The sequence below is a fragment of the Variovorax sp. GW821-FHT10C12 genome (genome assembly GCF_059415405.1).
In genome coordinates, this window is the sequence record NZ_JBWKNE010000001.1 from 2,671,565 (window position 1) to 2,783,762 (window position 112,198).

99 protein-coding genes and 1 tRNA gene (2 of these 100 cut by a window edge) are annotated in these 112,198 nt (G+C 68.1%); 40 read left to right on the plus strand and 60 right to left on the minus strand.

Annotated features, from left to right (window positions below):
- The 14 genes from AC07OH_RS12505 to AC07OH_RS12570 form a co-directional block, all read right to left on the minus strand.
- Positions 1–419: the 5' end (the start) of an NADH-quinone oxidoreductase subunit D gene (locus tag AC07OH_RS12505; protein WP_099791021.1), read on the minus strand. The gene continues 835 nt to the left of window position 1, outside the view; the window shows 419 of its 1,254 coding nt (coding positions 1–419); the start codon lies at positions 417–419; the stop codon falls past the left edge of the window.
- A 5-nt stretch (positions 420–424) separates the two neighbouring features.
- A complete protein-coding gene (locus AC07OH_RS12510; protein ID WP_495300861.1) occupies positions 425–1,036 on the minus strand; it encodes an NADH-quinone oxidoreductase subunit C in 612 nt (203 codons plus the stop codon).
- Between the two features lie 13 nt (positions 1,037–1,049).
- On the minus strand, positions 1,050–1,529 hold the full coding sequence (locus AC07OH_RS12515; protein ID WP_007837763.1) for a NuoB/complex I 20 kDa subunit family protein: 480 nt from the start codon (positions 1,527–1,529) through the stop codon (positions 1,050–1,052).
- Positions 1,530–1,544: 15 nt separating this feature from the next.
- Entirely contained in the window at positions 1,545–1,904 is a 360-nt protein-coding gene (locus tag AC07OH_RS12520) for an NADH-quinone oxidoreductase subunit A (protein WP_055805154.1), read from the minus strand.
- A gap of 67 nt (positions 1,905–1,971) precedes the next feature.
- Positions 1,972–2,056, minus strand: a tRNA-Leu gene (locus AC07OH_RS12525).
- 119 nt (positions 2,057–2,175) lie between these two features.
- Positions 2,176–2,589, minus strand: a complete 414-nt coding sequence (gene secG, locus AC07OH_RS12530; RefSeq protein ID WP_495300862.1) for a preprotein translocase subunit SecG — start codon at positions 2,587–2,589, stop codon at positions 2,176–2,178.
- A gap of 38 nt (positions 2,590–2,627) precedes the next feature.
- Positions 2,628–3,392, minus strand: a complete 765-nt coding sequence (gene tpiA, locus AC07OH_RS12535; RefSeq protein ID WP_495300863.1) for a triose-phosphate isomerase — start codon at positions 3,390–3,392, stop codon at positions 2,628–2,630.
- Between the two features lie 13 nt (positions 3,393–3,405).
- The gene (locus tag AC07OH_RS12540; RefSeq protein ID WP_495300864.1) at positions 3,406–4,404 is read right to left on the minus strand and encodes an NAD(P)H-quinone oxidoreductase; all 999 of its coding nucleotides are present in this window, start codon (positions 4,402–4,404) and stop codon (positions 3,406–3,408) included.
- A 90-nt stretch (positions 4,405–4,494) separates the two neighbouring features.
- Positions 4,495–6,834 (minus strand): polyribonucleotide nucleotidyltransferase, encoded by a 2,340-nt coding sequence (gene pnp / locus AC07OH_RS12545; RefSeq protein ID WP_489058752.1) that lies wholly within the window; start codon positions 6,832–6,834, stop codon positions 4,495–4,497.
- Between the two features lie 204 nt (positions 6,835–7,038).
- Positions 7,039–7,305, minus strand: a complete 267-nt coding sequence (rpsO, locus tag AC07OH_RS12550) for a 30S ribosomal protein S15 (protein WP_056579564.1) — start codon at positions 7,303–7,305, stop codon at positions 7,039–7,041.
- Entirely contained in the window at positions 7,302–8,312 is a 1,011-nt protein-coding gene (locus tag AC07OH_RS12555) for a DMT family transporter (protein ID WP_495300865.1), read from the minus strand. The genes rpsO and AC07OH_RS12555 overlap by 4 nt, the downstream gene beginning before the upstream one ends.
- A gap of 84 nt (positions 8,313–8,396) precedes the next feature.
- Positions 8,397–9,191 carry a helix-turn-helix transcriptional regulator gene (locus tag AC07OH_RS12560; protein ID WP_495300866.1) on the minus strand — a complete coding sequence of 265 codons (795 nt, stop codon included), beginning with the start codon at positions 9,189–9,191 and terminating at the stop codon, positions 8,397–8,399.
- A gap of 11 nt (positions 9,192–9,202) precedes the next feature.
- Positions 9,203–10,396 (minus strand): pyridoxal phosphate-dependent aminotransferase, encoded by a 1,194-nt coding sequence (locus AC07OH_RS12565; RefSeq protein ID WP_495300867.1) that lies wholly within the window; start codon positions 10,394–10,396, stop codon positions 9,203–9,205.
- Positions 10,397–10,401: 5 nt separating this feature from the next.
- Positions 10,402–11,685, minus strand: a complete 1,284-nt coding sequence (locus AC07OH_RS12570; RefSeq protein WP_495300868.1) for a branched-chain amino acid ABC transporter substrate-binding protein — start codon at positions 11,683–11,685, stop codon at positions 10,402–10,404.
- A 127-nt stretch (positions 11,686–11,812) separates the two neighbouring features.
- Between AC07OH_RS12570 and AC07OH_RS12575 the strand changes: the two genes are divergently transcribed.
- Positions 11,813–12,184, plus strand: a complete 372-nt coding sequence (locus tag AC07OH_RS12575) for an Hsp20/alpha crystallin family protein (protein ID WP_095746066.1) — start codon at positions 11,813–11,815, stop codon at positions 12,182–12,184.
- A 191-nt stretch (positions 12,185–12,375) separates the two neighbouring features.
- Positions 12,376–13,134, plus strand: coding sequence for an alpha/beta hydrolase (locus tag AC07OH_RS12580; protein WP_495300869.1), 759 nt, complete (start codon positions 12,376–12,378; stop codon positions 13,132–13,134).
- On the opposite strand, the gene tsaD is transcribed toward AC07OH_RS12580, so the two are convergent.
- The gene (tsaD, locus tag AC07OH_RS12585; protein WP_495300870.1) at positions 13,070–14,131 is read right to left on the minus strand and encodes a tRNA (adenosine(37)-N6)-threonylcarbamoyltransferase complex transferase subunit TsaD; all 1,062 of its coding nucleotides are present in this window, start codon (positions 14,129–14,131) and stop codon (positions 13,070–13,072) included. The genes AC07OH_RS12580 and tsaD overlap by 65 nt on opposite strands.
- Before the next feature lie 100 nt (positions 14,132–14,231).
- Here tsaD and AC07OH_RS12590 point away from each other — a divergent pair, with 100 nt between their 5' ends.
- The 4 genes from AC07OH_RS12590 (at position 14,232) to AC07OH_RS12605 (ending at position 18,824) form a co-directional block, all read left to right on the plus strand.
- Positions 14,232–15,497, plus strand: coding sequence for a nitrate- and nitrite sensing domain-containing protein (locus AC07OH_RS12590; protein ID WP_495300871.1), 1,266 nt, complete (start codon positions 14,232–14,234; stop codon positions 15,495–15,497).
- Positions 15,498–15,818: 321 nt separating this feature from the next.
- Positions 15,819–17,066 carry a CmpA/NrtA family ABC transporter substrate-binding protein gene (locus AC07OH_RS12595; RefSeq protein WP_495300872.1) on the plus strand — a complete coding sequence of 416 codons (1,248 nt, stop codon included), beginning with the start codon at positions 15,819–15,821 and terminating at the stop codon, positions 17,064–17,066.
- A 13-nt stretch (positions 17,067–17,079) separates the two neighbouring features.
- Positions 17,080–18,018, plus strand: coding sequence for a nitrate ABC transporter permease (gene ntrB, locus AC07OH_RS12600; RefSeq protein ID WP_495300873.1), 939 nt, complete (start codon positions 17,080–17,082; stop codon positions 18,016–18,018).
- Positions 18,015–18,824: an ABC transporter ATP-binding protein gene (locus AC07OH_RS12605; protein WP_492684304.1), complete on the plus strand. Its 810-nt coding sequence runs from the start codon at positions 18,015–18,017 to the stop codon at positions 18,822–18,824. The genes ntrB and AC07OH_RS12605 overlap by 4 nt, the downstream gene beginning before the upstream one ends.
- A 25-nt stretch (positions 18,825–18,849) precedes the next feature.
- Here AC07OH_RS12605 and AC07OH_RS12610 read toward each other — a convergent pair whose 3' ends face one another.
- Entirely contained in the window at positions 18,850–20,133 is a 1,284-nt protein-coding gene (locus AC07OH_RS12610) for an ANTAR domain-containing protein (RefSeq protein WP_495300874.1), read from the minus strand.
- 263 nt (positions 20,134–20,396) lie between these two features.
- On the opposite strand from AC07OH_RS12610, the gene AC07OH_RS12615 reads away from it, so the two are divergent.
- A complete protein-coding gene (locus AC07OH_RS12615; RefSeq protein WP_495300875.1) occupies positions 20,397–21,662 on the plus strand; it encodes an MFS transporter in 1,266 nt (421 codons plus the stop codon).
- Between the two features lie 20 nt (positions 21,663–21,682).
- On the opposite strand, the gene AC07OH_RS12620 is transcribed toward AC07OH_RS12615, so the two are convergent.
- Positions 21,683–23,401: a bifunctional protein-serine/threonine kinase/phosphatase gene (locus AC07OH_RS12620; RefSeq protein ID WP_495300876.1), complete on the minus strand. Its 1,719-nt coding sequence runs from the start codon at positions 23,399–23,401 to the stop codon at positions 21,683–21,685.
- Between the two features lie 64 nt (positions 23,402–23,465).
- Here AC07OH_RS12620 and nirB point away from each other — a divergent pair, with 64 nt between their 5' ends.
- The 6 genes from nirB to cobA are packed head-to-tail and all read left to right on the plus strand — an operon-like array spanning position 23,466 to position 31,679.
- A complete protein-coding gene (gene nirB / locus AC07OH_RS12625) occupies positions 23,466–25,898 on the plus strand; it encodes a nitrite reductase large subunit NirB (RefSeq protein ID WP_495300877.1) in 2,433 nt (810 codons plus the stop codon).
- Between the two features lie 22 nt (positions 25,899–25,920).
- Positions 25,921–26,709 (plus strand): type IV pili methyl-accepting chemotaxis transducer N-terminal domain-containing protein, encoded by a 789-nt coding sequence (locus tag AC07OH_RS12630; RefSeq protein ID WP_495300878.1) that lies wholly within the window; start codon positions 25,921–25,923, stop codon positions 26,707–26,709.
- An 11-nt stretch (positions 26,710–26,720) separates the two neighbouring features.
- Positions 26,721–27,110, plus strand: a complete 390-nt coding sequence (nirD, locus tag AC07OH_RS12635) for a nitrite reductase small subunit NirD (protein WP_495300879.1) — start codon at positions 26,721–26,723, stop codon at positions 27,108–27,110.
- Positions 27,111–27,124: 14 nt separating this feature from the next.
- Positions 27,125–29,923, plus strand: a complete 2,799-nt coding sequence (locus AC07OH_RS12640) for a nitrate reductase (protein ID WP_495300880.1) — start codon at positions 27,125–27,127, stop codon at positions 29,921–29,923.
- 47 nt (positions 29,924–29,970) lie between these two features.
- Entirely contained in the window at positions 29,971–30,876 is a 906-nt protein-coding gene (gene ybiB, locus AC07OH_RS12645; RefSeq protein WP_489058772.1) for a DNA-binding protein YbiB, read from the plus strand.
- Positions 30,873–31,679, plus strand: coding sequence for a uroporphyrinogen-III C-methyltransferase (cobA, locus tag AC07OH_RS12650; RefSeq protein ID WP_307588929.1), 807 nt, complete (start codon positions 30,873–30,875; stop codon positions 31,677–31,679). The genes ybiB and cobA overlap by 4 nt, the downstream gene beginning before the upstream one ends.
- On the opposite strand, the gene AC07OH_RS12655 is transcribed toward cobA, so the two are convergent.
- The 5 genes from AC07OH_RS12655 to AC07OH_RS12675 form a co-directional block, all read right to left on the minus strand.
- Positions 31,676–32,008: a copper-binding protein gene (locus AC07OH_RS12655; RefSeq protein ID WP_390342689.1), complete on the minus strand. Its 333-nt coding sequence runs from the start codon at positions 32,006–32,008 to the stop codon at positions 31,676–31,678. The two genes, cobA and AC07OH_RS12655, sit on opposite strands and share 4 nt — an antisense overlap.
- Entirely contained in the window at positions 32,005–35,172 is a 3,168-nt protein-coding gene (locus AC07OH_RS12660; RefSeq protein WP_495300881.1) for an efflux RND transporter permease subunit, read from the minus strand. Before AC07OH_RS12660 ends, AC07OH_RS12655 begins: the two co-directional genes overlap by 4 nt.
- Complete coding sequence (locus AC07OH_RS12665) at positions 35,169–36,662, minus strand: efflux RND transporter periplasmic adaptor subunit (protein ID WP_495300882.1); 1,494 nt, start codon at positions 36,660–36,662, stop codon at positions 35,169–35,171. Before AC07OH_RS12665 ends, AC07OH_RS12660 begins: the two co-directional genes overlap by 4 nt.
- On the minus strand, positions 36,659–37,891 hold the full coding sequence (locus AC07OH_RS12670; protein ID WP_495300883.1) for a TolC family protein: 1,233 nt from the start codon (positions 37,889–37,891) through the stop codon (positions 36,659–36,661). Before AC07OH_RS12670 ends, AC07OH_RS12665 begins: the two co-directional genes overlap by 4 nt.
- A 76-nt stretch (positions 37,892–37,967) precedes the next feature.
- On the minus strand, positions 37,968–38,327 hold the full coding sequence (locus tag AC07OH_RS12675; RefSeq protein ID WP_495300884.1) for a hypothetical protein: 360 nt from the start codon (positions 38,325–38,327) through the stop codon (positions 37,968–37,970).
- 107 nt (positions 38,328–38,434) lie between these two features.
- On the opposite strand from AC07OH_RS12675, the gene AC07OH_RS12680 reads away from it, so the two are divergent.
- From AC07OH_RS12680 to AC07OH_RS12705, 6 genes are all read left to right on the plus strand, one after another.
- Positions 38,435–39,559, plus strand: coding sequence for a sterol desaturase family protein (locus AC07OH_RS12680; protein ID WP_159276074.1), 1,125 nt, complete (start codon positions 38,435–38,437; stop codon positions 39,557–39,559).
- A gap of 2 nt (positions 39,560–39,561) precedes the next feature.
- Positions 39,562–40,347 (plus strand): YaeF family permuted papain-like enzyme, encoded by a 786-nt coding sequence (locus tag AC07OH_RS12685; RefSeq protein WP_495300885.1) that lies wholly within the window; start codon positions 39,562–39,564, stop codon positions 40,345–40,347.
- On the plus strand, positions 40,344–41,561 hold the full coding sequence (locus tag AC07OH_RS12690; protein WP_495300886.1) for a BaiN/RdsA family NAD(P)/FAD-dependent oxidoreductase: 1,218 nt from the start codon (positions 40,344–40,346) through the stop codon (positions 41,559–41,561). The genes AC07OH_RS12685 and AC07OH_RS12690 overlap by 4 nt, the downstream gene beginning before the upstream one ends.
- Positions 41,562–41,671: 110 nt before the next feature.
- A complete protein-coding gene (gene rpsU / locus AC07OH_RS12695; RefSeq protein ID WP_007833691.1) occupies positions 41,672–41,884 on the plus strand; it encodes a 30S ribosomal protein S21 in 213 nt (70 codons plus the stop codon).
- 110 nt (positions 41,885–41,994) lie between these two features.
- Positions 41,995–42,444: a GatB/YqeY domain-containing protein gene (locus AC07OH_RS12700; protein WP_489058778.1), complete on the plus strand. Its 450-nt coding sequence runs from the start codon at positions 41,995–41,997 to the stop codon at positions 42,442–42,444.
- Between the two features lie 13 nt (positions 42,445–42,457).
- Complete coding sequence (locus tag AC07OH_RS12705; RefSeq protein WP_495300887.1) at positions 42,458–42,949, plus strand: NUDIX domain-containing protein; 492 nt, start codon at positions 42,458–42,460, stop codon at positions 42,947–42,949.
- A gap of 12 nt (positions 42,950–42,961) precedes the next feature.
- Here the strand turns inward: AC07OH_RS12705 and AC07OH_RS12710 are convergent, their stop codons facing one another.
- Entirely contained in the window at positions 42,962–43,723 is a 762-nt protein-coding gene (locus tag AC07OH_RS12710) for a sulfite exporter TauE/SafE family protein (RefSeq protein ID WP_495300888.1), read from the minus strand.
- Between the two features lie 101 nt (positions 43,724–43,824).
- Here AC07OH_RS12710 and AC07OH_RS12715 point away from each other — a divergent pair, with 101 nt between their 5' ends.
- Entirely contained in the window at positions 43,825–44,736 is a 912-nt protein-coding gene (locus AC07OH_RS12715; RefSeq protein ID WP_495300889.1) for a LysR family transcriptional regulator, read from the plus strand.
- On the opposite strand, the gene AC07OH_RS12720 is transcribed toward AC07OH_RS12715, so the two are convergent.
- From AC07OH_RS12720 to pmbA, 11 genes are all read right to left on the minus strand, one after another.
- Positions 44,723–45,721, minus strand: coding sequence for an SDR family oxidoreductase (locus AC07OH_RS12720; protein ID WP_495300890.1), 999 nt, complete (start codon positions 45,719–45,721; stop codon positions 44,723–44,725). The genes AC07OH_RS12715 and AC07OH_RS12720 overlap by 14 nt on opposite strands.
- A complete protein-coding gene (locus tag AC07OH_RS12725) occupies positions 45,718–46,620 on the minus strand; it encodes a bile acid:sodium symporter family protein (protein ID WP_495300891.1) in 903 nt (300 codons plus the stop codon). Before AC07OH_RS12725 ends, AC07OH_RS12720 begins: the two co-directional genes overlap by 4 nt.
- A gap of 30 nt (positions 46,621–46,650) precedes the next feature.
- Positions 46,651–47,982, minus strand: a complete 1,332-nt coding sequence (locus AC07OH_RS12730) for a flavin-containing monooxygenase (protein WP_495300892.1) — start codon at positions 47,980–47,982, stop codon at positions 46,651–46,653.
- The gene (locus tag AC07OH_RS12735; protein ID WP_495300893.1) at positions 47,979–48,806 is read right to left on the minus strand and encodes an SDR family oxidoreductase; all 828 of its coding nucleotides are present in this window, start codon (positions 48,804–48,806) and stop codon (positions 47,979–47,981) included. Before AC07OH_RS12735 ends, AC07OH_RS12730 begins: the two co-directional genes overlap by 4 nt.
- Before the next feature lie 108 nt (positions 48,807–48,914).
- Positions 48,915–49,964, minus strand: coding sequence for an NAD(P)-dependent alcohol dehydrogenase (locus tag AC07OH_RS12740; RefSeq protein WP_062476499.1), 1,050 nt, complete (start codon positions 49,962–49,964; stop codon positions 48,915–48,917).
- A 38-nt stretch (positions 49,965–50,002) separates the two neighbouring features.
- Positions 50,003–51,109 (minus strand): ABC transporter ATP-binding protein, encoded by a 1,107-nt coding sequence (locus AC07OH_RS12745; RefSeq protein ID WP_495300894.1) that lies wholly within the window; start codon positions 51,107–51,109, stop codon positions 50,003–50,005.
- A gap of 32 nt (positions 51,110–51,141) precedes the next feature.
- Positions 51,142–51,954: a carbohydrate ABC transporter permease gene (locus AC07OH_RS12750; RefSeq protein WP_492682893.1), complete on the minus strand. Its 813-nt coding sequence runs from the start codon at positions 51,952–51,954 to the stop codon at positions 51,142–51,144.
- Positions 51,955–51,965: 11 nt separating this feature from the next.
- Positions 51,966–52,835 (minus strand): carbohydrate ABC transporter permease, encoded by an 870-nt coding sequence (locus tag AC07OH_RS12755; RefSeq protein WP_307588960.1) that lies wholly within the window; start codon positions 52,833–52,835, stop codon positions 51,966–51,968.
- Positions 52,836–52,837: 2 nt separating this feature from the next.
- Positions 52,838–54,109: an ABC transporter substrate-binding protein gene (locus AC07OH_RS12760; RefSeq protein WP_495300895.1), complete on the minus strand. Its 1,272-nt coding sequence runs from the start codon at positions 54,107–54,109 to the stop codon at positions 52,838–52,840.
- A 174-nt stretch (positions 54,110–54,283) separates the two neighbouring features.
- Complete coding sequence (locus AC07OH_RS12765) at positions 54,284–55,228, minus strand: cupin domain-containing protein (RefSeq protein WP_495300896.1); 945 nt, start codon at positions 55,226–55,228, stop codon at positions 54,284–54,286.
- A 66-nt stretch (positions 55,229–55,294) separates the two neighbouring features.
- Entirely contained in the window at positions 55,295–56,665 is a 1,371-nt protein-coding gene (gene pmbA, locus AC07OH_RS12770; protein WP_495300897.1) for a metalloprotease PmbA, read from the minus strand.
- A 98-nt stretch (positions 56,666–56,763) separates the two neighbouring features.
- On the opposite strand from pmbA, the gene yjgA reads away from it, so the two are divergent.
- The 3 genes from yjgA to AC07OH_RS12785 all read left to right on the plus strand — a co-directional run bounded on the left by yjgA (position 56,764) and on the right by AC07OH_RS12785 (position 62,141).
- On the plus strand, positions 56,764–57,423 hold the full coding sequence (yjgA, locus tag AC07OH_RS12775) for a ribosome biogenesis factor YjgA (protein WP_062476481.1): 660 nt from the start codon (positions 56,764–56,766) through the stop codon (positions 57,421–57,423).
- Positions 57,420–58,016 carry a molybdopterin adenylyltransferase gene (gene mog / locus AC07OH_RS12780; RefSeq protein WP_495300898.1) on the plus strand — a complete coding sequence of 199 codons (597 nt, stop codon included), beginning with the start codon at positions 57,420–57,422 and terminating at the stop codon, positions 58,014–58,016. The genes yjgA and mog overlap by 4 nt, the downstream gene beginning before the upstream one ends.
- A gap of 255 nt (positions 58,017–58,271) precedes the next feature.
- Complete coding sequence (locus tag AC07OH_RS12785) at positions 58,272–62,141, plus strand: Ig-like domain-containing protein (RefSeq protein ID WP_495300899.1); 3,870 nt, start codon at positions 58,272–58,274, stop codon at positions 62,139–62,141.
- 97 nt (positions 62,142–62,238) lie between these two features.
- Here the strand turns inward: AC07OH_RS12785 and AC07OH_RS12790 are convergent, their stop codons facing one another.
- The 5 genes from AC07OH_RS12790 to AC07OH_RS12810 all read right to left on the minus strand — a co-directional run bounded on the left by AC07OH_RS12790 (position 62,239) and on the right by AC07OH_RS12810 (position 69,594).
- A complete protein-coding gene (locus AC07OH_RS12790; protein WP_495300900.1) occupies positions 62,239–63,156 on the minus strand; it encodes a cation diffusion facilitator family transporter in 918 nt (305 codons plus the stop codon).
- Complete coding sequence (locus tag AC07OH_RS12795; protein WP_495300901.1) at positions 63,146–66,364, minus strand: CusA/CzcA family heavy metal efflux RND transporter; 3,219 nt, start codon at positions 66,362–66,364, stop codon at positions 63,146–63,148. The genes AC07OH_RS12790 and AC07OH_RS12795 overlap by 11 nt, the downstream gene beginning before the upstream one ends.
- A 10-nt stretch (positions 66,365–66,374) precedes the next feature.
- Positions 66,375–67,745 carry an efflux RND transporter periplasmic adaptor subunit gene (locus tag AC07OH_RS12800; RefSeq protein ID WP_495300902.1) on the minus strand — a complete coding sequence of 457 codons (1,371 nt, stop codon included), beginning with the start codon at positions 67,743–67,745 and terminating at the stop codon, positions 66,375–66,377.
- A 26-nt stretch (positions 67,746–67,771) separates the two neighbouring features.
- Positions 67,772–69,115 (minus strand): TolC family protein, encoded by a 1,344-nt coding sequence (locus tag AC07OH_RS12805; RefSeq protein ID WP_495300903.1) that lies wholly within the window; start codon positions 69,113–69,115, stop codon positions 67,772–67,774.
- Positions 69,116–69,219: 104 nt separating this feature from the next.
- Positions 69,220–69,594 carry a hypothetical protein gene (locus AC07OH_RS12810; protein WP_159276051.1) on the minus strand — a complete coding sequence of 125 codons (375 nt, stop codon included), beginning with the start codon at positions 69,592–69,594 and terminating at the stop codon, positions 69,220–69,222.
- 162 nt (positions 69,595–69,756) lie between these two features.
- On the opposite strand from AC07OH_RS12810, the gene AC07OH_RS12815 reads away from it, so the two are divergent.
- Positions 69,757–70,434, plus strand: a complete 678-nt coding sequence (locus AC07OH_RS12815; protein ID WP_489058799.1) for a heavy metal response regulator transcription factor — start codon at positions 69,757–69,759, stop codon at positions 70,432–70,434.
- Entirely contained in the window at positions 70,431–71,759 is a 1,329-nt protein-coding gene (locus AC07OH_RS12820) for a heavy metal sensor histidine kinase (protein ID WP_495300904.1), read from the plus strand. The genes AC07OH_RS12815 and AC07OH_RS12820 overlap by 4 nt, the downstream gene beginning before the upstream one ends.
- A gap of 9 nt (positions 71,760–71,768) precedes the next feature.
- Here AC07OH_RS12820 and AC07OH_RS12825 read toward each other — a convergent pair whose 3' ends face one another.
- Complete coding sequence (locus AC07OH_RS12825) at positions 71,769–73,019, minus strand: cation:proton antiporter (RefSeq protein ID WP_492682845.1); 1,251 nt, start codon at positions 73,017–73,019, stop codon at positions 71,769–71,771.
- 149 nt (positions 73,020–73,168) lie between these two features.
- On the opposite strand from AC07OH_RS12825, the gene AC07OH_RS12830 reads away from it, so the two are divergent.
- Positions 73,169–73,411, plus strand: coding sequence for a hypothetical protein (locus tag AC07OH_RS12830; RefSeq protein ID WP_492682897.1), 243 nt, complete (start codon positions 73,169–73,171; stop codon positions 73,409–73,411).
- 5 nt (positions 73,412–73,416) lie between these two features.
- On the opposite strand, the gene AC07OH_RS12835 is transcribed toward AC07OH_RS12830, so the two are convergent.
- Positions 73,417–75,738, minus strand: a complete 2,322-nt coding sequence (locus tag AC07OH_RS12835) for a heavy metal translocating P-type ATPase (RefSeq protein WP_495300905.1) — start codon at positions 75,736–75,738, stop codon at positions 73,417–73,419.
- 70 nt (positions 75,739–75,808) lie between these two features.
- Between AC07OH_RS12835 and cadR the strand changes: the two genes are divergently transcribed.
- From cadR to AC07OH_RS12850, 3 genes are all read left to right on the plus strand, one after another.
- A complete protein-coding gene (cadR, locus tag AC07OH_RS12840; RefSeq protein ID WP_489058803.1) occupies positions 75,809–76,279 on the plus strand; it encodes a Cd(II)/Pb(II)-responsive transcriptional regulator in 471 nt (156 codons plus the stop codon).
- 281 nt (positions 76,280–76,560) lie between these two features.
- Entirely contained in the window at positions 76,561–77,808 is a 1,248-nt protein-coding gene (locus AC07OH_RS12845; protein ID WP_495260271.1) for an acyl-CoA dehydrogenase family protein, read from the plus strand.
- A gap of 145 nt (positions 77,809–77,953) precedes the next feature.
- Complete coding sequence (locus AC07OH_RS12850) at positions 77,954–78,817, plus strand: LuxR C-terminal-related transcriptional regulator (protein WP_495300906.1); 864 nt, start codon at positions 77,954–77,956, stop codon at positions 78,815–78,817.
- A 62-nt stretch (positions 78,818–78,879) separates the two neighbouring features.
- Here AC07OH_RS12850 and AC07OH_RS12855 read toward each other — a convergent pair whose 3' ends face one another.
- The gene (locus AC07OH_RS12855) at positions 78,880–79,377 is read right to left on the minus strand and encodes a RidA family protein (protein ID WP_495300907.1); all 498 of its coding nucleotides are present in this window, start codon (positions 79,375–79,377) and stop codon (positions 78,880–78,882) included.
- A 19-nt stretch (positions 79,378–79,396) separates the two neighbouring features.
- On the minus strand, positions 79,397–80,431 hold the full coding sequence (locus AC07OH_RS12860; RefSeq protein ID WP_495300908.1) for a quinone oxidoreductase family protein: 1,035 nt from the start codon (positions 80,429–80,431) through the stop codon (positions 79,397–79,399).
- A gap of 120 nt (positions 80,432–80,551) precedes the next feature.
- On the opposite strand from AC07OH_RS12860, the gene AC07OH_RS12865 reads away from it, so the two are divergent.
- The gene (locus tag AC07OH_RS12865) at positions 80,552–80,977 is read left to right on the plus strand and encodes a winged helix-turn-helix transcriptional regulator (protein ID WP_495300978.1); all 426 of its coding nucleotides are present in this window, start codon (positions 80,552–80,554) and stop codon (positions 80,975–80,977) included.
- A 28-nt stretch (positions 80,978–81,005) separates the two neighbouring features.
- On the opposite strand, the gene cysE is transcribed toward AC07OH_RS12865, so the two are convergent.
- Positions 81,006–81,797, minus strand: coding sequence for a serine O-acetyltransferase (gene cysE, locus AC07OH_RS12870; RefSeq protein WP_223301446.1), 792 nt, complete (start codon positions 81,795–81,797; stop codon positions 81,006–81,008).
- A 67-nt stretch (positions 81,798–81,864) separates the two neighbouring features.
- Positions 81,865–82,596 carry an RNA methyltransferase gene (locus tag AC07OH_RS12875; RefSeq protein WP_070063162.1) on the minus strand — a complete coding sequence of 244 codons (732 nt, stop codon included), beginning with the start codon at positions 82,594–82,596 and terminating at the stop codon, positions 81,865–81,867.
- Positions 82,597–82,728: 132 nt separating this feature from the next.
- Between AC07OH_RS12875 and AC07OH_RS12880 the strand changes: the two genes are divergently transcribed.
- From AC07OH_RS12880 to AC07OH_RS12890, 3 genes are read left to right on the plus strand one after another with little or no spacing between them, the layout of a single operon-like run.
- Complete coding sequence (locus AC07OH_RS12880) at positions 82,729–83,784, plus strand: inositol monophosphatase family protein (protein WP_495300909.1); 1,056 nt, start codon at positions 82,729–82,731, stop codon at positions 83,782–83,784.
- On the plus strand, positions 83,784–86,024 hold the full coding sequence (locus AC07OH_RS12885; protein ID WP_495300910.1) for an FUSC family protein: 2,241 nt from the start codon (positions 83,784–83,786) through the stop codon (positions 86,022–86,024). The genes AC07OH_RS12880 and AC07OH_RS12885 overlap by 1 nt, the downstream gene beginning before the upstream one ends.
- Positions 86,024–87,109, plus strand: coding sequence for a mechanosensitive ion channel family protein (locus AC07OH_RS12890; protein ID WP_390342632.1), 1,086 nt, complete (start codon positions 86,024–86,026; stop codon positions 87,107–87,109). The genes AC07OH_RS12885 and AC07OH_RS12890 overlap by 1 nt, the downstream gene beginning before the upstream one ends.
- Before the next feature lie 30 nt (positions 87,110–87,139).
- Here AC07OH_RS12890 and AC07OH_RS12895 read toward each other — a convergent pair whose 3' ends face one another.
- Positions 87,140–87,526 carry a DUF4148 domain-containing protein gene (locus tag AC07OH_RS12895; RefSeq protein WP_495300911.1) on the minus strand — a complete coding sequence of 129 codons (387 nt, stop codon included), beginning with the start codon at positions 87,524–87,526 and terminating at the stop codon, positions 87,140–87,142.
- A 382-nt stretch (positions 87,527–87,908) separates the two neighbouring features.
- On the opposite strand from AC07OH_RS12895, the gene AC07OH_RS12900 reads away from it, so the two are divergent.
- The gene (locus tag AC07OH_RS12900) at positions 87,909–89,165 is read left to right on the plus strand and encodes a porin (protein ID WP_495300912.1); all 1,257 of its coding nucleotides are present in this window, start codon (positions 87,909–87,911) and stop codon (positions 89,163–89,165) included.
- A 158-nt stretch (positions 89,166–89,323) separates the two neighbouring features.
- Here the strand turns inward: AC07OH_RS12900 and AC07OH_RS12905 are convergent, their stop codons facing one another.
- Positions 89,324–90,037: a carbonic anhydrase family protein gene (locus tag AC07OH_RS12905; protein ID WP_495300913.1), complete on the minus strand. Its 714-nt coding sequence runs from the start codon at positions 90,035–90,037 to the stop codon at positions 89,324–89,326.
- A 169-nt stretch (positions 90,038–90,206) separates the two neighbouring features.
- The gene (locus AC07OH_RS12910; RefSeq protein ID WP_495300914.1) at positions 90,207–90,713 is read right to left on the minus strand and encodes an Lrp/AsnC family transcriptional regulator; all 507 of its coding nucleotides are present in this window, start codon (positions 90,711–90,713) and stop codon (positions 90,207–90,209) included.
- Between the two features lie 107 nt (positions 90,714–90,820).
- On the opposite strand from AC07OH_RS12910, the gene AC07OH_RS12915 reads away from it, so the two are divergent.
- Complete coding sequence (locus AC07OH_RS12915; RefSeq protein ID WP_489058829.1) at positions 90,821–91,444, plus strand: LysE/ArgO family amino acid transporter; 624 nt, start codon at positions 90,821–90,823, stop codon at positions 91,442–91,444.
- A gap of 4 nt (positions 91,445–91,448) precedes the next feature.
- Here AC07OH_RS12915 and AC07OH_RS12920 read toward each other — a convergent pair whose 3' ends face one another.
- The 5 genes from AC07OH_RS12920 to pcaQ form a co-directional block, all read right to left on the minus strand.
- A complete protein-coding gene (locus tag AC07OH_RS12920; protein WP_447748789.1) occupies positions 91,449–91,757 on the minus strand; it encodes a TfoX/Sxy family protein in 309 nt (102 codons plus the stop codon).
- An 83-nt stretch (positions 91,758–91,840) separates the two neighbouring features.
- Positions 91,841–92,503, minus strand: coding sequence for a suppressor of fused domain protein (locus AC07OH_RS12925; protein WP_495300915.1), 663 nt, complete (start codon positions 92,501–92,503; stop codon positions 91,841–91,843).
- Between the two features lie 40 nt (positions 92,504–92,543).
- Entirely contained in the window at positions 92,544–93,749 is a 1,206-nt protein-coding gene (locus AC07OH_RS12930) for a DUF418 domain-containing protein (protein ID WP_495300916.1), read from the minus strand.
- Complete coding sequence (locus tag AC07OH_RS12935; RefSeq protein ID WP_307638635.1) at positions 93,746–94,357, minus strand: TetR/AcrR family transcriptional regulator; 612 nt, start codon at positions 94,355–94,357, stop codon at positions 93,746–93,748. Before AC07OH_RS12935 ends, AC07OH_RS12930 begins: the two co-directional genes overlap by 4 nt.
- 82 nt (positions 94,358–94,439) lie before the next feature.
- On the minus strand, positions 94,440–95,369 hold the full coding sequence (gene pcaQ, locus AC07OH_RS12940; protein ID WP_495300917.1) for a pca operon transcription factor PcaQ: 930 nt from the start codon (positions 95,367–95,369) through the stop codon (positions 94,440–94,442).
- A gap of 136 nt (positions 95,370–95,505) precedes the next feature.
- Between pcaQ and AC07OH_RS12945 the strand changes: the two genes are divergently transcribed.
- On the plus strand, positions 95,506–96,519 hold the full coding sequence (locus tag AC07OH_RS12945) for a tripartite tricarboxylate transporter substrate binding protein (protein WP_495300918.1): 1,014 nt from the start codon (positions 95,506–95,508) through the stop codon (positions 96,517–96,519).
- Here the strand turns inward: AC07OH_RS12945 and AC07OH_RS12950 are convergent.
- Positions 96,491–97,090, minus strand: coding sequence for a MarR family winged helix-turn-helix transcriptional regulator (locus tag AC07OH_RS12950; RefSeq protein WP_495300919.1), 600 nt, complete (start codon positions 97,088–97,090; stop codon positions 96,491–96,493). The two genes, AC07OH_RS12945 and AC07OH_RS12950, sit on opposite strands and share 29 nt — an antisense overlap.
- 153 nt (positions 97,091–97,243) lie before the next feature.
- On the opposite strand from AC07OH_RS12950, the gene AC07OH_RS12955 reads away from it, so the two are divergent.
- From AC07OH_RS12955 to AC07OH_RS12970, 4 genes are all read left to right on the plus strand, one after another.
- The gene (locus AC07OH_RS12955; RefSeq protein WP_495300920.1) at positions 97,244–98,263 is read left to right on the plus strand and encodes a Bug family tripartite tricarboxylate transporter substrate binding protein; all 1,020 of its coding nucleotides are present in this window, start codon (positions 97,244–97,246) and stop codon (positions 98,261–98,263) included.
- A 106-nt stretch (positions 98,264–98,369) separates the two neighbouring features.
- Positions 98,370–99,323: a Bug family tripartite tricarboxylate transporter substrate binding protein gene (locus AC07OH_RS12960; RefSeq protein ID WP_095949153.1), complete on the plus strand. Its 954-nt coding sequence runs from the start codon at positions 98,370–98,372 to the stop codon at positions 99,321–99,323.
- Positions 99,324–99,342: 19 nt separating this feature from the next.
- A complete protein-coding gene (locus AC07OH_RS12965) occupies positions 99,343–100,674 on the plus strand; it encodes a sulfatase family protein (protein WP_159270971.1) in 1,332 nt (443 codons plus the stop codon).
- Between the two features lie 270 nt (positions 100,675–100,944).
- Complete coding sequence (locus tag AC07OH_RS12970) at positions 100,945–106,107, plus strand: hypothetical protein (protein WP_495300921.1); 5,163 nt, start codon at positions 100,945–100,947, stop codon at positions 106,105–106,107.
- Positions 106,108–107,128: 1,021 nt separating this feature from the next.
- On the opposite strand, the gene AC07OH_RS12975 is transcribed toward AC07OH_RS12970, so the two are convergent.
- The 6 genes from AC07OH_RS12975 to AC07OH_RS13000 form a co-directional block, all read right to left on the minus strand.
- A complete protein-coding gene (locus AC07OH_RS12975) occupies positions 107,129–107,299 on the minus strand; it encodes a hypothetical protein (RefSeq protein ID WP_495300922.1) in 171 nt (56 codons plus the stop codon).
- Between the two features lie 105 nt (positions 107,300–107,404).
- The gene (locus AC07OH_RS12980) at positions 107,405–107,794 is read right to left on the minus strand and encodes a hypothetical protein (protein WP_307693486.1); all 390 of its coding nucleotides are present in this window, start codon (positions 107,792–107,794) and stop codon (positions 107,405–107,407) included.
- 23 nt (positions 107,795–107,817) lie between these two features.
- On the minus strand, positions 107,818–108,261 hold the full coding sequence (gene bamE / locus AC07OH_RS12985) for an outer membrane protein assembly factor BamE domain-containing protein (protein WP_062479197.1): 444 nt from the start codon (positions 108,259–108,261) through the stop codon (positions 107,818–107,820).
- A 66-nt stretch (positions 108,262–108,327) separates the two neighbouring features.
- Positions 108,328–109,575, minus strand: coding sequence for a beta-barrel domain-containing protein (locus AC07OH_RS12990; protein WP_159276032.1), 1,248 nt, complete (start codon positions 109,573–109,575; stop codon positions 108,328–108,330).
- A complete protein-coding gene (locus tag AC07OH_RS12995; RefSeq protein ID WP_495300923.1) occupies positions 109,572–111,764 on the minus strand; it encodes a type I secretion system permease/ATPase in 2,193 nt (730 codons plus the stop codon). The genes AC07OH_RS12990 and AC07OH_RS12995 overlap by 4 nt, the downstream gene beginning before the upstream one ends.
- On the minus strand, positions 111,761–112,198 hold the end of the coding sequence (locus AC07OH_RS13000) for a TolC family outer membrane protein (protein ID WP_495300924.1). 897 nt of this gene lie beyond the right edge of the window; the window shows 438 of its 1,335 coding nt (coding positions 898–1,335); its start codon lies off the right edge, out of view — the gene reads right to left on this strand; its stop codon occupies positions 111,761–111,763. The genes AC07OH_RS12995 and AC07OH_RS13000 overlap by 4 nt, the downstream gene beginning before the upstream one ends.

Here is a 112,198-nt window from a genome sequence, read left to right on the forward strand (position 1 = left end):
ATGTCGAACAGGTCTTCACGCTCGCGGAAGCAGTAGATGAGCATGTTCATCGCGCCGCAGTCGAGACCGTGCGCACCGAGCCACAGCAGGTGGTTCAGCAGGCGGGTGATCTCGGCGAACATCACGCGGATGTACTGCGCGCGGATCGGCACGTCCAGGCCCATCATCCGCTCGATGGCGAGGCAGTAGGCGTGCTCGTTGGACATCATCGACACGTAGTCGAGGCGGTCCATGTAGGGCAGTGACTGGATGAAGGTGCGCGATTCGGCGAGCTTCTCGGTCGCACGGTGCAGCAGGCCGATGTGGGGGTCGGCACGCTGGATCACTTCGCCGTCCAGCTCGAGCACCAGGCGCAGCACGCCGTGTGCTGCGGGGTGCTGGGGACCGAAGTTGAGTGTGTAGTTCTTGATTTCGGCCATATCTGTCAGTGCAAACCGCCGCCGTAGTTGTCTTCGCGGATCACGCGCGGCGTGATTTCGCGCGGCTCGATCGAGACCGGCTGGTAGACCACGCGCTTCTGCTCTTCGTCGTAGCGCATTTCGACGTGACCCGACACCGGGAAGTCCTTGCGGAACGGATGGCCGATGAAGCCGTAGTCGGTCAGGATGCGGCGCAGGTCGTCGTGGCCGTCGAACACGATGCCGTACAGGTCGAAGGCTTCGCGCTCGAACCAGGTGGCGGCACTCCAGACGGGCTGGAGCGAATCGACCACGGGCAGGTCTTCATTCGGCGCAAACACCTTCAGGCGCACGCGCTGGTTGAGACTCACGGAGAGCAGGTGCGAGACGACGCAGTAGCGATCGCCCTGCCACTCGCCTTCGCGGTAGTCGGAATAGTCCATGCCGCAGAGGTCGATCAGCTGCTCGAAGCGGCAGCCGGGCGCATCGCGCAGCAGCGTTGCTGCATCGATGTAGTCGACAGCACTGACCACGACGGTCACTTCCTCAAGCGCGAGCGTCACGCTCTTGGCCTTGGCGCCGAGCGCCTCGGCGATCGTGGCGCGCAGCACCTCCGGCGAAATTGCAAAGTCAGTCATCGTCGGCAATCTCTCAGGCGCGGGCAATGGTGTTGGTGCGGCGAATCTTCTGCTGCAGCTGAATCACGCCGTACAGCAGTGCTTCAGCGGTGGGCGGGCAACCCGGCACATAGACGTCGACCGGCACGATGCGGTCGCAGCCACGCACCACGGAATAGCTGTAGTGGTAGTAACCGCCGCCATTCGCGCAGGAGCCCATCGAGAGCACCCAGCGCGGCTCGGGCATCTGGTCGTAGACCTTGCGCAGCGCCGGCGCCATCTTGTTGCACAGCGTGCCGGCCACGATCATCAGATCGGACTGTCGCGGGCTGGGGCGGAACAACATGCCGAAACGGTCGATGTCGTAGCGGGCAGCACCCGCATGCATCATCTCGACCGCACAGCATGCGAGGCCGAACGTCATCGGCCAGAGAGATCCGGTCTTCGCCCAGTTCACGACCGAGTCGTAGGTCGTGGTGACGAAGCCTTCTTTGAGAACGCCTTCAATGGCCATCGTGTTGCTTCCTTGTCATTCCCAGTCGAGCGCGCCTTTTTTCCACTCGTAGACAAAGCCCACGACGAGGATGGCGAGAAAGATCATCATGGCCCAGAAGCCAACAGCGCCGATTTCCTTGAGCGCAATGGCCCACGGAAAGAGAAAGGCAATTTCGAGATCGAAGAGGATGAAGAGAATCGCGACGAGGTAATAGCGCACGTCGAACTTCATGCGCGCATCCTCGAAGGCCTCGAAGCCGCACTCGTAGGGCGCATTCTTCGCAGCGTCGGGCCGATTGGGCCCGAGGATGTATCCGATGACTTGCGGGGCGACGCCTACGCCGACCCCGACCAAAATGAACAAAAGGACGGGAAGGTAGGAATCGAGGTTCATCGAGAAATTTTCACCGCTTGCCACCGACAGAAGAGCCTCTGGATAGAGATCTTCTGCCGGTGAGATTTGGTGCGGTCGGCGAGACTCGAACTCGCACAGCTTTCGCCACTACCCCCTCAAGATAGCGTGTCTACCAATTTCACCACGACCGCGGTTTTTAACTGTCCAGATGGCATGAGGTGCCGTTGAGGCATTTGGCTTTCTGAACAGATTTAGAGTTTACCCTGAAATGAAGCCGTTTCTCACGAACGGCTGCATGAAAACAACCTGATTACTTGGCCGGAATCTGGCCGGAGCCCGAAACGGGTGCTGCAGGCGCCGAAGCGGCCTTGGCAGGTGCTGCTGCAGCAGGGATTTCGCCCGCAGCGCCCGTCGTCGCAGGAGCAACCGGTACGGCAGGTGCACCCACGGCTGCGCGTTCCAGCAGGCTGCCACCGCCCGCAGGACGTGCGTGGCTGAAGTAGGCCAGCAGCAGCGTGCAGGCGAAGAACACCGCAGCCAGCACGGCCGTGGTGCGCGAGAGGAAGTTGGCACTGCCGCTGGCGCCGAACAGGCTGCCTGCACTGCCGCTGCCGAAGGCCGCGCCCATGTCGGCACCCTTGCCGTGCTGGATCAGGATCAGGCCGATCATTGCCAGCGCCGCCAGCATTTGCACGCCGACCAGAAGATTGAGGACCACGTTCATTCGTTCTTACTCCTAAGTGATGGCTGCCGTTGCCGCGATCAGCGTGCAGCGGCAGAAATGATCTGCAGAAAGTCGAGCGCCTTGAGCGAGGCGCCGCCGATGAGGCCGCCGTCGATGTCGGCCTGCGCCAGCAGTTCGGCGGCATTCGCCGCGTTCATGCTGCCGCCGTACAGAATCTTGATGCCCGCGGCGTGCTCGCTCGCCGCATGGTGCAGTTGCGCACGCAGCACGGCATGCACCGCCTGCGCCTGTTCCGGCGAAGCCGTCTTGCCCGTGCCGATGGCCCAGACCGGCTCGTAGGCCACGACGATTTCACTGATGCAGTGGCCATTCAGATGGATCACAGCAGCCAGCTGGCGCTTGACGACCTCTTCGGTCTGCCCTGCTTCGCGCTGTGCCAGCGTCTCGCCGACACAGACGATCGGCGTGATGCCGTTCGCCAGCGCCGCCGCCGTCTTGGCCGCCACGGCATCATCGGTCTCGCCGTGGTACTGGCGACGCTCCGAATGACCCACGATGGCATAGCGCACACCGAAATCCTTCAGCATCGCTGCCGATTGCTCGCCGGTGAACGCACCTTGCGGGTGCGCCGAAATGTCCTGCGCACCGAGGGCCAGCGACGGCGTGCCCGCCAGCAGCGATTGCAGTTGGGCAAAGTACGGCGCAGGCGCACACAGCGCAACACCGCAAGCCGCAGGGCTGGCAGCCAGCCCTTGCTGCAGGGCCTTCACCAGCGCCTCGTTGGCGGCCAGGCCGCCATTCATCTTCCAGTTGCCGGCAATCAGTTTCTTGAAGGTTGTCATCGCGTTGTTCGTCTCACCAAGTCAGCACGATCTTGCCGATGTGCTGGTTCGATTCCATCAGGGTGTGCGCCTGGGCCGCGCCGCTGGGCTCACCTGCTGCCGCATAGGTGCTGTGGATCACGGGCTTGACTGCGCCGCTTTCGAGCAACGGCCAGACCTTTTCACGCAAAGCCTTGGCGATGGCGCCCTTGAACGCCACCGGCCGCGGACGCAGCGTCGAGCCGGTGATCGTGAGCCGACGACGCAGCACGAGGCCCGCGTTGATCTCGCTCTTCACACCGCCCTGCACCGCAATGATCACCAGCCGGCCGTCTTCGGCCAGGCACTCGACCTCGCGCGCCACGTAGTCGCCCGCCACCATGTCGAGCACCACGTCCACGCCCTTGCCGCCCGTGAGCTGCTTCGCCGCTTCGACGAAATCGCTCGTGCGGTAGTTGATCGCGTGGTCGGCACCGAGCTTCAGGCAGGCTTCGCACTTGTCGTCGCTGCCGGCCGTGACGATCACGGTCGCGCCGAGCGCCTTGGCGATCTGGATCGCCGTGACGCCGATGCCGCTCGAGCCGCCCTGGATCAGCAGGGTCTCGCCCTTCTGCAGGCGGCCGCGCTCGAACACATTGCTCCAGACGGTGAAGAAGGTCTCGGGCAGCGAGGCCGCCTCGATGTCGCTCCAGCCCTTGGGCACCGGCAGGCATTGCGCCACGGGCGCCACGCACAGCTCGGCGTAGCCGCCACCGGCGACCAATGCGCACACGCGGTCGCCGACCTTGAAGCCCGCGTCGGCCAGCGCCTTGGCGTCGCCCGACACGATCTCGCCGGCCACTTCGAGGCCCGGCAGGTCGGAGGCGCCGGGCGGCACGGGGTAGTGCCCCATCCGCTGCAGCACGTCCGGGCGATTCACGCCGCTGGCCGCCACGCGGATCAGCAGCTCGCCCTCGCCCGCCACCGGGTCGGGACGCGCAGCGACGCGCAGCACCTCAGGGGCGCCGTACGAAGTGATCTCAATGGCTTTCATGGGGTCTCCGAGACTCGGATGCCCGCACAGGGGCGGGCATCAGTGGCTGTCCACGAGAGGCGACGGCACTGGGCCGTCGCGCCTCACTGCTTACTCCTGCGGTTCGCGCGGCGCTTGCTGCTGCGACTCGCCGGCGGGCTGCTGTTGCTGCTCGCCGCGGGGCTGTTGCTGCTGGTCGTTGAAGCGCGGTGCGCGCTCGCCACGATCACCACCACGGTCGCCGCCGCGATCGCCACGGTCCGAACGCTCACGGCGGTCGCCGCCACGGTCACCGCGATCGCCGCGGTCTTCACGCGGCGGGCGCTCGCTGTATTCCATGCCGGCCGGACGCTCGGTCAAGGCCTTCATGGACAGCTTGACGCGGCCCTTTTCGTCGGTCTCGAGAACCTTGACCTTCACGATCTGGCCTTCGCTCAGGTAGTCGGTCACCTTCTCGACGCGCTCGTGCGCGATCTGGCTGATGTGCAGCAGGCCGTCCTTGCCGGGCAGCAGGTTGACCAGTGCGCCGAAGTCCAGGATCTTGGTGATCGGGCCTTCGTAGACCTTGCCGATTTCGACTTCAGCGGTGATCTGCTCGATGCGCTTCTTGGCGAATTCGGCCTTTTCCGGATCGGTCGAGGCGATGGTGATGGTGCCGTCTTCGTCGATGTTGATCGTCGTGCCGGTTTCTTCCTGCAGACCACGGATGACCGCGCCGCCCTTGCCGATCACGTCGCGGATCTTCTCGGGGTTGATCTTCAGCGTGGTCAGGCGCGGTGCGAACTGCGACACGTCGGCCTTGGCTTCGCCCATCGCTTCTTGCATCTTGCCCAGGATGTGCATGCGCGCTTCCTTGGCCTGCGCCAGTGCGACCTGCATGATTTCCTTGGTGATGCCCTGGATCTTGATGTCCATCTGCAGCGCGGTGATGCCGTTGGTCGTGCCGGCCACCTTGAAGTCCATGTCGCCCAGGTGATCTTCGTCACCCAGGATGTCGGTCAGCACCGCGAAGCGGTTGTCTTCCTTGATCAGGCCCATGGCGATACCGGCCACGTGCGCCTTCATGGGCACGCCAGCGTCCATCATCGAGAGGCAGCCGCCGCAGACCGAAGCCATCGACGAGGAGCCGTTCGACTCGGTGATTTCCGACACCACGCGGATGGTGTACGGGAATTCTTCCTTGGTCGGCAGCACGGCGACGAGCGCGCGCTTGGCCAGACGGCCGTGGCCCACTTCGCGGCGCTTGGTGGAGCCCATGCGGCCCACTTCACCGGTGGCAAAGGGAGGCATGTTGTAGTGGAACAGGAAGCGGTCTTCGTACTCGCCGGCCAGCGCGTCGATGCGCTGTGCGTCGCGCTCGGTGCCGAGCGTGGTGACGACCAGGCCCTGCGTCTCGCCGCGCGTGAACAGCGCCGAGCCGTGGGTGCGGGGCAGCACGGAGTTGCGGATTTCGATGGGGCGCACGGTGCGCGTGTCGCGGCCGTCGATGCGCGGCTCGCCTTGCAGGATCTGGCCGCGCACGATGCGCGATTCGATCGCGAACAGCAGGTCGCTGACCTTGCCGGCGTCGAACTCGGCGCCTTCAGCCTTCAGGGCCGTGAAGACGCTGGCATTGGCTTCGCGCAGGGCTTGCGTGCGGGCTTGCTTGCTGCGGATCTGGTAGACGGCGCGCAGCTTTTCTTCGGCCAGGCCGTTGATCTTGGCGATGAAGTCTTCGTCCTTGGCTTCAGGCACCCAGGTGCCTTCCTTGAGCCATTCCGGCTTGCCGGCGTCGCGCACGAGGTCGTGGATCGCGTTGATCGCGATGTTGGCCTGCTCGTGACCGAACACCACGCCACCCAGCATGATTTCTTCGCTGAGTTGCTGGGCTTCGGATTCGACCATCAGCACGGCGGCTTGCGTGCCGGCGACGACGAGGTCCATCTGCGAATCCTTGCGGGCGGTGGGGCCCGGATTCAGCACGTACTGGCCGTTGATGTAACCCACGCGGGCGGCACCGATCGGGCCGCTGAACGGGATGCCGGAGATCGACAGCGCGGCGCTCACGCCGATCATGGCGGCGATGTCGGCGTCGACTTCAGGGTTCAGCGACACGGTGTGGATCACCACGTGCACTTCGTTCAGGAAACCCTCGGGGAACAGCGGGCGGATCGGACGGTCGATCAGGCGGCTGGTCAGGGTTTCGTGCTCGCTGGGCTTGGCTTCGCGCTTGAAGAAGCTGCCGGGGATCTTGCCCGCGGCGTAGGTCTTCTCGATGTAGTCGACGGTCAGCGGGAAGAAGTCTTGACCCGGCTTGGCGGTCTTGGAAGCGACCACGGTCGCCAGGATCACGGTGCCGTCGATGTCGACCAGCACGGCGCCGGTCGCCTGGCGGGCGATTTCACCGGTTTCCATGACGACGGTCTTGTCGCCCCATTGGAAGGACTTGGTGATTTTGTTGAAGAGGCTCATTATTGCTCCTATTTTGATAGCAAATCACACAGGATTCGCAAAGGGCGGAGGCTGCTCAGAACACGATGCCATTCCAGCGAAGCTCGGGGCGAACTTCATTGGAATGACACAGCTTCGCTCTGTTGGGCACTCCGAAAGTGGATCGCGAAGTAAAAAACGCCTGAGCTAGCGGACTAACCCAGGCGTTTTTTCATGCGATTCGAATTACTTGCGCAGACCCAGCTTGGCGATCAGCGCGGTGTAACGCTCGGCGTCCTTGGACTTGAGGTAGTCGAGGAGCTTGCGACGGCGGCTGACCATGCGCAGCAGGCCGCGACGACCGTGGTGGTCCTTGGCGTGCGTCTTGAAGTGGGGGGTCAGCTCGTTGATACGGGCGGTCAGCAGTGCGACTTGCACTTCGGGGCTGCCGGTGTCGTTGGCTGCACGGGCGTTGTCCTTGACAACTTCGGCCTTGATGGAGGCTGCGATCATGTTGAATTTCCTTGTTCCGGGATGTTTGACTTGCGGTGAGCACTGGAACTGCCCTCACCGTGCGCCTTGCGGCATGCAAAGCTTTGGGAGTATACATCGGCCGGCTTGACCGCTCCTTCCCGCCGCCTTCCGTCGAGCGAAACCAGCCCCACGGCACCCAGCACGCAGGCACCGCCGGCGACCTGGGCCCACCCCACGGCCTCCCCCAGCCACCACGCGGCCAGGACCAGCGCCGACACCGGCATCAGCGCCGTGAACAACGCCGCCTCGGCGCCCCGCAGCCGGGCGGCGCCCGCGTACCAGAGCAGGAAGCCCGCCACCGTCGGCACCAGCGCGTAGTAGGCCACCCCGGCCAGCGCCTCGGTCGGCACCGGCTGAAGCCAGGCGCGCTCCAGCAGTGCGGGGATCACAGACAGCAGCAGCCCCAGCGCGACCATCGCGGTCGATTGCACGAGCGGCGCCAGCGGCACGCGCAGCCGCTTGTTGAGCAGGATGAACAGCGACTCGAGCGCCACCGCCCCCAGCACCAGCAGGTTGCCGAGCAGCGCGGTCGACGTGCGCTCGCCGCCCCCTTCGCCCGGACGCAGCGTGATCGCCAGCACGCCCAGGCTCGCGAGCACGATCCCGCCCACCAGATAGCGCCCCGGCCGCTCGCGCAGCGCCAGAACCGCGACCAGCGCGGCCATGGCCGGCAGCGTGCCGGTCACCACGCCCGCGTCGGCGGCCGGCGCCCAGCGCACGCCCAGGATCAGCAGCACCGTGTAGCCGACGCTGCCCGCCGCCGCCTGGCACAGCAGCAGCACGGCGTCGTGGCGGTCGGGGCGCGGCCAGCGGGCGCGCAGGAACCCCATGAGCGCCACGAACACGGGCAGCGCCAGCGCAAAGCGCAGCGCGGTCGCCGTGAACGGCGGCAGGCCGCTCGCAATGAGCTTGCTCGCGACCACCGTGCTGCCGACCGTGACCATCGCGAGCGCGCACAGCCACATTCCCTTGCTTCGTTCCGACATGCTTCTTCGCCTTCCGTTTTGCAGAAAGCGCGAGCGTCTCCCGCCAGGGGCGCGGCGGTCTTGAACGAAATTGCAGGAATCGAGCTAGCGCGCCGCCGCATACGCCCCGGGCGTGAAGCCCAGGAAGCGCACAAAGGCCCGCGTCATGTGACTCTGATCAGAGAAGCCCGCGCCGGCTGCGACATCGGCCAGCGCCCTGCCCTGCGCGATCAACCGGCGGGCGCGCGACAGCCGGCACTGCTGCAGCCAGGCATGCGGCGGCAGCCCGAAGGCCGCCGCAAACCCGCGCAACAGCTGGTAGCGGCTCAGGCCCGCCTCGCGCGCCAGTTCGGCGAGCGTGGGCGCGTGAATGCAGTCGTCGGCGATGCGTGCACGTGCGCGTTCCATCGCTGCCGGCGCCACGCGCCGTGGCGATTCGGGAGCCCGCGCGCCGGGTGCATCACGCAGCAGTTGCAGCACGCCCTGTTCCAGCGCCAGCGCCTCATCGCCTTCGACGACGGCCGCGAACAGCCGGTCGAAGCCCTGCCGCAGCGCCGGATCGCTCAGCACCGGCCGCGTCAGTTCGAACCCCGGCGGCACACCGTCCGACAGCAGCGCAGGCGCCAGATGCAGCATGCGCCAAGCCCGCGCTTCGCCGCGCATCGCGACGCCGTCGTGCACCTCGCCCGGATTCACCGTGATGACGTCGCCGCGCACCGCCTCGACCGCGCCGCGCCCGCTGGCCGAGCGCTGTCCGCCGCGGTCCATCACGCCGATGCCGAACACGTCGTGCATGTGGCGCGGAAAGCTGCGGCTCGATTCGGCCGCGATCGCCTGCAGGCCCGGCAGCGCCGAGCCGCGGATGCGCACGGCATCGACGGGCGCGGACCTCGAGGCCATGCCGGAAAGCCTCAGCGCGCCTGCTTCGCCAGCCAGCCGCGCAGGCGCTCGACGCCCTGCACCAGCCGCTGCGGGTCTTTCGACGCGAAGCACCAGCGCAACCAACCCTGTGCCTCGGGCGCGAAGGCGTTGCCCGGCGCGAGCCCCAGGCCGGCTTCGGCAACGAGGCGCTTGGCGAGCTCGAGCGAATCGCTGAAACCTTCGAGCCGGAAGAAAGCGTACATGCCGCCCTTGGCCGGCGCCACCTGCACGCCCGGCACGGCCGCCAGCAGCGGCACCAGCGTGTCGCGGCATTGCTTCAGGTGCGCGACCACGCGCGGCGTGATGTCGGCCGTGTGCGCCAGCGCCGCGATGGCGGCGCGCTGCGTGAACACGCTGGCGCACGAGGTGTTGAACTCGATCAGCTTGCCGATGCCGTCGACCATCGCCGGCGGCAGCACCAGCCAGCCGAGGCGCCAGCCGGTCATGAGGAAGCTCTTCGAGAAGCTGTGCGTGACGACGAGGCGGTCGTCCGGCGTCGAGATGTCGAGGAAGCTCGGCGCACAGCCATTCGGCGTGGGCTCGAAGTACAGGCGCTCGTACACCTCGTCGGCCAGGATCCAGGTGCCGGTCTGGCGGCAGTGGTCGAGCACGGCCTGCTGCTCGTCGCGCGTCATCGTCCAGCCCGTGGGGTTGTTCGGCGCGTTGACGATCAGCAGCTTCGTCTTGGGCGTGACCGCCGCGCGCAGCGCGGGCAGGTCGAGCGTCCACTGGCCGTTCACCGGCACCAGCGACACGGTGCGCACCTGCGCGCCCATGATCGCCGGCTGCGCCGTGAGGTTGGGCCACACGGGCGTGACGGCGACCACGTCGTCGCCCGCGTCGACCAGCGCCTGCACCGCGAGCATCAGCGCGCTCACGCCGCCCGACGTGACGGCGATGCGCGAGGCGTCGACCGTCGGGTGCAGGCGGCTGGTGTAGCGCGCGATGGCTTCGCGCAGCTCGGGCAGGCCGAGGTTGTGCGCGTAGAAGGTTTCGCCGCGCTGCAGCGACTCGATGGCCGCCTGGCGGATCACCTCGGGAGTGACCTCATCGCTCTCGCCGAACCAGAAGGCGAGCACGTCGTCGCGGCCCATGCCGGCGTTGGCGACTTCGCGGATCTTCGAGGCTTCGAGGTGGTGGATGGCTTCACGCATGTCGGGGAGTTCCTGTGCTGTCGGGGTCATGCACCTCAGGGGCGCTTCATCTTGCAAGAGGTGGGCTGCTCGGCGCGCTCCGGCGCGATCGTCTTGATCACGCGAAAGCCATAGCCCGAGCCCTCGACGTCGAACTGCACGCCGGGCTTGCCCTGCTTGTCCATCACGCCCACCACCAGCGGCTGCTGGAACTGGTGGTCGGCCGCGCGCATGCGCCCGCGCTGGCCGTACAGGCTCACGTCGGCCTGCTCCAGCGCGCGCGCCAGCGGCACGGCCTCGGTGCTGCCCGCGCGCTCCAGCGCCTGCGCGAGCGACTCGACCAGCAGCTGCATGCGCATGTGCACGTAGTCGTCGGCCGGCCGCGGAAAGCGCGTGCGGAAGGCGCGGTAGAAGGCTTCGGACTGCGGCGTCTGCACGTTCGGCAGCCAGTCGGCCACGGCCACCACACGGCCGATGCCCGCGTCGCCGATGGCGGCCGGCGCGCCCAGCGCATTGCCGTAGAAGGTGTAGAAGCTGCCGTTGAAGCCGGCCTCGCGCGCGGCCTTCACGAGCAGCGTGAGGTCGTTGCCCCAGTTGCCGGTGACCACCGCCTGCGCGCCGCTGGCGAGGATCTTGGTGGCGTAGGGTGCGAAGTCCTTCACCTTGCCCATCGGGTGCAGCTCGTCGCCGACGATCTCCACGTCGGGGCGCTGCACGCCGAGCTGGCGGCGCGATTCGCGCAGCACGGCCTGGCCGAAGCTGTAGTCCTGGCCGATCAGGTAGACGCGCTTGAGCGCCGCGTCGTCCTTGACCACGTCCATCAGCGCGGCCACGCGCATGTCGGCATGGGCGTCGAAGCGGAAGTGCCAGAAGCTGCAGCGCTCGTTGGTCAGCACCGGATCGACGGCCGAGTAGTTCAGGAAGATCACGCGCCGCGACGGGTCGCGCTCGTTGTTCTTGTCGATGGCATCGATCAGCGCCGCGGCCGTCACCGACGAGTTGCCCTGCAGCACGATGCGGGTGCCGTCGTCCATGGCCGCGCGCAGTGCCGACAGCGCCTCTTCGTTCTGGCCCTTGCTGTCGTAGCGGTCCAGCTGCAGGGGCCGTGCGCCGCCCGGCAGCTTCACGCCGCCGCGTGCATTCACACGCTCCACGGCCCACAGCAGGTTGCGGAACACGGCTTCGCCGGTGTTGGCGAAGGGGCCGCTCATGCTCTCGATGAGCGCCAGCCGGATCGGGGCGGGTTGCGGGGCCTGCGCGAAGCCGGCGAACGGGGTCGCGCATAGCGCCGCCGCTGCGAATTTCAAGGCCTGGCGGCGCCAAATAAAGGGGGTTTTCATTGTCTTGAAACGCGTGCCGATGCGCCTAGATGAGGTGTCAAGCGGCACTCACGATGGAAAGGCCGCGCAGTGTAAGGGACACACATTCCATGTCCCCATTGTGTTCATTCACCCTGGAGTTTTCGCCATGTTCTTCACCCCCACCCATCGCAGCGCGCATTTCGCTCCCCGTGCCCATGACCGCGCTTTCGAGCGCTTCGTGAACGAGGCTTTTGCCGGCGCCCGCCGCTCGCCGCTGGTCGAGCAGGACGACAAGAGCTGGACCCTGTCGCTGGACGTGCCCGGCCTGTCGCGTGAAGACCTGTCGGTGGCCATCGAAGGCGCCGTGGTCCGCATCGAAAGCAAGGCCGAAGCCAAGCGCCAGATCAAGCTCGCCTACGAGCTGCCGCAGGCCATCGACCTGGCCACCAGCGAAGCCAAGCTGGAGAACGGCGTGCTGACCCTGAAGCTCGGCAAGCTGGTGCCGGCAAGCCAGGTTTCGCACTTGCAGATCAACTAGTCGGACCGATGCCCCCACGAAGAAAATGTTAGTGACAGCTTGTTTTGACTTTAAACAAGCGTCGTATTCACAATAGCGCTGGATAACGTCACATGATGTGACGATTTTTTAGTACTTTCTTCTTCGTGGGCATCTCGTAAACGCATCGAGTTCCCGGGGCGGTGCGGACAGCGGGTGTGCCTCAAGGCACCATGAAAACGCACCTGCAGTCAGCCAATGACAACGAACGGTCCGACACGCTCCTGATCTTCCTGCCGGGGGCCTACCTCAAGCCCGAAGAGTTCGAGCGCGAGGGTTTCATCAGCGCCGTGCGCGAACGGCACCTCGCAGCCGACGCGCTGTTAGTCGATGCGGACGTCTCCTACTACTACGACCAGACCCTGAGCGAGCGGCTGCACGCCGACGTCATCGAGCCCCAGCGGGCCAAGGGCTACACCTCGATCTGGCTGGTCGGTATTTCCATCGGCGGTTTCGGCGCGCTGATCCACGAACTGGCGCGGCCGGGCTCGGTGGACGGCATCGTGGCGCTGGCGCCCTACCTCGGGCGCCGCGTGCTCGGCGCCGAGATCAAGAAGGCCGGTGGCCTGCGCGCCTGGCAGGCACCCACCGGGCCGCAGCCCGACGAGGAGCCCGACCGCAAACTCTGGCCCTTCTTCCAGCAGTACCTGGCGCCGAAGCCTTCCCAGGACCTGCCGCCGCTGTACCTGGGCTTCGGCCTGGCCGACCGCTTTGCCAGCAACCACAAGCTGCTGGCCGACGCCCTGCCGCCGGGACGCGTGTTCACGACCGAAGGCGGCCATGACTGGCCCGAATGGCGCCAGCTCTGGCGCAATGTGCTCGACGTGCTGCCGCTGCCTTCACTGGGCCGCGGCGCACGCGCGCCGGCTACGCGGTTTCCGGCAGCGGCGTCTCGGGCGTCATCAGCGATGCCATCGGCCATCGCGGCTTGACGTCGAAGGCGTAGCGCTCGGAGGCCTGCGACAGGCCTGATTGCAGACGCATCGCGGCCGCCATGGCGATCATGGCGCCGTTGTCGGTGCACAGGTGCAGCTCGGGGTAGTGCACGCGCACCTTGCGCTTCGCACACGCCGCGTTCAGCTGCTCGCGCAGGTTCCTGTTGGCCCCCACGCCGCCCGCCACCACCAGCCGCTTCAGGCCGGTCTGGTCCAGCGCCGCAAGCGACTTCTTCAGCAGCACCTCGACGATCGCCGCCTGCGTGGAGGCGGCGAGGTCGGCCTTGCGCGCCTCGAGCTGGTCGCCGAGCTTCTTGGCCTGCGTGAGCACGGCCGTCTTCAGGCCGGCAAACGAAAAGTCGAGATCGCCGCTGTGCAGCAGCGGGCGCGGCAGCTTGAAGGCCGCGGCGTCGCCCTCTTCGGCCAGCTTCGCGAGCCAGGGGCCGCCGGGGTACGGCAGGCCCATGAGCTTGGCGCTCTTGTCGAAGGCCTCGCCGGCTGCGTCGTCGATGGTCTCGCCGAGCAGTTCGTAGCGGCCCACGCCGTCGACCCGCATCAGCTGCGTGTGGCCGCCCGACACCAGCAGCGCCACGAACGGAAATTCGGGCGGGTCGGCGCTCAGGAACGGCGACAGCAGGTGCCCCTCGAGGTGATGCACCCCCAGCACCGGCTTGCCCAGCGCCACGCCGAGCGCGCAGGCCACGCCGGCGCCCACGAGCAGCGCGCCGGCCAGGCCGGGCCCGCGCGTGTAGGCCACCACGTCGATCTCGGCCAGCGAGCGCCCGGCCTCGGCCATGACGGCTTCGGTGAGCGGCAGCACGCGGCGGATGTGGTCGCGGCTGGCCAGCTCGGGCACCACGCCGCCGTAGGCCTGGTGCATGGCGATCTGGCTGTGCAGCGCGTGCGAACGCAGCAGCGGCAGCGCGTCGCCGTGCGACTCGACCAGCGCCACGCCGGTCTCGTCGCAGGATGATTCGATTCCCAACAAGAGCATGGCGCCGAGTGTAGGGGCCGCCCGCCGGCGGCGCCCGCGAAGGGGCAAGCGAGGCACGGAAGTTGCACGAGCGGAAGGCGCCCCTTCTGCGCCCCCACGAATGACATCCGGCCTGAGCTTCCTGATCGCCGCGCGCCGATGCGAGATCGACGCGCTGGACCAGCTCGCGCGCACCAGCGAGCTGGTCGGCGCCATCGGCCGGCTCGTGCATGCGCTGCAGCGCGAGCGCGGCATGTCGAACGTGTTCCTGGCCTCGCACGGCGGGCGCTTTGCCGACCAGCGCGGCCCGCAGATCGCCGAATGCCTGGCGCTCGAGCAGCAGGTGCGCGCCGGCTTCGACCGGCTCGAGGCCGAGCACCACCGTGCGGTGGGCGCCGGCCACGGCGCGCGCCTGTTCAGCCGCATCGCCTGGGTGCTGCCCGGCCTGGACGCCCTGCCCGCGCTGCGCCGGCGCATCGACGCGCTCGAACTCCAGCCGGCGCAGGCCGTGGCCGCCTTCGCCAAGCTCGTGGCCGGCCTGCTGGCGGTGGTGTTCGAGGCGGCCGACGGCGCCACCGACCCCGAGATCTCGCGCCTGCTGGTGGCGATGTTCAACTTCATGCAGGGCAAGGAGTTCGCCGGCCAGGAGCGCGCCTTCGGCGCCGCCGCGCTCGCGCTGGGCCGGGGCGACGACGCGCAGCGCCAGCAGTGGCGCCATCTCATCGAGTCGCAGGAGCGCTGCTTCCAGGTGTTCATCGATTTCTCGGGCGACGCGGTGCGCACGCTGTGGCACGACAGCCAGTCCGACGCCGTGCTGGCCGAGCTCGAGCGCCTGCGCCGCAAGGGCGCCACCTCGGTGCCGGCCGACGCGCTGCTGAGCCAGGCCTGGTTCGACTGCTGCACGCGGCGCATCGACGCCATGCAGACGGTCGAGAACCGCCTCTCGGCCGACCTGCGCGCGCTGTGCGACCACAAGACCGCCCAGGCGCGCAGCGAGCTGGCGGCCTACCGGCAGCTGCTCGGCACGCTGGCGCCGCAGGCCGGCGGCGCGCTCTTCTTCGACGATGCCCAGCAGGCGCAGGACGCCACGCCGGCGCAGCTGGGGCGCCACCTCGAACGCTCGGTGCTCGACATGGTCCAGGAGCAGTCGCAGCGCCTGCAGGCCATGAGCGACGAGCTCGACACCGTGCGTGCCTCGCTCAACGAACGCAAGATCGTCGAGCGCGCCAAGGGCCTGCTGATGGCGCACCGACGCCTGAGCGAGGCCGAGGCGCACAAGATGCTGCGCCAGACCGCCATGAACCAGAAGCGCCGCCTCGTCGACGTGGCCGAGTCGATGCTGGCCATGGCCGACTACCTGCCGCTCGAAGCTGCACCGCGGCGCTGACCCGGGGCCGCTTGGATTGGTGCAGCGCACAACAACTGTGCGTCGCCCGGGTTAGCGAGCCAGCAGGAACTTTCTCCTGCACCGGCGCGCCCTGCCAGCTATCTTTTCCATAGCTCCCAACGGCAGGTTCGAGCTGGCACGTCGCTTGCGTAGTCCTTGGCACGGGACCGCAAGGTCTCAAAGGCAGGTTGCACCCAACGGCGGGTGCGGCCCACCGAACCGGACAAAGGCGTCCCCATCCCGCAAGGGCTCGTTCACGAGCAGCCCCTGCGCGGTGCGGACGCCTTTTCGTTTTTGTCTTTCACTTCTGGAGCCCCGTCCATGTCCGATCTGCTGCTGAAAACCAAACTGAGCCGGCGCCGCGTGCTGCAGGCCGCCGCCCTCGGCGCCGTAGGCATCGACCCCGCGCTGCGCGCCGCCGTCTGGGCCCAGGGCTCGGACAAGCCCGAGAAAGAAGAAGTGAAGATCGGCTTCATCCCGCTGACCGACTGCGCCAGCGTGGTGATGGCCTCGGTGCTGGGCATCGACAAGAAGTACGGCGTGAAGATCGTGCCCAGCAAGGAAGCCAGCTGGGCCGGCGTGCGCGACAAGCTCGTGAACGGCGACCTCGACATGGCGCACGTGCTCTACGGCCTGGTCTACGGCATGCACCTGGGCGTGAGCGGCCCGAAGAAGGACATGGCCGTGCTCATGACCCTGAACAACAACGGCCAGGCCATCACGCTGTCCAAGAAGCTGGCCGACAAGGGCGCGGTCGATGCGGCCTCGCTCGCCAAGCTCATCGCCAAGGAAAAGGGCGAATACACCTTCGCCCACACCTTCCCCACCGGCACCCACGCCATGTGGCTCTACTACTGGCTCGCCTCGGCCGGCATCGACCCGTTCAAGGACGTGAAGAACATCACCGTGCCGCCCCCGCAGATGGTGGCCAACATGCGCGTGGGCAACATGGACGGCTACTGCGTGGGCGAGCCCTGGGGCCAGCGCGCGATCATGGACGGCATCGGCTTCACCGGCATCACGACGCAGGACATCTGGAAGGATCACCCCGAGAAGGTGCTGGGCTGCACCGCGGAGTTCACGAAGAAGTACCCGAACACCGCGCGCGCCGTCACGGCCGCGATCCTCGAGGCCGGCAAGTGGATCGACACCGGCCTGCAGAACAAGAACAAGATGGCCGAAACCATCGCCGACAAGAGCTACGTCAACACCAGCGTGGACGCCATCAACCAGCGCATCCTGGGCCGCTACACCAACGGCCTGGGCAAGAGCTGGGACGACCCGAACCACATGAAGTTCTACAACGGCGGCGCCGTGAACTTCCCGTACCTGTCGGACGGCATGTGGTTCCTCACGCAGCACAAGCGCTGGGGCCTGCTGAAGGAGCACCCCGATTACCTGAAGGTGGCCACCGAGATCAACCGCATCGACATCTACAAGCAGGCCGCCGCCGCCACGCAGACGCCCGTGCCCAAGGACGTGCTGCGCACCAGCAAGCTCTTCGACGGCTCCGTGTGGGACGGCAAGGACCCGAAGAAGTACGCCGAGTCTTTCAAGCTCCATGTCTGAGGAGAAACGCACCATGGTCAGCGCTGTCTTTCATTCGCCGATGGATGTCTCTCTCCCTCTCCCGCGTGCGGGAGAGGGTCGGGGTGAGGGTGTGCCCCGCGTTGAGGCTGCCCCTCACCCCAGCCCTCTCCCCAGAGGGGAGAGGGAGAAAAGGCCCCGCACGCCGATCGACCTGCGCGCCTTCTGGATGCGCGTGCTCCCGCCGTTCCTGGGCTTCGGCCTGCTGGTGCTGGTGTGGGAAATCGTCGCCATGAAGAGCACCACCGGCTTCCCCTCGCCGCTGGCCACCTGGCAGCAGGCGCTCACGGTGTTCAGCGATCCGTTCTACAGCAAGGGGCCGAACGACCAGGGCGTGGGCTGGAACGTGCTGTCGTCGCTGCAGCGCGTGGCGCTGGGCTTCGGCCTGGCGGCAGCGGTCGGCATTCCGGCCGGCTTCGCCATCGGGCGCTTCGAGTTCCTCTCGCGCATGTTCAACCCGCTCATCAGCCTGCTGCGCCCGGTGTCGCCGCTCGCGTGGCTGCCCATCGGCCTCCTGGTGTTCAAGGGCGCCAACCCGGCCGCCATCTGGACCATCTTCATCTGCTCGATCTGGCCGATGGTCATCAACACCGCCGTGGGCGTGCAGCGCGTGCCCAGCGACTACATGAACGTGGCCAAGGTGCTCAACCTCAGCGAATGGAAGATCCTCACCAAGATCCTCTTTCCCGCCGTGCTGCCCTACATGCTCACGGGCGTGCGCCTGGCCGTGGGCACCGCGTGGCTGGTGATCGTCGCGGCCGAGATGCTCACGGGCGGTGTGGGCATCGGCTTCTGGGTGTGGGACGAGTGGAACAACCTCAACGTCGCCAACATCATCATCGCGATCTTCGTGATCGGCATCGTGGGCCTGGTGCTGGAGTTCGCGCTCATCAAGCTCGCCACCGCATTCACGTTCGAAGAGGTGAAATCATGAACGACGATTCGAAGTACATCGAGATCCATGGCGTCGAACAGGCGTTCAAGACGCCCAAGGGCCGTTTCGTCGCGCTGCGCGACGTGAACCTGAACGTGGCCAAGGGCGAGTTCGTCACGCTCATCGGCCACTCGGGCTGCGGCAAGTCGACGCTGCTGAACCTCATCGCCGGGCTGACCACGCCCACGCAGGGCGTGCTGCTGTGCGCCAACAAGGAGATCAAGGGCCCGGGGCCCGAGCGCGCCGTGGTGTTCCAGAACCACTCGCTGCTGCCCTGGCTGACCTGCTTCGAGAACGTGTACCTCGCGGTCGAACGCGTGTTCGCGGCCACCGAGAACAAGGCGCAGCTGCGCGAACGCACCGACGCGGCGCTCGCGCTGGTGGGTCTCACGCCCGCGGCGCAAAAGCGCCCCGGCGAAATCTCGGGCGGCATGAAGCAGCGCGTGGGCATCGCGCGTGCGCTGTCGATGGAACCCAAGGTGCTGCTGATGGACGAGCCCTTCGGCGCGCTCGACGCCCTCACCCGCGCCAAGCTGCAGGACGAGCTGCTCGCCATCGTGCAGAAGACGCGCAGCACCGTCGTCATGGTCACGCACGACGTCGACGAGGCCGTGCTGCTCAGCGACCGCATCGTGATGCTCACCAACGGCCCGGCCGCCACCATCGGCGATGTGCTGGCGGTGGACATCGCGCGCCCGCGCAACCGCGTGGCGCTGGCCGAAGACCCGGCCTATGTGCATGCGCGCAAGGCGGTCATCGATTTTCTCTACACGCGCCAGGCGCATGTGGAGAAGGCCGCGGCCTGATCCCGCAGGCGCAGCACCACGGGCGTCACGACATGATGACCTGCAGGCTGTGCTCGTACCACCCCGTGAGGCGCTCGAAGGTGTCCACGAGCGCCTCGCTGGAACGCACCAGCGTGGCGCGCCCTTCGGGGCTTTCGAGCGCCTGCACGCCGCCGACGAGGCGCAGCCACTCGTCGCGCGCGCTCGCCAGCCCGGCGCGGATCTCGGGCGAACTGAGTGGCGCGCGCTCCAGCTCCAGCAGCGCGGCTTCGAATTCGTTCATGGTCGGCAGCAGCCGTTCGCGCGAGGCGCCCGCCGCGAGCGTCGAGGCCAGCAAGGCGTCCTTGGCCAGCCGCTGCGCGCGCATGCGCTGCCGTCCGCAGATGTTGACGATGCGCAGCGCGCGCCGCGCACCCGAGGCCTCCAACGCGTCCGTCAGCGCCTCGGCCGCCGACAGCAGGGCCTCGCCGCGCGCATCGATTGCAGCCAGCCCTTGCGACGCAGGCTTGGCAACCAGCAGCGCGGCCAGCGCGAGCCACGCGGCCTGCACCTCGCCGAGCGCCTGCACGCCGGCCGGTCCCAGTTCGAGGGCCGTCAGATGATCCAGCGTCTGCTGCACGCGTTCGGTCGACTGCGTGCGCAGCACGCGCGCACGCTGCGCGTCGATGCCGGCCGCGAGCTGCGCCGCCACGCGCACCAGCCGCTGCGAGAGCATGCGCAGCTGGCCCGCGCGGTTGACCGCCTCGGCCCACTGCGCGGCCTCGATGACCGAGCGCGACACCTCGCCCAGCCGCAGGTTGGCGTGCATCGCGGCGCCGCGCAGCAGGCCGAAGGCCTCGTCTTCGCCGATGCCGCGCGCGGACATCAGCAAGCCCTTGGCGCGATCGACCCACTTGCGCTCGTCCATGCGCGTGCGCAGGGCGTCGAGTTCGGTGCGCAACGCGGCCTCGCGGGTCCAGCGGGCCTGCGCCTGCGCGGTCAGTGCGGCGAGCGCATCGGCGCTCTCGGTGGGTACCCACCCGTGCACGCCCGCAGCCACGAGTGCCGCGTGCTGCGCGCCGTCCAGCGGCGCGCTCATCACGCCCAGCGCACACGGCGGTGCGCCGCCCCAGGGGGCCAGCGCTTCGAGCAACGCGTCGAGCTGCGGCGCCGCTTCGCCCAGATGCACCAGGACCATCGACGGTGCAAGCGCCTGCGTGCGCTGCACCAGCGTGTGGCAGCCCGCGCGCCCGAGCACCGCGACGCCCGCGGCATCGATCGACTGCTGCAGCGACGCCGGCAAAGGCTCACCTTCAGCGGCTTCAGGGGAAAGGACGACGAGAAGGGACATGGCGGCAAGGTGTGGCAAGGCCCGGGAAGCATAGGCCACGCCAGCCTGCATTCGCAGGCACGCCTCTTGCATTGGATGGGGTGCGGTGTAACGAAGCACCGCTTTGGTGATGAGGCTGCAGGCTCCTGCAACCCGCCCGGCCACGCTCAGGCCGGGCACACCCCCACGCCGACAGCGTCCGCTGCCGGCACCCCGACCCCAACCCCGTCCGTCGACACGGCCTGCCCCAGGCCGGGCCGCGGCTTTTTGCACCTTTGAACACCATGTCCGGTTTCAGGAATTTCTTGCAGTCAGGCCACAGTCCGACCCTGTTCGCGGCCTTCCTGTACTTCTCGTTCTCCTGCTGCATCTGGGTGCTCAACGGTGCCATGGCGCCCTTCATCGGCGAGACCTTCAACCTCTCGCCCGCGCAGAAGGGCCTGATGCTGTCGGTGCCGATCATCGCGGGCGCGCTCATGCGCTTTCCGCTGGGCCTGCTGTCGCAGTACATCGGCCGCAAGAAGGCCACGCTGGTCGAGATGGGCCTCATCGCCGTGGCGATGCTGTTCGGCTTTTTCTTCGTGAAGAGCTTCAACGACCTGCTCGCCATGGGCGTGCTGCTGGGCATCGCGGGTGCGAGCTTCGGCGTGGCGCTGTCGCTGGGCTCGGGCTGGTTCCCGCCGCAGCACAAGGGCCTGGCCATGGGCCTGGTGGGTGCGGGCAACGTGGGCACGGCCGTGTCGGTGCTGGTGGCGCCGCCGCTGGCACTGTGGCTGGGCTGGCAGGCGGTGTACGGCGTAGCCGCGGTCGCGATCCTGATTCCGATGGTCGTGATGGTGGTCTTCGCCAAGGAGCCGCCGGACGTGGACCCGCACGGCAGCTTCCGCGCCCACATCGCCTGCCTGTTCGAGAAAGACGGCTGGGTGTTCAGCCTGATCTACGGCGTGACCTTCGGCGGCTTCATCGGCCTCACGACCTTCCTGCCCTCGTACTACTACGACCAGTTCGGCGTGAGCAAGGTGCAGGCCGGCCAGCTCACGATGCTCGCGGCCTTCATGGGCGCGGCGGTGCGCATCGTGGGCGGCTGGCTGTCCGACCGCTGGGGCGGCGTCAACACGCTCACGGTGGTGCTGCTGGTGGTGGCCGTGGGCCTCGTGCTGGTGGGCTTCTCGTCGGGCTCGCTCGTGCTCACCACGCTGCTGCTGATCGTCTGCTTCGCCGCGCTGGGCGCGGGCAACGGCGCGCTGTTCCAGCTGGTGCCGCTGCGCTGGCCCACGAGCACGGCCGTGGCCGGCTCGATGATCGGCGAGATCGGCGCCCTCGGCGGCGGCCTGGTGCCCAACGCCATGGGCCTGTCGAAGCAGTACCTGGGCAGCTATGCCTGGGGCTTCGTGTTCTTCGGTGCGCTCTCGCTGGCGATGCTGAGCGTGATGCGCGTGATGCAGATCCGCTGGACGCGCACCTGGGCCGAAAAAGGCGGACGCGCACGCGTCACGCCTGCCCCTGCGGTTGCCAAGCCCTCGCCCGTTCGCAAGGCCGCACGTTCATGAGCCATGTCGCCCGCCCCCGCTCAACGTGGAAGGAAGAGAAGCCACACGATGAGCAGCACGTTGAAGAGAACGGACACGCCGAGCGCGAGCTGGTACAGCGCGAGCGGATCGCGGCGGATCAGCGGCGTGGCGGCGGGCGCGTTCACGGGGCGCGAGGCGCCGCGCTCCAGCGCGAGCAGCATCTCCTCGGCGGTCTCGAAGCGTTCGCGCGGGTCGCGGGCCACGGCCTTGCGCACGAGGTGGTCGAGCCACACGGGCACGTCGGGCCGCAGGCGCGAGAGCGCGACCGGGTCGCGCCGGTAGCGCGCCACCTGGTAAGGCTCGATCTCGCCGTAGGGCAGGTGGCCGCCGAGCCACTGGTAGAGCGTGGCGCCGAGCGCGAACAGGTCGCTGCCCGCATCGGCCGCGCCGCCCTCTTCCCACTGCTCGGGGTTGATGTAGCTCGGCGTGCCCGCATGCAGCTCGCGCTGCGCCGCGCCTTCGCGGCCCGAGATCGCCACGCCCAGGTCGAGGATGCGCCAGCGCCCGTCGTCGCCCCGGTGCAGGTTGCCGGGCTTGATGTCGCGGTGGACCACGCCGTGGCGGTGCAGCCGCCCGAGTGCGCGGCTCACCTCGATGGCCGCAGCGACCACCTCGGCCACGCTGCCGCGCGTGCCGTCCTTGCGCATCTGCTCGAGCGTGCGCCCGCCGTGCCAGTCGAACACGATGTACAGCGCGCTGGCGTCGGGCGCGCGCTCGTGCACGCGCACGAAGCCGCCGCCCTGCCCCACGCGCTGCCCCAGCCAGGCTTCGTGCGCCAGCATCGCGCGCTCCTGCGGGTCGCCGGCGCGCGAGGGATGCAAGGTCTTGAGCGCGACCAGCTCGCGCGTGACGGGATGGCGCGCCTGGTACAGCAGGTGCACGCCGGTGTCGGCCACCAGGCCGGTGACGACGTAGCCGTCGAGCACGTCGCCCACCTTGAGCCACGGGGGCGGCGCCAGGCGGCGGCCGTCGCCGAGTTCGTCGTCAAGCTGGCGCGCATCGAGCCCCACCACGCGGATCACCAGCGCGGTCGCGTTGTCGCGCGTGCCGGCGGCCAGCGCCGCCTGCACCAGCGCCTCGCTCGCGGCCTCGGCGTCGCCCTGCAGCGCGAGCGCGGCCACCTGCTGCGGCTTGAGCACGCCGTGCACGCCGTCGGTGCTGAGCACGAAGCAGTCGCCCACGCGCACGTCGCCCTGCAGGTAGTCGACGCGCACCTGGTCGTCCAGGCCGATGGCGCGCGTGAGCCGGCTGCGCATGTCGGGGTGGTCGAAGGCGTGGTCCTGCGTGAGCAGCTGCGCGGGCTCGCCGTCGGCGCGCACGCGCCAGGCGCGCGTGTCGCCCACGTGGGCCAGCGTGTAGCTCTGGCCGTGCAGCACCAGCGCGGTGAGCGTGGTGAGCGCCGTGCCGGCGCCCTCCTGTTTTCCCTGGCGCCGGCGGTTGTGGTCGGCCAGCCAGCCGTTCTGCGCGCCGATCAGGCGGTCGAGCGCGGCGGTCGGCTCCCAGGTCGCGGGCGTGGCGAAGTAGTCGGCCAGCAGACCCATCACCGTGGTCTGCGCCGCCTCGCGGCCGCGTCCGCCACTCGAGACCCCGTCGGCAATGGCCGCGATGAGCCCGCGCGCCTCGTCGCCGGCCGGTGCATGCACCGTGCCGGCGAAGTCTTCGTTCGCGTCGCGCGGCCCGCGCTGGCTGCTGTAGCCGATGTCCACTTCAAAGCTCATGGCGCGATTCTGACCGCGCGCCACGGGCTGTCGTTCGCTTGATTTCCCTGAAAGGTCCAGCCCCATGAAGAAAATGAAACTCGTGATGGTCGGCAACGGCATGGCCGGCGTGCGCACGCTCGAAGAGCTGCTGAAGATCGCACCCGACCTGTACGACATCACCGTCTTCGGCGCCGAGCCGCACCCCAACTACAACCGCATCCTGCTGTCGCCGGTGCTCGCGGGCGAGCAGACGGTGGACGAGATCGTGCTCAACAGCTGGGAGTGGTACTCCGACAACCACATCACGCTGCACGCCGGCAAGAAGGTGGTAGAGGTCGACCGCGTCAAGCGCATCGTGCGCGCGGAAGATGGCACCGAGGCCGCCTACGACCGCCTGCTGATGTGCACCGGCTCCAACCCCTTCATGCTGCCCGTGCCCGGCAAGGACCTGAAGGGCGTGATCGCCTACCGCGACATCGCCGACACCGACTACATGATCGAGACCGCGCGCACGCACAAGAACGCGGTGGTCATCGGCGGCGGCCTGCTGGGCCTGGAAGCGGCCAACGGCCTGATGCTGCGCGGCATGACCGTGACGGTGGTGCACGTCATGCCCTGGCTCATGGAGCGCCAGCTCGACGACGTGGCGGGCAAGCTGCTGCAGAAGTCGCTCGAAGACCGCGGCCTGAAGTTCCTGATGGGCGCGCAGACGCAGGACCTGGTCGGTGGTGACGACGGCCGCGTAAAGGCCATCCGCTTCAAGGACGGGACCGAGGTCGCGGCCGACCTCGTGGTGATGGCCGTGGGCATCCGCCCCAATGTGGAGCTGGCCGAGAAGATGCGTCTGCACTGCAACCGCGGCATCGTGGTCACCGACACCATGCAGACCGTGACCGATGCGCGCATCTACTCGGTGGGCGAATGCGCGGCGCACCGCGGCATCGCCTACGGCCTGGTCGCACCGCTGTTCGAGCAGGCCAAGGTGGCGGCCAACCACCTCGCGCAGTTCGGCATCGGCCGCTACCTGGGCTCGCTCACGTCGACCAAGCTCAAGGTGACGGGCATCGACCTGTTCAGCGCCGGCGAGTTCATGGGCGGCGAAGGCACCGAAGAAATCGTGATGAGCGACCCCTTCGGCGGCGTCTACAAGAAGCTGGTGCTCAAGGACGACAAGCTCATCGGCGCCTGCCTGTACGGCGACACGGTCGACGGCAGCTGGTACTTCAAGCTGCTGCGCGACGGTCGCAGCGTGCACGACATCCGCGACAAGCTGATGTTCGGCGAATCGAACATCGGCGACACCGGCCACGAAGGCCACAGCAAGGCCGCGAGCATGCCCGACGACGCCGAGGTGTGCGGCTGCAACGGTGTGAACAAGGGCACCATCTGCAAGGCCATCAAGGAGAAGGGCCTGTTCACGCTCGACGAGGTGAAGAAGCACACCAAGGCCAGCGCCAGCTGCGGCTCGTGCACCGGGCTGGTCGAGCAGATTTTGATGTTCACGGCCGGCGGCGACTACTCGGCCACGCCGAAGAAGAAGGCCGTGTGCGGCTGCACCGACATGAGCCACCAGGACGTGCGCGACGCCATCCGCAAGGAACACTGGCTCACGCACGCCGACGTGTACCGCGGCATGGGCTGGCGCACGCCCAACGGCTGCGCCACCTGCCGCCCGGCCGTCAACTACTACCTCATCAGCACCTGGCCGAAAGAAGCCAAGGACGATCCGCAGAGCCGCTTCATCAACGAGCGCAGCCACGCCAACATCCAGAAGGACGGCACCTACTCCGTCATTCCGCGCATGTGGGGCGGCCACACCACGCCCGACGAGCTGCGCCGCATTGCCGATGCGGCCGACAAGTACAAGATCCCGACCGTCAAGGTCACGGGCGGCCAGCGCATCGACCTGCTGGGCGTGAAGAAGGAAGACCTGGAAGGCGTGTGGAAGGACATCGGCATGCCCTCGGGCTTTGCCTATGCCAAGTCGCTGCGCACGGTGAAGACCTGCGTGGGCAGCGAGTGGTGCCGCTTCGGCACGCAGGACAGCACGCAGATGGGCAAGGACCTGGAGCGCGCGCTGTGGGCCATGTACTCGCCGCACAAGGTCAAGCTGGCCGTGTCGGGCTGCCCGCGCAACTGCGCCGAGGCCGGCATCAAGGACGTGGGCGTGATCGGCGTCGACTCGGGCTGGGAGCTGTACGTGGGCGGCAACGGCGGCATCAAGACCGAGGTGGCTCAGTTCCTCGTGAAGGTGAAGACCAGCACGGAAGTGATGGAGTTCACCGGCGCCTTCCTGCAGCTGTACCGCGAGGAAGGCTGGTACCTGGAGCGCACGGTGCACTACATCGGCCGCGTGGGGCTGGACTACGTGAAGAAGAAGATCCTCGAAGACGCCGAGGGCCGCAAGGCACTGTGGGAGCGGCTGCAGTTCGCGCTCGACGGCGAACCCGATCCGTGGTTCGAGTCGGCGCAGGCGTCGGTGGACGTGCGGCAGTTCGAGCCGCTGTCTGCCTGAGCGCAAGAGTGGAGAAAGACGCTTGAAACGAAGACGCTTCATCGCCGCCGCTACGCTGACCTCCCTGACGGGGGTGAGCGCCCGCGCCCAGGTGACCGACCTCAACGACGCCATCAACAAGGCGGGCCGCCAGCGCATGCTGTCGCAGCGCGCGAGCAAGGCCTACCTGGCGCTCTTGCAGAAGGTGGAACCGCGCAGCGCGCAGCAGGTGCTCGACAAGTCGATCGCGCTGTTCGAAAAGCAACTGGGCGAACTCAAGGCCTTCGCGCCGAACGCCACGATCCGCGGCACCTACGACGCGCTCGACGGCAGCTGGAACGACTTCAAGCGCGAGCTCACCAGTGCGACGCCGGGCAAGGACGAAGCCGCCAAGGTGGTGAAGCTCGACGCCACCGTGCTCGCGCTCGCGAACCAGGGCACCGCGCAGTACGAAGCCGCTTCGGGCAAGCCCGTGGGCCGGCTGGTCAACATCGCGGGCCGGCAGCGCATGCTGTCGCAGCGCATGGCCAAGTTCTACCTGGCCGGCGCGATGCAGATCGATGCGGCCGGCAGCGCAGCAGAGATCGCCCGGTCGCGCGCCGAATTCCTGAGCGCGCTGGACATCCTGCGCAACGCGCCCGAAGCCACCGCGCAGATCCGTCAGGAGCTGGTGCTGGCCGACGCGCAATGGATGTTCTTCAACCGCGGGCTCCAGCGCCTCGAAGGCGCCGTGGCTTCGCCTGCCCACATGTCCGACGTGTTCGTGACCAGCGAGAACCTGCTCGCCATCATGGACCGCGTGACCGGCCTGTATTCCGACCTCAAATCCTAGAGAGCCCCACCATGAGTGAATGGAAAGCCATCTGCCGCATCGACGACATTCCCGTGCTCGGTGCGCGCCGCGTGACGCGCCCTGAAGGTGTGGACGTTGCCGTGTTCCGCAACGCCGAAGACCAGGTCTTCGCACTGCTCGACCGCTGCCCGCACAAGGGCGGCCCGCTGAGCCAGGGCATCGTGTTCGGCACCAGCGTGGCCTGCCCGCTACACAACTGGGCCATAGGGCTGGACGACGGCTGCGCCAAGTCGCCCGACGAAGGCTGCACGCCGAAGTTCGCGGTGCAGGTGACGGACGGCGTGGTGCATCTCGATGCGCACGAACTGGCAACGCATGCCATCGACCTGCCACGCCCCGTGGCCGGCCCGGCGCGCACCATCGCGCTCGTTTCCGCTTGAGACCGGCCGCGCCCATGAACGAGACGAAGTCCACCTGCCCCTACTGCGGCGTGGGCTGCGGTGTGATCATCGAATCCGACGGCGCGCAGATCACCGGCGTGCGCGGCGACCCCGACCACCCGGCCAACTTCGGGCGCCTGTGCACCAAGGGCTCGACCTTGCACCTCACGGCCAGCGCGATCGTCACGCGCCAGACGCGGCTGCTGCAGCCGATGCAGCGTGCGGTGCGCGGCGAAGCGCCCGCGGTCGTCGGCTGGGATGCGGCGCTCGACCTCGCGGCCGGCAAGTTCGCACAAGTGGTCCGCGACCACGGCCCCGACGCGGTCGGCTTCTACGTGTCGGGCCAGCTGCTCACCGAGGACTACTACGTCTTCAACAAGCTCGCCAAGGGCCTGGTCGGCACCAACAACATCGACACCAATTCGCGCCTGTGCATGAGCAGCGCCGTGGCCGGCTACAAGCAGACGCTGGGCGCCGATGCGCCGCCGGCCTGCTACGACGACCTGAAGCACGCCGAGTGCCTGTTCATCGTGGGCAGCAACACGGCGTGGGCGCACCCCATCCTGTTCCGCCGCATCGAGGACGCAAAGGCCGCGAACCCGGCGCTGAAGATCGTCGTGGCCGACCCGCGCCGCACCGACACGGTCGAGATCGCCGACCTGTTCCTGCCGATCCAGCCCGGCACCGACGTCATGCTGTTCCACGGCATGCTGCACCTGATGCTGTGGGAAGGCTGGACCGACACCGCCTACATCGCGGCCCGCACGAACGGCTTCGACGCGCTCAAGGCCACGGTGCGCGAGTGCACGCCCGACAAGGTCGCGCAGGTGTGCGGCATTCCGAAGGACGACCTGCTCGCGGCGGCACGGCTATTCGCCACCTCGCCCGCCACGCTGAGCCTGTATTGCCAGGGCCTGAACCAGTCGTCCAGCGGCACGGCGAAGAACGCCGCTCTGATCAACCTGCACCTGGCCACGGGCCAGATCGGCAAGCCCGGCGCCGGTCCGTTCTCGCTCACGGGCCAGCCCAATGCGATGGGCGGGCGCGAGGTGGGCGGCCTGGCCAACCTGCTGAGCGCGCACCGCGACCTGGCCAACCCCGAGCACCGCGCCGAAGTGGCCGCGCTGTGGGGCGTGCCTTCGGTGCCCGAGAAGCCGGGCAAGACGGCCGTGGAGATGTTCCAGGCCGCGGCCGACGGCGAGATCCGCGCGCTGTGGATCGCCTGCACCAACCCCGCGCAATCGATGCCCGACCAGGCCACGGTGCGCCGCGCGCTCGAACGCGCCGAGTTCGTCGTGGTGCAGGAAGCCTTCGCCACCACCGCCACCTGCGCCTTCGCCGACCTGCTGCTGCCCGCCACTACCTGGGGCGAGAAGGAAGGCACCGTGACCAACAGCGAGCGCCGCATCTCGCGCGTGCGCCCCGCCGTGCCGGCGCCGGGCGAAGCGCGCAACGACTGGTCGATCGCCGTGGCCTTTGCGCGCCGGCTCGAAGCGCAGCTGGGCCGCAGCTTCACGCTGTTCCCGTACGAGAGCGCCGAGTCGGTCTGGAACGAGCACCGCGAATCCACGCGCGGGCGCGACCTCGACATCACCGGCCTGAGCTACGCGATGCTCGAGAGCGCCGGTCCGCAGCAATGGCCGCTGAAGGAAGGCGAACGCACCGGCCGCGTGCGCTTGTACGAAGACGGGGTGTTCCCCACGCCCGACGGTCGCGCGCGCTTTGTCGACACGCCCTACAAACCCGTGGCCGAGGCACGCGAGGCACGCTACCCCTTCTCACTGAACACCGGCCGGCTGCGCGACCAGTGGCACGGCATGAGCCGCACCGGCACGGTCGGCAAGCTGTTCGGCCACGTGGCCGAGCCCGTGGTGCAGATGAACGCGCAGGACATGGCGCGCCGCCAGATCGCCGAGGGCGACCTGGTGCACCTCACATCGAAGCGCGGCTCGATCCTGCTGCCGGCACGCGCCAGCGCCGAGATCGGTATGAGCCAGGCCTTCGTCGCCATGCACTGGGGCGAGGAGTACCTGAGCGGCTGCTCGTCGACCGGCGTGCGGCTCGCGGGCATCAATGCGCTGACCACGCCGGCCTACTGCCCGACCTCGAAACAGCCCGAGCTCAAGCACACGCCGGTGAAGATCCTCAAGGCCGAGCTGCCGTGGTCGCTGCTGGCCATGGCCTGGCTGCCCGCCGGCGACGCCCTCACGGCGCAGCGCGCGCTGCAGCCGCTGATGGCGCTGTTCCCCTTCGCCACCTGCGTGCCGTTCGCGGGCAATGCGCCGGGCGAGGAAGAGCGCAGCGGCGTCCTGTTCCGCGCCGCCGCGCACGACGCGCCCGACGCCGCGCTGGTCGGCCAGATCGAAGCCCTTCTGGGCCTGCAGACCGCCGACACCCTGCGCTATGCCGACCACCGCCGCGGCCAGCGCCGCGCCGCGCGGCTGGTGCGCCGCGCCGACGGCAGCGCCGGGCTCGAAGCCTTCCTGCTGGGCGGCGACACCAGCGCCGAAGCCTGGATCGCCACCCTGCTGCGCGAGGAACTGCCCGCGCAAAGCTACGGCCGCCTGCTGCTGTCGCCGGGCGCCCGCGCGCCGGTCGCCGTGCAGTCGCGCGGCAAGCCGGTGTGCGCCTGCTTCAACGTGACCGACCGCGCCATCGAGGCCGAGCTGCTGCGCTGCACCGGCAGCGCAGACGAACGGCTGGCGGCGCTGCAGGGGGCGCTGAAGTGCGGCACCAACTGCGGGTCGTGCGTGCCGGAGCTCAAGCGCATGGTGCGGGCCACCCCGGCCGAAGCACTGGCCGTGGGGGCATAAGCCGACTCACATTCCGGCATAAGCGTTGCGGGACAATCCGCCTACCCATGGGAATCAGCCACTACATCAAGGAAATCGGCCGCGGCGCGCGGGGCGCCCGTCCGCTCACGCGCGAGCAGGCCTGCGACCTGTTCGGCCAGGTGCTGGACGGCACGGTCACCGACCTGGAAATCGGCGGCTTCTGCCTGGCCATGCGCATCAAGGGCGAGACGCCCGAGGAGATGGCCGGTTTTCTCGACGCCACGCACGCACGCCTGAACCCCGTGACGACCCGCGGCGGCCCGCTGATCGTGCTGCCCAGCTACAACGGCGCGCGCAAGCTGCCGGTGCTCACGCCGCTGCTGGCGCTGCTGCTGGCGCGCGAAGGCCTGCCGGTGCTGGTGCACGGCAGCGCGAGCGAAACCTCGCGCGTACTGGCATCGAACGTGCTTTCAGCCCTGGACATGCCCCCGATGACCACGCTCACCCCGATCGCCGCCGGCCAGGTGGGCTTTGCCCCGACCGAGCTGCTGAACCCCGCGCTCAAGCGCCTGCTCGACGTGCGCCGCGTGGTGGGCCTGCGCAACCCCGGCCACAGCGTGGTCAAGCTGATGCGCCCGACCACCGGCCCCTGCGTGGTGGTGGCCAGCTACACGCACCCCGAGTACGCCCGCACGATGGGCGAAACCTTCGAGCTCACGGGCATGACCGCCCTGCTCTCGCGCGGCCTCGAAGGCGAGGTGGTCTCCGACCCGCGCCGCACCGCGCAGATCGACGGCTTCGTGCGCGGCGTGCGCAGCGAACTCCAGGCCCAGGCCGCCGGCACCGCCGCCGACGTGCCTGGGTTGCCGAAAGAAATCGACGTCGCCACCACGGCCGCCTACACGCGACGCGTGCTGGCCGGCGAGCTTCCCGTGCCCGAAGCCATCGCGACGCAAGTCAGGCACATCACCGAACTGGCCTCCCACGCATGAACACCCCTTCCACCCTCATCACCGGCCGCTGCACGCTGGTGGGCGCCGGCCCCGGCGACCCCGAGCTGCTGACCGTCAAGGCCGTCAAGGCGATCCAGGCCGCCACGGTGCTGCTGGTCGACGACCTCGTGAACGACGCCGTGCTCCAGGCCTACGCCCGGCCCGGCGCGCGCATCGTGCACGTGGGCAAGCGCGGCGGCTGCAAGAGCACGCCGCAGGCGTTCATCGAGCGGCTCATGATCACGGCCGTGCGCGAAGGCGAGACCGTGGTGCGCCTCAAGGGCGGCGACCCGTTCATCTTCGGGCGCGGCGGCGAAGAGGTGGAGCACCTGCGCGACGCCGGCATCGAATGCGCGGTGGTCAACGGCATCACCGCCGGCCTGGCCGCCGTGACCTCGCTGGGCGTGCCGCTCACCCACCGCGATCACGCGCAGGGCGTGGTCTTCGTCACCGGCCACGCCAAGACCGGCGCCGGCGCGGCCGAAGACCCGACCGACTGGCGCGCGCTGGCCGCCACGGCGCACAACGCCCGCCTGACACTGGTGATCTACATGGGCGTCTCGGGCGCCGGCCACATCGAGCGCGAGCTGCTGCACGGCCTGCCGGGCGACACGCCCGTGGCCGTGGTGCAGCACGCGAGCCTGCCGCACCAGCGTCACCTCGTGACCACGCTGCAAGGCCTGCAGGCGCGCATCGCCGAGGCCGGACTGGCCAGCCCGGCGGTGATCGTGGTGGGTGACGTGCTGCAGGGGCTGGCCGCGGCGGCGCTGCAGCCGGGCGACGCCGGCCGGTTCGGCACCTAGCGCGCCGCTTCGAGGTGCGTGACGGTCGGCTTGCCCTTCACCACCTCGACATGAAACCGGACCTTGTCGCCGGGCTTGACCTGTTCAAGCATCTGCTTCTCGGCCACATCGAAACCCATCGTCATCGGCGGCATCGCCAGGTTGGGGATGTCGCCGTGCTTCAACACGATCAGGCCGCGGGCCGGGTCGATCTTCTGGACCACGGCATCGGTCAGCATGCCCGGCGCGGACGCCTTCGCGGGCGGTGGCTCGCTCTTCGGCGCCTGGGCCTGGGCGGCACCGGCCAGGCCGGCGATCAGTGCGAAGGCAAGGGGATGGAGGATGTTCATGAAGTGGCTCCTTGATGAGATGAGGGGTTGGAAACAGCAGGCGACAAAGGGGCGCGGCGGCGCAGCAGATACCAGGCCGCGGGCACGACCAGCATGCTCAGCAGCGGCGCGGTGACCATGCCGCCCACCATGGGCGCGGCAATGCGGGTCATCACCTCCGAGCCGGTGCCGCTGCCCCACAGGATGGGCAGCAGGCCGGCCATCACGACGGCCACGGTCATGGCCTTGGGCCGCACGCGCAGCACGGCGCCTTCGCGGATCGCGGCCAGGAGCGTCTCGTCGTTCATCGGCTCGCCGGCATCGAGGCGCCGTGCCAGCGCGTTCTTCAGATAGACCAGCATCACCACGCCGAACTCGGCCGCCACGCCGGCCAGCGCGATGAAGCCGACCGCCGTCGCCACCGAGATCGAATGGCCCAGCGCCCAGATGAGCCAGAAGCCGCCGACGAGCGAGAACGGCACGGCCGCCATCACGAGGGCCGCATCGGCGAACGAGCGGAACAGCAGGTACAGCAGCACGAAGATGACCGCCAGCGTGGCCGGCACGACCAGCTTCAGCCGCTCGGTCGCACGCGCCAGGTACTCGAACTGGCCGGACCATGACACCGCGTAGCCCGCGGGCATCTTCACGGCCTGGTCGACCGCCGCCTGCATGTCGTGGACGGCGGAGCGCAGGTCGCGCCCGCGCACGTCGACGTAGACCCAGCCCGAGAGCCGCGCGTTCTCGCTGCGCAGCATCGGCGGGCCGTCTTCGATGGTGATGCGCGCGACGTCACCCAGCAATAGCTGCGCGCCCTTGTCGGTCACGAAGGGCAGCTGCCGCAGCCGCTCCAGCGAATCGCGGATCTCGCGCGGGTAGCGCACGTTGATCGGGTAGCGCTCGCGGCCCTGGATGACTTCGCCCACGTTCTCGCCGCCGATGGCCGTGGACACGACGGCCTGCACATCGGCCGCCGAGAGGCCGTAGCGCGCGGCAGCGAGCCGGTCGACATCGACGTCGATATAACGCCCGCCGGTGAGCCGCTCCGCCAGCGCCGACGACACGCCGGGCACGCCCTTCACCGCCGCCTCGATCTGCGTGGTGAGCGCATCGATCGTGGCCAGGTCCGCGCCCGCCACCTTGATGCCGACCGGGCTCTTGATGCCCGTGGCCAGCATGTCGATGCGGTTGCGGATGGGCGGCACCCACACGTTGGTCAGGCCCGGCACCTTGACGGCACGGTCCAGCTCCTCGATCAGCCGGTCGGGCGTCATGCCGGCGCGCCACTCGCGCTTCGGCTTGAACTGGACCGTGGTCTCGAACATCTCGAGCGGCGCGGGGTCGGTCGCGGTGTCCGCGCGGCCGGCCTTGCCGAACACGCGCGCGACCTCGGGCACGGTCTTGATCAGGCGGTCGGTCTGCTGCAGCAGCTCGGCGGCCTTCGACACCGACAGCCCCGGCAGCGCCGACGGCATGTAGAGCAGGTCGCCCTCGTCCAGCGGCGGCATGAACTCGCCGCCCAGGCGCATCAGCGGCACCACGGTCAGCGCCAGCAGCACCGCGGCGACGGCGAGCGTTCCCTTGGGAAATCGCAGCACCAGCTCCAGCGCAGGCCGGTACACGGCCATCAGGAAGCGGTTCACGGGATTGGCGCCTTCGTGCGGAATGCGCCCGCGCACCAGGTAGCCCATGAGCACCGGAATCAGCGTCACCGACAGGCCCGCTGCCGCCGCCATCGCATAGGTCTTGGTGAAGGCCAGCGGCGAGAACAGCCGCCCCTCCTGCGCCTCGAGCGAGAACACGGGCACGAAGGACAGCGTGATCACCAGCAGCGAGAAGAACAGCGCCGGCCCGACCTCCACCGACGCGTCGGCCACCAGCCGCCATCGCTCGACCACCGTCGGCTGCCGACCCTGCGCCGTCTCGAAGGCCTCGATGTGCTTGTGCACGTTCTCGACCATCACGATGGCGCCGTCCACCATCGCCCCGATGGCGATCGCGATGCCGCCCAGCGACATGATGTTGGCGTTGACGCCCTGCCAGTGCATCACGATGAAGGCCGCGAGCACGCCGATCGGCAAGGCCACCACGGCCACCAGCGCCGAGCGCAGGTGGAACAGGAAGACCGCGCAGACCAGCGCCACCACGATGAACTCCTCGATCAGCTTGCCGCGCAGGTTGTCGACGGCGCGGTCGATCAGCAGCGAGCGGTCGTAGGTCGGCACGATCTCGACGCCCGGCGGCAGGCTGGGCTTGAGTGCGTCGAGCTTGGCCTTGACGGCCTCGATGGTCGAGCGCGCGTTCTTGCCCGAGCGCATGACGATCACGCCGCCGGCCACCTCGCCTTCGCCGTCGAGCTCCGCGATGCCACGGCGCATCTCGGGGCCGATCTGCACGGTCGCCACATCGCGCAGCAGCACCGGCGTGGCGCCCGTCACGGCCAGCGGGATGGTGCGGAAGTCGTCCAGCGAACGCAGGTAGCCGCGCGAACGCACCATGTACTCGGCCTCGGCGAGTTCCACGACCGAGCCGCCCGAAGCCTGGTTGGCCTTCTGCAGCGCCGCCACGACCACCTGCTGCGTGATGCCCAGCGCGCGCATGCGGTCGGGGTCGAGCACCACCTGGTACTGGCGCACCATGCCGCCGATGCTGGCGACCTCGGCCACGTCGGGCACGGTCTTCAGTTCGAACTTGAGGAACCAGTCGTTCAGCGCGCGCAGCTGCCCGATGTCGCGCGTGCCCGTGCGGTCGACCAGCGCGTACTCGTAGACCCAGCCCACGCCCGTGGCGTCGGGGCCCAGCGAGGCGTTCGCCCCCACGGGCAACCGGCTCTGCACCTGGTTCAGGTACTCGACGACGCGCGAGCGCGCCCAGTAGGGGTCGGTCTTGTCGTCGAACAGCACGTAGACGAAGGAGTCGCCGAAGAACGAGTAGCCGCGCACGGTCTTCGCGCCGGGCACGCTGAGCATGGTGGTGGTCAGCGGGTAGGTGACAAGGTCTTCGACCACCTGGGGCGCCTTGCCGGGGAACGGCGTGCGGATGATGACCTGCGTGTCCGACAGGTCGGGCAGCGCGTCGAGCGGCGTGCGCGCCACCGACCACCACCCGGCGGCCACCAGGAACAGGGTCGCGATCAGCACCAGGAAGCGGTTGCCGATCGACCAGCGGATGACGGCGGCGATCATCGCTTGGTGCCCTGTGGCATGCGCTGCACGGAGACCAGCTCGTAGCCCGTGGGGCCGCCCTCCTTGAACTCGAAGCGGACCAGGTCACCGGGCTGGATGTCCGGGAACGCCTCGGGCGATGCCTTCGCAAAGCCCATCGTCATCGACGGCCACTTGAGCGTGGCGACGGGGCCATGCGAGATCGTGAGGCCGTCGGGCGCCACGCTTTCGACCTTGCCTTCGGCCTGGTGCAGCGCGGCAGCCGGCGCTGCGGCCGTGGCCGCAGGCGATGCCATGTTGCCCAGCACCGAACGCAGCCGGGCTTCCGAGTCGATGAGGAACTGGCCGCTGGCCACCACCTGCTCGCCTTCAATCAGGCCCGAGACGATCTCGGTGTCGTCGCCGAGGTCCGCGCCAGTCGACACGTCGCGCGGCTCGAACGCGCCGTCGGCCTTGCGCACGATGACGACCGCGCGCTTGCCGGTGCGGATCACGGCTTCGGACGGCACGACCAGCCGGGTGCTGGCGGGCCCCGTCACCTGCAGGCGCAGCAGCATGCCGGGCGTGAGCGTGCCGCGCCGGTTGTCGACCTCGAAGCGGGCCTTCAGGGTGCGGGTGGCGGCGTTGACCTCGGGCAGGATCTCGTCGAGCGTGCCGTCGAACGACTGAGCCGCATCGGCCTGGAGAACCGCCCGGACCTTCTGGCCGCGCGCGAGCCGCACGGCCTGCGCTTCCGGAATCTCGGCCACCGCCCAGACCTTCTCCAGGCCAGCGATGCGGAACAGCGTCATGCCGGGCGTGACCGCGACGCCTTCGCGCACGCCCAGCTCGGCCACCACACCGTCGGACGGCGCGGTGAGCACGTAGCGCGCCTGCGCCGTGCCGGTCTCCTCGCTGCGGCGGATGAGTTCGGCGGGGATGGACAGGGCCCGCATGCGATCACGCGCCGCTGCGACGAGGTCGGCGGGAACGCCTGATTTCTTGAGGGCCAGCCATTCGTTCTGCGGGCCCAGCCATTCAGGCGCGAAGACCGTCGCCAGCGCCTGCCCCTTGCGCACGCGCTCCATCGGCGCGCGGACCGACAGGTGCTCGATGTAGCCCGCCACGCGCGTCTGCACGACGACATTGAGCCGCTCGTCGAATTGCACGGCGCCGACGGCATCGAAAGACGCGGAAACTTCCGCCCGCCGCACGCCGGCATACCGGATGCCGAGGTTCTGCTGGACCGTGGGGCTCACCTGCACGCCGCCTTCGTTGCCCGTGCCGGTGGTGCTGTCGGCGTACATGGGCACCAGCTGCATGTCCATGAACGGCGACTTGCCGGGCTTGTCGAAGCGCGGGCCCGGCACCATGGGGTCGTGCCAGTAGAGGACCTTGCGGCCGTCCGGGGTGGACGGCGTGATCGCCGGCGCCTCCGTGGAGGGGGCGGTCGTGCGCCCCAGGTAGAAGGCGCCTGCGGCGAGCAACAGGGCGGCCAGCAGCGAAGCGCCGATCGTGCGTGTGCGGTTCATGGAGCCCCCTCGGTGGTGAGCGGCCGGAAGGCCAGTTGGACCTGGGCTCTGGCCAGGTCGCGCTGCAGCGTCAGCAGCTTGCGCTGCGCTTCGACTTCGGCATGGCGCGCCTCGAACAGCGTGACGAGGCTGCCCTGGTTGGAGCGGTAGGCCGCGGTCGCGGCTGCCGTTCTCTGGCCGGCCGGAACGACCACGCCCGTGCGGTAGCGGTCGATGCGTTGCTGCAGGCGTTGCGCATCGCTGCGCAGCGCCTGGTACTCGGCGGTCGCGGCCCGGGTGGCTTCGGCCAGGTCGGCCTCGGCTTTCTCGATGAGGGCCAGCTTGGCGGCGGTGTCCCGGTCCTGCCGTTCGCCAGGCGCCACGGGCAGGGGAATGCTCAGGCCCACCGACACCATGTCGGCGTAGCCGGTGCGCTGGCCATAGGCGAGTTCCCAGGTCCAGTTCGGCTTGCGGTTGGACGCGGTGACGGCCGCCGTCTGCCGGGCCACGTCGACATCGCGCTGCAGGGCCGCGACCGTGGGGTGCGCGGCCACGTAGGCGGCTTCGGACGGCACGGCGATGGTGCCCGGAGACTGCAGTTCGTCGGGCGGTACGCCGACCCAGCGCTGGAAGGCGACGCCGGCGGCTTCCAGCTGCTGCAGGAGGTCGGCCGTCTCGTCTTCCGCGATGCCTCTGGCGCCGGCCAGGGCCAGCACGTCCTGGCTGCTCCCCGCAGCCGACGACAGGCGGGCGCGCGAGGCCTCCAATTCTTCGTGGGCATGGTGCTCCATGCGCCGCGCGAGCGTCAGGCTCTCGCCGGCGTAGAAAGCGTCCACGTACGCGAGCGCGGCCTGCCGGCGGGTGTCGGCCACGGCGGCCTGCACCCGCACCGCCTCCAGCCCGACCGACGCCTCGGCGGCGGCCTGCCGCGCGGCGCGCTTGTCGGCGGACAGCCATTCCTGGCTGAGGCCGATGCGCTTCATCGTCATCGCATCGCGCGTGGTGTGGAAACGGTCCGCGCCCGTCGCGGGCAGGTTGTCGACGCCGATGCGCAGCGTGGGGTCAGGAAGCTGCGGGGCCGCGGAGGCCGCCGCCGTGGCGCTGGCGACACCGGCACGGGCGGCGCGGGTGGCTTCGGAGCGTTGCGTCGCCCGCTGAAGCGCGTCCGCCAGGGACAGGGGGGCCGCCGTCGCCAGGTACGGCAGCAGCGCGGCAGCCCATGCGGCCGCGCGCGAAAAGGAAATGAACATGAAAACTCCGCAAACGAACGAGCGAATCGCTGGCAGGCGGACGCGCCGCACCAGCACCGGTCAGTCGACGGAGATGTCAGACGCGCAGTCGGCGCGTGGCGAGAAACACGGGGTCGGGCGGTGGATGCTGCCGCTCCGGCACGGCCTGCGGCGGAAGGACGTGGCCTTCCGACACCAGCACCAGCGGCATCACCACGAGCTGCACGATGGCCGGCAGCGAAGGCGTGGTCAGCTTCACCGGCTCGAAGGACAGCGACAGGTCGGCGGCGTGCTGGAAGCACAGCACCGGCTGGGCCATGTCCATGCCTTCGCAGGGCTCGCCCGACGCCATCCTCTCGGCCATCAAGCCCGGGCTGTCCGAGGCGCCGGGGCAGACATAGCCTGCCAGCGCCAGCTGCGAGAACAGCAGCGACAGGACCACGAACAACGCGGTCATGCAGCGACGGAGGGAGCGGCGGGCCATGAGGAGGCGCAGTGTAGCGCCGCCGCCCGGGCGCCGCCTAAAATCCGCCCGGCCCAACGAACAAGAAGGAAGAGGCAGGGATGCTCGACAAACTCAACGAATTCACCGAAAGCCACGGCGAGCTGCGCCGCGGGCGCGGGCTGGTCACGGGCACCATTGCCTTCAGCCTCGCCGCCCTGTGCTTCCTGGGCGTGCTGGCCTTCCACTTCCCGCAGTACCTGACGACGCCCGAGCTGCGCAAGAGCTACAACGTCGACGTGATGCGCGTCATCCTGCTGACGGCGCTGGTCATTGCGGGCGGGCTCTCGCTGGTCAACATCATCTTCAACCGCTCGCGCTGGCTCTCGTCGGCCGCGTTCCTGCTCGTGGTGGTGTCGGCGCTGCTGGGCGGGCACAAGGTGCCGGTGCACGACTTCGCGGACCACACGCCGTACATCGGGCTCGATTGGTTCATCCTCGACCTCTTGGGCTCGTCGCTGATCTTCATCTTCATCGAGAAGCTCTTTGCGCTGCGCAAAGATCAACCCGTGTTCCGCGAAGAGTGGCAGACCGACTTCCATCACTTCGTGGTGAACCACATGATCGTGGGCTTCGTGCTGCTGGCGACCAACCTCATGGTGCACAAGCTCTTCGGCTGGGCCGCCAACGACGGCATCCGCGGCTGGGTGAGCAACCTGCCGTTCTGGGCGGGCATTTTGCTGATCATCCTGGTGGCCGACCTCGTGCAGTACTGGACGCACCGCGCGTACCACGAGGTGCCGGTGCTGTGGCGCCTGCACGCCGTGCACCACAGCGTGAAGAGCATGGACTGGATGGCGGGCTCGCGCCAGCACATCCTGGAGTTGCTGATCACGCGCACGCTGGTGCTCGCGCCCATCTACGTGCTGGGCTTCAGCAAGGACGTGATCGACGCCTACATCGTGGTGGTCGGCTTCCAGGCGGTGTTCAACCACTGCAACGTGAGCGTGCGCCTGGGCCCGCTGCGCTACCTGATCGTGACACCCAACTTCCACCACTGGCACCACAGCCAGGACATCGAGGCGCTCGACAAGAACTACGCGGCGCACTACGCCTTCCTCGACTACCTCTTCGGCACCGCGGTGAAGAGCACCAAGCTCTGGCCCGAGAAGTACGGCGTGCTGGGCGACTACGTGCCCAACGGCTTCTTCAAGCAGCTGAAGTTCCCGTTCGTCTGGAAGGGATGACCATGGCTTCCCTTCTTCGCGCTGCGGCGCTCGCCGCGGCGCTGCCGCTCCTGCTCTCGGCCTGCGCCACGCGCATCGAGATGCCTTCCGAAACCTCCGGCCTGCGCCTGCGCGTGCAAAGCTCGGTGATCGCCCCCGGCAACGGCGGCGAGCTGATCGGCGCCGACGTGCTGGCGCCCGGCGACATCCTGCTGACCTCGATCGCCACCGTGAACTCCTTCGGCATCCGCCTGGGCACCTTCTCGCCAGTGAGCCATGCCGTGCTGTACCTGGGCGACGGGCAGATCGCCGAGGCCGTGGGCACCGGCGTGCGCGCGCGGCCGCTGGCCGAGGTGGTCGACGAAGAGCAGATGGTCGTGGCCTTTCGCGTGCCGGGCCTCGAACCGGCCCACATCGAGAAGATGCGCGACTGGGCGAATTCCAAGGTCGGCACCCGCTACAACACGGCCGGCGTGCTGCTGAACGCGCCCTTCGTGCTGAACCGCCGGCTGTGCGAGTTGCCGCTGATTCCTTCGGCCGTCAGCGCGTACTGCATCAGCGGCATGGCGATGGTGCAGCTCGGCGCCAGCCGCAACGACCAGTTCTTCTGCTCGCAGTTCGTGCTGGAGGCCTACCGCCAGGCCGGTGCGCCGATCACCGACGCCGACCCGCGCTGGGTGAGCCCGGCCGACCTGCTCCACATGCGCGAGGGCGACGTGCCCTCGATTGCCGCCACGCAGCCGCTGCGCTACGTGGGCCACCTCAAATACAACCCGCCGCCGGTGCTGGCGGCGGACGGACCCGCTTGAGCTCTTCTCCTTCCTCTTCTTCCTTTGACGTCGTTGTCGTCGGTGCCGGCGCCGCCGGTCTCTTGTGCGCCGCACTGGCGGGCCAGCGCGGCCTGCGCGTGCTGCTGGTCGACCACAGCGAGAAGGTCGGCGAAAAGATCCGCATCTCGGGCGGCGGCCGCGCCAACTTCACCAACCGCGACCTCGACGTGCGCGCCCCGCAGCGCCATTTCGTGGGCGACAACCCGAATTTCTGCCGCTCGGCGCTGTCGCGCTACGCGCCGCAGCAGTTCATCGACATGGTGCAGCGCCACGGCATCGCGTACCACGAGAAGCACAAGGGCCAGCTGTTCTGCGACGGCTCCTCGCAGCAGATCGTCGACATGCTGCTGGCCGAGTGCGCCGCCGGCAACGTCGAGCGCTGGCAGCCGTGCAAGCTCGGCGACATTTCATTTGTCGACGGGCGCTACCAAATCAGTAGCACGCGCGGCCCGATCGACACGCCCAAGCTCGTGGTGGCCACCGGCGGCCTGTCGATTCCCCAAATTGGTGCAAGCGACTTCGGCTACCGGCTTGCCGAGCAGTTCGGCCTGCGGCTGGTCACGCCCCGCCCGGCGCTGGTGCCGCTGACCTTCGGCGGCGACGCCTGGGCGCCCTACGCCAGCCTGGCCGGGCTGGCGCTGCCGGTGCGTATCGAGACTGGCGGCAAGAAGGACAAGATGGCCTTCCTGGAAGACCTGCTGTTCACGCACCGCGGCCTGTCGGGCCCGGCCGTGCTGCAGATTTCGAGCTACTGGAAGCCCGGCGCCCCGCTGACGCTCGACTTCGCGCCCGGCATGGACGTGGCCGAGTCGCTGTCCGACGCCAAACGGCGCTCGAAGAAACGCATCGCCAACGAACTGGCCGCGCTGGTGCCCTCGCGCCTGGCCGACGCCTGGGTCGGCGAAGACCCGGCCCTGCAGCGCCCGGTCAACGAGGCCACCGACAAGGCGCTGGCGGCGCTGTCCGAGCGCATCGCCCGCTGGCAGATCACCCCCAGCGGCACCGAGGGCTACAAGAAGGCCGAGGTGACGGCGGGCGGCGTCGACACCCGCGATTTATCGTCCCAGACCATGGAATCGAAGCAGCCGGGCCTGTATTTCATCGGGGAAGTGGTCGATGTGACCGGCTGGTTGGGCGGATACAACTTCCAATGGGCGTGGGCGAGCGCACATGCGTGCGCAACCGCGCTATAATCGCGGGCTAACTCTGGCCTTCCCTCAACGGCCGCAAAAAGTTTTCAGTTGAGGAACCCCGGCTTGGGGCCTCGATCTCCCCCGGCCAAATCCATTTCAACGATTCATCAATGACCACCATCCGCGTTAAAGAAAACGAGCCCTTCGACGTCGCCCTGCGCCGCTTCAAGCGCACCATCGAAAAGCTCGGCCTGCTGACCGACCTGCGCGCCCGCGAGTTCTACGAGAAGCCGACGGCCGAGCGCAAGCGCAAGAAGGCAGCTGCGGTCAAGCGCCACTACAAGCGCGTGCGCAGCATGCAGCTCCCCAAGAAGCTGTACTAAGCAACGCCCAGGGTGGCTGGCCCGACGAAAGTCCTCGCCAGCGCCCCGTTGCACCAGCCGCGCCAGGGAAACCTGCCGCGGCTTTTGTTTTTTCCGAAAGGTTGCGAAGAATGACTCTCAAAGAACAAATCACCGAAGACATGAAGACGGCGATGCGTGCCAAGGATTCGGAGCGCCTGGCCACCATCCGCCTGCTGCTCGCCGCCATGAAGCAGAAGGAAGTCGACGAGCGCGTGGAGCTCGACGACGCCATGGTCATCGCCATCGTCGACAAGATGGTCAAGCAGCGCAAGGACTCGATCGCCGCGTTCACCACCGGCGGTCGCATCGACCTGGCCGACAAGGAAGCCGCCGAGATCAAGGTGCTCGAGGTGTACCAGCCCCAGCGCATGAGCGCCGACGAAGTCGCCACCGCGGTGAAGGCCATCGTGGCCGAGCTCGGCGCGGCCGGCCCCGGCGACATGGGCAAGGTGATGGGCGTGGTCAAGACCCGCCTGGCCGGCAAGGCCGACATGGGCCAGGTCAGCGCCGCGGTCAAGGCCGCCCTCACGGGCGCCTGAGGCGGCCACCGCCATGAAGAACGGCAGCAGCAGCCCGCTCGGCGCCGCGCCCGTCGCAACAATCCCGAAGGCCTGCGCCTGCCTGGTCGATGCGCGGGGCCGGCTGCTGGTGTTCCGTCACCCCGAAGACGGCAACATGCAGCTGCCCAAGGGCACCATCGAGCCGGGCGAGTCGCCCGAGGCGGCCGTGCGGCGCGAGCTGCTCGAAGAGTCGGGCCTGGTGTTCGCCGGCCGGCTCGAATCGCTGGGCACGCTGGAGCGCGAATGCGAAGCCGGCGTCGAAGGCAACACGCACCGCCATCCGCAGCGCTGGCACATCTTCCTGATGCGCGACCACCGCGCCCTGCCCGAGACCTTCGAGCACATGGCCACGGGCAGCCCCGAAGAAGAAGGCCTGGTGTTCTCGTTCCGCTGGCTCGACGCCGATGCGGCCATCGAGGACTTCGCCCTGCCCTACCGCCAGACCATCGAGCGCGTGCGCGCGGCCCTGCTGGCCGCCGGCTGACCTGTCACGGGATCAGGCGGACATGACGGCGCGCAGCGCCATGTACGCCCCCAGCAGCGCCAGCCCGATCAGGAAGCAGCGCCGGAACACGGCCACCGGCAGACGCTGCCGCAGCCAGGTGCCCAGCACCATGCCGCCGACGGCCGGCACCAGCATCGCCAGCGACCCGCCCAGCACCGCCGCCGGGTAGCTTCCGTTCGCCGCCAGCCCCAGGGCCAGCACCACGGTCGAGGTGGTGAACGAGATGCCCATCGCCTGGATCAGCCCATCGCGCTGGAAACCCAGCGCCTGCAGGTACGGCACGGCTGGCACCGCGAACACGCCGGTCACGGACGTCACCAGCCCCGTCGCGGCGCCCACCACGGGCCCCAGCCAGCGCGCCTGGGCGTCGCTCACGTGCAGCTGCCGCCCCGTCAGCCCCCACAGCGCATAGATCACCAGCGCCACGCCGAGCGCCAGCGAAGCCCAGGCCCCGGCCGGTACGCCCAGCCACCACGCCCCCGCGAGCGTGCCCACCACGACACCGGCCTGCATGCGACCGATGCGGCGGAACACTGCGCCGAAGCTGGCACGCGGTCCGGTCTGCCAGACGTTGGTGACCAGCGAGGGCACGATCAGCAGCGCCGCCGCCTGTGCGGGCGACATCCACAGCGCGAGCAGCGCCATCGCCACGGTTGGCAGCCCCAGGCCGATCACGCCCTTGATCAGGCCGGCCAGCAGGAAGACCGCGGCCGCCGCCGCCCACAGGCCCATCGCTTCATTGGAGATCGTCATCGCCGCGGAGTCTGCCGACCGACTCACCGGCTGGAAATGCGGCTTTCGCGCAGCCAGCCTCAGGCACAGGCTGAGGCTGGCGTGCTACCTTGCGGCCCATCATGCGATTCGATCTGACCGACCTGCGGCTCTTTCTCCACGTCGTCGAAGCCGGCAGCCTCACGGCCGGCGCCGGCCGCTCGCACATGACGCTGGCCTCGGCCAGCCAGCGCGTGCGCGGCATGGAAGACGCGCTCGGCACGCCCCTGCTCACCCGCCACGCGCAAGGCGTGCGCCCCACCGAGGCCGGCCGCACGCTGCTGCACCATGCGCGCGTCGTGCTGCAGCAGATGGAGCGGCTGCGCGGCGAACTCGGCGAGTACGGCCAGGGCCTCAAGGGCCACGTGCGCTTCATGTGCGGCACCTCGGCGCTCACCGAGCACCTGCCCGAGGTGCTGAGCCGCTTCCTGGCCGAGCATCCGCGCATCTCGGTCGACCTCGAGGAGCGCGCCAGCCCCGACACCGTGGAGGCCCTGCGCAGCAGCCTGTGCGACATCGGCATCGTCTCCGACGCCATCGACAGCGACGGCCTCGAATGTCACCCTTTCCGCCGCGACGACCTCGTGCTGGTGATGCCGCGCGGCCACGCGCTGGCGAGCCGGCGCCGCGTGCACCTGGCCGAGGTGGTCGACAGCGAGTTCGTCGGCCTGCCCGCCGACAGCGCGCTGCAGCAGCTGATCACCGGGCATGCACGCGCGCTCGCCAGGCACCTGGCCTACCGCGTGCGTGTGCGCAACTTCGAGGCCGTGTGCCGCATGGTCGAGTACGGCATCGGCGTGGGCATCGTGCCGCAGACCGCGGCCGAGCGCTGCGCCCGCTCGATGAAGATCGCGCGCGCCTCGCTGGCCGACCCGTGGGCCGAGCGCACGCTGATGGCCTGCGTGCGCTCGTCGCAAGACCTGCCGCTCAATGCGCGGCGCATGCTCGACTACCTGATCGCACCGCCGCCGGCGGCGGACGCTACGCGCAAGTGACCGGCCGCCCCTGCTGCGCCCGCGCCGCGATGAAGGCCTCGAAGGCTTCGCGACTGGTCTTGCGCGGCACGTAGCCGAACTGGGTCTTCAGCGCGGTGTTCAGCAGCACCGGCCGGTAGCGCAGAAAGTCGAGCTGCTCGGGCCCGTAGCGGCTCACGCCCAGTGCAGAACCCGCGGCCAGCGCCGCCTGCAGCACGCCGGCCGGCCAGGCGATGGCGCGCTTGCCCAGGCGCGCGGCGATCTCGTGGATGGTGAGCGCGCCGTCGCCCGCGAGGTTGTAGCAGCCGGGCGGCGCGCCGCCGAGCGCATGGGCGATGGCGCCGGTCACGTCCTCGTCCCACACGAACACGAAGGGGCTGTCGCTGCCGCGGATGGCGATCAGCCGCTTCTTCTCGAACAGCGCCGTGATCTGGTTGTCGACGCGCTCGCCGAGGATGGTGCCGATGCGCAGCACCGTCTGCGCCAGCGCGGGATGCTGCCTGCGGCAGTCGGCCAGCATCTCTTCCACCTGCCGCTTGTGGTCGGCATAGGCGAACACCGGGTTGCCGCGCAGCGGCTGCGACTCGGTGATCCAGGCCGGGTTGTCCGCGTGGTAGCCGTAGGCCGCGCCACTCGACGACACCACGATGTGCCCCACGCCGCGCGCCACGCAGGCGTCAAGCACGTTGCGCGTGCCGCCCACGTCCACCGAATGCTCGAAGGCGCGGTTCGAGTCCTTGCCGGGCGTGACGATGGACGCGAGGTGCACCACCGTGTCGATCGCGTGTTCGGCGAGCACGTCGGCGATGCCGTCGTCGCGCACGTCCTGCTGCAGGTAGGCCACGCCGGGCCGCCGACGCTCGGCGGGCACTTCGCGCACGTCGAGTGCCACCAGCGTTTCGAACGTGCCTTGCGCGGCCAATGCGGCGAGCACGCTGCGCCCCAGAAACCCGTCACCGCCAGTGACTAACACGCGCCGCGCGGACGCCTTCCAGACCTCGCTCATGGCGTCGCAGGCTTGCGCCCCCACCAGCTCGCCAGCGCCAGGCCCGCGATGATGTCCCAGAAGCCCCACACGCCGGCCACCACGGCCATGCCGCCGAGCCCGCCGAAGAAGCTGAAGATCAGCACCAGCCCGAGCCCCGCGTTGCGGATGCCCACCTCGATGGCCACCGCACGCCGGTCGTAGTCGCCCAGCCCCGAGAGCCGTGCGCACAGGTAGCCGGTGCCGAAGGCCAGCGCGTCGTGGATCACCACGGCCATCAGCACCAGCCCCACGTAGTCGAGAAAGTAGCGCCAGTTGCCCGCGATGGCGCCGACGATGAAGGCGATCAGCGCCATAAAGCTCAGGATGCGCGCCGGCTTCTTGATGCGCGCCGTAAGCCCCGGCAGCTTGTGCGCGCAGGCCACGCCCAGCACGAAGGGAATGCCGATGATCATCACGATGTGGCCCAGCATGTCGAAGGGGTCGAGCGCGATGGTCTTGAGCAGCACCGAGGCCGTGGGATGCAGGCCGCCCCAGAACGCGAAGTTCAGCGGCATCACCACGATCGACAGCGCGTTCGAAATGGCCGTCATCGACACCGACAGCGCCACGTTGCCGCCCGCGCGATGCGTGAGGATCTGCGAGATATTGCCCGGCGGACAGCAGGCCACGAGGATCATCCCCAGCGCGATGCTCGGGCCCGGCTGCAGGATCAGCGTGAGCACGAAGGTCACGGCCGGCAGCACCACGAACTGCGCACCGATGCCCACCGCCATCGCACCGGGCATGCGCGCCACGCGCCTGAAGTCGTCGATGCGCGTGTCCAGCGCAATGCCGAACATCAGAAAGCCCAGCACCACGTTGAGCAGCACCAGCGAGGCCGGGTTGAAGTGCAGGCGGATCTCGTCGACAGGCAGCATGCGGAGAACCTCGTGAAGAAAGACGATCGGTCAGTCAGCCAGTGACGCAGCGGCCTGGCGCACGGCCGCGCGGTAGGTGTCCTTGTGCACGTAGTAGGCCATGCGCTCCAGCTGCAGGTACTTGAAGCCGCCCGACAGGTCGGGCGGCGGCCCCTGCACTGCTGTACGCAGGGCGGCCGCCTTGGGCGAGCCCGTGGCCTGCGCGCGGAAGTAGCGCGCCAGCAGCTCGGCCTGCTCGTAGCGCCCCTGCCAGCCGATGCCGCTGGCCTCGATCATGCCGAGCACGCCCAGCGTCTCGAAGCGCGGCGAGAAGATGTTCAGGTACAGGCGCGGCGCCATGCCCTGCCAGTTGAGCAGCTCGCGGTCGATGAACGGGTAGTGCAGTGCGTAGCCCGTGGCCGTGAGGATCAGGTCGTAGTCGCGCGCGCTGCCGTCCCTGAAATGCACGGTGCGTCCGGCGAGCCGCGCGATGTCGGCGCGCACGCCGATGTCGCCATGGCCCACGTGGTGCAGCACCAGCGAGTTCACCACCGGGTGCGACTCGTACATCTTGTAGTCGGGCTTGGGAAAGCCGAAGCGCACCGGGTCGCCGGTGAACCACTGCAGCACCGTGGCGTCGACCTTCTGCTTGAGCCACGGCGGCAGTGGACGCTTGCCGCCCAGCGTGTCGGCCGGCTTGCCGAACACGTACTTGGGCACGAAGTAGTAGCCGCGCCGCACCGAGATGTCGACGCTGTGCGCGTAGTGCACCGCATCGACCGCGATGTCGCAGCCCGAGTTGCCGGCGCCGACGATCAGCACGCGCTTGTCCTTGAAGAGCTCCGCGTGCTTGTAGCTGCTGGTGTGCAGCAGCTCGCCGTCGAAGTGGCCTTCGAACTGCGGATGCTTGGGCTCCGACAGCGTTCCGTTGGCGATCACCACGCCCTTGTACTCGTCGGTCTCGACCGTGCCGTCGGGCGCCTCGACGCTGATGCGCCAGCGCGTGTCGGGTGCGTCGCTCACCGGCTCCACGCGCAGCACGCGCGTACCGAAGCGGAAGTGCGCGCGCAGGCCGAAGCGGTCGGCAAAGTCGCTGAAGTAGCGGCGCAGCTCGCGGTGGCTCGGGTAGTCGGCCACGGTGTCGGCCATCGGGAATTCGGCGAACTCGGTCGTGCGCTTGCTCGAAATCAGGTGCGCCGAGTGGTAGACCGTGGAGCGCGGGTTGTCGATGTCCCAGAGGCCGCCGACGTCGCTGTGCGCCTCGAAGCCCTGAAACGGAACGCCGAGCTTCTGCAGATTGCGGGCGCCCGCCAGGCCCGAGGGGCCGGCGCCGATGAGGGCGATCTGTTCGTGAGTCGGAACGGCGGTGGCAGAAGGCGTCATCGGCGGGGAGGTTCTTTCTGGGAATTCAGGCCGGGAATGGCGGTGGCACCCGCCTCGCCCACGCGCGGCTTGCGCGGCTGGCCGCGCAACAGGCGGTCATGCAGCGGCGTTGGCAACAGGTCGAGCGCTTTCGACAGCCAGCCGATGCGCTGCGGCAGCACGATCTTTTCGCGCCGGACGGCCAGCCCCGCCAGCAGCTGGCGCGCCGCTGCGTCGGCCTCGAGCAGCCCCGGCATCGCGAAGCGGTTGCCGGCCGTGAGCGCGGTGCGGATGTAGCCCGGGCTCACCGTGTGCACCGTGAGCCCCGTGCCGCGCAGCTCGGCGCGCAGGCTTTCGAGATAGCGGATCAGGCCGCCCTTGCTCGCGCAGTAGGCGCCGTTGCCCGGCATGCCGTGCCAGCCCGCGATGCTGGCCACGCCGACGAGCGCGCCGCGGCCCGCTGCGCGCATCGGCTGCACGAAAGGCTGGAAGGTGGTGGCCGCGCCGAGCAGGTTGATCTCGAGCATGCGGCGGAACACGGCCAGGTCGTCGGCCTCGGCGGTGTCGTAGCCGCCGGCCACGCCCGCGTTGGCGATCACGAGGTCGGGTGGGCCGAAGCGCTGCATCCAGTCGGCCGCCATCGCCTGCATGGCGGGGCCGTCGGACACGTCGGGCGTGTAGGCCTTGCAGCGCCCGTCACCTTGGGCCGCGAGTGCCGCAAGGCGCTCGGTGTCGAGCCCCACCAGCGCCACGCGTGCGCCACCGTCGATCAGCGCCCGCGCCAGCGCCTGCCCCAGGCCGCCGCAGGCACCGGTGAGAACGACATTGCGAAACGGCAAGAGCATGGGCGAGGAAGCGCGCAGGGCGGCGAGTGGCAAAGCGCAGCCACTGTAGCCGCGCCCTGCCACTGCATTCCCCAGCGTTTCCCCTTGTCCCGCGCCCTTGCGGGGCGTTCAGGCGGCTTCAGCGGCGGGAAATTCGATCTGGATCTTCACATCCGTGACGCGCCCGGCCGCAGCCTCCTCGAAGGCGGCGATGCCGTCCTCGAACGCGAAGGTGCGCGAGATGAAAGGCTTCACATCGACCTGCCCCGACGCAATGAGCGCCAGCGCGCGCGGGAAGATGTTGGCGTAGCGGAACACCGACTCGATGCGAGCCTCCTTGGCCTGGATCGCGACGATGTCGAAAGCCACCTTGGCGGCGGGTATGCCCACCAGCACCAGGCAACCGCCGGGGCACAGCAGGTCGAACACGTTGTCGAAGGCGCGCGCGCTGCCGCTGGCTTCGAAGACCACGTTCGCGCCCCAGCCGTCGGTGAGGGCTTGCACGGTGTCGGCGAGGCTGGTGCTGCGCACGTCGACCGTCGTCACCGCCGGGTTGTGGGCGAACAGCGCCAGCTTCTCGGGCACGAGGTCGGCCAGGATCACGCGCGCCGCGCCGCCCGCGAGCGCGGCCAGCGCCGTCATCGCGCCGATGGTGCCGGCGCCGATGACCACCGCCACGTCGCCCGGCTTCAGCGCCGCCTTCTTCGCGGCCTGCAGGCCGATGGCCAGCGGCTCGACGATGGCGCCTTCGCCGAAGCTCACGTTGTCGGGCAGGCGGAAGGTGAAGGCCGCCGGGTGCACCACGTAGGGCGTGAGGCAGCCGTGGATCGGCGGCGTGGCCCAGAAGCGCACGGCAGGGTCGAGGTTGTAGAAGCCTTCGCGCACGGCGCGCGAGTCCATGTCGGGAATGCCGGGCTCCATGCAGACGCGGTCGCCGGGCTTCAGGTGCGTGACTTCGGCGCCCACCTCGGCCACCACGCCCGAGGCCTCGTGGCCGAGGATCATGGGCGCATCGACGACGTAGGGGCCGATGCCGCCGTGCTGGTAGTAGTGAACATCGCTGCCGCACACACCGACGGTGTGCATGCGGATCTTCACGTCGCGCGGGCCGACGTGCAGCGGCAGTTCGACATCGCGCAGCGTGATCTCATGCGCCTTTTCCAGAACCAGTGCTTTCATTGAATCTTTCTGAGAGGGTGATGAAACGGGGCTGCCACTCAGTGCAGCCCGGCGTCTGAGCGCAGCAGCGAGGCGCCCGTCGCCGCGTCGAACAGGTGCACCTGCTGCGCATCGGCAACCACGTGCAGGCGCTCGCCCAGCCGCGGGCTGCCCGCGGAGGGCAGGAGCACAGCGATCTCTTCGTTGCCCTGGCCGATGCTCACGAGCACTTCGTTGCCGAGGTATTCGACGAGCAGCACCTCGCCCGCAAAGCCGCCCTGGCGCCCGCCGTCGGTGTCGATGCGCAGGTGCGCGGGGCGCACGCCCAGCGTCACGCGCTCGCGGCCGTCGAGCGCGAAGCGACGCGCATCCACGCGCACCGAACCGCCGCCGCTGCGCAGCTCGCACCGGCCATCGTCCAGGTAGTTCACCGCCATCTCCATCAGGTTCATCGGCGGCGTGCCGATGAAGCCGGCCACGAAGGCCGAGCGCGGGCGCTCGAAGATTTCCTGCGGCGTGCCGACCTGCTCGATGCGCCCGTCACGCAGCAGCACGATGCGGTCGGCCAGCGTCATGGCCTCGTGCTGGTCGTGCGTGACGTACACCGTGGTGGTCTTCAGCGTCTGGTGCAGCTTCGCGATCTCGATGCGCATGTGGTTGCGCAGCTTGGCGTCGAGGTTCGACAGCGGCTCGTCGAACAGGAACACCTTCGGCGTCTTGATCATGGCGCGCGCAATCGCCACGCGCTGCTGCTGGCCGCCCGACAGCTCGGTGGGCTTGCGCTGCAGGTAGCGCTCCAGGCCCAGCGTGTCCGACACCTCCTTGATGCGGCTGTCGATCTCGGCCTTGGGCACCTTCAGGCGCTTGAGCCCGAACGCGATGTTGTCGCGCACCGTCATGTGCGGGTACAGCGCGTAGTTCTGGAACACCATCGCGATGCCACGCTCCTGCGGCGGCAGGTCGTTCACGCGCTGGCCGCCGATGTGCAGGTCGCCGCCGCTGATGTCTTCCAGGCCCGCGAGCATGCGCAGGATGGTCGACTTGCCGCAGCCCGAGGGGCCGAGGAACACGACGAACTCGTTGTCGGCCACGTCGAGATCGAAGGCGTGGACGACCTGCGTTTCCCCGTAGCGCTTGATGAGGTGGTGACAGCGGATGGCAGACATTTTGGGTTCTGGAGAAAGAGAAGCGTCGGGGTTCATTCAGCCTCCCGCTTGCGCTTGAACGCGGCATTGAGGAAACCGCTGAGCACGCCCACCATGAGCAATGGCGGCAGCGACAGCAGGATGACCGAGGCATTCAGGATGCCCCAGGGCACGTCGCGCCCGAGCTGGCTGAGCTCCGACGCCACGATGGGCAGCGTCTTGGCCTCCGAGGTGGTGAGCATCAGCGCGATGAGGAACTCGTTCCACACCAGCACGAAGCCGAAGGCGATGGCGCCCACCAGCGAGCGTGCGGCAATCGGCAGTGCGATGCGAAAGAAGATCGCGTAGGGTCCGTAGCCGTCGACGCGGCCGGCCTCTTCCACTTCCTTCGGCACCGCCTTGAAGGCCGGGATGGCGAGCCAGATCACGGTCGAGAGCGTGAGCAGCGTGTAGGTGGCGATGAGCGCCACGCGCGAGTCGTACAGCTCCAGCTGAAGCCAGATCACCATGAGCGGAATGGCCACCGCCACCGGCGGCAGGAAGCGCATCGACAGCACGAAGAACTGGATGTCGTTGCCCCAGCGCAGCGGGTAGCGCGCCAGCGCATAGGCGGCAGGCAGGCCCAGCACCGCGCCGATGATCACCGCCGCGCCCGCCACCACGATCGAGTTGACCAGCCCCGCCGCCACGGCCTCGCGGTTCAGCACGTACAGGTAGTTGTCGAGCGTGGGCGTGAAGAAGAACTTCGGCACGGCCGAGACGATGTCGACCCGGTTCTTGAACGAGTTGAGAAAGGTCCACAGCACGGGCACGAGGGCCGAGAGCCCGGCCGCGACGAGTGCCAGCCGCGCCAGCAGCGTTCCGATGGCAAGCTTCTTCATGATGGCTTGGTCCATTTCCAGATGTAGGTGAACGCGACCGTGGAGGCGACCATCATCAGCACCGCCATGCTCGACGCGTACGAGATGCGGCCCGACTCGATGAAGCCCTGCGAGAAGGCGTACATGTCCAGCGTCTCGGTCGAGATGCCGGGGCCGCCGCGCGTCATCACGTAGATGAGGTCGAAGGCACGCAGCGACTCCACCATCTTCACGAAGGCCAGGCTGATGAGCGGCGCCTTCAGCATCGGCAACGCCACGTAGGCATACACCTCCCAGGTCTTCGCGTGGTCCAGCCGCGCGGCCTCGAAGGGCTGCGGCGGCAGGGTTTCGAGCAGCTTCAGCACGATGACGCCGAAGAACAGTCCCCACTGCCACACGTCGACGAAGGCCACCGTGAGCAGCGCCAGCACCGGGTCGGCGAACAGGTCCAGCGGCTCGCCGGTGATCGCCTTGTACGGCCACGTGATGAGGCCGAACAGCGGATGGAAGGCGAACTTCCAGACGAAGGCGGCCGACACGCGCGGCAGCAGCACCGGCACGATGAACAGCATCGACAGCACCTGGCGCCAGCGCGGCGTGGCGCAGCGGTGCATCAGCGTGCCCATGAGCACGGCCAGGGCCATGGTGGCGCTGACGGTCAGCACCTCCCACACCAGCGACACGCGCACCGAGTTCAGAAAGCGCCGGTCGGAGAACAGCTGCACGTAGTTGCTGAACCAGACCCAGGCCGTGTCGGCCTGGCCCAGTTCACGGTCCTGCAGCGAGATGGCGATGGCGAACACCGTCGGCACCAGCGCCAGGACGGCCAGCACGAGCAGCCCCGGCCCGATGAACACGGCCGGCAGCCGTGTGGTGTGGGAACGCATGCTCACTTCTTGCGACGCGCGATCAGCTGCTTGGCGTAGGCGTCGAGTTCGTCGAGCCCGCCCTGGATGTCGGTGCGCGAGCCGGTGATCAGCTCTTCCAGAATGATCCCCCAGCGGTCGCCCAGGTCGGGCCAGGCCGGGTCTTGCCAGAAGTTCACGGCCGTGACCTTGCCGGTGTCGGCCAGCGCCTTGCCCAGGTCGGCGCCGTAGCGCTTGGCAAACGCCGGGCTGCTCAGCACGCTGGTGCGGTTGAGTTCGCCGAACTGGCCTTCCGCCAGGCGGCGCTGCTCGTTCTCCTTGGACGTGGCCCATGCGATGAAGAGGCCCGCGCACTTCTTCGCCTCTTCGGTCTTGTTGGCGCGCGCGCCGATGGCCAGGCCGTGGCCGTAGCCGCCGCCGGTGAGCGGCGTCGGCGGCACGGCGTAGGCGATCTTGCCGACCACGGTCGACATCTTGGGGTCGAGCGCGTTGCCTGCGAGCGGCGTCGACTCGACCAGGATCGCGACCTTGCCGGCCAGGAAGGCGCCGGTGGATTCGTCCCATCCGCCCGTCTTGGTGCCGGGCGCGGAGTACTTGAAGAGATCGAGGTAGGTCTGGGTCGCCTTCACGGCGGCGGGCGAGTTGAAGACCGGCTTGTCGCCGTCGAACCACTGGCCGCCGTAGCCGCGGAAGAACGGCATCCAGCGCCACACGTTGGCACCCGAGCCGCGCTGGCCGCGCAGTGCCACGCCGTAGACGCCGTTGGCAGGGTCGTTGAGCTTCTTCACGGCCGCCACAAACTCGTCGAGCGTGGCCGGCGGCTTGATGCCTGCCTTCTCGAGCAGGTCTTTGCGGTAGACCATGAGGTCGCCGCCACCGGTGAGCGGGGCAAACCAGGTCTGGCCGGCGAAGGTCGCGACCTTCTGGCGGCCGGCGTCGAAGTCGGCGTAGTCGTAGCTGGCCGGGTAGTACGGCGTGAGCGGCACGATCCACTTGGACTGGACGAACTGCGCCACGTTGGCCTCGTCGACGTAGTACACGTGGTACTTGCCGACCGTGGACGCATCGGCGCGCGATTTGGCGCGGCGGTCGTTCTCGTTGAGGTTGTCCACACTGAACGAGGCACCGCTCAGGCGCTTGAACTCGTCCTTGGATTTCTCGAGCAGCGTCAGGCCTTCACGGGGCTGCGACAGGACGCGCACGTCCTCCTTGCAGACCTGCGCCAGCGCGGCGGGCGCCAGCGTGGCCAGCGCGAGGGCGAGGCCGGCCAGACGGTGGGGATGCGGAATCGGCATTTGTGTCTCCTTCGTTGTTCGTGCAAGTTGCCGGCGAAATGCCGGCAAAAGCAGCGAAACGAAGGTTAGGGGGCCGATCCGACGGGCCTCCTACACGCCCACCGGGCATCTGATACTTTGCTGCCAATCCGTCTCGGGGTTTAGCCCAAGAGGCAAGCGCGTATCAGCCAGAGATCAGGCAGCGAGTGGTGTGTGCTGCACGCTGCGCAGGCCGAAACGCTCCTGCGCCTGCTGCCGGTAGGCCGAGGGCGTCATGCCCTTGAGCTGCAGGAAGCGGCGGTTGAAGTTCGCGAGATTCGAGAAACCGACCTCGTAGCAGATGTCGCTCACCAGCCGGTCGGACACCTGCAGCATCTCACAGGCCTTGGTGATGCGCAGCCGCGTGACGAAGTCGGTGAAGGTGCTGCCCATGTGCTTGTGGAAGTAGCGCGAGAAGCTGCTTTCGGCCATGTTGGCGATGGCCGACACGGCGGGCAGCGACAGCTCTTCGGACAGGTGCGCATGCAGGTGGTCAAGCACGCGACGCATGCGGGTGTTGGCCGTCGGGTCCTCGTCAGTCGGGTCGGCATTGCTCGAGATCTGGCGCCAGTCGCTCCAGTTGGCGAGCTCGTGCAGCAGGCCGATGAACTCCGACAGCCGCGCCATGCCCTCCTGCTTCTGCACCCGCGCGAAGCGCTCGCGCACGAGGTCGCCGATGCCGAAGAACTCGATGCCCAGCTTCGCGCGGTCGAGCATCGGCAGCACCGTCTCCAGTTCGGGGAACAGGTCCACGCCCTTGCGCAGGGGTTCGTCGCGGAAGTGGATCACCATGCTGCGGTCGGCCACGCCCTCGGGCGGCACGTCGTGCGAGATCCAGGTATGGGGCAGCCGCCCACCCACCAGGGCCACGTAGCCGGGCTCGAAATGGCCGATGTGGTTGCCGACGAAGGCGTCACCGCTGGTGCGGTTGATGCACTGCAGCTCGTACTCGTCGTGGTAGTGCCAGCAGTCGAAGGGCCACGGCACACCGTGCTGCAGGCAGCGCACCGAGCTGCTGCCCGCCGGCTCGAAGCCCAGGCGCGGGTCGCGCAAGAGTTCGTGTTCGAGGGCCGGCTTGCGCACGGCGCTGTGTTTGCTCATTTCCTGTCCCCCCTGTCTTTGAAATTGGAGGTCGTCGAGCCAGCGCCGCAGCCGGAGCGGCGCCTCTCAGGCGCCGGCCACCTTCATGCGGTTGACCAGGATCGACCCCGTGGTTTTTGCGCCGAAAGTGTAAGCATCTGCGCCAATCGCTTCAATTCCCATCAGCATGTCGCGCAAATTGCCCGCAATCGTGATCTCCTGCACGGGGAAGGCGATGCGGCCTTTTTCCACCCAGAAACCGCTGGCGCCGCGCGAATAGTCGCCGGTCACGTAGTTCACGCCCTGCCCCATCAGCTCGATGACGAACAGGCCGGTGCCGAGCTTGGCCAGCATGGCGTCGAGGTCGTCGCCGTGCTTCGTGAGGCGCGAGCTCAGCGTCAGGTTGTGCGAGCCGCCGGCATTGCCGGTGGTCTTCATGCCCAACTTGCGCGCCGAGTAGGTCGAGAGAAAGTAGCCTTCGAGGCGGCCGGCATCGACCACCTTGCGTGCGCGGGTGATCACGCCTTCGTCGTCGAAGGGCGAGCTGCCCTTGCCGCGCATCACGTGCGGGTCTTCGGCAATGTCGACGTGCTTGGGCAGCACGGGCTTTCCCAGCGAATCGAGCAGGAAGGTGCTCTTGCGGTACAGCGCCCCGCCGCTCACGGCCTGCACCAGCCCGCCCAGCAGGCCCACGGCCAGCGGCGACTCGAACAGCACCGGGCATTCGGTGGTCTTGATCTTGCGCGACTTCAGGCGGCTCAGCGCGCGCTCGGCGGCGTAGCGGCCCACGGCCTGCGGGCTGGCGAGTTCGTCGGCCGAGCGCATCGAGCTGTACCAGGCGTCGCGCTGCATGCCGTCGCCCTTGCCGGCGATGGGCGCCACCGAAATCGAGTGCCGCGAACTGGCGTAGCCGCCGCGAAAGCCGTGCGTGTGGGCGCTGAAGAAGTGGCTCTGCTGCGCCGAGACGCCGGCGCCTTCGCTGTTGGTGATGCGCTTGTCGGTCGACAGCGCGGCCGCCTCGCACTCCAGCGCCATGGCCGCGGCCTGCTCGCTGGTCACGTCCCAGGGATGGAACAGGTCGAGCTCGGGGTGGACCTTGGAAATGTCTGCCTCGTCGGGCAGGCCGCTCACCGGGTCTTCGGCCGTGAAGCGGGCGATGTCGTAGGCGGCTGCGGCGGTCTGCTGGATGGCCGCCTCGGAGAAGTCGGAGGTGCTGGCGTTGCCGCGGCGGTGGCCCACGTAGACCGTGATGCCCAGCGACTTGTCGCGGTTGCGCTCGACGTTCTCGAGCTCGCCCTTGCGCACCGAGACGCTCAGGCCGCAGCCCTCGGAGGCCTCGGCGCCGGCGTCGGTGGCCCCGAGCTTTTTGGCGTGCGCCAGGGCCGAATCGACCAGGTTTTCGAAGAAGGAGCGGCTGTAGGCGAAGCCAGAATCGGCGCGCGAGGAGGATGTCGTCATGTGGTGGCTATGATACTTGCGCCCCCTGTTTCACGTTTTCCCTTCCGCGCCCCCTGTGCGCGTTGCAGCGCCGCACGGCGCAGCCCAGAATCCACCCCATGTCCCGCAAACCCAAAAAAGGCTATTTCGTCCGTGGCCACTTCGTTGCCGAAGGCAGCGAACTCGACCTGGAGCTCAAGCGCGAGCTCAAGGGCGGCACCGACGAAGCCAGCCGCACCGAACTCAAGCGCGAGAGCGCCGAACTGCAGAAACTGGGCGAAGAATTGCTCACCCTGCGTGCCGGCCTGTTCGACGCCCTCCCGCTGAGCGAGAAACTGGTCGATGCCATCGCCGAGGCGAAACGCATCACCAATTTCGAGGGCAAACGCCGCCAGATGCAGTTCATCGGCAAACTGATGCGCGCCCTCGACCCCGAGGTGCTCGAGGCCGTGAAGCAGGCGCTGACCGAGCAGAACACCGTGCCGGCCGCCGAAGCCGCCGCGCTGCACGAGGCCGAACGCTGGCGCGAACGCCTGATCGCCGACGACGACGCCCTCGGCGGCTGGATCGAAACCCACCCCGCCACCGACTCGCAGCAGCTGCGCGCCCTCGTGCGCCAGGCCCGCAAGGACCTGAAGTCCGGCCCCGCCGGCGAAGCGCCGCGCCAGGGCAAGGCCTACCGCGAGATCTTCCAGCTCGTGCGTGCGCAACTGGCGGTGCACGGCGGCGACGACCACGCCGAAGCGGCTGCGGCGCAGGACCGGGAAGAAGACGCATGAGCGAGGCTGGCTTCGACGCGGTGCGCATCGGCATCGTCTCCATCAGCGACCGCGCCTCCAGCGGCACCTACGAAGACAAGGGCCTGCCCGCGCTCAAGGACTGGCTGGGCCGGGCGCTGAAGAACCCCATTGAGTTCGAAGCCCGCCTGATCCCCGACGAGACTGCGCGCATCAGCGCCACGCTCATCGAGCTGGTCGATGCCGGCTGCTCGCTCGTGCTCACCACCGGCGGCACCGGCCCCGCGCTGCGCGACGTCACGCCCGAGGCCACGCTGGCCGTGGCCCACAAGGAAATGCCCGGCTTCGGCGAGCAGATGCGCCAGATCAGCCTGCGCTTCGTGCCGACCGCCATCCTCTCGCGGCAGGTGGCCGTCATCCGCGACCAGAGCCTGATCATCAACCTGCCGGGCCAGCCCAAGTCGATCGCCGAGACGCTCGAAGGGCTGAAGGACGCCGACGGCACGCAGATCGTGCCCGGCATCTTCGCCGCCGTGCCCTACTGCATCGACCTGATCGGCGGGCCGTACCTCGAGACCGACGACACGGTCTGCAAGGCCTTCCGGCCCAAGTCGGCCGTTCGCGCCGCACGCTGAGGCGCAGGCCCCCCGGGCCTGCCTGCCGCCGGTTCTCGCGCGGCGGCATTCACCACCGAAGACACATCTTCCTTCGCCGATGCGCGAGGGGCGCGCTCGCGTCCGCATCGCCCACCCCAGCTTTTATCGGACCCGTCCGATGGTTCCGCTCCCCTGTTCTTCCTAGAGTTCCTGACGCCCGGGCCGCCGGATCGAACAGCGTGAATTCGCTGCCCGATCCGATCTTTCTTTCCCTTTTCAGAGCATAGGAACTGCATGGCATCCAACAAGGCAAACGTCTTCATCGACAACCAGAGCGTCGATCAGACGGCAAGCGCACGGGTCTTCGCACCACAGCCGCCCTCCATGGACAGCGTCATCGACGACGCAGGCGACATCATGGGCTCCCTCGCCTCCGGCGGCGTCACCGACGACCGCCAACCCGAGTTCCAGGGCCGAGGCACGCCGGGCGACACCATCCTCATCAAGGACCACGGCGTGGAAATCGGCCAGGCCGTCGTGGACGAAGACGGCCAATGGGGCTTCACGCCATCGAGCGACATGAGCGAGGGCCATCACGCCATCACCATCGTGGCGCGCGACCCCGCCGGCAGCGAGAGCGAGCCTTCGGGCCCGTTCAATTTCGAGATCGACGTCACGCCACCCAACGCCAGCAAGCTGGCCATCACCGGCGTCCTCGACACCGCAGGCGGCATCACCGGCAACGTGGCCGCCGGCAAGACCACCGACGACACGCGCCCGCTGCTCACCGGCACGAGCACCGGCCAGCCCGGCCACACCGTCACGGTGATGGTCAGAGACAGCACCGGCACCCATGCGCTGGGTGAAGCCGTCGTCGGCGACAACGGCCAGTGGTCGCTGCAGGTCATATCGCCGCTGGCCGCGGGCCTGAATACCTTCACGCTCGTGGAGAAGGACGCGGCGGGCAACGAGACCGCGCCGACGGGGCGCTACCAGGTGACCATCGACACCAGCAAGCCGGCGCCCCCGGTGATCGAGCACGTCTACGACGACGTGGGCATGCCCCACATGCTGGCCCCCGGCGAGGTCACCAACGACGCCCGGCCGACCCTGCACGGCACGGCCCAGCCCGGCCATACCGTGACGTTCCACGACGGCACCACCCTCCTGGGCACCACCCAGACCGGCGCCGACGGCACCTGGGCGTTCACACCCAAAGACAACCTGAGCGAGGGTGCGCACCACATCACCGCCACGGCCACCGGCCCGGTGGGCCAGACCGGCGACGCGAGCAGCGGCTGGCACTTCGAGGTCGACACCCTGGCGCCCACGCAGACCCCCACCGTCTCGGGCATCGGCAAGGACAGCGGCATGGACGCCGACGACCACACCACCAACGACGGCAGCGCGGGGCGCCTGATGACGGGCCGCCTGAGCGCATCGCTCGCAGCCGGCGAGACCCTGCAGGTGTCCACCGACGGCGGCCAGACCTGGAAGACCGCCTTCGTGAACGGCACGCAATGGAGCGCCCAGGACGACCACAGCCATGCGGGCGACTGGACCGTGCAGACGCGCGTGGTGGACCTGGCCGGCAACGTGGGCCCGGTGAGCTCGCAGGCGGTGACCCTGGACACCGCCACGCCGCACGCGCCCACCGCGGTCGTGCTGGGCAACGGGCAAGTGACCGTGAGCTTCGACAAGACCGCGGTGTCGCCGGGCGACCGGATTCACCTGCTCAACGGCAACCAGAACGTGGACTACCTGTTGACGGCGGCAGACATGGCGGCAGGCCAGGCCACCGTGGCGGTGGGCGACGTTTCGCTGAACCTGGCCGCGGCGGTGGTCAGCGCCACGGGCAATCATTCGCTCTACCTGGTGATCCGGTCGAACACCGACCGGGAAGACTTCGATGCCGGTGAGACCGTCGAACTTGCGCCGGGTCAAACAGCCGACGCCGGCGTGCTGCTGCTGACCAGACAAGACGCGGCGGCCGACGCTTCTTCTTCGAACAACGGCATCTTCGACAGCGCCTCCCCCGACCACGGGCAGGCGTGGCACATCAGCGGCACCACAAGCGCTTCACTGAAGGGCAACACCTACAACGCCATCGAGTTCGACTGGCGGCACTCCCAGACCACGCAATCGGTCACCTTCTACGACGCATCGGGCAAGGCCATCTTCGAAGGCACCTTCGGAAAAGACCACAGCCTTCCGGCCGATGGACACGCGAAATTCATCATGCCCGAAGGGCTTTCCTTTGCCTCTTTCGACAGCGATTGGACCGTGCAGACACGCGTGGTGGACGAGGCGGGCGCTGCGGGGCCGGTCGCGTCACAGACGATGGCGCTGGATACCGTCGCGCCCACGGCGCCGACTTTCTTTTCCGCAATCGATAAAAAACTAGAAATCTCCTTCGACAAAACCGACAAGGCAATCGGAGATCGAATTCATGTAATTCAAGGAGGCAATGAATTTTTCCATTCCCTGACAGCCTCCGACATTGCCGAAGGAAAAGTCCAATTAGAATTGAATTTTTCCATCGACTCTTCAATTTCCATTGGAATGATTGACAAGGCGGGAAATTCAAGTCCTCATGTAAAAAAATCGATTGAAAATATTGAAAATTTTTTGCCAGGTAGCGCTCCATGGGGCGAGATGCAATCAGGCGACAAAATCAATCAACTCACCATCCTTCAGCCTGCCAGCGGGGCGACACATCTTCACAAAGAAGAGGGAAAAGTCTCTCTACATCTAGGCGGAGGTGAAAACACTTCCGCAAAAATAAAACTACCCCCAAACACAAAAGATTTTCTAATCAATCTCTCCTATGATTTTGGAGTTTATACCGGCACACGCCTCAAGGCGTATTCAGAAAATGGTACCTTTTTAGGCGAGATTCCATTGCAAAAAAGCAGCACAAACAGTTGGTCATGGAGGACATACGGATTTGAAGCACCAAGCGGAGAGGAGATCGATCATATTGAATTTATCTTTGGCGCGGATGCTTTTGGCTCCCTGTATGGCGTCATGATTGATTGGTTGAGTTGGAATAATTTCTCGAACACTCCGGTATCGCAAGATCAAACTCTTATCGCTGGATCTGCCAAAGATATGCATGGAGGAAACGAAGACACGATGTTCAACATTCAAGATGCACGTGACCTGAGCAAGTCAAGGATCTTCGGCAATGAAGGGATGGATACCCTCAAACTGACAGGTGCCAACCAGACGCTGGACCTGACCGCGCTCGCGGGCAAGGTCAGCTCGGTTGAAGTCATCGACCTCACCGGCACGGGCAACAACACGCTCAAGCTGTCGCTGGCCGACGTGATGAACAACGGCGCCAAGGACCAGTTCGTGGCCGACGGCCGCGTGCAGATGATGGTCAAGGGCAATGCAGGTGATTCGGTGACGCTGTCCGACGTACTGCCCAACGGCACCGATCCGGGCGACTGGGTCAAGAAGGCCAACGTCACGGTGGGTGGCGTGGTCTACGAGGTGTACCAGCACTCGGGCTTCGACGCGGAACTGCTGGTGCAGCAGGGCGTGACCGTCACGCTGCAGAACGCAGGGGCCGGCACGTTCCACATCGAGCCGGAAGTCGAAGCCTACGTGGTCGATCACGCAACGCAGGCCTACACCGACGGCAACGACACGATCATCGCCAAGCTCGGCTTCGCCGATCGACTCGAAGGCGGTGCCGGCAACGACATCTTCACGAATGTCGGTACGGGCGACGTGGTCCATGGTGGCTCGGGCGACGACGTCATCCGCATCAACAGCGGCGACTTCGCACGCGTCGACGGCGGTTTGGGCATCGACACCCTTGTCATGGACGGCAAGGCCATGCACATCGACCTGTCTGCGCTCGGCGCGAAGGTGCAGGGCTTCGAGAAGTTCGACCTGGGTGCCGGCGGCAACACGCTGGCCCTGCACGCCAGCGACGTGCTCGCCGGTGGCATGCGTGACATGGTCACGGCCGACGGCAAGGTGCAGATGCTGGTCAACGGCGCCAACGGTGATGTGAACCTGCTCGGCGGCAACGACGGCTGGACCCAGGGCAATGCAGCCACGGTCGGCGGCGTGACCTACAGCGTCTACACCAACCTCGCCGGTACCGCCGAGCTGCTGGTCGAGGACAAGGTCCACGTGACCATCCTCTAAGCCTGCAGGCAGGCCACGCGGCGCCCCACCGGCGCCGCCCCCGACGCGACAGTTGCCCCGTGCGACTGTCGCGTTTTTTGTTGTGCCTGCCCTCGCCTCAGCCCGCCGTCACCGCAGGCCCGAACCCATGCCCCTCCCCCGCCTGCTCGCACGGCACCCGCTCCACCTGCACGGTCGAATGGTGAATGTCGAACGTCTCGGCCAGCAGCGCACGCAGCTGCAGCATCAGCGGCGCCAGGTCGACCACGTCGGGCGTGCACACCACGTGCACGCTCAGGCTCACCTTGCCGCTGGACAGTGCCCACACATGCAGGTCGTGCAGGCCGGCCACGCCCGGCTGCGCCTGCAGCGCGCGCTCGACCTCGGGCAGGTCGATCTCGTCGGGCACGCCTTCGAGCAGCACGTTGAGGCTCTCGCGCAAGAGGCGCCAGGTGCGCGGCAGCACCCACAGGCCGATGGCGACGGCGATCACCGAGTCGACCCAGGCCCAGCCGGTGAAACGGATGACGAGCGCGCCCACGATCACGCCGACGGAGCCCAGCATGTCGGCCCACACTTCGAGGTAGGCGCCCTTCACGTTGAGGCTCTCGTCCTTGCCGCTGGCCAGCAGGCGCATACCGATGAGGTTGACCACCAGGCCGCCGATGGCCACGAGCAGCATCATGGTCGACTGGATCTCGGCCGGCTGCGAGATGCGCCGGTACGCCTCGTAGAGCACGTAGATCGCCACGAAGAACAGCAGCACCGCATTGACCACGGCCGCCAGGATCTCGAAGCGGTAGTAGCCGAAGGTGCGGCGCTTGTCCGCCGGCCGCTTGCCCAGCCAGATGGCGGCCAGCGAGATGGCCAGCGCCACGGTGTCGGTGGCCATGTGGGCCGCGTCGGACAGCAGCGCCAGGCTGCCCGACACCAGCCCGCCGATCACCTCGGCGACGAGGTAGGTGGAGGTCAGCGCCAGCGCCCAGCGCAGCGCCTTTTCATTGCCACCTACAGCGTGTGAATGCTCATGGGCCATGGGAACCTTGCAGTGCGGGGTCGAGAGGTGCGCCGTGTTGCTTCTCTGCGTTGGCTTCCTGCACCTCGTCTTCATCGCGCCGGTGCGCGATGCGGTACAGCAGCGGCAACACCAGCAGCGTCAGCGCGGTCGACGACAGGATACCGCCGATGACCACGGTGGCCAGCGGGCGCTGCACTTCGGCGCCCGTGCCGGTGGCGATGGCCATGGGCACGAAGCCCAGCGAGGCCACCAGCGCGGTCATGAGCACGGGGCGCAGCCGCGTGAGCGCACCTTCGCGAATCGCCGCGTCCAGCGGCAGGCCGCCCTCGCGCAGGTTGCGGATGAACGAGATCATCACCAGCCCGTTGAGCACGGCCACGCCCGACAGCGCAATGAAGCCCACGGCCGCCGAGATCGACAGCGGAATGCCCCGCATCCACAGCGCGACGATGCCGCCCGTGAGCGCAAACGGAATGCCGGTGAACACCAGCAGGCCGTCCTTCAGGTTGCCGAACATCGCGAACAACAGCGTGAACACCAGCAGCAGCGACACGGGCACCACCACCTGCAGGCGCTGCGTGGCCGAGGCCAAGTTCTCGTACTGGCCGCCCCACACGGTCCAGTAGCCCGGTGGAATGCGCACGGCGCGCATGGCCTCCTCGGCCTCGGCCACGAAGGAGCCGAGGTCGCGCCCGCGCACGTTGGCGCTCACCACGATGCGGCGCTTGCCGTCTTCGCGGCTGACCTGGTTGGGGCCGGGCGCGAGGTCGAGCGTGGCCACCTCGCCCAGCGGGATGAAGCTGGTGCGCAGGCCTTCGCCGCCCGCGCCTCCCACACCCTTCGGCAGCGCGATCGGCAGGCGGCGGATGGCCTCCAGGTCGGTGCGCAGGGTCTCGGGCAGCCGCACGAGGATGTCGAAGCGGCGGTCGCCGTCGAAGAGCGTGCCGGCCTCGCGACCGCCCACTGCGGTCGAAATGGCGTCCTGCACGTCGCCCACATTGAGGCCGTAGCGCGCGGTCTTCTGGCGGTCGATGTTCACGGTGAGCATGGGCAGGCCGGTGGTCTGCTCCACCTTCACCTCGGCGGCGCCGGGCACCTTGCCCAGCGCAGCCGACACCTGCGCGGCCGTCTGGTTGAGCACGTCCATGTCGTCGCCGAAGATCTTCACGGCCACGTCGCTGCGCACGCCCGAGATCAGCTCGTTGAAGCGCAGCTGGATCGGTTGCGAGAACTCGTAGTTGTTGCCCGGCAGCTTCTCGACTTCTTCCTGTACGGCGGCCAGCAGCTCGGGCCGCGTGCGCTTCGGCTTGGGCCACTCGCTCTCGGGCTTGAGCATGATGTAGCCGTCGGAGATGTTCGGCGGCATCGGGTCGGACGCGATCTCGGCCGTGCCGGTGCGCGCGAACACGCGCTCGATCTCGGGGAACTTGTCTTTCAGCGTGCGCTCGAGCTGCTTTTGCATCTCGACCGACTGCGTGAGGCTGGTGCCCGGAATGCGCAGCGCCTGGATGGCGAAGTCGCCTTCGCTCAGGCTGGGCACGAACTCGGTGCCCAGGCGCGTGGCCAGCAGGCCCGACAGCACCACGGCCACCACGGCCGTGGTGATGACCAGCGGCTTGGCATTCATCGCGCGCGACAGCAGCGGCGCGTAGCCGCGCTTGGCCCACAGCATCAGGCTGTTTTCCTTCTCGCCGACCTTGTTGCCGATGAACAGCGCCACGGCGGCCGGGATGAAGGTGATCGACAAGATCATTGCGCCCAGGAGCGCAATCACCACGGTGAAGGCCATCGGGTGGAACAGCTTGCCCTCGACGCCGGTGAGCGCAAAGATCGGCAGGTACACGATCATGATGATCAGCTGGCCGAACAGCAGCGGCCGGCGCGCCTCCTGCGAGGCCGCGAACACTTCATGGAAACGCTCGCTGCGCGTGAGCGCCCTGCCGTGTTTCTCCTGCGCATGCGCCAGGCGCCGCACGCAGTTCTCCACGATCACCACGGCGCCGTCGATGATGATGCCGAAGTCGAGCGCGCCCAGGCTCATGAGGTTGGCGCTGACCTTCTGGTTCACCATGCCGGTGAAGGTGAAGAGCATCGACAGCGGAATCACCGTCGCGGTGATGATGGCCGCGCGGATGTTGCCCAGAAACAGGAACAGGATCGCCACCACCAGCACCGCGCCCTCGAAGAGGTTCTTCTTCACGGTGGCGATGGCCTTGTCGACCAGCACCGTGCGGTCGTACACCGTCACGGCCTTCACGCCCGCGGGCAGCGTGCGGTTGATCTCCTGCATCTTCTTGTCGACCGCCTGCGAGACGGTGCGGCTGTTCTCGCCGATGAGCATGAACACGGTGCCCAGCACGACCTCGCGGCCGTTGTCGGTGGCGGCGCCGGTGCGCAGCTCCTGGCCGATGCCGACCTCGGCCACGTCGGACACGCGCAGCGGAATGCCGCCGGCGTTGCCCAGAATCACGTTGCCGATGTCTTCCACCGACTTCACCTGCCCCGGCGCGCGAATGAGGTACTGCTCGCCGCGCTTCTCGATGTAGCCCGCGCCCACGTTGGCGTTGTTGCGCTCGAGCGCGGTGACCAGGTCGGTCATCGTGAGGCCGTGCGCCAGCAGCTTCGCGGGGTCGGGTGCGATCTGGAACTCCTTGGCGTAGCCGCCGATGGAGTTGATCTCGGTCACGCCCGGCACGTTGCGCAGCTGCGGCTTGATGATCCAGTCTTGAATCTCCCGCAGGTCGGTGGGCGTGTAGGGCTTGCCGTCGGCCTTCTTCGCGCCCTCTTCCGTCTCGACGGTCCACAGGTAGATCTCGCCCAGGCCGGTCGAGATGGGCCCGATCACCGGCGACACGCCGGGCGGCATGCTCTCGCGCGCCGACTGGATGCGCTCGTTCACGAGCTGGCGCGCAAAGTAGATGTCGGTGCCGTCCTTGAAGATCACCGTCACTTGCGACAAGCCGTAGCGCGACAGCGAGCGCGTCTGCTGCAGGCCCGGCAGGCCGGCCATGACGGTCTCGATGGGGTAGGTCACGCGCTGCTCGGCTTCGAGCGGCGAGTAGCCGGGCGCGGACGTGTTGATCTGCACCTGCACGTTGGTGATGTCGGGCACGGCGTCGATGGGCAGCTTCTGGTAGCTGAAGACGCCGAGCGCCGCCATGCCGAGCACGGCCAGCAGGATCAGCCAGCGCTGCTCGATGGAGAAGCGGATGATGCGTTCGAACATGCGGTCGTCCTCAGTGGGTGTGCGTGGCCGAGCTCTTGCCCTGCTGCGACTTCACGACGAAGCTGCCGCTGGCTGCATAGGCCGCGCCGGGATTCAGGCCGCCCACGATCTCGATGCGCTGGCCGTCGCTGCGGCCGGTCTTCACGTGCTGCGGCACAAAGCCGCCGGGCACGCGCAGGAACACGGTGGGCTGGTCGTCCACCGTCTGCACGGCTTCGGCCGACACGGTGACGGGCGCATCGGCCTCCGACGCCACCAGCTCCACGTTCACGAACAGGCCCGGGCGCCAGGTGCGCTGCGGGTTGGTGAGCGTGACGCGCGCGGTGGCGGTGCGCGTCTGCGCCCCCAGCAGCGAGCCCACGTACGACACGGTGCCGCGCGCGGCCTGCTCGAAGGAACCGGCGCGGATGGTCACGGCCTCGCCGACGCGCACGAGGTTCAGGCTGCTGGCGGGCACGCTGATCTCGGCCCACACGGTCGACAGGTCGGAAATGGTGAACACGTTGACCGCCTCGCCCACCGACTCGCCCAGCGAGATGTGCTTCTCGACGACCATGCCGTCGAAGGGCGCACGCAGTTCGTAGCGGCCCAGCGCCGACGAGCCGGGCGTGGCGCCCAGCGCCAGCAGCTTCTGGTTGGCGTTGGCCACGGCGATCTGCGCCTCCTGCATGGCCTGCTCGGCCTGCAGGAAGTCTTGCTGCGGGGAGATCTTTTCTTCCCACAGCTTCTTCTCGCGGTCGTGCGTGGTGCGTGCCAGCGCCAGCCGGCGCTGCGCGGTCTGCAGCTCGCTGCGCTGCTCCGAGAGCGCAGGGCTGGAGATCACGGCCAGCACCTGGCCGCGCTTGACTTCCTGGCCCAGGTTGGCCGACACGCTGTCGACCACGCCCGCCACGCGCGGCACCACGTGGGCCGTGCGGTCTTCGTTGAACTTGATCTCGCCGGGCAGCTGCAGCGACGTCTTGATGCGCGCCGGGCCGACGCTGTCGATCGCGATGCCGGCGGCCTTGACCTGCTCGTCGGTGAAGGGGATCTTTTCTTCGTCTTCCTTGTGGGCGTTGGCGGCGGCCTTCTGGGGCTCTGCGGTTGCAGGCGCTTCCTTGCCTGCGTCCTTGCTCTCTTCCGCGTGGTGTTCCTTGTCGCCATGGCCTTCGTCATGCGAATGGCCGTGGTCGTCTTCCTTGCCCTTGGCGTGGCTCTTGTCTTCCTCGTGGTGCTCGCCGTCGGCATGGCCGGCGGACTCCGAGTGCCCGCCCGCCTCGGGCTTGGACGGTGCAGTGCGCAGGATGAGCGCGCCGGTGATGAGGCCGGCGAGCAGGACGGCGGCAATGGCGATCCACTGCTTGCGGCCGGAGGACGTGGTGCGGTTGTGTGGTGTGGTCATGGTCGGAATCGGTTCGGTGTTCTTCTTCAGCGCACGTTCGGCGTCGCCTTCGAGGCGATGTCGTCGCCCTCCGTGCCCAGCAGGCGGTCGAGCTCGCCGGCCGCGCGGTGCGCCTCGGCCAGCGCGACGAGGTACTGGTTGCGCACCTGGAACAGCGTGCGCTGCGCGTCGAGCGCTTCGAGAAAGCTGAACTTGCCCAGCTCGAAGCCCTTGGTGGCGGCGCGGTAGGCGGTCTCGGCGCCGGGCAGTGCGTCGCGCTGCAGCGTCTCGGCGGTGGCGCGCGCGGAGCGCAGGCGCTCGCTGGCCTGGGCCACGTCGGCGCCCAGTTGCAGCTCGGCGGCGGCGAGTTCGTCGCGCGCCTTGTCTTCGCGGCTCAGTGCCTCGGCGATGTTGCCGCGGTTGGTGTCGAAGATCGGCAGCGGCACCGACAGGCCCACCACCACCTGGTTGCGCCGGCTGCTGCTCACGGCCTCGCCGCCCTCGCCTTCGGACGCGGGCACGCGCTTGACGCCGAGCGACACGGTCACGTCGGGAATGCGCTTGGCCTGCTCCAGGTCGCTCAGCGCGCGGCGGCGCTCGACCTCGAGCCGGGCCTGGCGCAGCACGGGCGCATCGGGCAGGCGGCGCGCCACCTCGGGCGCGGCGGCCTGCGCGGGCAGCTGGTCGACCGCGCCGTCCACCTGCGTGAAGCGCGGCGCCGGGTTGCCCCACAGCGCGGCCAGCAACTGGCGCGACGCGCGCAGCGTGCCTTCGGCCTGCAGCAGTTCGACGCGGATGCCGGCCTCGGCCACGCGCGCCTTGGTTTCTTCGAGCGGCGACACCTTGCCCGCCGCCACGCGGTTGGCCGCGGCGCGGGTGGCGATCTGCGCGAGCCCCACCGAGTCTTGCGCCAGGCGCAGGCGCTCCTGCGCGGTCAGCACGTCGAAGAAAGCGGTGACGGCCGCGGCACGCAGTTCGGCGCGCCGCGCCGACAGCGCCGACACCGCCTGGTCGCGCGCACGCTCGGCCGCCGTGACGCGCGCGGCGCGCTTGCCGCCCAGCTCCAGGGGCTGGCTCAGCTGCAGCGTGGTCGTTCGGTTGTTGCGGCGCAGGTCTTCCAGCTGCGTGTCCAGCGTGGGGTTGGGCCAGGCGCCGGCCTGCACCACGGCGCCATCGGCGGCGGCCTGCTCATGGCGTGCGGCCGACAAGCCCGGGTTGGCCTGCAGCGCCAGCGCGACGGCGGCGCGCAGGGTCAGCGGGCCTTCGGGCTCCAGCGTGCGGGCGGGTGCCGAAAGGGACGACGAAGGACCGGCCGCCTGCGGGGTCTGCTGTGAAAAGGCCGGGGGTACCGCCAAGGCCAACACGGCCAGCGGCACGAAAAGCGTGCGCATCGAATTCTCCTGGGTTGCGAAACAACGGACGGACGAATTCGGCGAAAAGCGCTCAGCGGATCGGTGGGATCAGAAAAAAGAAAAGGTGCTGTGCTCTCGCCGAATCAGGCGGCGAGCAACCAGTCGGGGCGCACCGGCACTTCGGCGATGTGCGAGGCGAAGCGTTCGGTGGAAGCGGCGCGCAGCGGCTGCGAAGCCACGGGCGCCTGGGCCGGCAGCGCGGCGGCGGTGTCCGCATGCTGGGCCTGCCCGAAGTGGGCAACGATGCAATGGCCGACCGCCGCGTTGGGCTGGCGCGTGCTGTCCTTCTTGGCGCCGTCGCCCGCGTGGGTGCGGTCGGTGCCGCGCGGCTCGTCCTCGTGATGGCCCCAGTGGCCGCTTCCCTTGTCGCCTTCGTGCAGGCAATAGGCTGCCGACACCGCCCAGCTGTACTGGAAAGGCAGGAGAAACAGCAGGAAAATGAGGAGCCAGCGGCGCATTGTTGACAAAAGTATATCGACGGGGCGTGACGCGCCGACCGAGAAAGGCCCTGCAAACCGAGGGCCCGGCCCACTGTATGACAGCGTGTCGGCGCTTTGTCCTTCAATAGGATTACTAAATCGTAACCAGCCTATCGAGAGGCCTTGGGTACGATCCGTACCATGCGAATTCTTGTCATCGAAGACGAACCCAAACTGGGCGACTACCTGAAAAAAGGGCTGGAGGAGAACGGCTACGTCGTCGACATCGCCCGCGATGGCATCGAAGGCCGCTACCTCGCCACCGAGGGCGAGTACGCGCTGGTGCTGCTCGACGTGATGCTGCCCGGCATCGACGGCTTTGCCGTGCTGCAGGCCATTCGGCGCACGAAGAACGTGCCCGTGCTGGTGCTCACCGCGCGCGACAAGGTCGAAGACCGCGTGCAGGGCCTGCAGCAAGGCGCCGACGACTACCTGGTGAAGCCCTTCTCTTTCTCGGAGTTGCTGGCGCGCGTGCAGGCGCTGCTGCGACGCGGCAAGACGCAGGAGCCCACGGTGCTGCGCCTGGCCGACCTGGAACTCGACCTGGTGAGCCGCAAGTGCATGCGCAACCGCACGCGGCTGGACCTCACGGCCAAGGAGTTCACGCTGCTGGTGGTGCTGCTGCGCCGGCGCGGGCAGATCTTGTCGCGCTCCACGCTCGCCGAGCAGGTGTGGGACATGAACTTCGACAGCGACACCAACGTGGTCGAGGTGGCCATTCGCCGCCTGCGCAGCAAGATCGACGATCCCTTCGACGTGAAGCTGCTGCACACGGTGCGCGGCATGGGATACGTACTCGAAGACCGCTCCTGGGCATGAGCCCGAAGCCGCATTCGATCCAGAGCCGGCTCTCGTTCTGGTTCGCTGCACAGACGCTGTTCGGCCTGAGCATCATCTGCCTGGCGATCTACTTCGTCACGGCCTGGAGCTTCGGCGCCAAGCAGCGCGACGCGCTCGATCAGAAGACAGTGCTCGTCGAGCACCTGCTCAAGGAGGCCGAGAAGGGCGGCGACCTCGTCTTTCTGCGGCACAAGCTCGACGACTTCTTCTCGATGCAGGACGACGTGACTCTGTCGATCGCGAACGCGGGCCACGAGCTCTTCCAATCGACACCTCCGCCGCAGGGCCGCTGGCTGCGGCGCGCCATCGTCGTGCCCTGGCAGAACGGCGACTTCCACACCAACCTGTCGGTGCAGGTCGGCGTGAACATCGCACAAGACACCCGGCTGCTTGAACGGCTGGCCTGGACGCTGCTGGGCGCTGTGGTGCTGGGCACGGCACTGGTGTCGCTCACCGGTACATGGCTGGTGCGACGCGGGCTGCGACCGCTGAAGGCGCTGGCCGAGCGCACCGCGGCCATCACGCCCGACCACGTCCACCAGTCCATCGACCCCGGCGCCTTCGCGGAAGAGCTGCGCCCCTGGATCACGCAGTTCAACGCGCTGCTGGCGCGGGTGCAGCGCGCCTATGTGCAGCTGGAGTCGTTCAACGCCGACGTGGCGCACGAGCTGCGCACGCCGCTGGCCAACCTGCTCGGCTCGACCGAGGTGGCGCTCACGCGCCCGCGCAGCAACGAGGAGCTGCAAAGCGTGCTGGCCTCCAACCTCGAGGAGATGGGGCGGCTGTCGGGCATCGTGACCGACATGCTGTTTCTTTCGAAGGCCGACCGCGGCACCTCGGCGCGCTCGAAGGCGCCCGTGAATCTGGCGGACCAGGCGCGCGACGTGATCGACTTCTACGACGCCATGCTCGACGAAGCCGGCCTGCGCGCCGAGGTGCACGGCGAGGCCGTGGCCGAGGCGGACGCGGGGCTGATCCGGCGCGCCCTCTTCAACCTGCTGGGCAATGCGATCCGCTTTGCCGAGCCGGCCTCGACCGTGCGCATCGAGATTGCGGCCGGCCCTGGCGGAGAACACAACACCATCGCCGTGGTCAACCGCGGTGCGCCGATCGATCCCGAGGCATTGCCGCGCCTGTTCGAGCGCTTCTACCGTGCAGCCCAGGCGCGCGAAAGCTCCACGCGCCACCACGGGCTGGGCCTGTCGATCGTCGAGGCGATCGCGCGCATGCACGGCGGCGAGGTGTTCGCGTCGAGCCAGAACGGCGAGACGCGCATCGGCTTCAGCGTGCGCCGCAACGGCTGAAGTGCGGGCTCAGGACTCGGCGTGTGCCGTCTCGGCGGGCCGGGCCTTGCGGCCGATGCACAGCGTCATCAGCGGCCCGGTCATCGCGGTGGTCGCGAGCGCCATCACCAGCAGCATGGTGAACAGCTCGGGGCCGATCAGGCCGACATCGAGGCCGATCTTCATGACGATGAGTTCCATCAGCCCGCGCGCGTTCATGAGCGAGCCGGTGGCCAGACTGTCGCGCCAGCTGTAGCCGGCGATGCGCGCGCCCGCCGCGCCGCCCGCGATCTTGCCCACGGTGGCCACGCCCACGATCAGCAGCATCGCGCCCAGGCTCGCACCCGAGAACGCGTTGGCCGTGGTGCCCAGCCCCGCGAGCGCGAAGAACAGCGGCATCAGCACGACGATGGAAATGGGTTCGATGCGCTCGCTCAGCGAGCGCAGAAGGCGGTCGTCGCGCGGCAAGCAGGCGCCGAACAGGAAGGCACCGAACACCGCGTGCAGGTGCAGCCATTCGGTGAGCAGCGCACACAGCAAGAGGCCGATCATGAGCGAGGCCATCAGCGTGGTCGACGGCTCGCCGTCGGGCGCCTTCACGCGCAGCAGCCACGCAAAGGCCGGCTTCAGGCCGAAGAACAGGAAGGCCAGCAGCACCACCACGCCGACCGAGGTCTTGAGCAGGCCGGCATAGCCCTCGCCCGCGCCGATGGTCGCGACCACGAAGGCCAGCAGGATCCACGCGAACACATCGACCACCGCCGCCGCGCTCAGCGAGAGCTGGCCGAAGGGCGTGCGCGTCATGCCGCGGTCTTTCAGGATGCGCGCCATCACCGGAAACGCCGTGATCGACAGCGCCGCCGCCATGAACAGCGCAAAGGGCCAGAAGCCCACGCCGGCCGGCGCGAGCGTGGGATGCAACATCGGCGAGATCGCGATGCCCAGCACCACCGGCACCGCCACGCTCAGCACGCCCACCGCCCCGGCCGCCTTGAGCTGCGCGCGCATGTTGCGCGTGGCCCGCAGCTCCAGCCCGACCACGAACATGAACAACACGAGCCCCACCGTCGCCAGCGACGACAGCCCCTGCAGCGACTCCTTGGCAAACAGCTGCACGTGCAGCGACGGAAAGAGCAGCCCCATGACCGCCGGCCCGAGCATCAGCCCCGCCGCCATCTCCCCCACCACGCTCGGCTGCCCCACATGGCGCAGCACCCAGCCGCACAGGCGCGCGGTGGTGAGGATGACGACGAGTTGCAGCAGGAGGGTGGTGACGGACATGGGCGGGGAAGTCGTGAAGACGGAAAAGTCGCCCGATGTTAGTGAGTTCTGCGCGCCGCTGATGCCGGCGACCGACCACCTTGCGCTAACCTGCGTCGCGGCTGTGCGCCGACTTCCCTTTCATCACCTCTCACGCCTTCGGGAGAACCATGCGAACCTTTGTCGAACTCATCATCAGCTGGGGCCCCATGCTGCTGCTCATCGGTGTCTGGATTTTCTTCATGCGCCGCAGCGGCGGCCTGAAACAAGGCCAGTACATCGAAGAGGTGCGCCACTATCTGTCGGATCACATCGTCGAAACGCGGCGCATGAACGCCAACCTCGAACGCATCGCCGCCGCGCTCGAGGCCCGCCAGGCCCTGCCTGACACGTCCTCAAGCAACGGGACGTAGCGCGCTCACTTTTCGGTCCGCATCAACCGCAACCCGTTCGCCACCACCAACAAGCTCGCCCCCATGTCGGCGAACACCGCCATCCACATGGTCGCGCTGCCGAACACCGCGAGCACGAAGAACACGCCCTTGATGCCGAGCGCGAGGGTGATGTTCTGCCACAGCACGGCATGCGAGCGGCGCGACAGGCGGATGGTCTCGGGGATGCGGCGCAGGTCGTCGTTCATGATGACCACGTCGGCCGCCTCCATCGCGGTGTCGGTGCCGGCGCCGCCCATGGCGAAGCCGATGTCGGCCTTGGCCAGTGCCGGGGCGTCGTTGATGCCGTCGCCGGTCATCGCGACGGCGCCGTAGCGTTGCTGCATCGCCTGGATGGCATCGAGCTTTTCTTCAGGCAGCAGGTTGCCGCGCACGTCGTCGATGCCGGCGTGCGCGCCGATGGTCTTCGCGGTGGCGGTGTTGTCGCCGGTGAGCATGACGGGCGTCACGCCCAGCGCGCGCAGCTCGGCCACGGCGGCTTGCGATGAAGGCTTGATGGTGTCGGCCACTGCGAACAGCGCCAGCACCGAGGTGGTCGATGCGAGCAGCGTCACGGTGCGGCCGGCTTCCTCGTGCCGCTTCAGCTCTGCTTCGAGTTCCGGCGAGCACAGGCCGCGCTCTTCGATCAGCCGGTGGTTGCCCAGCACGTAGCTCTGGCCCGCGTGCGTGGCCTGCACGCCGCGGCCGGGCAGCGCGGTGAAGTCACCGACTTCTTCGACCGCCCCACCCAGGCCCTGGGCGATGGCCTTCGACACCGGGTGGTCGGAACGGCCGGCGATGTTGGCGGCCAGCGCGTACACCGCGCCTTCATCGCCCGCCGCCTTGTCGATCAGCACCGACTCGACCAGCTTGGGCTTGCCTTCGGTGATGGTGCCGGTCTTGTCGAGCGCCACGGCCTTGAGCTTGCGTGCCTCTTCGAGGTACGTGCCGCCCTTGATCAGGATGCCGCGCCGCGCGGCCGAGGCCAGTGCGCTCACGACCGTCACGGGCGTGGAGATGACCAGCGCGCACGGGCAGGCGATGACCAGCAGCACCAGCGCCTTGTAGATGGCCTGCACCCAGGTCCAGTCCAGCAGCCACGGGGTGAGCACCGCGATGCCCAGCGCCAGCACGAAGACGGTCGGCGTGTAGATGGCGGCGAACTTGTCGACGAAGCGCTGCGTGGGCGCGCGCGAACCCTGGGCCTCTTCGACCGCGTGGATGATGCGCGCGAGCGTGGTGTTGGCGGCCACGGCCGTCACGCGGAACACCAGCGCGCCGGTCTGGTTGATGGTGCCGGCAAACACCGCATCGCCCGCGGCCTTGTCGACCGGGATGCTCTCGCCCGTGACCGGCGCCTGGTCGATGGCACTGGTGCCTTCGAGCACCACGCCGTCCAGCGGCACGCGCTCGCCGGGGCGGATGCGCGCGACGGCATCGAGCGCCACCGCATCGGCGCGCACGGTCTGCCAGCTGCCGTCGGGCTGCCGCACCTCGGCCTGTTCGGGCGCGAGCGCGAGCAGGCTCTGGATGGCGTTGCGCGCGCGGTCGACGGCGCGGGCTTCGATGAGTTCGGCGATGGCGTACAGCGCCATCACCATCGCGGCCTCGGGCCACTGGCCGATGATGAAGGCGCCCGTGACGGCGACGGCCATCAGCGCATTGATGTTGAGGCGCCCGCGCACCAGCGCGGCGAAGCCCTTCTTGTATGTGTCCAGGCCGGCCAGCGCGATGGCCGCGAGCGCGAGCCCCATCTCGGCAGCCATGAAGCCCACGCCGTCGAGCGCCAGGAAGGACACGGTCTCGGCCGCGATGGCCAGCACCAGCGCGGCCACGAGGCGCGCCAGGCCGGTCGACATGCCGGCGAAGCGCGCGGGCTCCGCCTTCTGTGCACCCGTGGTGGCCACCGGCTCGGGCTTGAAGCCGGCCTGGCGGATGGCGTCGAGCGCAGCGGGCAGCGCGCCGTCTTCGGTCGTGAGGGCCAGCGTGCGTTCGCTCAGGCGAAAGCGCAGGGCCTTCACGCCCGCGACGGGCTCGAGGGCGCGGCGGATCTCGGACTCTTCGACCGCGCAGTCCATGGTGGGGATGCGAAACAGGACCGCGCCCTTCGGCAGGTCGACCGGCTCGGCCGATGCCGGGGTGCTGCCGCATACGGGGCTGCCGCAGCAGGCCGTTGCCGGCGCGGCGGGGGCGTGATCGTGCGAATGGTCGTGCCCGTGGTCATGTCCATGGCTGTGCCCGTGGTCGTGAGCGTGGTCATGCGGCGCTGCACGCGGCACCGGCTGATTCAGGGTGTTCTGATTCGTCATGCCTTCATTGGAAACCCTGAAGCAGGTGTAGAGTCAACCGTTGATTGCCACTTCCTTGAGATGCCGCATCATGAAAATCGGTGACCTGGCCAAGGCCACGAACACGCCGGTCGAAACCATCCGGTACTACGAGCGCGAGCAGCTGCTGCCCGCGCCCGCGCGCACCGACGGCAACTACCGCATCTACGACGACGAGCACACGCAGCGCCTGGGCTTCATCCGCCGCTGCCGCTCGCTGGACATGACGCTCGACGAGATCCGCAGCCTGCTGAAATTCCGCGATGCGCCGCAGGAGGACTGCGGCGAAGTGAACCAGCTGCTGGACGACCACATCGGCCACGTGGCCTCGCGCATCGCCGAGCTGAAGACGCTCGAAAAGCAGTTGAAGGCGCTGCGCCTGCAGTGCGGCGGCCCCGAATCGGCGAGCGCCTGCGGCATCCTGCAGGAGCTGGACACCGCCGCACTCTCGCCCGAGACCTTCGGCCAGCACGCGGGGCACGTGCACGGCACGCTGCACGGCGCCTCCGCCAAGCGCTCCTGACGTCGGGCCCGGCGCCACGCCGGGCGATGCGGGGGCGTGCTTCGCCGCCGTTGATCGAACTTCAATGGTTCATGTGAAGGCTGTGTGGCCGGGCTCCGCGCCAATGCACACGCGTGTCCGCACTGACACGCATCTCCTCGGGCAGGGCCTGACGCGCCCGCCGGCATCGCGAATGTTCGCGAAGGCGGTGCGGCCGACCCCGGCAGACAATTCCGCCGACCCGGCGCATCCGCCCTGCGACCCTGGCGCCGCGAGCCGGACAGACCTACAACGGAGACACCATGCCGATCGACTTCACCCTCACCCCCGCGCAGCGCGAGTTGCAACTCTCGGCTCGCCGTTTCGCGCGCAGCGTACTGACCGAGGTCGCACCGGCCACGCGCCACCTGCCCACGCCGCTGGCGCGCTTCGTCGCCACGCGGCCGTTCTACGCACAGCTGGTGAAGGCCGGTTTTCTGCGGCGCATCATCCCGATGCCGTTCGGCGGCGAAGGCACGGGTATGCTGGACATGGCCGTGGTGGCCGAGGAGTTCTATCGCGTCGACCCCAACGTGTCGCTCACGATGTTCGCCACGCTGCTGGGCCTGCTGCCCGTGACGATCGGCGGCTCGCCCGAGCAGCAGAAGGCCTTTCTCGGGCCGTTCCTGGAAGGCTCCGGCGCGCCCTTGGCCGCCCTGTGCAACAGCGAGCCCGGCGGCAGCGCCAACTTCGATGCCGCAGCGCCCGGCGAAGGCACGCGCACGCGCGCCCGGCTCGAGGGCGGGCAGTGGGTCATCGACGGCACCAAGCAGTGGATTTCGAGCGCGACCGGATGGGACGAGCAAGGCGCCGACCTGCTGTGCGTGGTGTGCCGCACCGATGCCGACGCGCCGCCCGACAGCGGGCTGTCGGTGCTGGTCGTGCCGCGGCCCGAGGGCGGCATCGTGGTCGAGCGCTATCACGATTCGATGGGCCACCGCGCGCACCTCACGCCCCGCTTTCGCCTCGAGGGCGTGCGCACCGCGCAGGCCAACGTGCTGGGACCGGTGGGCAGCGGCAAGGGCCTGGTGGCCGCCAGCTTCTCGGCGACGGCGGCGCTGGTCGGCGTGTTCGGCACGGCCCTGATGCAGGGGGCGTTCGATTTCTCCTTGCACTTCGCCAAGACCCAATGCCGCGGCGGCGCCCTGCCGATCATCGAGCACCAGGCCGTGGGGTATGCGCTGGCCGATGCCAAGACCGCCATCGAGGCCTCGCGCTACCTCAACTGGCGCGCGTGCCACGCACTGGACACGCAATCGCCCGCGGCGCTGGAGCTGGCGCTGCAGGCCAAGATCTACGGCTCCGAAACCGCGGTGCGCGTGATCACCGACCTGATGCGCGTGGTGGGCATCGACAGCTACGACCACGACCTGCCGCTCGCCGGCATGCTCCAGGACGCCCTGGTGCTCCCGCTGTTCGACGGCGGCAACATGGGCGTGCGCCGTCGCCAGCTGCACGAGCTGCTGCGCTCGCCGGACTACGACCCGCTGACGGCCAGCGGTGCGGCGTGACGGCCGCAGGGCCGATGCTCCCCCGCGCCTTCGCCTGAACGGCGGCAGCGTCGCGGGTCCACTCCGGCGTGCCATCGGACGCAGGCCCCTTCCGTCCGGGGACGCCCGGCCGTAGCATTCGACTTCCGCACTGCAGCCCGGCCCCATGCTCGAAGACCACGACATCCTTGTGCTTCAACGCCAGCTCCGGCGGCGCCTGTTCGAAGGCGAGCGGGCGATCACCTGGCGACCGGGCCGCGAGCTGGCCGCGCAGCTGCTGCTGTACCTGGACGACCCGCAGGCCTGCTGGCGCATCTCGGTGCAATGGCTGCGCGACACGCTCGACGCCGACCGCGTCGACGCCGGCTTCGGCGGCTATGTCGACGCCAGCGGCCGCCTGCATGACTACGTGGTCGCGGCCGAGGTGCAGCGCCCGTCGCAACCGCTGCCTGCGGTGATCGGCCTGCGCTTCAGCGCCGCCAACCCGGGCATCCGCGCGGTCTGGCGCGGCAGCGGCATCGCGCCCATCATCGACGTGTCGCAGGAGCGCAGCTTCACGCAGGAGTTGCGCGCCACGCTGATGCAGGCCGGCACGGCCTCGAAGCTGGCGGTTCCCGTGCACGACGAAGACCGGCCGGTGGGCATGATCTGCGCCGACTGGCACCACAGGGCCCCGCGCTGGAAGCACGCCGTGTGCGACGAATTGCCAGGCCTGGCCCGCACCGCGCTGGGCCCGCTGCTGAGCGCCGCCCACCGGTTCGCGCAGGCGCAGAGCGAACGGGCGGGCGCCGCGGACAGTTCGGCGAACCTCGCGGCGCTGACGCCGGCGGAGCTGAAGGTGGCGAAGCTGGCGGCCGGCGGCCTGAGCTACAAGGAAATCGCGCGCCAGCTGGACCGATCGCTCTCCACAATCGACCACCAGCTGCGCAGCATCCGCGAGAAGCTCGGCACGCGCTCGACGGCGCGCCTGGTGCACATGCTCAGCGAACTGAACACGTCGGCAACGGGCCGCTCAACACCGCTTCAATGAGTGAGGCGTGGTGGGAATGAGCACCGCTGAACGCCCAGGCGGCGTCAGCGGTGTCGGCAACCTCAGCGACGTGAGGGTTCCACTTCAAGGGTCAAGGTCACGGCCACCGGCAGGTTGCCCGGCAGGTTGCGCACCCCGCACACCGACCGCGCATGGCCCGCGCGCGTGTCGAACAGGCTGGCCAGCAGCTCGGAGGCGGCGTCGAGCACCTGCGGGTGCTGGGTGAACGACTGCACGCAGGCGACATGGCCTTCGAGCCGCACGATCTGCCGCACCCGTTGAAAACCGCCCAGGTGCAGGCGCACCTGGGCCAGCGCATTGAGCACCGCCAGCCGGGCCGCCTGGCGGCCTTCTTCCAGCGTCAGTTCGGCGCCGAGCAGCCCGCGCGGCAGCGGATGCCCCGCGACCACGGGCCCCTGCATGGAGACATGCAGCAGGCCGGCCGCCTCGATCGCCGCGCGGTAGGCCCCGAGCGGCGGCGGCGGTTCGGGCAGTGCGAGGCCCAGGGCCTGCAGCCGCCGCAGCACCTCGTCGTCCCCGGTCGCAAGTGACGCGTCCATGGCCATGGTGCGCGCCTCTTCAGGTCGACCAGGGCTGCAGCACGATGCTGCCCCGCGCCTCGTTGGCCGCGATGCGCCGGTGCGCTTCGCCAGCCTGCGAGAGCGGCAGCACGCTGTCGATCTGCGGACGAATCTGGCCCAGCCGAATCGCGTCGAGCCAGGCGGCGAAGTCTTCGATGTCGCCCACCAGCGTGCCGCGCAGTTGCTGCTGGGCGAAGAAGAAACTGCGGATGTCGAAGTGCACGTCGGTGCCCGCCATGAACCCCATCGCCACCACGATGCCCATGGGCTTCACGGCCGCGAGGGTCTTCGACAGCACATCGCCGCCGAGGTTGTCGATCGCGACATCGACCCCCTGCCCGCCGCTCCAGGCGCGCACGGGCTCGACGAAATCCTGCGTCCCGGTGTCGATCGCCAGCTCGGCGCCCAGGCGCAGGGCCAGTTCGGCGGAGGCCGCGTTCTGCACCGTGGTGACGACGCGCGCCCCCAGCGCGCGGGCCACCTGGATGCTCATCATGCCGGTGCTCGACGCGCCGGCATGCACCAGCACCCGGTCGCCGGCCTTGACCTCGCCGACGACCTGCACCGCGCGGATCGCGATCAGCAGCGAGACCGGCAGCGCGGCCATCTGCTCGGCGGGCAGGCCGGTGGTGTCGCGCAGCAGCCAGTGCTCGGGCACCACGATGTACTGGGCATAGGTGCCCGGCATGTGGATGCCGGGAATCGCATAGCTGGCCGCGGCCGTGACCGGGCGGGTGTTCCACTGCGCCGGGTCGGTCGGGTAGCCGGGCATGGCGATCACGCGCTCGCCCACCGCGAAGCGCGAAGCGCCAGCGCCCAGTGCGGCGACCTCACCCACCGCATCCGAACCCAGGATGTGCGGGAACGGCAGGACCGGGGCGATCTGCCCCAGACGCACATAGTGATCCAGTCGGTTGACGCCGACGGCCAGCACCTTGACCAGGACTTCGCCCGGGCCCGGCACCGGCGTGGCGACCTCTTCGAGTTGAATCTGATCGGGGTCGCCGAAGGATCGGATGACGGCTGCTTTCATAAAAATCTGCTCCTGTCGTGTGGCGGGCACCATGCCTCGCAACGAAAGGGGAATGGTAGATTTCAAGTCACCAATCTGGAAGTAGTGACGTAAAAGTTCGATAGGGATAAAAAAGTGACCATGAAGAACCGGATGAACCGTGCGGGCCGCGTCCCGCGCGTCGCGGCGCCACCCGGCGACACGCCGCTGGTCCTGCGCGAGGACTGTGCGCAGCGGCGCATCCACTACGTCCTGAACGGCAAGTGGACCTCGATGGTGCTGTACGCCCTCAGCCACGGCGCGATGCGCACGGGGCAACTGGAGCGCGCCCTGCCGGGCATCTCCAAGAAGATGCTGACCCTGACCCTGCGCGAGGTGGAGGCAGGCGGCCTGGTCCACCGCGAGGTGTTCCAGGTCGTGCCGCCGCGCGTGGAGTACGCATTGACGCCGCTGGGCGAGGTCTTCGTCGAGCCCTTGCGCGCGCTCTATGGCTGGGCGCTGGACCACGGCGATGCGCTGGACCAGCTGGAAGACAACTTGCGGCGAGACAGGACCTCGCCCGCCTGAACGGCGACCGCGCCCCTGCGCCCCTCCTCTACTTGCCGATCAGCTGCGTCAGCTTGTCGGCCTCGAACGACTCGCCGCGCGCCGCGTCGCCCGGCACGCAGTCCTTCGTGCCCGGCTGCGCCGACAGCTTCTCGATGGCCTGCCACAACAGCGCGATCTGGTGCTCCTGGCTCGAGGCGTTGTCGATCAGGCCGCGCATGGCCTGGCTCAGCGGGTCGTCGTCCTGCGTGATGCCGTAGGCCGAGAACTTCTGCGGCGCGGCCACGTCGGCGCTCTCGCCCTCTTTCGAGGGGATGATGCGCGCCGGAATGCCCACCGCGGTCGCCCCCGCCGGCACCGGCTTGATGACCACCGCGTTGGAGCCGATCTTGGCACCGTCGCCGACGACGAAGCCGCCCAGCACCTTGGCGCCCGCGCTCACCACCACGTTCTTGCCCAGCGTCGGGTGGCGCTTGGTGCCCTTGTAGAGCGAGGTGCCGCCCAGCGTCACGCCCTGGTAAATGGTGCAGCCGTCGCCGATCTCGGCGGTTTCGCCGACCACCACGCCCATGGCGTGGTCGAAGAACACGCGCTCGCCGATCTTGGCGGCCGGGTGGATCTCGATGCCCGTGAACGCGCGCGCGCAGTGCGCGATGAAGCGGGCCGGCCACTTGAAACCGTGGGTCCAACAGGCGTGCGCCCAGCGGTGCAGCACCACGGCATGGAAGCCGGGGTAGACCGTGATCACTTCCCAGGCGCTGCGGGCGGCCGGGTCGCGTTCGAGGATGCACCGGATGTCGGCGCGCAGTCGAGAGAACATCGCTGCCTTTGTTGTCGTTATATCGATAGGGGCCGGGCAGTCTAAAGCCGGGCGTCTTCGCTTACGCGCGATGGGGTTTTGTGACAGTTCAGCTGCCGCGCGGCCCGCGGGTGGCGTCACTCATGGCCTTGGCGATGCCGCGCAGGATGTGGATTTCTTCCGGCGTGGGCTGCGCGCGATTGAACAGCTGCTGCAACCGCGGCATGAGCTTCTTGGGCGCCGCCGGGTCGAGAAAGCCGATGTCCACCAGCGAGCGCTCCCAGTGATCGAGCATGCCGGCCACGGCCTGCGCGTCGGCCGCCTGCACCGGGGCGATGGCCTCGCGCACACCGTAGCCGCCCAGCGCCAGGCGCCATTCGTAGGCCACCACCTGGATCGCCGCGCCCAGGTTCAGCGAGCCGAACTTCGGGTCGGTCGGGATGCTCAGGGCCACGTTGCAGCGGTAGACGTCCTCGTTGCGCATGCCGAAGCGCTCGGAGCCGAACAGGAAGGCCACGTGCTGGTCGCCCTGCGTGGCCAGCGGCTCCAGGTGTTCGCGCGGCGTGCGCGTGGGCGGGCCGAAGTCGCGCGGGATCATGGCCGTGGCGCACAGGTGGGTCACGCCGTCGAGGGCTTCATCGAGCGTTTCGACGATGCGGGCGTTGTTCAGCACGTCCAGGGCGCCGCTGGCGCGCTGGATGGTTTCCTCGCGCCGCAGCACGTTGGCCCAGCGGGGCGTCACCAGCACCAGGTCGTCGAAACCCATGGTCTTCATGGCGCGGGCGGCAGCGCCCACATTGCCGGCGTGGCTGGTCTGGATGAGGATGAAACGGGTGCGCATGACGGGTGGGGAAGACACAAACGGGCTGAGCCGGTAAAATGCCCGATTCTCGCCGCCCGCATCGCCGGACCGCAGGGTCGCCCAGATTGCATTCTTGGGGACCTCTCCCACCCGTTCTTCTCACAATCCAGAATGTCGTCCCCCAACCTGCATCCCATGCTCAATGTGGCCGTCAAGGCCGCACGCGCCGCCGGCGCCATCATCAATCGCGCTGCCCTCGACGTCGAGGCCGTGCGCATCTCCCAGAAGCAGGTCAACGACTTCGTCACCGAAGTCGATCACGCCAGCGAGAAGGTCATCATCGAGACCTTGCTGGGCGCATACCCGGGGCACGGCATCCTGGCCGAAGAATCGGGCACCGAATACGGCGCCAAAGACTCCGAATTCGTCTGGATCATCGATCCGCTCGACGGCACCACCAACTTCATCCACGGCTTCCCGGTCTACTGCGTGTCGATCGCGCTGTCGGTGCGCGGCAAGATCGAGCAGGCGGTGGTGTACGACCCCTCGCGCAACGACCTGTTCACGGCCACCAAGGGCCGCGGCGCCTACATGAACGAGCGCCGCATCCGCGTGTCCAAGCGCGTGAAGCTCAGCGAGTGCCTCATTTCGACCGGCTTCCCGTTCCGCACCGGCGACAACTTCAAGCAGTACCTGGCCATCATGGCGGACATGATGCCCCGCATGGCCGGCCTGCGCCGCCCTGGCGCCGCCGCGCTCGACCTGGCCTACGTGGCCGCGGGCTTCACCGACGGCTTCTTCGAGACCGGCCTGAACCCCTGGGACGTGGCCGCCGGCTCGCTGCTGGTGACCGAGGCCGGTGGCCTCATCGGCAACTTCACCGGCGAGCCCGAGTTCCTCGACCAGCGCGAATGCCTGGCCGGCGCCCCGCGCGTGTACGGCCAGCTGGTGCCGCTGCTCGCCAAGTACTCCAAGTTCGCCAACGTGGACGACAAGCTGCGCGCCAGCGACCGCGTGCGCGCCGTGTCGGCCTCGACCCGCTCGACCCCCGACGACGCCTCGGTCGACCTGTACGCCCGCAGCACCGTGACCGACCAGACGGCCGCCCCGCTCGACGGCAGCGTTGAGGCCCCGGCAGCGGCTGCTCCCGCCGCGCCGGCCGCCCCGCGCAAGCTCACCCGCATCAAGCGCGAGGCGCCCGCCGAGGGCGACGCCTCCGCCAAGTGATGACGGGGCCGGGCGCCGCCGCGCGGGTTCGTGCGGCGTTGCGCATTGCGCTGAGCCACTACGTCGCGAGCGGGCTCACCGTCGCGCTCGGCCTGCTCGTGATCTCGGGCGGGGTGCACCTGTGGCTGGGCACCCTGGCCGCCTCGGCCGCCGCCACCGGCGTGATCGTCACGGCGCCGCCCGACCTGCCCGGCCCGCGCCGCGGCAAGTTCCTGCAGATGCTGCCGGCGCCGCTCATCGGCCTGCCGCTGTTCTTCGCGGTGCAGATGCTGCACGGCGCACCGATCCGCCTCGGGCTGCTGCTGGTGCCCGCCACCTTCATGGCCTTCGTGGCCATGGCCTGGGGCAAGCGTGGCATTCCCATCGCCATCGCGGTGATGTTCTCGATGATCTTCTCCATGGCCACGCCAGCCCCCGCCGGGCTGTCCGACGCCATCGCACGCACCACCGAGTTCGGCCTGGGTGCCGGCCTGTACGTGGTGTGGGCCACGCTGGCCAACCTGCTGCTCAACGGGCGCTTTCGCACCCAGTCGATCGCCGACGTGCTGTTTTCGCTGGCTGCGCTCATGCGCACCGAGGCCAGCCAGTTCACGCCGCAGGACGAAACCCGCGACATCCGCGACACCCCCGCCTCGCTGCTGGGCCAGCTGCTGCGCGAGCAGGCCGCGCTGGCCGACCAGCTGCAGGCCACGCGCGACATCGTGCTCGAGTCGCCACGCACGCCGCGCCGCCAGCGCCTGGCCGGCATGCTCATCATCGTGCTCGAGATGCGCGACCAGCTGCTCGCCAGCGAACTCGACCTGGACGTCCTGCGCGCCCATCCGTCGCACGCGCAGGCGCTGGTCGAGATGCGCCGCATCCTCGAAGAGCTGGCCGACGAAACGACCGGCCTGGCCGACGCGCTGCTCATGCGCCGCCACCCCGCCGCCGTGGCCGACCGCCGGCCGCGCCTGGCCGCGATCCACGTGACGGCGGACGACGAAGACACGCACGGCCAGATGGGCCCGTCGGCCGCCATGCTCGCGCGCGGGCTGGCCAGCCGCATCGGCCACATCAACGACGAGGTGCTGCGCCTGGCGGCCATGGCGCGCGGCGACGCCGAGCCCAACCTGGCCGTGGTGCGCGCCAACTGGCAGCTCTTCGTGAGCCCGACCGACTGGTCGCTGCGCCCCTTCCTCGCGCTGTGGCGCTGGGACGCGCCGCCGCTGCGCCACGCCATTCGCGCCGCGCTGGCCATCGCAGCCGGCTACGGCATCGCTGTGTCGATGCCCTGGGGGTCGCACGACTACTGGATCCTGCTGACCATCGTGGTGGTGCTGCGCGGCAGCCTCTCGCAGACGCTGGAGCGGCGCAACAGCCGCGTCGCCGGCACGCTGCTGGGTTGCGTGCTCGCGGTGGGCCTGCTGTCGGCACACCCCTCGGCGCTGATGCTGCTGGTGACCGTGACCATCGCGCAGGCCATTGCCCACAGCTTCGCGGTGCGACGCTACCTCGTCACCGCCGTGGCCGCCACCGTGCTGGGCCTGCTGCAGGCCCACATGCTGAACACCGGCACCGCGCCCATCTTTGCGCTGTTCGAGCGCATCGCCGACACGCTCATCGGCGCCGCGCTGGCCTGGGGCTTCTGCTACGTGCTGCCCTCGTGGGAGCGCACGCAGATCCCGGCGCTGGTGGCGCGCGTGCTCACCGCGCAGGCGCGCCATGCGCGGCTCGCGCTCGGCCTGGGCCAGCTGCAGGCCATCCAGAGCAGCCCCGAGCTCGAATGGCGGCTCGCGCGCCGCGAGGCCTACGACAGCCTCTCGGCGCTCGTGCAGGCCACGCAGCGTTCGCTCTCCGAACCGCGCGCGGTGCAGCCGCCGCTCGAACCGCTGGAGCATCTGCAGGCCCACAGCTACCAGCTGCTCGCGCAGCTCAGCGCCGTGAAGTCGATGCTCGTGCTGCGGCGCGACCGCCTCACGCCGGGCGACATCGAAGGCCCGCTGGTGCGCACCGCGCAACGCATCGAGGCCGCCCTGGGAACCATTCCGATCGCAGGGCCCTCTCACCCCGAGAGCACGGGGGCCACCACCGTCGGCGGCCCCATTCCACTGCCTGACCCGTTCGACAACGACATCAGCCCCTGGCTGGTGCGCCGGCTCGACCTGGCCACGGCGCTCGCCACGCAGCTGCGCGACGACGCAGCGCGCATTCTTCAACCACTGAACGACACCACCCCAGAAGCAAAGACCACCCCCGCCTGATGACCCAAGAGCTCCTCGCACACCCCTGGTTCGGCACCTGGATTGCCGCCCTGATCGCCGCGCCCCTCGCCCTTCTCGCCCACCGCATCGGGGGCATGGTCCTCAGGCGGATCACCCGCCCGGCGCCCGCCGTGCATGCGATGGTGCTCAACTGCACCGCCCCCGCGCGGCTGGTGCTGCCGCTGGCGGCGCTCATGATGGTGTGGCAGGCAGCGCCGGACGACCTGCGCTTCATCGGCAGCGTGCGGCATCTCACGGGGCTGCTGCTCATCGCGGCCAGCACCTGGTTCGTGCTCAAGGCCATCAGCGGCTTTGCCGACGGCGTGCTCGCGCAGCACCCTTCGGACATCTCCGACAACCTGCAGGCGCGCCGCGTGCTCACGCAGACCCGCGTGCTCGCGCGCACCGCCATGTCGGTCGTCGTCGTGGCCGGCGGCGCCATGATGCTCATGACCTTCCCGGGCGCGCGCCAGGTCGGCGCCAGCCTGCTGGCCTCGGCCGGCGTGATCGGCATCGTGGCGGGTCTGGCGGCCAAGCCCGTCTTCAGCAACCTCATCGCCGGCCTGCAGATCGCGCTGTCGCAGCCGATCCGCATCGACGACGTGCTCGTGGTCGAGGGCGAATGGGGCCGGGTCGAGGAAATCACCGGCACCTTCGTGGTCGTGCGCATCTGGGACGACCGGCGCCTGATCCTGCCGCTCACCTACTTCATCGAGAAGCCGTTCCAGAACTGGACCCGCCACTCGGCCGAACTGCTCGGCTCGGTTTTCTTCTACCTGGACTACGGCACGCCGCTGGCACCGCTGCGCGCCGAGGTCGAGCGCCTCGTGAAGGCCGCGCCCGAATGGGACGGCCGCTTCTTCAACCTGCGCGTGACCGACGCCACCGAACGCACCATGCAGGTCCGCGTGCTCTGCACCGCCGCCACCTCCGGCCTGGCCTTCGACCTGCGCTGCTACGTGCGCGAAGGCGTCATCGACTTCATGCAGCGCGAGTACCCGCAGTTCCTGCCGAAGATGCGCTTCGAGGGCAACGATCCGGCGATGGGGCAGCCGGCGGTGATGCACGGCGCGACGGCGGGCTGAAGCTCCCGCCGCCGTCTTCTTTCTTCTCCCCTACCGCGCAGGCGCCGCCGCCGGCAGCACCATCGGCGCGCCCAGCCGCGAGGCGCGCTCCCAGCCCGGTTGCGACTGCGCGCGCTCCAGCTCGGCCACCACCTCCGCGCGCGTGCGGGGTTGCGTGGCCTTCACTGGGATCGGGGCGCCCCAGCGCAGCACGCCGGCCCACTCGGGGCTTTGCTGCGCGGCGCGCAGTTCGGCCACCACCTGGGCGTCGGTCTTGCCCGGGCCGGCGTTTTCGGGGTGCTCCTTGATGCCGGCTTCGGTCGCCGCGAAATGCGCGGGCCCCTCGACGTGCTGCTGGCTGGTTTGTGCGCCAGCCACCAGCGGGAGCGCTGCGGCGGTCATCGCCGCCAGCGCAAAGGCCATCTTCCTGTTCGTCATGTGTCATCTCCTTCGTTGAACGCCGAAGAGGACCACCCGCTTCGGCGATGGCGGTTTTGCTTCGCCATGCCCACACGCTAGAAATTCGGACCGTCGCAGCGCGAACGGTTCAATTACAAAAACGACAGGATGAAGACCAATTCATCAATTCTCTGCAAGGGGCAAGCGGAGCTTTCCAATTCGTAACCCGGCTGCACGGAAAACGTAATTGAAAAAGGCGGTTTCGGTCTTTTCCTGTCGCAATCGATCGATATGATTTGCCCAGACGCATGAACCATGCGGAAGGCAGAAGAAATCAATTGAACGTATTTCCGCAAGCCGAACCGGAGCTCCAACGCGGTGCGTGGGAGCGATGAATTTCATATTCAATTCAAGGGCAACAATGAAAAGACAATTCCTCACGGCCGCCGCACTGTTCGGTGTCGGGTTCGCCAATGCACAGTCTTCCGTCACGCTGTTCGGCGTGGTGGACACGGGCATCAGCAATTACTCGTCCAAATCGCAGGACATGAGCGGCGCCACGCTGTTCAACCCGTTCTACGTGAACCAGGGCACGCGCACCGCGAGCCAGACCGCGCTGAGCTCGGGCGGCTATTCCACGAGCCGGCTGGGCTTTCGCGGCACCGAGGACCTGGGCGGTGGGCTCGCGGCCAGCTTCTGGCTCGAGGCGCCGATCAGCCCCGACGATGGCAAGACCGGCATCACCACCTTCCAACGCCGTTCCACGGTCAGCCTGTCGGGCGGTTTCGGTGAACTGCGCCTGGGCCGCGACTACGTGCCCACCGCCTGGAACGACATCGTGTTCGACCCCTTCGGCATCGTCGGCGTGGGCCGCAGCCTGATCTTCACCGCCGCCAACACGAACGCCGGCGGCGGCTCGGGCGGCTTCGGCGGTGACCTCAATTACAACCGCGCCAGCAATTCGATCGGTTATTTCCTGCCGAAGAATCTCGGCGGCTTTTATGGACAATTCATGTACGCGCTGCATGAAAACACCAAATACGACCCCGGCACGGCAACGCCGCCCGGCGTCAATGCGGCGGGCGCGCTCAATTCTGGCAATTCGGCCGCCTCGCGCGCGGGGCGTTACCTGGGCGGTCGCGTCGGTTATGCCAATGGCCCGTTCGACGTGGCCGTGTCGTATGGCAACAGCACGGCGGCCGACAATTTCTATGTAGGCACCACCGACAACGTCAAGACCTTCAATCTCGGCAGCTCCTACGATTTCGGCGTGGTCAAGCTGTTCGGCGAATTGTCGCGAATCAAGAAAACGCGTGATTACGCGGTCACGCCGCTGGTCGGCGGCGTGCCGGACGTCGACCTCACGGGCTACCTGATCGGCGTGACCGCGCCGGTCGGTCCGGGCCTGATCCGCGCCTCGTACTCGCAGGTCAAGTACGACCTCAACGCCGTCAACCTGCCGTTCACGCCGTCGGTCGCCGACCCCAAGGCCAACAAGCTGGCCATCGGCTACATCCACAACCTGTCCAAGCGCACCGCCCTGTACGCCACCGTCGCGCGCATCAGCAACAAGAACGGCGCGGCGCTCACGGTCGGCGGCCCTGCCTTCGTGAACACCGGGGTGTTCGTGCCCAAGACCTCGACGGGCTACGACGTCGGGCTGCGCCACTCGTTCTGATCAGGGAAGACTGTCACGCGCAAGCAAGGAAGCAAGTGAGTGAATGACCGCGGGCGGCCCTGCGCCCGCGGATGTTCCGTTTCTCCAGGAGCCCGTCAGGCGGGTCCATTCGGTCCGCCCTGGTGCGGACCTTTTTTTTGGCGGGCCCGGCGAACGGCTCAGTGCGCTGCCGGGTAACGAATCAGCGGGCGCCCGTTGAGCGCTTGCAGCGCGCGGTTGTTGTGGCTGTAGTGCGCGCGAAACCCGGCGATCTGGGCGGACGACAAGGTCACCGGCGCCTGCAGCACGTACCACTCGACGTTCTCCGTCAGCGGCGGCGTGGTCAGCGAACCCAGGTAGTGAAAGTAGCCCATGCGCGCGGGCAGGAGCGCCGCAATGTCCGTCATCGGCACCTCGCCATGGTGCTCCTTGCCCAGCGCCGCGAGCAGCTTGCCGGCCAGCGGATTGGCCGCGCCTTCGCGGTACATCACGGCGATCACGGCCAGACGGCCGTCGGTGGCGCGCAGGACGAAGTGGCCTTCGAGCGGAAAGTGCGCGCCGTCCACGGTGTGCTCGCTTTCGGCGTGAAAGTGGAACTGCGCCAGCTTGAAGTGACGGCCGCGGATCATGGCTTCCGGCCCGCGGGCTTCCACCTCCACGGCATGGCCGTTGTCGACCACTTCAAGCCTGGCGCGCGTGCGGCTCAGGCGCAGGCCCTGCGGTTCGCTCGCATCGCCGGCCTGGGCTTGCCGCGGGGCGATGTCGATCGGCGATTGCGCACTGTCGTGCACGGCCTTCCAGCTTTCCTGGTGGTCGTAGTCCAGGGGCTGTGCGTGAAGGGTGAAGGCCGCAAGCGATGCGGCGGCCAGCAGAGAGCGAAGAACAAGAGACATGGTGGTGATGGTTCAGAGTTGGTGTTGGTTTTTCATCCCGAAGACCCGCCTCACGGCGAGCGATCGCACCATATCCCGCGGCCAGCCCACCCACCGACAGCAATTGTCAACTGCCCCTGAAAACCGTCAGTTTCGAGCGCGTGCCGGTCACACACGTTCGCAGCCGGTGTCATTCGTTGTTCAACGAGCCGCGTGCCTTCGATGCGCCCGCTGCGGCGCGGGCCCCGTCCACACCTGCCGGCGCCGCCACCGCGCGCGCCGCGATCGGCACCGACATCACGATCGAGGTGCGCGTCTCGCCCAGGTGGTTGATGCTGCTCACAAAGGCCTCGAGGTGCTCGATGTCGCGCGCGACCACCTTCAGCACGTACGAGTCCTGCCCCGTCACGTGAAAGCACTCGAGCACTTCGCGCCGGCTGCCGAGCAGCTTCAGCAGCCGGGCCTTGTCGGGTTGCGCGGTGGTGATGCCGACCAGCGCCGTCACGGTGTAGCCCGCCTTGCGCGGCGGCACCACGGCGCGGTAGCCCTCGATGACGCCGGCTTCTTCGAGGCGCTTCACGCGCTCCGAGGTGGAAGGCACCGACAGCGCCACCTGCCGCGCGAGCGCCGTGAGCGAGGTGCGCGCGTCCTGCTGCAGCACGTCGAGGATCTGCCAGTTCTTGGCGTCGATTTCCATGGATTTCAGGCCCGATTGAGAGTTTCGCTTCCGATTTCAGGCAAGACATGCTGCGCGCCTGAATTTCGCCATTCTCGCCATGCAGGCCTCGCCGAACAATCGTCGGCATGGACTTCGCTCTCTTTCTCAAGGCCCTTGTCATCGGGCTCTCGATCGCCGCGCCGGTGGGCCCCATCGGCCTGCTGTGCATCCAGCGCACGCTCGCACATGGCCGCACCATCGGCTTTCTCAGCGGGCTCGGTGCCGCGCTGGCCGACGCCTGCTATGGCGCCATCGGTGCGTTCGGCGTGTCGGCCGTGGTGTCGACGATGGTCGCGGCGCGCGTGCCGCTGGCGCTCGGCGGCGCGGCGTTTCTCGCGTGGATGGGCGTGCAGCTGCTGCGCGCGCCGGCGGCCACGCAGGCCCGGGCTGCGGAAGACGCGGCCACGCCGGTGAAGGCGCTGCTGTCGGTGTTCGTGCTCACGCTGGCCAACCCGATGACGATCCTGTCGTTCGTCGCCGTGTTCGCCTCGCTCGGCAGCGGCCACGTGGGCAGCGGCAGCGGTGCGGCGCTCACGATGGTGGCAGGCGTGTTCCTCGGCTCGGCGCTGTGGTGGCTGGGGCTGTCGAGCATCGTGTCGATGGTGCGGCACAAGCTCGGCGCGCGTGTGCTGCAGGGCATCAACAAGCTGTCGGGCGCGCTGCTGCTGGGCTTTGCGGTGTTTCAGCTGTCGACGTTGCTGTCGCGCTGAGGAATCAACTGGCCGGCTTGCGGCGCGCGGGCTTGCGCGCACCCAGCGCGCTCGCCAGCGCCTTCGTCGCCCAATCGCGCAAGGCGTGCGGGTCTTCGAGCGCATCGACCGGCGCCTCGTAGTAGCTCGCGACCTTCACGGTCGAGGCGCTGGTCGCGTACGAGAACGGCACCGCGCCCAGGCGCTCGAAGTCCGGCCGGGTGGCGTCGTCCACGCGCAGGTACAGCGTGCCCTTCATCACGAAGGCGAACTGCACGCCGGCCTGCACGAGGCCGAAGCCGCCGAAGAAGCGCTTGACCTCGATAGGGCCCATCGCGCCGAGCGACTCGGCCAGCTCGAGCGCTCGCCCGTGCGAACGCTCGGCACCGCCGACGGCGGCCGCACCTTTGGCGCGGCTCAAACGACCGCCTTGCGCCGCGCGTCAGTCACCGGCGCGCCGCCGTGCACTTCGAGCAAACGCAGCAGCGCCTCGGAGCTGTGGGCCTTGGCCCAGTCGCGTTCGGAATCGTTGATGCCGACGAGGTGCAAAAAGTCGAAGCGGCCCGAATCGAGCTGCGCCGTCGCGGGGTAGTGCTTCGGCTCCATCAGCACCACATGGCGCAGGGCCACGGTGCCCTTCTCGCGGATCGCTTCGCCGACGGGGATGCGGTCGCCGTAGTCGAAGGGCTGCTTGTCTTCGCCGAAGTGCGAGTGCGCGAGCAGCACGTTGTAGGCGAGCAGGCGGCGCAGCAGCTTGATGGCCCATTGGTCCTGCGGCTGCGACGGCACTTCGATGACCAGCTCGGAGCCGATCCACGAATAGTCTTCCGGGTCGTAGTCGGCCGGCTCCGTTTCCCAGGGCGTGGAGCCGCCCGAGGTCACGTACAGCCAGGTGTTGCGCACGGGCGTGGGCGCGAACTCGAACACGCCCAGGTGCAGCCAGCGCGGATCGACGTCGTCGGCGCCCAGCGCCTTGAAGTCGTCGAAGTCCAGCACGTAGATGCCGGTGCGCTCGGGGCCGAACAGGCGCGGGTAGAGCGTCTCTTCGCGGTAGGCCCACACGTCTTCCATGGAACTCATCGGCGCATCCTCCTCGTTGGAACGAGGGGATTCTCGTCGCTCAGCGTGAACTTTGCGAACGACGCAGCGCCGGCCACTCGAGGTTGGTGAAGGCGCGCAGCACCCACTCCACCGGGCCGTACGCAAAGCGGGCCAGCCACCAGCGGCTGACCAGCATCTGCGTGCCGAAGATGCCGAAGGCCACCATCAGGCTCATGAACGGCCCGAACTCGCCGATGAGCCGCAGCCCGTACGCCAGGAAGAGCCACGCGCACACCGCCGACTGCAGCAGGTAGTTCGACAGCGCCATGCGCCCCGCCGGCGCGAGCGCGCCCGCCAGCCAGCCGCCCCAGCGCGACTGGAACAGCAGGATCATCGCGCCCACATACGTCGCCGTGAGCAGCGGCGAGGTGAAGACGCCGACCGCCAGGCCCAGCACGTCCCAGCGCGAGCCCGGCACGACCGACGCGGTCCACGCATACACCGCCGCGCCCGGCAACCCCAGCACCAGCCCGGGCACCAGCAGGCGCTTGAACAACGGGCGGTAGCGGTCGGCCCGCGCGAACAGGTTGCGGCGGCCCTCGATGACGCCCGCGAAGAACATCGCCAGCGCCATCGGCGCCTGCACCAGCCCGAGCACGATCCACACCTGCGACAGCTCGCGCAGGTGCTGGCGGATGACCGTCGCCGCCGTGCCGCGGTAGGCCGCGAGCGCCGAGGCCGCGTCGGCCCTTGCGGTGCGAAGAACGTCTTCGGTCGCTGGCCCGCCCAGCATCGCGAGCATGCCGATGGCACCCCACACCATCGCGGTCGCCAGCACCAGCCGCAGCGCCCAGCGCGCGAGCACCGCGTCGCTCTGGTGGCGCAGCGCCAGCAGCACGGCGCCGAGCACCGCATAGGTCGTGAGGATGTCGCCATGGAACAGCAGCACCGCATGCAGCGCGCCAATGCACCACAGCGCCACCAGCCGGCGCGCCAGGCGCGGCACGAAGGGCTTGCCGCTGCGCTGCGCCGACTGCATCTGCAGCGTGAAGCTGTAGCCGAACAGGAACGAGAACAGCAGGTAGAACTTGGTCTCGAACAGGAAGGCGACGGCAAAGGCCGCCACGCGGTCCAGCCCCGAACGCATCATCGGGTCGGGCAACGGCTGGCCGTAGTACGGCGAGGCAAAGGCCGCGATGTTCACGACCAGGATGCCCAAGAGCGCAAAGCCGCGCAACGCATCGACGAGCGACTGGCGCTCGCCCGCTACTGGAGTGGGGTTCATGCGCCCCGCCCCGGCTTCGCGAGAAAGCGGCCCACCACGCGACGCAGCATCGGCGCCTCGCGCGCGGGGTCGAAGCCCGTGTCGAGTGCCAGGCGCGAGAACACGCCGTCGATGAGTGCGGCGATCCAGTTGGCCGATTGCACGGGGTCGAGCTCGGGGTCGATCTGCCCGCGCGCCGCCGCCTTGCGCAGCAGGGCCGCGAGGCCGTCGCGCATTTCGGTGTCGCCCGCGGCCACGCTGGCGCAGACCACCGGGTTGCGCAGGGTCTCGGCCGCCACCTCCAGCGCCAGCCGCGAGTAGCTGCGGTCGGAGGCAAAGACCATCACCACGTCGAGGAAGGACAGCACCACCTCCAGCGGGTCGGCCGGGTCGTCGTCGATCGCGGCGAAGTACGCGGCCGTGTCGCGCCACTCTTCTTCGGCCAGGGCCTCGATGATCGCGTTCTTGCTGGGGAAGTAATGAAAGAGGTTGCCGGGGCTCATGCCCGCGGCGGCGCAGATTTCGGCGGTGGTGGTGGCATGAAAGCCGCGCCGCGCAAAGCAGTCGCCCGCGGCCTCCAGGATCTGGCGGCGCTTGGCCTGCTGGCGTTCGGGGTCAACTTTGCGCACGGTGGTTCTCGCGGAATTCGGTCATGCCCGAATTATTAGACCGAGCGCTCGATCTATTCTGAAGGAAGCCTGAAGAAACCCTTCAGGCAGCGCGCGTGGCCGCAATGCCCCGGATGGTGTCCAGCAACAGCCGCGCGCCCTCGCCCGTCTCGCTGCCGCGCCGCACGGTCACGCCCACCGGGCCTTCGGTGCTTGCCGTGTCGATGGCCACGCGCTGGAGTTCGCCGCGCGCCACGAAGCCTTCCACCGCGCCCTGCGGCGCAAACCACACCGCGTCGGAGCGCTGCAGCAGGCCCACCGCAAAGCTGGTGTCGGTCGCCTCCACCAGCCGCGCCGGCAGCGCCAGCCCCTGCGCGATGAGGAAGGCGTCGGCCGTGTGCCGGATCAGCGTGCCCGACACCGGCAGCACCAGCGGGTAGGCGGCCAGCGCGTCGAGCGTGGGCTTGCGCCGCGACGCCAGCGGATGGCCGGGGCGCACCACCAGCAGCAGCACCTCGCTGTACAGCTGCTCGAAGGCCAGGTCGGCCATGGCCGAAGCCTGCGCGAGCCGGCCGAGCACGAGGTCGATTTCGCCCTGGCGCAGCTGCGTCATGAGTTGCGCGTTGGTGCCGCTCACCACGCGCACGCGCATCGCCGGGTGCGCCGCATGCAGCCGCGCGACCGCCTCGGGCAGCAGGTGCGCCGCCATGTTGGGCAAGGCGCCGACCGCCACGCGCAGCTGGTCGGCCTCGGGCTGGTCCATCGCCAGGCCCAGGCCTTCGCGCAGACCGCGCAGCGCCGACACCGCATGGCGCACCAGCACCTCGGCGGCCGGCGTGAGCTCCACGCCGCGGCGGCGGCGCAGCAGCAACTGGCGGCCCACGATCTCTTCGAGCTCGGCCACCGTCTTCGACACCGCGGGCTGCGTGATCGACAGCGCCTCGGCCGCGCGCACCAGGTTGCGCTCCTGCGCCACCATGACGAGGCATTGCAGATGGCGCATCTTCAGGCGCTCAAAGTTCATGGCTGACATGCGGTTCTCCTCGAAGCCAGTGGGGCGACGCGCTTTCAAATATAACCAGAGGGAATAGCTGGCGGAAGAGACTTCAGTTGTGCCGCGCCGCGCAGCCTTCTAGAGTGCCGTGGATACGGAGACAGACACAGCAGCCATGACCACGACCCCTTCCTCGAAGCCTTCCTCTTCCTTTGGCACGCGCCGCCGCCTCACGCTCGCCGCCGCCTGCGCCGCGCTGGCCCTCGGCCTCGCCGCCCCGGCCGCGCAGGCCCAGGCGAGCTACCCCGCCAAGCCCGTGAAGTTCCTCGTCAACTTCCCGGCCGGCGGCCCCATCGACATCCTCGGGCGCGCGCTGGCCGACGCGCTGCAGAAAGACCTGAAACAGCCCTTCGTGGTCGACAACCGCCCCGGCGCGGGCGGCAACATCGGTGCCGACGCCGTGGCCAAGAGCGCGGCCGACGGCTACACCGTGCTGCTGGGCATCGACAGCACCTTCACCGTCAACCCGCACCTGTACGCGTCGATGCCCTTCGCGGCCAAAGACCTCAAGCCGCTGATGATCTTCAGCTCGTCGGGCCTGAGCTTCACCACCGCCGCCTCGGTGAAGGCGAAGACGCTGCCCGACTTCATCGCGCAGGCCAAGGCCGAGCCCGCCACCTTCAGCTCGGCCGGCAACGGCAGCCCGGGCCACATTGCCGCCGAGATCTTCGCGAGCGCCACCGGCGCAAAGATCGTGCACGTGCCCTACAAGGGCAACGCCCCGGCCGTGATGGCCATGCTGGGCAACGAGGTGCAGGCCGGCATCGTCGCCACGCCCGGCGTGCTGCCGCAGATCCAGGGCGGCAAGCTGCGCGCCCTGGCCGTCACCGGCCGCCAGCGCGCGCCGCTGCTGCCCGAGGTGCCCACCGTGGGCGAGCTGGGCCTGAAAGACCTGGAGTTCGAAGTGCTCTACCTCGCCATGGTGCCGGCCGCCACGCCCGAGCCCGTGATGCTGACCCTGCGCCAGGCGCTGCACAAGGCGCTGGCCCTGCCCGAACTCAAGGCCCGCCTGGCCTCGCTCGACATGGTGCCGCTGGCCGAAACCGATGCGGCCGCCACCACGCGCCTGGCCACGGCGCAGGCGCGCTACGGCCGCATCGTCAAGGCGACCGGGATGAAGGTGGACTGACGGCCTTGCCGCTGCGCGCCGTGTTGTTCTTCTTGCCGTTGCCTGCTGCCGCTGCCGCAGCAGCCGCCGCATGGCGCCCCCGGTCGGCCTTGGGCAGCACCGCCTGCGCCACCATGGTTTCGGCATGCGCCTGCAGCCGGTGCAGCGCGTCGTCGAAGCGCGCGGCATCGTCCGCGTCGAGCGTGCCCATCAGCTCGGCGTTGATGCGCGTCACCAGCGGAAAGAGTTCGTCGTACAGCGCCTGCCCCGTCGCCGTGAGGCCTAGCCGCACCTGCCGCCGGTCGCCCGCCAGCGCCGTGCGCGACACCAGCCGCTTGGCCACCAGCGAGCCCACCGCCTTCGAGGTGCGCGCCCGGTCCAGCTGCGCATGCTCGGCCAGCTGCGACGAGCCCAATTCGCCCCGGCTGGCCAGCACCGCGATCAGGCGCCACTCGCGCCGCGTGATGCCGAAGCGGCCCTCGCACAGCCGGATCACCATGCTGCCCGCCACCGCGAGCAGGCGCGACAGCCGGTACAGCAGCAGGTCGTCCAGCGGGCGGCGCGGCGGGGTGGCGGCGTCTTCGGCAGTCATGGGGCGGGGTCTCGAAAGGCCGGGTAAATCCGGGCGATGGTTGATTTGATCAATCGAATGTAGCGTCTCCAGAATTGTCCGCAGCCGCGGCCACCCGCCCCGGCCACGCACAGACCCTGCCGAACGCCGAACGAGACCCCGGAGAGATTGACGATGCCCCAGCTTCCCGACCCGACCCGCCGCCGCACCCTAACCACCCTTGGCGGGCTGGCCCTTGCACCCCTTGCGTCCTTCGCACCGCTTGCGTTCGCGCAGCAACAGCAACCCGCCGCCTTCACCCCCGGCCAGCCGATCAAGGTGCTCATCGGCGTGCCCGCCGGCGGCACGCAGGACGTGCTGACCCGCGCCATTGCCCACCAGGTGCGCGATTCGCTCGGCCCGCTCATCATCGACAACCGCTCGGGCGCGGCCGGCCGCATTGCCGTGGACGCCGTGAAGACCGCGCCGCCCGACGGCCACACCCTGCTGCTGGGCACCGCGAGCATGATGACCATGTTCCCCAGCGCCTACCGCAACCTGTCGTACGACCCCATCAAGGACTTCGTGCCGCTGGTGAACGCCGCGCGCTTCGAGCTGGCGCTCACCGTGCACAAGGACGTGCCCGCCAACACCCTGGCCGAGTTCATCGCCTGGGCCAAGGCGCAGGGCGACAAGGTCAGCTTCGGCTCGTACGGCGCCGGCACGCCCTCGCACTTTTTGGGCGAAATGCTCAACCGCGCGGCCGGACTGAAGATGGTGCACGTGCCCTACCGCGGCTCCACGCCCGCACGCCAGGACGTCATGGGCGGCACCGTGCCCGTGTACTTCGACACCATCGGCGGCGCGCAGCAGATGCTGCCCACCGGCCGCGTGAAGGTGCTGGCCACCAGCGGCGACAAGCGCTCGCCGCTCATGCCGCAGCTGCCCAGCTTCGTGGAGAGCGGCTACAAGGACGTGGTGGCCACCGCCTGGTTCGCCTACTACGCGCCGCTGAAGACGCCGCCCGCCACCGCCGAGAAGCTGCGCACCGAAATCATCCGCGCCGTGAACTCGCGCGACGTGCGCCAGCTGCTGCTGCAGAACGGCATGTACCCCGTGGCCGACGGCCCCGAGGCGCTCGTGAAGACCATGCGCGAAGACATTGCCCGCTGGGCCGGCATCATGAAGGCCGTGAACTTCCAGGCCAACGACTGACCGACCGATCGACACCAAGGACACACCCTTCATGATCCCGCGCGCCCCCTTCGCTTTCGCTTCTTCCTTCAACCCGGCCCGCCGCCGCCTCGCCACCGTGCTGGCCATGGCCGGCCTCGTGGCGGCCATCGCCGCCCCTACGCTCGCACGCGCGCAGGCCGCCCAAGCCGCACTCGACAGCCCGCTGCGCATCGTCGTCGGCTACGCGCCCGGCGGCGCCACCGACCGCGTGGCGCGCATCGTGGGCGACAAGCTCGCGGCCCAGCTCGGCGTGCCCGTCATCGTCGACAACAAGCCCGGCGCGGGCGGCCGCCTGGCCGCGCAGCAGGCCAAGGCCACGCCCGCCAACCAGAACGTGCTGATGCTCGCCAACCCCGCCGTGATGGTGGTGGCGCCGCTCGTCTTCAAGGACAACGGCTACGACGCCGAGCGCGACTTCGTGCCCGTGTCGCACGTCAACGCCTACGACTTTGCGCTGGCCGTGTCGCCCACCCTGCCCGTGCGCGAACTGAACCATCTGCTCGCATGGATGCGCGCCAACCCGCAGCAGGCCAACGTGGGCGTGCCCGCCACCGGCAGCCTGCCGCACTTCTTCGGCCTCATGGTGGGCGAGAAGGCCAAGGTGCAGACCCAGGTGATCGGCTACCGCGGCTCCGCCCCGCTGCTGAATGACCTGATCGGCGGCCAGGTGCCCATTGCCGTCGACACCGAAGACGTCGTGCTGCCGCAGCACACCGCCGGCAAGCTGCGCATCCTGGCGCTGTCGGGCGAAAAGCGCTCGCCCTTCGCGCCCACCATTCCGACCTTCAAGGAAGCCGGCCTCGACCTCGCCGCCACCGGCTGGAACACCTTCTTCGCGCCGGCCAGCATGCCCAAGGAGAAAGTCGAACGCCTGGCCACCACCATCCACGCCGTGATGCAAGACCCCGACACCCAACGCAAGTTCAAGGACGCCGGCATGACGCCGGTGGTGAGCACCCAGGCGCAGACCGCCGCGATGCTCAAGGCCTACAAGGCGCAGTGGGCGCCCGTGGTCCAGAAATCCGGCTACCAGCCCTGATCGAAAAACCTTCCGACCTATGACGACACGCAGCACCCGCCCCAACATCATCTTCATCGTGGCCGACGACCTCGGCTATGCCGACCTCGGCTGCTACGGCGGCCGTGAGGCGCCTTTTGGCCGCGTGTCGCCCGTGCTCGACGGCCTGGCCGCCAACGGTCTGAAGCTCACGCAGGGCTACTCGAACTCGCCTGTGTGCTCGCCCACGCGCTTCGCGATGATCACCGCGCGGTATCAGTACCGCCTGCGCGGCGCGGCCGAAGAGCCCATCAACAGCCGAAGCCGCGGCAGCACCACGCTGGGCCTGCCCACCGAGCACCCCACCCTGCCGTCGCTGCTGAAAGACAGCGGCTACAAGACCGCGCTCATCGGCAAGTGGCACCTGGGCTACCCGCCCAGCTTCGGCCCGTTGCGCTCGGGATATGAAGAATTCTTCGGCCCCATGTCGGGCGGTGTCGACTACTTCACCCACTGCGACTCGGCCGGCCGCCACGACCTCTGGTACGGCGAAGAAGAGCACAAGGACGACGAGGGCTACCTGACCGATGTGCTGTCGAAGCGCGCCGTCGACTACGTCGAACGCATGGCCACGCAAGAGGCGCCCTTCTTCCTGAGCCTGCACTACACCGCCCCCCACTGGCCGTGGGAAACCCGCGACGACGCTGACAAGGCCCCGCTCGTGAAGGACAACTTGTTCGACCTGTCGGGCGGCAACATCCATGTGTACCGCCGCATGATCCATCACATGGACGAGGGCATCGGCTGGATCATGGCCGCGCTCGAAAAGCACGGCATGGCCGACAACACGCTCGTCGTTTTCACCAGCGACAACGGCGGCGAGCGCTTCTCGGACAACTGGCCGCTCGTCGGCGGCAAGATGGACCTGACCGAAGGCGGCATCCGCGTGCCATGGATTGCGCACTGGCCGAAGGTGATCGCCAAGGGCGGCGAGAGCACCCAGCTGTGCATGACCATGGACTGGTCGGCCACCATGCTCGACGCCGCCGGCGTGAAGGCCGACGCGGCGTACCCGCTCGACGGCGTGTCGCTCATGCCCGTGCTGAAAGACGCCACCCACACCTTCCGCCGCCCCCTGCACTGGCGCATGAACCACCGCGGCCAAGAAGCGATGCGCGACGGCGACTGGAAGTACCTGAAGGTCGACGGCAACGAGTACCTGTTCAACATTCCGGCCGATGAGCGCGAACGCGCGAACCTGGGGAAGAAGGAGCCGCAGCGGCTGGAGGCGATGCGGGCGCAGTGGCAGGCTTGGAATGCGACGATGCCTGGGATTCCGGAGGATGCGACTGTGAGCCTTGGGTATTCGGTTAAGGATATGCCGCAGAGGTGAGGCGCGAGTGCAGGAAATCTATCGGGTGCGCGCCGTAGCACCTCGGAATACTCTTGGTGTGGCCGGGTGTCGACGCAAGCGGTTCCAGGGTAGGGACTCACCGAGCGGCGCTATCCTCCCAGGATGACTTCCGCCGCTCCTACGCCCTCTCCTGCACAGAAGCCCGACGAACCCAAGCCGTTGGGAGAACTACTGCCATCCGCGGCAAGCCCCGAACTCACTGGGGGCGCTGGATTCACCTACGAAGACGGAGTCGCAGCGTCCTACGTCGTGGCGTTGTTGGCCGAGGCGACAGCTCAAGGGGTGCCCGGCCGCATAGTCAAGAAGGTATCGATTCAACAGGGGGCAGTGGGCCAGCCCCTTGACGATGTGATCGTTGAAGCGGAGGGGCAGGATAGCGTCGTCATGCGCTTGAGTCTCCAGGTCAAGCGCAGTCTGCGAATCAGCGATGCCAGGACGAACTCGGACTTCCGCGAAACAATCATCCGTGCGTATGCCACTGTGGTCTCGAATGGTTTTCAAGCCACGATAGACCGCGTCGGCGCTATCTCGGACGAGATTGCCGAAGGCGCCAGACGTGACTTCGAGACGCTCTGCGAGTGGGCGCGGATGGATCCAGTCCCTGCCAGTCTTGTGACCAAATTGAACACGGAGGGAGTCGGAGGGGCGAAAACTGGTCAGTACGCCGCGGTCAAGAACATCCTATCTGGCATCGCCGAAATATCTGACCTTGATGCAGCAACGCACAAGCTTCTCGCTCACTTCGTACTGATGCGAGTGGACATGCTCCATGAGGGCTCTGCGACCCAAGCTAACGCCGTCGCATCGCTGGCAAACGTATTGCAACCGCAGGACCGCGCACGAGCCGATGACCTCTGGCAACGACTTCTCACCCTCGTCAGGGCGAGTGAGGGTGGAGCGGGCGTATTTGATCGCAAGACGCTCGTTAGCAGGCTCAATGGGTCGTTCAGACTCTCTGGCTCAGCAGTTCTACAGAGCACGCTCGCGTTTATTCGGGAGGAGTCTGTCCGTGGAGTGGCCGAAATCGGCAACCAAGTAGATGGCTTTGGGGTCGCACGTGCGCATCTGGTGGCTGAAGCGACTACGGCGATTGGCGCACATCTGTTCGTTCAACTTACCGGTATGCCCGGCACCGGCAAATCAGCAGTCCTTCGAGCGCTAGTAGAACGGGCGACCACCCAAGGGACGACGCTTTTCTTGAAAGCCGATCGCCTTGCGGGAGGAACTTGGACGCAGTACCTCGCCGCGAACGGGATTGCACCGTCCTCCATCGAGGAACTGCTTGTTGAAATCGAGGCGGTGGGGGTTCCGACGCTTTTCGTCGACGGGCTAGATCGAATTGAAATCGAAAATCGAGGCATCGTCACCGATCTTCTGAAGGTCATCCTTCAGTCACCACTACTCAAGGGCTGGAAGATCGTGGCCGCGTTGCGGGACAACGGCATTGAGCCGTTGAGAACTTGGCTACCTCCAGAACTACTTAGGAAGGGTGCAGCCACTCTCTCCGTCGGCGAGTTTAGCGAGGAAGAATCCGAAGCCTTGGCGAATGCCCGCCCCTCGCTACGCCCGATGCTTTTCGGGTCACCCGACGTGCGAGCCATCGTCAGGCGGCCGTTCTTCGCCGCCGTCCTAAGCGCTGGGCACACCGATGGCGATAGTGTGCCGATGTCTGAAATCGAGCTAGCAAGCGCTTGGTGGGAACGCGGTGGGTACAGTGCAGAAGCCGCGGCGGCCGGTCGCAGGCGACAGGCACTGGTGCAACTCGCTCGCAAAGGTGCATTTGCATTGGGGCGCAAGATCCCTGCCCTAGATGTTGATGCTCGGGCACTGCATGAGCTGCAAATAGATGGGGTGGTACGGCCATTGCGAGCTGGCCAGACCTGGCGATTTGCGCACGACATCTTTTTTGAATGGGCGTTCTTGCAGCTCCTCATCTCAAACGGTGAGGATTGGCTGACTACGGTTCAGGAAGCAGGGGAGCCGCCAGCACTTGGCCGAGTCGTCGAACTGCTCTCGCAATCCGAGATCAAGGACGGGGATGATTGGGCGAAGCAACTTGAGCGGCTCGAGGAGGTCAGTGGGGCTCGAACTCAGTGGCTCCGTGCGTGGATGACAGGGCCACTGGGCCTACCTCAGTTCACCTCAGTTCAGGCTACCTACGAGGCAGCCATGCTAGTCGAAGGCGGCAGGCGCGTCTCGAAGCTCTCTGTCTGGTTCCAGGCAGAGAAAAGCAAGGCCAATCCGAACGTTCTCGATGCGGCTCAGTTTCCACAGTTGAGTCCGGAACAGCGCCTCCGATACGCCGATGCCATGGCGTGGCCGTCAGACGTCGACACTTGGCGAAGACTCTGCAACTGGCTCTTGACATGCGTTGAGAGCATTGACCCCAAGTACTGGGGCAACGTCTTGACAGTATTCGAGGTGTGGCAGAACCTGGGGCGGGACGTCAGGAATAAGGTCTCGAAGAGCATTGTCGACATCGTCGCCAAGTGGACTGTTCAGATTGATGCGGGAGAAGAGGACTGGCGACGACTTCGAGGCGAAGCGGATCTAACGAAGGCACCAGGACCACCATCTTCGCTATCCGAGCGGCTTCGATCGTTGATATTGATTGCTTCCCCGGCCTATCCAGAGGTAGCGAAGGCCTACATGAGCCATCTACTGGCGCTGGAGCATCTTCCACAAGGGGCTTTCGAGGGCATCTTGACGTTTAGCCCGAGGCTAGGTGCATCGTGCCCTAAGGAACTCGTCGACTTCGTCATTGTGACCACGAAAAACGACCTGCCGAAGGAAGAGAAGCGACACGAGTTTTACAGCGGTCCGGACACCCAAGCCTGGCACGACCTGGGCCTTGATGACCATCAAGCCTACTTGCCGGCAGCCCCATCTCGCGAGCCATTTCCGTCAGTCTTTAAGGCCGCCCCTGATGAAGGACGGCGCTTAGTGAGATCGTTGGCGAATCGCGCTATCGAAGCTTGGCGACAGCTCTGCGAATTCGATCGACAAGGCCCCCGAAAACCACTGTCTCTGAAGCTGATCTTTCCCTGGGGAGAGCAAGAGTTTTGGGGCGATGGGCAAGTCTATCAATGGTTTAGGGGCGCTCATGGCTCCTACTTAGCGGACTCCGCGTTGATGGCGCTCGAGTCTTGGGCGTTCGAGCACGTAGATGCAGGCACTTCAGTTGACGAGGTTATTGCCCTGGTGCTGGATGGTCATCACTCCGTCGCTGTCCTAGGCATTGCGGTTTCCATCGCTCTCGAGAAGAACCATGTGTCCGCGACAACTTTGCCGCTAATTACTAACCAGCGACTTTGGAAGTGGGACATCAAGAGGATGGTCTCCGAAAACGGTTTCCTACTAGGTGCCGGAAGTTTCAATTCGGCTGATGAAAGGCACACACAGGCAGCGCATGAGACAGGCAAGAGGCGCGCGCGAAAGCTCGAGTTGCGATGGCTCGCCTCTTTGGCCGTTCTGCAGGGTGGGGAATTCGCACAACAGGCCTCGAAGGAGATCGCGGATTTTCCGCATGCCCTTCCTTTCGACTACGTCGACGAAACGAAGAATGCAAGTCTCATATCAAGTCTGCGAAGAACGGCTGAAATCTGGGCTGAGGTCGGAAAAGCCGAGAACTACGAGGCGAAGACAACGGACGATGGCAAGGGAGCGCTGATCTCCCTGAACAACCCAAAGGCAGTCGGTCCGGACATCGATGCCATCAACGAGCGTCAGGCCACCATGGTCTTGCACATGAGAGTGAATCAATGGGCAGAGAAGACCTTGGAGGCAGGCGTCATAGATGATGAAGTGGAGTTTGTAAATGCACTCAATACGGCTAGACAGCTAGACGCGGCCGATCTGTTCAGCCAAGGGTACGACCACATCAGCTCTGAGCACTCGCGACAGTCGCTGGTCGCAGGCGTCGCAGCGGTCATTCTTTCGCTTCCAACTCCCATCGATGCAGACACGCGCGAGTGGGCCTCGAATGTGTGCTTTCGCGCTTGGCGGACTGCGGAAGTGGGGAGCAATTACACGTACCGAGACTCACAGTTGGTATTTCATCCGGTGTTGTTCGCAACCCAAGGGCTCGCCGGCATTTTGCGAGCGGATCGCGCTCGTCATGACGCGCTAGAGGCGCTGCTGCAGCTATTTAGCCACCCATATACTCAGATCGAAGGGGTAGCGATGCAGGGTCTAATCGGACTCTGGGATGCTGCGCCCGATGCTGCATGGCTGGGACTTCGACTTGGGATATCCCTGTCGATCCTTGAACGCTCGCAGTACATGGTGGTCAAGAAGGATCGCCTTCGGCACGAGCAAGATCGCATCAATGCGAGCGTGCGTTGGGCCTTGGATGAAATCGCTGAGATCGACGCGCCTCCAGTTGCACTGCCGGCGGTCCCCGATGCATGGGATCAGGTCGAGCCAAGCGGCTCAGACGTCGCTGAGGAAGGCGGCCAACCTGCGAAATGGCGGCCGGCCGAGCGCGATCTCGACTGGCGTCATCTGTCGCGAGTGATAGCCGCGATACCCTTGGAAGCCGTGGTGAATGACGAACACCGGTTCCGATTTGTTCTGGATTGGCTCGAAGGCCTTGAGCGATGGACTATCGATCGGTTCAATCCACCTTCGACTCGAGACCGCCCCGGAAAGAGAACTCGTGATGAAAAGCCCACCGAGTTGTATGAGTGGCGCATCACGCTATTTTCTTTCCTCGCCCTGGTCAGTGCCCGGTTGGAGCCGACCGAGGCCCTTCGGCGCTTCGTGAATCCGATTCTTTCCTTGGACGACGAGACCTTCGTTTCGTTTGCTGATCCATTCGCATCGCCTTTGGTGGAAAACATTGTGGATGCACCGGTTCTCCCCGCAAAAGTCCTCGAGTTGCTTGCTGCCTTACTGCCCAGAGTTACGAGCCATTCCGCATGGAAAAGAAGTTCTTGGCGCGATGAAGGAATGAGAAATAACGAACTTGAAAGAATCCTTCGATCCGTGTTTTTTATTAAGTGGGGAGACCTTCCTAGAACCGCGCGGTTCGCCAACGGTAACTGGCAAGAACTGGGTCAGGTTCTTGATCTGGTCGTTCCTCTTCTTCGCGCGCATGGAAGCGATGCAACATTGGCTGCGATCTGGGCAACCTTGTGCGAGCGCGCGCTCGAACACTACCCGATTGAATCTTTTGTTGAGCACCTGGAGCTGGTTCTGCATGGCACAGCCGCGCCGACTGGCTGGAATAGCGCGCTCGTGCCGCCGCGGGTCGCGAGTCTCATCCAGCGTTTCTCGGAGCGAGGCGTAGAGCTTCCCGAACCCATCGCACGAAAATTATTGCGAGCGCTCGATAGCCTCGTCGATATGGGTGACAGACGTGCTGCTGCGATTCAGACGAGCGAGGTCTTCCGGCGAGTCAAGCTTGCTTAGCTCGGAATGAGGCTCGGATGCGACGTGCTCCTGTGTTGCCTCGCGGCAATCCAAAGTACTGCGATGGAGCGACAGCACCAGTTCGCGCCTCAACACAGCGGACGTTCACGAAGCAACCGCACTTCGGCGCGCCGCCGATTTCAGGTACACATCTAGAACCTGTCATCGGTGCGGCGACGATACTTTCGCCTGAATGACCGGTTTGAAGCTGAGACCGCAAGCTCTATCTCTGAGGGCCACCGACCGCAACCTCTGCAAAGCGGTCAAATCCTGATCGGGGAGCCGACGACACCAGCCCTTTGCCATATTGCTGGAGATAAGAAAATGAACCGCCGCCGGCCACAAAGACACAGCGGCGAGCAACAGCCCCCTACCCCCTCCCACTCTCCCCCAACAACCTCTCCGCCTCCCTAGCCAGATCCGCCGCAATCCACAGCATGTGATCCCGGTGTTTCTCTCCGGCTTCCTCGAACCACCCGTTGCCGTCGCCGTAGCAGCACCACAGCAGGGAGTTCAGCTGGGCCAGTTTGATTTCGAGGAGGTCTCTGGCGTCTTCGCCTGTGGGAGTGACGGAGGCCGCGCCGCGTGTGCGGCGGGAAGATTTGGGCGTTGAACGCCCAGCGATAATTTGCTCAGCCATTTGGTGTGCTCTTTCTGAAAGGTTGGCACGTCGTTTGGTCAGACGGTCAGGGTGTTCACGCACCCTGGCCGTCGCCTTTTGTGCCTCACATTCGTGTCGCCGCTTCACAAAGAGGCATCGACACCCGCCGTGAGGCAAGGCGGTTCATTCGCTCGTCAATCGATCAATGGATGCATGGGGAGAAGGCGTTTCCTTTCACGGGTTCGTCGGCCGCTACAGCGGGCCGTCTTGTCGCGGGGGCATTCACTGTAGAGAAGCGAAGCCGCGCAAGAGAAAAGAATTCGTCGACGATTTCTCGAATCGACGAGATATCTGAGGTGCCCCGGTTTTTCTGCTTCACCGGAGGCGGAGCGAAGCAAGACCCTGTGCGGGGGCCGGCCGCTAGTGCGCGTGCGTGGCGCGCTCGGCTTCGCTGTCGCGGTGGTCCTGGCTGACGCCTCGCGCCGGCAGCGCGTCGGCCGCCAGCGCAAGGAAGAGCGCAAGGAGCAGCCACAGCGCCACGTCGCTCAACCGGTAGAGGTTCTTGCGAAAGCGCTTGGTGCGGCGGATCACGGCGCGCCTCCCGGGGCGGCCGTGCGGGCGTCGTCGTTCAACACCAGAAGAAGACAAGGCCCCACGCCGCGGACCGCGTCCACCGCGAGGGCCGCGTCGTCCACCTCAGCCATGGGGCATGAGGTGGTACAGCTCCGGCAGAAAGCCGCCGGGCGCGGTGAGGCGCGACTTGAGCCGCACGACCAGGTGCAGGTCGTCCACCAGATGAATGTCGCCGCCGCGGTTGGTGAGCTGCAGCTTCACGGCCAGCAGGCCCTGCAGCTTGGCGCGGTGCCACTCGGCGGCGTCGGCGATCTGTGCGCGCGTCATGGCCGCGATGCCGATGCCGTGTTCCAGCTCGGCCGCACGCAGGCAGGCCACAACGCGGTCGACGCTTTTCAGCGTGCCCTCGATCACCTCCAGGCAACGCTCGGCCAGCCGCGTGGGCTCGTCGGCGGAGTTGCCGTACACGAAGGCCTCGTAGGGACGGGGGGCGCGCGTGGAATCGCGAGGCATGGGCTGCGGGCCGGCGTTGCGGCTCAGCGCGGCAGCAGGTCCAGGCATTGGCGGCGGCGCCACACGGCGCTGCGCACGGCCTGGCTGTCGTCGAACACGACCTTGTACTGGCACACGAGGTAGTTGGCCGACTGGGGCATCTGGAACTTGAAGTGGTAGTCCCACTCGGTGCCGAGCGCGCCGCGCTGCTGCTTCAGGGCCTGCCCGAGCACGGCGAGCACCTGGGCCTGGTTGAGGCCGGGCTTGATCTCGCGAAAGCGCTCGGGCCGCGACACGACGCCGTCGCGCAGAAAGGGTTCCTTGAAGTCGGGGCGGCGCGCCTCGACGTCGCGGTAGTCCAGCTTGTCGGGGTTGCTCACGGGGTCCACGGGGTTGTCGCGGGCCACCGCAGGAGCGGCGGCGCCGAGCAGCGCGGCGGCGAGCACGAAGGCGGCAGCGGCGGGGGATGCGTGCGGGGTGGTTTTCATGGCTAGCGTCCTCTTGGGTCGGATGGGTGTCGGATGGGTTTGCGGGGAGAAATGAGCGCGCGCGGGTCAGCGCTCGCGCATGGCTTCGCGCGCCTTGTTCAGCGGCTTGGTCAGGTAGTCCCACACGGTCTTGCGGCCGGTGCGGATGTCGGCGGTGGTCACCATGCCGGGCACGATGGGCATGCGGCGGCCGGCCTTGTCGGTGAGTGCGTCGGAGTCGGTGCGCACGAGCACGGGGTAGTACACGATCTCGGGCTTGACCTCGTCGCGCTGGGTGTCGGGCGCGATGGTCACCACGCGGCCCTTGAGGCCGCCGTACACGGCGTAGTCGTAGGCGGTGATCTTGATCTGCGCCTCCTGCCCGGGCCGCATGAAGGCGATGTCGCGCGGCGAGATGCGCGCCTCGACCAGCAGCTGGTCGTCCAGCGGCACGAGGGTCAGCAGCGACCCGTTGGGCGGCACGACGCCGCCGATGGTGGTGACCTGCAGGCTCTTGACGATGCCGCGCACGGGCGAGTTCAGGGTGAGCCGCTCGAGCGAGTCGGCGCGCCCGCGCACCACGGACGACAAAGACTTCACCTCGGCATCGGCCTTGGCCAGCTCTTCGCGGCTGCGCACCATGTAGTTGGCGCGCGCCTCGGCGATCTTCAGCTCGAGGTCGGCGGCCTGGCGTTGCAGGCGGATGAGTTCGACGTTGCTGGCCGCGCCGCTCACCTGCAGCGAGCGCGTGATGTCGAGCTCCTTGCGCACGAGCGCGAGCGCCTGGCCCAGGCCGGACACGGTGTCGCGCAGGCTGCCCTGGCGCGAGCGGAAGAGCGCGCTTTCGGAATCGACCAGTTGGGCGTAGGCCTTCAGCTCGGCGGGGAACTGCAGGCTGCCCTGCCCTTGCACCTCGGCGCGCAGGCGCACGCTGCTCGCCAGGGCGGCGCGGTAGCGCGCGGCGGTTTCTTCCACGTTCGATTCGCCGCGCGTCGGGTCGAGCTGCGCGAGCACCTGGCCCTTCTCGACGATCTGGCCTTCGTGCACGCGCAGCTCGGCCAGGATGCCGCCTTCGAGCGACTGGATGCGCTGCTCGCGCGAGCTGGGAATCACCTTGCCCATGCCGCTGGACACCTCGTCGATCTCGAAGACCCAGGCCCACACGAAGAAGGCGAGCAGAAAGAGCGCGACGAACCACACGACGCGCGCGGAGCCGCTGGCGCGGGCTTCGTCGAAGTCGTCGGCGCCGCCGGGGCCCCACACGGTGGCGGTGGATACGACCGGTGCCTGCGCGGCGGCCTGCACCTGCGCCTTGGTCAATGTCACGGCGTTCATGCCTGCCCCTCCTTGCTGCGGCCTGCGGAAGCCATCGCCTCGCGCGAGGCGACCGCGCCCTGGCGCAGCCGCGCCATCACCTGCTCGCGCGGGCCGTCGAGCACGACGGTGCCGCCGTCCACCACGAGGATGCGGTCGACCGCCTCGAGCACGGCCGGGCGGTGCGTGGCCAGCACCAGCGTGCGGCCGGCGGGCAGCGCGCGCAGCTGTTCGATCACTTCGCGCTCGGCCACTTCATCGAGCGAAGCGGTGGGCTCGTCGAGCAGCAGCACGCCGGGGCGGCGCAGCATCAGCCGCGCGAGCAGCAGGCTCTGGCGCTGTCCGCCCGAGAGGCCGCGCCCGCCTTCGAGCAGCGGATGGTCCAGCCCGGTGGGCAGGCGGCGCACGAAGGCCCAGGCGCCGGTGGCCTGCAGGGCCGCCACCAGTTCGGCGTCGGTGGCGTGGGGCGTGCCCATCTGCAGGTTCTCGCGCAGGGTGCCGTGGAACAGGCGCGCGTCTTGCGCGAGCAGGCCGACGTCGCGGCGCACGTCGGCGGGGTCGATGTGGGCCATCGACACGCCGTCGAGCAGCACGCTGCCCGCGCGCGGTTCGATGAGGCCCGAGAGCGCCTGCAGCAAGGTCGACTTGCCCGCGCCGTTGCGCCCGAGCACGGCAATGCGTTCGCCGGCGCCGATGTGCAGCGCCTTCACGTGCAGCGCGGTGGTCTGGCCGTCGTGGCTGAAGACGGCGTCGCGCAGCGTGTAGTCGCCCTGCACGGCGGGCCGGTGCACGCGGGTCTCGTGGGGCGGGTGGTCGACCGGGAGCTTCATGAGCTGGTCGAGCGCCTCGCCGGCCACCTTGGCCTGCTGCCAGCGGTTGAGCACCTGCGTCACGCCGGCCAGCGGCGCGAGCATGCGGGTCGACAAGATCGATGCGGCCACGAGCACGCCGGTGCTCATGTGGCCGTCCATGACGAGCGGCGCGCCGAAGAACACGACGAAGGCGAAGGCGGCGCCCTGCACGGTCTGCGTCCAGTTGCTCAGGGTGTTGAGCAGCGCGCGCAGTTGCAGGCCGGAGTCGGCGTTGACGGCGTTGTAGTGGTTCCACTGGTTCTGGAAGCGCGGCTCGGCCTGCAGCCCCTTGATGTCGTCGATGCCCTGCACGGCCTCGACCAGCATGGCGTTGCGCAGCGACGATTCGCGCATGCCCGTCTGGGCCAGCGCGCGCAGGCGCGGTTGCGCCAGCAGGCTGGGCACGATCAGCAGCACGCACGCGGCCAGCGGCACGAGCACGAGCCAGCCGGCAATGAACCAGAAGAGCACGCAGAACACGAAGAAGAACGGCAGGTCGGCCACGGCCGCCACGGTGGTCGACGTGAGCATTTCGCGCACGGGCTCCAGCTCGCGCAGCTGCGAGATGAAGGTGCCGGTGGCACGCGGGCGCGCCGAGCCGCGCACGCGCAGCGCGTGACCGAACACGCGGTCCGAAATGCGCAGGTCGGCGCGCTTGCCCACCACGTCGGTGATGCGCATGCGCGCGCCGCGCATGACCCAACTGAACGCGATCGACAGCAGCACGCCGCCGAACAGCACATGCAGCGTGGGCAGCGACTGCGCGGGCACGACGCGGTCGTACACCTGCATCGAGAACAGCGTGCCGGCCAGCGCCATGAGGTTGTAGGCCAGCGACGCGACGAGGATGTGCGCGTAGGGCCGCCAGTCGGCCAGCACGATCTGGCGCAGCCAGTGCGGCTCCACCGGGCGGATGTAGGCGTCGACGCGCGAGTCGGGCGCCGATTGCGCGGGCCGCAGCACGGCCATGGCTTCGAGCGCGGGTTGCAGCTCGTCCACGGTGCAGACGGTTTCCGCGCCCTGGTCGCCACCGAGCATCACGCGCAGGCCCTGCGCCGAGATGGCGGTGACCACGGCCGCCTGCCCGTCGCGCAGTTGCAGCACCACGGGCAGGCGCCAGGGGCTCAGGGTGTCCAGGCGCGGCGCGACCTGGCGCACGGTGAGCCCGGCCTGGCGGGCCATCTGGCGCACGCGCTCGCCGATGTCTTCGTGGTCGCTCCATGCGGCAGCGCCGCGGATGCGCTCGCGCGAGGTGTCGAGGTGGTAGTGGGCGGCCACGGCCAGCACGGCATCGACCCAGCCGGCGAGCAGCTCGGGGCCGCGCGCGGCAGAAAGCTCGGGCATCGTGGTGGCGGTCATGGCTGGCCTCCGGCGACGAGCTCGCCCGCATCGACCAGCCCGAAGGCCTCGCGCAGGCGGCCCGACTGGTACAGGCACTCGACCGCGAGCCGCTGCACTTCGTGCGCGCTCTCGGCCTGCTCGAAGCGCGCGCCGTGGAACTCCTGCTCGGCATTGAGCAGGTCGAGCAGCGAGCGCGTGCCCAGCTGCAGGTACTGCTCGCGGTACAGGTCGCGCGTGCGCTGCGTGCTGTGCACGCGCGCGGCGAGCACGGGCAGGCGCAGCGCGTGGCCTTGCGACTGCACGCGCGCGTCTTCGAGGCGCTGGCGCACGCTGAGTTCGGCATAGCCCAGCGCGGCCTCGGCCGCCTCGACGGCGTGCGCGGCGGCGCGCTGGCGGGCCTGGCTGCGCCCGCCTTCGTACAGCGGCGCGGTGAAGTTGACGGTGAACGTGCT

Excerpts from the sequence above, each read along its gene's own strand:
- AC07OH_RS12510 (WP_495300861.1), bottom strand. The coding sequence starts at position 1,036 with ATGACTGACTTTGCAATTTCGCCGGAGGTGCTGCGCGCCACGATCGCC.
- AC07OH_RS12515 (WP_007837763.1), bottom strand. The coding sequence starts at position 1,529 with ATGGCCATTGAAGGCGTTCTCAAAGAAGGCTTCGTCACCACGACCTAC.
- AC07OH_RS12520 (WP_055805154.1), bottom strand. The coding sequence starts at position 1,904 with ATGAACCTCGATTCCTACCTTCCCGTCCTTTTGTTCATTTTGGTCGGG.
- secG (WP_495300862.1), bottom strand. The coding sequence starts at position 2,589 with ATGAACGTGGTCCTCAATCTTCTGGTCGGCGTGCAAATGCTGGCGGCG.
- tpiA (WP_495300863.1), bottom strand. The coding sequence starts at position 3,392 with ATGACAACCTTCAAGAAACTGATTGCCGGCAACTGGAAGATGAATGGC.
- AC07OH_RS12540 (WP_495300864.1), bottom strand. The coding sequence starts at position 4,404 with ATGAAAGCCATTGAGATCACTTCGTACGGCGCCCCTGAGGTGCTGCGC.
- pnp (WP_489058752.1), bottom strand. The coding sequence starts at position 6,834 with ATGAGCCTCTTCAACAAAATCACCAAGTCCTTCCAATGGGGCGACAAG.
- rpsO (WP_056579564.1), bottom strand. The coding sequence starts at position 7,305 with ATGATCGCAGCCTCCATCAAGGCCGAAGTTGTCAAGGACAACGCCCGT.
- AC07OH_RS12555 (WP_495300865.1), bottom strand. The coding sequence starts at position 8,312 with ATGTCGGAACGAAGCAAGGGAATGTGGCTGTGCGCGCTCGCGATGGTC.
- AC07OH_RS12560 (WP_495300866.1), bottom strand. The coding sequence starts at position 9,191 with ATGGCCTCGAGGTCCGCGCCCGTCGATGCCGTGCGCATCCGCGGCTCG.
- AC07OH_RS12565 (WP_495300867.1), bottom strand. The coding sequence starts at position 10,396 with ATGACCCCGACAGCACAGGAACTCCCCGACATGCGTGAAGCCATCCAC.
- AC07OH_RS12570 (WP_495300868.1), bottom strand. The coding sequence starts at position 11,685 with ATGAAAACCCCCTTTATTTGGCGCCGCCAGGCCTTGAAATTCGCAGCG.
- AC07OH_RS12575 (WP_095746066.1), top strand. The coding sequence starts at position 11,813 with ATGTTCTTCACCCCCACCCATCGCAGCGCGCATTTCGCTCCCCGTGCC.
- AC07OH_RS12580 (WP_495300869.1), top strand. The coding sequence starts at position 12,376 with ATGAAAACGCACCTGCAGTCAGCCAATGACAACGAACGGTCCGACACG.
- tsaD (WP_495300870.1), bottom strand. The coding sequence starts at position 14,131 with ATGCTCTTGTTGGGAATCGAATCATCCTGCGACGAGACCGGCGTGGCG.
- AC07OH_RS12590 (WP_495300871.1), top strand. The coding sequence starts at position 14,232 with ATGACATCCGGCCTGAGCTTCCTGATCGCCGCGCGCCGATGCGAGATC.
- AC07OH_RS12595 (WP_495300872.1), top strand. The coding sequence starts at position 15,819 with ATGTCCGATCTGCTGCTGAAAACCAAACTGAGCCGGCGCCGCGTGCTG.
- ntrB (WP_495300873.1), top strand. The coding sequence starts at position 17,080 with ATGGTCAGCGCTGTCTTTCATTCGCCGATGGATGTCTCTCTCCCTCTC.
- AC07OH_RS12605 (WP_492684304.1), top strand. The coding sequence starts at position 18,015 with ATGAACGACGATTCGAAGTACATCGAGATCCATGGCGTCGAACAGGCG.
- AC07OH_RS12610 (WP_495300874.1), bottom strand. The coding sequence starts at position 20,133 with ATGTCCCTTCTCGTCGTCCTTTCCCCTGAAGCCGCTGAAGGTGAGCCT.
- AC07OH_RS12615 (WP_495300875.1), top strand. The coding sequence starts at position 20,397 with ATGTCCGGTTTCAGGAATTTCTTGCAGTCAGGCCACAGTCCGACCCTG.
- AC07OH_RS12620 (WP_495300876.1), bottom strand. The coding sequence starts at position 23,401 with ATGAGCTTTGAAGTGGACATCGGCTACAGCAGCCAGCGCGGGCCGCGC.
- nirB (WP_495300877.1), top strand. The coding sequence starts at position 23,466 with ATGAAGAAAATGAAACTCGTGATGGTCGGCAACGGCATGGCCGGCGTG.
- nirD (WP_495300879.1), top strand. The coding sequence starts at position 26,721 with ATGAGTGAATGGAAAGCCATCTGCCGCATCGACGACATTCCCGTGCTC.
- AC07OH_RS12640 (WP_495300880.1), top strand. The coding sequence starts at position 27,125 with ATGAACGAGACGAAGTCCACCTGCCCCTACTGCGGCGTGGGCTGCGGT.
- ybiB (WP_489058772.1), top strand. The coding sequence starts at position 29,971 with ATGGGAATCAGCCACTACATCAAGGAAATCGGCCGCGGCGCGCGGGGC.
- cobA (WP_307588929.1), top strand. The coding sequence starts at position 30,873 with ATGAACACCCCTTCCACCCTCATCACCGGCCGCTGCACGCTGGTGGGC.
- AC07OH_RS12655 (WP_390342689.1), bottom strand. The coding sequence starts at position 32,008 with ATGAACATCCTCCATCCCCTTGCCTTCGCACTGATCGCCGGCCTGGCC.
- AC07OH_RS12660 (WP_495300881.1), bottom strand. The coding sequence starts at position 35,172 with ATGATCGCCGCCGTCATCCGCTGGTCGATCGGCAACCGCTTCCTGGTG.
- AC07OH_RS12665 (WP_495300882.1), bottom strand. The coding sequence starts at position 36,662 with ATGAACCGCACACGCACGATCGGCGCTTCGCTGCTGGCCGCCCTGTTG.
- AC07OH_RS12670 (WP_495300883.1), bottom strand. The coding sequence starts at position 37,891 with ATGTTCATTTCCTTTTCGCGCGCGGCCGCATGGGCTGCCGCGCTGCTG.
- AC07OH_RS12675 (WP_495300884.1), bottom strand. The coding sequence starts at position 38,327 with ATGACCGCGTTGTTCGTGGTCCTGTCGCTGCTGTTCTCGCAGCTGGCG.
- AC07OH_RS12680 (WP_159276074.1), top strand. The coding sequence starts at position 38,435 with ATGCTCGACAAACTCAACGAATTCACCGAAAGCCACGGCGAGCTGCGC.
- AC07OH_RS12685 (WP_495300885.1), top strand. The coding sequence starts at position 39,562 with ATGGCTTCCCTTCTTCGCGCTGCGGCGCTCGCCGCGGCGCTGCCGCTC.
- rpsU (WP_007833691.1), top strand. The coding sequence starts at position 41,672 with ATGACCACCATCCGCGTTAAAGAAAACGAGCCCTTCGACGTCGCCCTG.
- AC07OH_RS12700 (WP_489058778.1), top strand. The coding sequence starts at position 41,995 with ATGACTCTCAAAGAACAAATCACCGAAGACATGAAGACGGCGATGCGT.
- AC07OH_RS12705 (WP_495300887.1), top strand. The coding sequence starts at position 42,458 with ATGAAGAACGGCAGCAGCAGCCCGCTCGGCGCCGCGCCCGTCGCAACA.
- AC07OH_RS12710 (WP_495300888.1), bottom strand. The coding sequence starts at position 43,723 with ATGACGATCTCCAATGAAGCGATGGGCCTGTGGGCGGCGGCGGCCGCG.
- AC07OH_RS12715 (WP_495300889.1), top strand. The coding sequence starts at position 43,825 with ATGCGATTCGATCTGACCGACCTGCGGCTCTTTCTCCACGTCGTCGAA.
- AC07OH_RS12720 (WP_495300890.1), bottom strand. The coding sequence starts at position 45,721 with ATGAGCGAGGTCTGGAAGGCGTCCGCGCGGCGCGTGTTAGTCACTGGC.
- AC07OH_RS12725 (WP_495300891.1), bottom strand. The coding sequence starts at position 46,620 with ATGCTGCCTGTCGACGAGATCCGCCTGCACTTCAACCCGGCCTCGCTG.
- AC07OH_RS12730 (WP_495300892.1), bottom strand. The coding sequence starts at position 47,982 with ATGACGCCTTCTGCCACCGCCGTTCCGACTCACGAACAGATCGCCCTC.
- AC07OH_RS12735 (WP_495300893.1), bottom strand. The coding sequence starts at position 48,806 with ATGCTCTTGCCGTTTCGCAATGTCGTTCTCACCGGTGCCTGCGGCGGC.
- AC07OH_RS12740 (WP_062476499.1), bottom strand. The coding sequence starts at position 49,964 with ATGAAAGCACTGGTTCTGGAAAAGGCGCATGAGATCACGCTGCGCGAT.
- AC07OH_RS12745 (WP_495300894.1), bottom strand. The coding sequence starts at position 51,109 with ATGTCTGCCATCCGCTGTCACCACCTCATCAAGCGCTACGGGGAAACG.
- AC07OH_RS12755 (WP_307588960.1), bottom strand. The coding sequence starts at position 52,835 with ATGCGTTCCCACACCACACGGCTGCCGGCCGTGTTCATCGGGCCGGGG.
- AC07OH_RS12760 (WP_495300895.1), bottom strand. The coding sequence starts at position 54,109 with ATGCCGATTCCGCATCCCCACCGTCTGGCCGGCCTCGCCCTCGCGCTG.
- AC07OH_RS12765 (WP_495300896.1), bottom strand. The coding sequence starts at position 55,228 with ATGAGCAAACACAGCGCCGTGCGCAAGCCGGCCCTCGAACACGAACTC.
- pmbA (WP_495300897.1), bottom strand. The coding sequence starts at position 56,665 with ATGACGACATCCTCCTCGCGCGCCGATTCTGGCTTCGCCTACAGCCGC.
- yjgA (WP_062476481.1), top strand. The coding sequence starts at position 56,764 with ATGTCCCGCAAACCCAAAAAAGGCTATTTCGTCCGTGGCCACTTCGTT.
- mog (WP_495300898.1), top strand. The coding sequence starts at position 57,420 with ATGAGCGAGGCTGGCTTCGACGCGGTGCGCATCGGCATCGTCTCCATC.
- AC07OH_RS12785 (WP_495300899.1), top strand. The coding sequence starts at position 58,272 with ATGGCATCCAACAAGGCAAACGTCTTCATCGACAACCAGAGCGTCGAT.
- AC07OH_RS12790 (WP_495300900.1), bottom strand. The coding sequence starts at position 63,156 with ATGGCCCATGAGCATTCACACGCTGTAGGTGGCAATGAAAAGGCGCTG.
- AC07OH_RS12795 (WP_495300901.1), bottom strand. The coding sequence starts at position 66,364 with ATGTTCGAACGCATCATCCGCTTCTCCATCGAGCAGCGCTGGCTGATC.
- AC07OH_RS12800 (WP_495300902.1), bottom strand. The coding sequence starts at position 67,745 with ATGACCACACCACACAACCGCACCACGTCCTCCGGCCGCAAGCAGTGG.
- AC07OH_RS12805 (WP_495300903.1), bottom strand. The coding sequence starts at position 69,115 with ATGCGCACGCTTTTCGTGCCGCTGGCCGTGTTGGCCTTGGCGGTACCC.
- AC07OH_RS12810 (WP_159276051.1), bottom strand. The coding sequence starts at position 69,594 with ATGCGCCGCTGGCTCCTCATTTTCCTGCTGTTTCTCCTGCCTTTCCAG.
- AC07OH_RS12815 (WP_489058799.1), top strand. The coding sequence starts at position 69,757 with ATGCGAATTCTTGTCATCGAAGACGAACCCAAACTGGGCGACTACCTG.
- AC07OH_RS12820 (WP_495300904.1), top strand. The coding sequence starts at position 70,431 with ATGAGCCCGAAGCCGCATTCGATCCAGAGCCGGCTCTCGTTCTGGTTC.
- AC07OH_RS12825 (WP_492682845.1), bottom strand. The coding sequence starts at position 73,019 with ATGTCCGTCACCACCCTCCTGCTGCAACTCGTCGTCATCCTCACCACC.
- AC07OH_RS12830 (WP_492682897.1), top strand. The coding sequence starts at position 73,169 with ATGCGAACCTTTGTCGAACTCATCATCAGCTGGGGCCCCATGCTGCTG.
- AC07OH_RS12835 (WP_495300905.1), bottom strand. The coding sequence starts at position 75,738 with ATGACGAATCAGAACACCCTGAATCAGCCGGTGCCGCGTGCAGCGCCG.
- cadR (WP_489058803.1), top strand. The coding sequence starts at position 75,809 with ATGAAAATCGGTGACCTGGCCAAGGCCACGAACACGCCGGTCGAAACC.
- AC07OH_RS12845 (WP_495260271.1), top strand. The coding sequence starts at position 76,561 with ATGCCGATCGACTTCACCCTCACCCCCGCGCAGCGCGAGTTGCAACTC.
- AC07OH_RS12850 (WP_495300906.1), top strand. The coding sequence starts at position 77,954 with ATGCTCGAAGACCACGACATCCTTGTGCTTCAACGCCAGCTCCGGCGG.
- AC07OH_RS12855 (WP_495300907.1), bottom strand. The coding sequence starts at position 79,377 with ATGGACGCGTCACTTGCGACCGGGGACGACGAGGTGCTGCGGCGGCTG.
- AC07OH_RS12860 (WP_495300908.1), bottom strand. The coding sequence starts at position 80,431 with ATGAAAGCAGCCGTCATCCGATCCTTCGGCGACCCCGATCAGATTCAA.
- AC07OH_RS12865 (WP_495300978.1), top strand. The coding sequence starts at position 80,552 with ATGAAGAACCGGATGAACCGTGCGGGCCGCGTCCCGCGCGTCGCGGCG.
- AC07OH_RS12875 (WP_070063162.1), bottom strand. The coding sequence starts at position 82,596 with ATGCGCACCCGTTTCATCCTCATCCAGACCAGCCACGCCGGCAATGTG.
- AC07OH_RS12880 (WP_495300909.1), top strand. The coding sequence starts at position 82,729 with ATGTCGTCCCCCAACCTGCATCCCATGCTCAATGTGGCCGTCAAGGCC.
- AC07OH_RS12885 (WP_495300910.1), top strand. The coding sequence starts at position 83,784 with ATGACGGGGCCGGGCGCCGCCGCGCGGGTTCGTGCGGCGTTGCGCATT.
- AC07OH_RS12890 (WP_390342632.1), top strand. The coding sequence starts at position 86,024 with ATGACCCAAGAGCTCCTCGCACACCCCTGGTTCGGCACCTGGATTGCC.
- AC07OH_RS12895 (WP_495300911.1), bottom strand. The coding sequence starts at position 87,526 with ATGACGAACAGGAAGATGGCCTTTGCGCTGGCGGCGATGACCGCCGCA.
- AC07OH_RS12900 (WP_495300912.1), top strand. The coding sequence starts at position 87,909 with ATGAAAAGACAATTCCTCACGGCCGCCGCACTGTTCGGTGTCGGGTTC.
- AC07OH_RS12905 (WP_495300913.1), bottom strand. The coding sequence starts at position 90,037 with ATGTCTCTTGTTCTTCGCTCTCTGCTGGCCGCCGCATCGCTTGCGGCC.
- AC07OH_RS12910 (WP_495300914.1), bottom strand. The coding sequence starts at position 90,713 with ATGGAAATCGACGCCAAGAACTGGCAGATCCTCGACGTGCTGCAGCAG.
- AC07OH_RS12915 (WP_489058829.1), top strand. The coding sequence starts at position 90,821 with ATGGACTTCGCTCTCTTTCTCAAGGCCCTTGTCATCGGGCTCTCGATC.
- AC07OH_RS12920 (WP_447748789.1), bottom strand. The coding sequence starts at position 91,757 with ATGGGCCCTATCGAGGTCAAGCGCTTCTTCGGCGGCTTCGGCCTCGTG.
- AC07OH_RS12925 (WP_495300915.1), bottom strand. The coding sequence starts at position 92,503 with ATGAGTTCCATGGAAGACGTGTGGGCCTACCGCGAAGAGACGCTCTAC.
- AC07OH_RS12930 (WP_495300916.1), bottom strand. The coding sequence starts at position 93,749 with ATGAACCCCACTCCAGTAGCGGGCGAGCGCCAGTCGCTCGTCGATGCG.
- pcaQ (WP_495300917.1), bottom strand. The coding sequence starts at position 95,369 with ATGTCAGCCATGAACTTTGAGCGCCTGAAGATGCGCCATCTGCAATGC.
- AC07OH_RS12945 (WP_495300918.1), top strand. The coding sequence starts at position 95,506 with ATGACCACGACCCCTTCCTCGAAGCCTTCCTCTTCCTTTGGCACGCGC.
- AC07OH_RS12950 (WP_495300919.1), bottom strand. The coding sequence starts at position 97,090 with ATGACTGCCGAAGACGCCGCCACCCCGCCGCGCCGCCCGCTGGACGAC.
- AC07OH_RS12955 (WP_495300920.1), top strand. The coding sequence starts at position 97,244 with ATGCCCCAGCTTCCCGACCCGACCCGCCGCCGCACCCTAACCACCCTT.
- AC07OH_RS12960 (WP_095949153.1), top strand. The coding sequence starts at position 98,370 with ATGGCCGGCCTCGTGGCGGCCATCGCCGCCCCTACGCTCGCACGCGCG.
- AC07OH_RS12965 (WP_159270971.1), top strand. The coding sequence starts at position 99,343 with ATGACGACACGCAGCACCCGCCCCAACATCATCTTCATCGTGGCCGAC.
- AC07OH_RS12980 (WP_307693486.1), bottom strand. The coding sequence starts at position 107,794 with ATGCCTCGCGATTCCACGCGCGCCCCCCGTCCCTACGAGGCCTTCGTG.
- bamE (WP_062479197.1), bottom strand. The coding sequence starts at position 108,261 with ATGAAAACCACCCCGCACGCATCCCCCGCCGCTGCCGCCTTCGTGCTC.
- AC07OH_RS12990 (WP_159276032.1), bottom strand. The coding sequence starts at position 109,575 with ATGAACGCCGTGACATTGACCAAGGCGCAGGTGCAGGCCGCCGCGCAG.
- AC07OH_RS12995 (WP_495300923.1), bottom strand. The coding sequence starts at position 111,764 with ATGACCGCCACCACGATGCCCGAGCTTTCTGCCGCGCGCGGCCCCGAG.